This window comes from Lysinibacillus sp. JK80 (assembly GCF_027557635.1).
Lineage (GTDB): Bacteria > Bacillota > Bacilli > Bacillales_A > Planococcaceae > Lysinibacillus > Lysinibacillus capsici.
In genome coordinates, this window is record NZ_CP058997.1 from 57672 (window position 1) to 173014 (window position 115343).

At 37.0% G+C, this 115343-nt stretch carries 122 protein-coding genes, 5 pseudogenes, 1 riboswitch and 2 other annotated features (2 of these 130 cut by a window edge); of the genes and pseudogenes, 96 read left to right on the forward strand and 31 right to left on the reverse strand.

What is annotated here, in order from left to right:
* The 5 genes from HXV90_RS00300 to HXV90_RS00320 form a co-directional block, all read left to right on the forward strand.
* Positions 1-658 carry the 3' portion of a tRNA (adenine(22)-N(1))-methyltransferase gene (locus HXV90_RS00300; protein WP_048392198.1) on the forward strand. 35 nt of this gene lie to the left of the window's left edge, so the window shows 658 of its 693 coding nt (coding positions 36-693); the start codon falls outside the window, past its left edge; its stop codon occupies positions 656-658.
* Position 659: 1 nt separating this feature from the next.
* Positions 660-1781: a Nif3-like dinuclear metal center hexameric protein gene (locus HXV90_RS00305; protein WP_269898089.1), complete on the forward strand. Its 1122-nt coding sequence runs from the start codon at positions 660-662 to the stop codon at positions 1779-1781.
* 14 nt (positions 1782-1795) lie between these two features.
* Positions 1796-2020, forward strand: a complete 225-nt coding sequence (locus HXV90_RS00310; RefSeq protein WP_048392200.1) for a hypothetical protein — start codon at positions 1796-1798, stop codon at positions 2018-2020.
* A gap of 112 nt (positions 2021-2132) precedes the next feature.
* Complete coding sequence (locus tag HXV90_RS00315; protein ID WP_048392201.1) at positions 2133-2381, forward strand: DUF2164 domain-containing protein; 249 nt, start codon at positions 2133-2135, stop codon at positions 2379-2381.
* Positions 2382-2595: 214 nt separating this feature from the next.
* A complete protein-coding gene (locus tag HXV90_RS00320) occupies positions 2596-3135 on the forward strand; it encodes an NADPH-dependent FMN reductase (protein ID WP_048392202.1) in 540 nt (179 codons plus the stop codon).
* Positions 3136-3200: 65 nt separating this feature from the next.
* On the opposite strand, the gene HXV90_RS00325 is transcribed toward HXV90_RS00320, so the two are convergent.
* Positions 3201-3380 carry a hypothetical protein gene (locus HXV90_RS00325; protein WP_054550103.1) on the reverse strand — a complete coding sequence of 60 codons (180 nt, stop codon included), beginning with the start codon at positions 3378-3380 and terminating at the stop codon, positions 3201-3203.
* A gap of 261 nt (positions 3381-3641) precedes the next feature.
* Between HXV90_RS00325 and HXV90_RS00330 the strand changes: the two genes are divergently transcribed.
* Entirely contained in the window at positions 3642-4268 is a 627-nt protein-coding gene (locus HXV90_RS00330) for a hypothetical protein (protein WP_066036443.1), read from the forward strand.
* 73 nt (positions 4269-4341) lie between these two features.
* On the opposite strand, the gene HXV90_RS00335 is transcribed toward HXV90_RS00330, so the two are convergent.
* From HXV90_RS00335 to HXV90_RS00345, 3 genes are all read right to left on the reverse strand, one after another.
* Positions 4342-4878 carry a tubby C-terminal domain-like protein gene (locus tag HXV90_RS00335; protein WP_269898090.1) on the reverse strand — a complete coding sequence of 179 codons (537 nt, stop codon included), beginning with the start codon at positions 4876-4878 and terminating at the stop codon, positions 4342-4344.
* 153 nt (positions 4879-5031) lie between these two features.
* Positions 5032-6291, reverse strand: a complete 1260-nt coding sequence (locus HXV90_RS00340) for a dicarboxylate/amino acid:cation symporter (protein WP_066036441.1) — start codon at positions 6289-6291, stop codon at positions 5032-5034.
* A gap of 263 nt (positions 6292-6554) precedes the next feature.
* Entirely contained in the window at positions 6555-7604 is a 1050-nt protein-coding gene (locus HXV90_RS00345) for a TRAP transporter substrate-binding protein (RefSeq protein ID WP_048392207.1), read from the reverse strand.
* Between the two features lie 111 nt (positions 7605-7715).
* Between HXV90_RS00345 and HXV90_RS00350 the strand changes: the two genes are divergently transcribed.
* On the forward strand, positions 7716-9296 hold the full coding sequence (locus HXV90_RS00350; protein ID WP_048392208.1) for an ATP-binding protein: 1581 nt from the start codon (positions 7716-7718) through the stop codon (positions 9294-9296).
* A gap of 17 nt (positions 9297-9313) precedes the next feature.
* On the forward strand, positions 9314-10015 hold the full coding sequence (locus tag HXV90_RS00355) for a response regulator (protein WP_016993520.1): 702 nt from the start codon (positions 9314-9316) through the stop codon (positions 10013-10015).
* A 47-nt stretch (positions 10016-10062) separates the two neighbouring features.
* Here the strand turns inward: HXV90_RS00355 and HXV90_RS00360 are convergent, their stop codons facing one another.
* The 4 genes from HXV90_RS00360 to HXV90_RS00375 all read right to left on the reverse strand — a co-directional run bounded on the left by HXV90_RS00360 (position 10063) and on the right by HXV90_RS00375 (position 15169).
* Complete coding sequence (locus HXV90_RS00360; RefSeq protein ID WP_048392210.1) at positions 10063-11031, reverse strand: 4-hydroxy-3-methylbut-2-enyl diphosphate reductase; 969 nt, start codon at positions 11029-11031, stop codon at positions 10063-10065.
* A 76-nt stretch (positions 11032-11107) separates the two neighbouring features.
* Positions 11108-11602 (reverse strand): VrrA/YqfQ family protein, encoded by a 495-nt coding sequence (gene vrrA / locus HXV90_RS00365; protein ID WP_004227219.1) that lies wholly within the window; start codon positions 11600-11602, stop codon positions 11108-11110.
* A 161-nt stretch (positions 11603-11763) separates the two neighbouring features.
* A complete protein-coding gene (locus HXV90_RS00370; protein ID WP_004227221.1) occupies positions 11764-12471 on the reverse strand; it encodes a response regulator transcription factor in 708 nt (235 codons plus the stop codon).
* Positions 12464-15169 (reverse strand): sensor histidine kinase, encoded by a 2706-nt coding sequence (locus tag HXV90_RS00375; RefSeq protein WP_269898091.1) that lies wholly within the window; start codon positions 15167-15169, stop codon positions 12464-12466. The genes HXV90_RS00370 and HXV90_RS00375 overlap by 8 nt, the downstream gene beginning before the upstream one ends.
* A gap of 373 nt (positions 15170-15542) precedes the next feature.
* Here HXV90_RS00375 and kdpA point away from each other — a divergent pair, with 373 nt between their 5' ends.
* The 3 genes from kdpA to kdpC are packed head-to-tail and all read left to right on the forward strand — an operon-like array spanning position 15543 to position 19972.
* Positions 15543-17237, forward strand: a complete 1695-nt coding sequence (gene kdpA, locus HXV90_RS00380) for a potassium-transporting ATPase subunit KdpA (protein WP_269898092.1) — start codon at positions 15543-15545, stop codon at positions 17235-17237.
* A 15-nt stretch (positions 17238-17252) separates the two neighbouring features.
* Complete coding sequence (gene kdpB / locus HXV90_RS00385) at positions 17253-19316, forward strand: potassium-transporting ATPase subunit KdpB (RefSeq protein WP_269898093.1); 2064 nt, start codon at positions 17253-17255, stop codon at positions 19314-19316.
* An 11-nt stretch (positions 19317-19327) separates the two neighbouring features.
* Positions 19328-19972 carry a potassium-transporting ATPase subunit KdpC gene (kdpC, locus tag HXV90_RS00390; protein ID WP_115674097.1) on the forward strand — a complete coding sequence of 215 codons (645 nt, stop codon included), beginning with the start codon at positions 19328-19330 and terminating at the stop codon, positions 19970-19972.
* Positions 19973-20022: 50 nt separating this feature from the next.
* On the opposite strand, the gene HXV90_RS00395 is transcribed toward kdpC, so the two are convergent.
* Positions 20023-21078, reverse strand: a complete 1056-nt coding sequence (locus tag HXV90_RS00395; RefSeq protein ID WP_259419304.1) for a 2,3-butanediol dehydrogenase — start codon at positions 21076-21078, stop codon at positions 20023-20025.
* Positions 21079-21371: 293 nt separating this feature from the next.
* On the opposite strand from HXV90_RS00395, the gene HXV90_RS00400 reads away from it, so the two are divergent.
* On the forward strand, positions 21372-22673 hold the full coding sequence (locus HXV90_RS00400; protein WP_269899004.1) for a DEAD/DEAH box helicase: 1302 nt from the start codon (positions 21372-21374) through the stop codon (positions 22671-22673).
* 12 nt (positions 22674-22685) lie between these two features.
* The gene (locus HXV90_RS00405; protein WP_048392217.1) at positions 22686-23579 is read left to right on the forward strand and encodes a deoxyribonuclease IV; all 894 of its coding nucleotides are present in this window, start codon (positions 22686-22688) and stop codon (positions 23577-23579) included.
* A 44-nt stretch (positions 23580-23623) separates the two neighbouring features.
* Here HXV90_RS00405 and HXV90_RS00410 read toward each other — a convergent pair whose 3' ends face one another.
* Positions 23624-23860, reverse strand: coding sequence for a Nif11 family protein (locus HXV90_RS00410; RefSeq protein ID WP_004227236.1), 237 nt, complete (start codon positions 23858-23860; stop codon positions 23624-23626).
* 165 nt (positions 23861-24025) lie between these two features.
* Here HXV90_RS00410 and HXV90_RS00415 point away from each other — a divergent pair, with 165 nt between their 5' ends.
* From HXV90_RS00415 to HXV90_RS00425, 3 genes are read left to right on the forward strand one after another with little or no spacing between them, the layout of a single operon-like run.
* On the forward strand, positions 24026-24772 hold the full coding sequence (locus HXV90_RS00415; RefSeq protein WP_269898094.1) for a metal ABC transporter ATP-binding protein: 747 nt from the start codon (positions 24026-24028) through the stop codon (positions 24770-24772).
* Positions 24773-24785: 13 nt separating this feature from the next.
* Positions 24786-25649 (forward strand): metal ABC transporter permease, encoded by an 864-nt coding sequence (locus tag HXV90_RS00420; RefSeq protein ID WP_048392219.1) that lies wholly within the window; start codon positions 24786-24788, stop codon positions 25647-25649.
* Positions 25646-26074 carry a Fur family transcriptional regulator gene (locus HXV90_RS00425; protein WP_048392220.1) on the forward strand — a complete coding sequence of 143 codons (429 nt, stop codon included), beginning with the start codon at positions 25646-25648 and terminating at the stop codon, positions 26072-26074. Before HXV90_RS00420 ends, HXV90_RS00425 begins: the two co-directional genes overlap by 4 nt.
* A gap of 64 nt (positions 26075-26138) precedes the next feature.
* Here HXV90_RS00425 and HXV90_RS00430 read toward each other — a convergent pair whose 3' ends face one another.
* Entirely contained in the window at positions 26139-26474 is a 336-nt protein-coding gene (locus HXV90_RS00430; protein ID WP_269898095.1) for a hypothetical protein, read from the reverse strand.
* Between the two features lie 279 nt (positions 26475-26753).
* Positions 26754-27842, reverse strand: coding sequence for a 3-phosphoserine/phosphohydroxythreonine transaminase (gene serC / locus HXV90_RS00435; protein WP_054548539.1), 1089 nt, complete (start codon positions 27840-27842; stop codon positions 26754-26756).
* Positions 27843-28237: 395 nt separating this feature from the next.
* On the opposite strand from serC, the gene HXV90_RS00440 reads away from it, so the two are divergent.
* From HXV90_RS00440 to HXV90_RS00470, 7 genes are all read left to right on the forward strand, one after another.
* Complete coding sequence (locus tag HXV90_RS00440; protein WP_054548538.1) at positions 28238-28774, forward strand: hydrolase; 537 nt, start codon at positions 28238-28240, stop codon at positions 28772-28774.
* Between the two features lie 275 nt (positions 28775-29049).
* On the forward strand, positions 29050-30108 hold the full coding sequence (locus HXV90_RS00445; RefSeq protein ID WP_269898096.1) for a hypothetical protein: 1059 nt from the start codon (positions 29050-29052) through the stop codon (positions 30106-30108).
* Positions 30089-30946, forward strand: a complete 858-nt coding sequence (locus HXV90_RS00450) for a diguanylate cyclase domain-containing protein (protein ID WP_054548536.1) — start codon at positions 30089-30091, stop codon at positions 30944-30946. The genes HXV90_RS00445 and HXV90_RS00450 overlap by 20 nt, the downstream gene beginning before the upstream one ends.
* A complete protein-coding gene (locus HXV90_RS00455) occupies positions 30936-32381 on the forward strand; it encodes a DUF2334 domain-containing protein (RefSeq protein ID WP_269898097.1) in 1446 nt (481 codons plus the stop codon). The genes HXV90_RS00450 and HXV90_RS00455 overlap by 11 nt, the downstream gene beginning before the upstream one ends.
* Positions 32374-33645, forward strand: coding sequence for a glycosyltransferase family 2 protein (locus HXV90_RS00460; protein WP_048392227.1), 1272 nt, complete (start codon positions 32374-32376; stop codon positions 33643-33645). The genes HXV90_RS00455 and HXV90_RS00460 overlap by 8 nt, the downstream gene beginning before the upstream one ends.
* Entirely contained in the window at positions 33645-34406 is a 762-nt protein-coding gene (locus HXV90_RS00465) for a cellulose biosynthesis cyclic di-GMP-binding regulatory protein BcsB (RefSeq protein WP_269898098.1), read from the forward strand. The genes HXV90_RS00460 and HXV90_RS00465 overlap by 1 nt, the downstream gene beginning before the upstream one ends.
* 26 nt (positions 34407-34432) lie before the next feature.
* Positions 34433-35686, forward strand: coding sequence for a hypothetical protein (locus HXV90_RS00470; RefSeq protein ID WP_269898099.1), 1254 nt, complete (start codon positions 34433-34435; stop codon positions 35684-35686).
* Between the two features lie 32 nt (positions 35687-35718).
* Here HXV90_RS00470 and HXV90_RS00475 read toward each other — a convergent pair whose 3' ends face one another.
* Complete coding sequence (locus HXV90_RS00475) at positions 35719-36231, reverse strand: PCYCGC motif-containing (lipo)protein (RefSeq protein ID WP_269898100.1); 513 nt, start codon at positions 36229-36231, stop codon at positions 35719-35721.
* Between the two features lie 79 nt (positions 36232-36310).
* Positions 36311-38608 carry a YhgE/Pip domain-containing protein gene (locus HXV90_RS00480; RefSeq protein WP_269898101.1) on the reverse strand — a complete coding sequence of 766 codons (2298 nt, stop codon included), beginning with the start codon at positions 38606-38608 and terminating at the stop codon, positions 36311-36313.
* Positions 38609-38800: 192 nt separating this feature from the next.
* Here HXV90_RS00480 and HXV90_RS00485 point away from each other — a divergent pair, with 192 nt between their 5' ends.
* The 5 genes from HXV90_RS00485 (at position 38801) to cyoE (ending at position 42733) form a co-directional block, all read left to right on the forward strand.
* Positions 38801-39280 (forward strand): thioredoxin family protein, encoded by a 480-nt coding sequence (locus HXV90_RS00485; RefSeq protein ID WP_048392230.1) that lies wholly within the window; start codon positions 38801-38803, stop codon positions 39278-39280.
* A 100-nt stretch (positions 39281-39380) separates the two neighbouring features.
* On the forward strand, positions 39381-40082 hold the full coding sequence (locus HXV90_RS00490; protein WP_054548534.1) for a tetratricopeptide repeat protein: 702 nt from the start codon (positions 39381-39383) through the stop codon (positions 40080-40082).
* Between the two features lie 137 nt (positions 40083-40219).
* Positions 40220-40777, forward strand: coding sequence for a hypothetical protein (locus tag HXV90_RS00495; RefSeq protein WP_066036433.1), 558 nt, complete (start codon positions 40220-40222; stop codon positions 40775-40777).
* A 38-nt stretch (positions 40778-40815) separates the two neighbouring features.
* Entirely contained in the window at positions 40816-41469 is a 654-nt protein-coding gene (locus HXV90_RS00500; RefSeq protein ID WP_269898102.1) for an alpha/beta hydrolase, read from the forward strand.
* A 313-nt stretch (positions 41470-41782) separates the two neighbouring features.
* Positions 41783-42733, forward strand: a complete 951-nt coding sequence (cyoE, locus tag HXV90_RS00505) for a heme o synthase (RefSeq protein WP_269898103.1) — start codon at positions 41783-41785, stop codon at positions 42731-42733.
* Between the two features lie 69 nt (positions 42734-42802).
* On the opposite strand, the gene HXV90_RS00510 is transcribed toward cyoE, so the two are convergent.
* The 6 genes from HXV90_RS00510 to HXV90_RS00535 form a co-directional block, all read right to left on the reverse strand.
* Complete coding sequence (locus HXV90_RS00510; protein WP_269898104.1) at positions 42803-43537, reverse strand: metallophosphoesterase; 735 nt, start codon at positions 43535-43537, stop codon at positions 42803-42805.
* 260 nt (positions 43538-43797) lie between these two features.
* Positions 43798-44247: a helix-turn-helix transcriptional regulator gene (locus HXV90_RS00515; protein ID WP_009370152.1), complete on the reverse strand. Its 450-nt coding sequence runs from the start codon at positions 44245-44247 to the stop codon at positions 43798-43800.
* A 138-nt stretch (positions 44248-44385) separates the two neighbouring features.
* Positions 44386-44790 carry a hypothetical protein gene (locus HXV90_RS00520; RefSeq protein ID WP_004227282.1) on the reverse strand — a complete coding sequence of 135 codons (405 nt, stop codon included), beginning with the start codon at positions 44788-44790 and terminating at the stop codon, positions 44386-44388.
* A gap of 90 nt (positions 44791-44880) precedes the next feature.
* Complete coding sequence (locus tag HXV90_RS00525; RefSeq protein WP_048392236.1) at positions 44881-46215, reverse strand: hemolysin family protein; 1335 nt, start codon at positions 46213-46215, stop codon at positions 44881-44883.
* 32 nt (positions 46216-46247) lie between these two features.
* Complete coding sequence (locus HXV90_RS00530) at positions 46248-46652, reverse strand: MerR family transcriptional regulator (protein WP_308339959.1); 405 nt, start codon at positions 46650-46652, stop codon at positions 46248-46250.
* Positions 46653-46804: 152 nt separating this feature from the next.
* Positions 46805-47290 (reverse strand): hypothetical protein, encoded by a 486-nt coding sequence (locus HXV90_RS00535; protein ID WP_269899005.1) that lies wholly within the window; start codon positions 47288-47290, stop codon positions 46805-46807.
* Between the two features lie 198 nt (positions 47291-47488).
* Here HXV90_RS00535 and HXV90_RS00540 point away from each other — a divergent pair, with 198 nt between their 5' ends.
* Positions 47489-47617: a hypothetical protein gene (locus HXV90_RS00540; RefSeq protein WP_255349862.1), complete on the forward strand. Its 129-nt coding sequence runs from the start codon at positions 47489-47491 to the stop codon at positions 47615-47617.
* Positions 47618-48374: 757 nt separating this feature from the next.
* Positions 48375-50462 carry a methyl-accepting chemotaxis protein gene (locus HXV90_RS00545; RefSeq protein WP_269898105.1) on the forward strand — a complete coding sequence of 696 codons (2088 nt, stop codon included), beginning with the start codon at positions 48375-48377 and terminating at the stop codon, positions 50460-50462.
* Positions 50463-50522: 60 nt separating this feature from the next.
* Here the strand turns inward: HXV90_RS00545 and HXV90_RS00550 are convergent, their stop codons facing one another.
* The 4 genes from HXV90_RS00550 to HXV90_RS00565 form a co-directional block, all read right to left on the reverse strand.
* A complete protein-coding gene (locus HXV90_RS00550) occupies positions 50523-51095 on the reverse strand; it encodes a 5' nucleotidase, NT5C type (RefSeq protein ID WP_048392241.1) in 573 nt (190 codons plus the stop codon).
* Between the two features lie 12 nt (positions 51096-51107).
* Complete coding sequence (ispG, locus tag HXV90_RS00555; RefSeq protein WP_004230987.1) at positions 51108-52223, reverse strand: flavodoxin-dependent (E)-4-hydroxy-3-methylbut-2-enyl-diphosphate synthase; 1116 nt, start codon at positions 52221-52223, stop codon at positions 51108-51110.
* 96 nt (positions 52224-52319) lie between these two features.
* Entirely contained in the window at positions 52320-52664 is a 345-nt protein-coding gene (locus HXV90_RS00560; RefSeq protein WP_004230996.1) for a hypothetical protein, read from the reverse strand.
* A 52-nt stretch (positions 52665-52716) separates the two neighbouring features.
* Positions 52717-53235: a DUF1189 family protein gene (locus HXV90_RS00565; protein ID WP_048392242.1), complete on the reverse strand. Its 519-nt coding sequence runs from the start codon at positions 53233-53235 to the stop codon at positions 52717-52719.
* 194 nt (positions 53236-53429) lie between these two features.
* Between HXV90_RS00565 and HXV90_RS00570 the strand changes: the two genes are divergently transcribed.
* The 4 genes from HXV90_RS00570 to HXV90_RS00585 all read left to right on the forward strand — a co-directional run bounded on the left by HXV90_RS00570 (position 53430) and on the right by HXV90_RS00585 (position 58869).
* Entirely contained in the window at positions 53430-55061 is a 1632-nt protein-coding gene (locus HXV90_RS00570; protein WP_048392243.1) for a Na/Pi cotransporter family protein, read from the forward strand.
* Positions 55062-55123: 62 nt separating this feature from the next.
* Positions 55124-55603, forward strand: a complete 480-nt coding sequence (locus HXV90_RS00575) for a DUF456 domain-containing protein (RefSeq protein ID WP_004230999.1) — start codon at positions 55124-55126, stop codon at positions 55601-55603.
* A gap of 175 nt (positions 55604-55778) precedes the next feature.
* Positions 55779-56384, forward strand: a complete 606-nt coding sequence (locus tag HXV90_RS00580) for a superoxide dismutase (RefSeq protein ID WP_016995356.1) — start codon at positions 55779-55781, stop codon at positions 56382-56384.
* A gap of 280 nt (positions 56385-56664) precedes the next feature.
* Entirely contained in the window at positions 56665-58869 is a 2205-nt protein-coding gene (locus tag HXV90_RS00585; protein WP_048392244.1) for a peptidoglycan D,D-transpeptidase FtsI family protein, read from the forward strand.
* Positions 58870-59133: 264 nt separating this feature from the next.
* Here HXV90_RS00585 and HXV90_RS00590 read toward each other — a convergent pair whose 3' ends face one another.
* Positions 59134-59325 (reverse strand): hypothetical protein, encoded by a 192-nt coding sequence (locus HXV90_RS00590; protein WP_009370174.1) that lies wholly within the window; start codon positions 59323-59325, stop codon positions 59134-59136.
* 243 nt (positions 59326-59568) lie between these two features.
* Between HXV90_RS00590 and HXV90_RS00595 the strand changes: the two genes are divergently transcribed.
* The 9 genes and pseudogenes from HXV90_RS00595 (at position 59569) to HXV90_RS00635 (ending at position 68495) form a co-directional block, all read left to right on the forward strand.
* Complete coding sequence (locus HXV90_RS00595) at positions 59569-60543, forward strand: PstS family phosphate ABC transporter substrate-binding protein (RefSeq protein WP_004231003.1); 975 nt, start codon at positions 59569-59571, stop codon at positions 60541-60543.
* Between the two features lie 64 nt (positions 60544-60607).
* A complete protein-coding gene (gene pstC / locus HXV90_RS00600; RefSeq protein ID WP_269898106.1) occupies positions 60608-61555 on the forward strand; it encodes a phosphate ABC transporter permease subunit PstC in 948 nt (315 codons plus the stop codon).
* 1 nt (position 61556) lies between these two features.
* On the forward strand, positions 61557-62435 hold the full coding sequence (pstA, locus tag HXV90_RS00605) for a phosphate ABC transporter permease PstA (protein ID WP_048392246.1): 879 nt from the start codon (positions 61557-61559) through the stop codon (positions 62433-62435).
* 12 nt (positions 62436-62447) lie between these two features.
* The gene (gene pstB / locus HXV90_RS00610) at positions 62448-63281 is read left to right on the forward strand and encodes a phosphate ABC transporter ATP-binding protein PstB (RefSeq protein WP_048392247.1); all 834 of its coding nucleotides are present in this window, start codon (positions 62448-62450) and stop codon (positions 63279-63281) included.
* Between the two features lie 13 nt (positions 63282-63294).
* Entirely contained in the window at positions 63295-63954 is a 660-nt protein-coding gene (phoU, locus tag HXV90_RS00615; protein ID WP_048392248.1) for a phosphate signaling complex protein PhoU, read from the forward strand.
* A gap of 177 nt (positions 63955-64131) precedes the next feature.
* Positions 64132-65004: a vWA domain-containing protein gene (locus tag HXV90_RS00620; RefSeq protein ID WP_048392249.1), complete on the forward strand. Its 873-nt coding sequence runs from the start codon at positions 64132-64134 to the stop codon at positions 65002-65004.
* A 77-nt stretch (positions 65005-65081) separates the two neighbouring features.
* Positions 65082-66152, forward strand: coding sequence for a mechanosensitive ion channel family protein (locus HXV90_RS00625; protein ID WP_269898107.1), 1071 nt, complete (start codon positions 65082-65084; stop codon positions 66150-66152).
* Between the two features lie 39 nt (positions 66153-66191).
* Positions 66192-66402, forward strand: a binding site (T-box leader).
* A gap of 139 nt (positions 66403-66541) precedes the next feature.
* A complete protein-coding gene (gene trpE, locus HXV90_RS00630; protein WP_269898108.1) occupies positions 66542-67927 on the forward strand; it encodes an anthranilate synthase component I in 1386 nt (461 codons plus the stop codon).
* Positions 67924-68495: pseudogene (locus HXV90_RS00635) on the forward strand (anthranilate synthase component II). Before trpE ends, HXV90_RS00635 begins: the two are co-directional and overlap by 4 nt.
* A gap of 46 nt (positions 68496-68541) precedes the next feature.
* Here HXV90_RS00635 and HXV90_RS00640 read toward each other — a convergent pair.
* Positions 68542-69024, reverse strand: coding sequence for a hypothetical protein (locus HXV90_RS00640; protein ID WP_048392679.1), 483 nt, complete (start codon positions 69022-69024; stop codon positions 68542-68544).
* Positions 69025-69027: 3 nt separating this feature from the next.
* Positions 69028-69480: a hypothetical protein gene (locus tag HXV90_RS00645; protein WP_231595624.1), complete on the reverse strand. Its 453-nt coding sequence runs from the start codon at positions 69478-69480 to the stop codon at positions 69028-69030.
* A gap of 150 nt (positions 69481-69630) precedes the next feature.
* Here HXV90_RS00645 and rpmG point away from each other — a divergent pair, with 150 nt between their 5' ends.
* From rpmG to tyrS, 5 genes are all read left to right on the forward strand, one after another.
* A complete protein-coding gene (gene rpmG, locus HXV90_RS00650) occupies positions 69631-69780 on the forward strand; it encodes a 50S ribosomal protein L33 (RefSeq protein WP_008408521.1) in 150 nt (49 codons plus the stop codon).
* A 112-nt stretch (positions 69781-69892) separates the two neighbouring features.
* Positions 69893-70486, forward strand: coding sequence for a 5-formyltetrahydrofolate cyclo-ligase (locus HXV90_RS00655; protein WP_048392254.1), 594 nt, complete (start codon positions 69893-69895; stop codon positions 70484-70486).
* On the forward strand, positions 70479-70688 hold the full coding sequence (locus tag HXV90_RS00660; protein ID WP_004231021.1) for a YqgQ family protein: 210 nt from the start codon (positions 70479-70481) through the stop codon (positions 70686-70688). Before HXV90_RS00655 ends, HXV90_RS00660 begins: the two co-directional genes overlap by 8 nt.
* A 280-nt stretch (positions 70689-70968) precedes the next feature.
* Positions 70969-72864, forward strand: coding sequence for an LTA synthase family protein (locus tag HXV90_RS00665; RefSeq protein ID WP_048392681.1), 1896 nt, complete (start codon positions 70969-70971; stop codon positions 72862-72864).
* 254 nt (positions 72865-73118) lie between these two features.
* Positions 73119-73360, forward strand: a binding site (T-box leader).
* Between the two features lie 141 nt (positions 73361-73501).
* Positions 73502-74716 carry a tyrosine--tRNA ligase gene (gene tyrS / locus HXV90_RS00670; protein ID WP_269898109.1) on the forward strand — a complete coding sequence of 405 codons (1215 nt, stop codon included), beginning with the start codon at positions 73502-73504 and terminating at the stop codon, positions 74714-74716.
* 55 nt (positions 74717-74771) lie between these two features.
* On the opposite strand, the gene HXV90_RS00675 is transcribed toward tyrS, so the two are convergent.
* On the reverse strand, positions 74772-74951 hold the full coding sequence (locus HXV90_RS00675; RefSeq protein ID WP_004231029.1) for a DUF2759 domain-containing protein: 180 nt from the start codon (positions 74949-74951) through the stop codon (positions 74772-74774).
* A 169-nt stretch (positions 74952-75120) separates the two neighbouring features.
* Here HXV90_RS00675 and HXV90_RS00680 point away from each other — a divergent pair, with 169 nt between their 5' ends.
* Positions 75121-75765 carry an MBL fold metallo-hydrolase gene (locus HXV90_RS00680; protein ID WP_257960689.1) on the forward strand — a complete coding sequence of 215 codons (645 nt, stop codon included), beginning with the start codon at positions 75121-75123 and terminating at the stop codon, positions 75763-75765.
* Between the two features lie 75 nt (positions 75766-75840).
* On the opposite strand, the gene HXV90_RS00685 is transcribed toward HXV90_RS00680, so the two are convergent.
* Together HXV90_RS00685 and HXV90_RS00690 are read right to left on the reverse strand one after the other, a co-directional pair.
* Complete coding sequence (locus HXV90_RS00685; RefSeq protein ID WP_004231035.1) at positions 75841-76083, reverse strand: DUF2626 family protein; 243 nt, start codon at positions 76081-76083, stop codon at positions 75841-75843.
* A 117-nt stretch (positions 76084-76200) separates the two neighbouring features.
* Positions 76201-76911, reverse strand: coding sequence for a helix-turn-helix transcriptional regulator (locus HXV90_RS00690; protein WP_048392257.1), 711 nt, complete (start codon positions 76909-76911; stop codon positions 76201-76203).
* A 327-nt stretch (positions 76912-77238) separates the two neighbouring features.
* Between HXV90_RS00690 and comGA the strand changes: the two genes are divergently transcribed.
* The 37 genes and pseudogenes from comGA to HXV90_RS00870 all read left to right on the forward strand — a co-directional run bounded on the left by comGA (position 77239) and on the right by HXV90_RS00870 (position 107830).
* Positions 77239-78258 (forward strand): competence type IV pilus ATPase ComGA, encoded by a 1020-nt coding sequence (gene comGA / locus HXV90_RS00695; protein WP_112118243.1) that lies wholly within the window; start codon positions 77239-77241, stop codon positions 78256-78258.
* Positions 78233-78595 carry a hypothetical protein gene (locus HXV90_RS00700; protein ID WP_269898110.1) on the forward strand — a complete coding sequence of 121 codons (363 nt, stop codon included), beginning with the start codon at positions 78233-78235 and terminating at the stop codon, positions 78593-78595. Before comGA ends, HXV90_RS00700 begins: the two co-directional genes overlap by 26 nt.
* A gap of 92 nt (positions 78596-78687) precedes the next feature.
* Positions 78688-79305 carry a type II secretion system F family protein gene (locus HXV90_RS00705; RefSeq protein WP_269898111.1) on the forward strand — a complete coding sequence of 206 codons (618 nt, stop codon included), beginning with the start codon at positions 78688-78690 and terminating at the stop codon, positions 79303-79305.
* Positions 79306-79315: 10 nt separating this feature from the next.
* Positions 79316-79654 carry a competence type IV pilus major pilin ComGC gene (gene comGC, locus HXV90_RS00710; RefSeq protein WP_048392260.1) on the forward strand — a complete coding sequence of 113 codons (339 nt, stop codon included), beginning with the start codon at positions 79316-79318 and terminating at the stop codon, positions 79652-79654.
* The gene (comGD, locus tag HXV90_RS00715) at positions 79654-80091 is read left to right on the forward strand and encodes a competence type IV pilus minor pilin ComGD (RefSeq protein WP_259950863.1); all 438 of its coding nucleotides are present in this window, start codon (positions 79654-79656) and stop codon (positions 80089-80091) included. The genes comGC and comGD overlap by 1 nt, the downstream gene beginning before the upstream one ends.
* Positions 80084-80401 (forward strand): hypothetical protein, encoded by a 318-nt coding sequence (locus tag HXV90_RS00720; protein WP_112118304.1) that lies wholly within the window; start codon positions 80084-80086, stop codon positions 80399-80401. The genes comGD and HXV90_RS00720 overlap by 8 nt, the downstream gene beginning before the upstream one ends.
* On the forward strand, positions 80394-80819 hold the full coding sequence (comGF, locus tag HXV90_RS00725) for a competence type IV pilus minor pilin ComGF (RefSeq protein ID WP_054549143.1): 426 nt from the start codon (positions 80394-80396) through the stop codon (positions 80817-80819). The genes HXV90_RS00720 and comGF overlap by 8 nt, the downstream gene beginning before the upstream one ends.
* Before the next feature lie 16 nt (positions 80820-80835).
* Positions 80836-80997: a hypothetical protein gene (locus HXV90_RS00730; protein ID WP_225340350.1), complete on the forward strand. Its 162-nt coding sequence runs from the start codon at positions 80836-80838 to the stop codon at positions 80995-80997.
* A 20-nt stretch (positions 80998-81017) separates the two neighbouring features.
* Positions 81018-81533, forward strand: coding sequence for a shikimate kinase (locus HXV90_RS00735; RefSeq protein WP_004231053.1), 516 nt, complete (start codon positions 81018-81020; stop codon positions 81531-81533).
* 144 nt (positions 81534-81677) lie between these two features.
* Positions 81678-81770, forward strand: a riboswitch (glycine riboswitch).
* A gap of 248 nt (positions 81771-82018) precedes the next feature.
* Positions 82019-83122: a glycine cleavage system aminomethyltransferase GcvT gene (gene gcvT / locus HXV90_RS00740; RefSeq protein WP_048392264.1), complete on the forward strand. Its 1104-nt coding sequence runs from the start codon at positions 82019-82021 to the stop codon at positions 83120-83122.
* A gap of 25 nt (positions 83123-83147) precedes the next feature.
* On the forward strand, positions 83148-84494 hold the full coding sequence (gene gcvPA, locus HXV90_RS00745; RefSeq protein ID WP_004231057.1) for an aminomethyl-transferring glycine dehydrogenase subunit GcvPA: 1347 nt from the start codon (positions 83148-83150) through the stop codon (positions 84492-84494).
* Positions 84487-85950, forward strand: a complete 1464-nt coding sequence (gene gcvPB, locus HXV90_RS00750; RefSeq protein WP_269898112.1) for an aminomethyl-transferring glycine dehydrogenase subunit GcvPB — start codon at positions 84487-84489, stop codon at positions 85948-85950. Before gcvPA ends, gcvPB begins: the two co-directional genes overlap by 8 nt.
* 574 nt (positions 85951-86524) lie before the next feature.
* Positions 86525-86854, forward strand: a pseudogene (locus tag HXV90_RS00755) (transcriptional regulator); the annotation flags it as partial.
* Between the two features lie 221 nt (positions 86855-87075).
* Entirely contained in the window at positions 87076-87501 is a 426-nt protein-coding gene (locus tag HXV90_RS00760; protein ID WP_269898113.1) for a membrane-associated protease 1, read from the forward strand.
* A gap of 597 nt (positions 87502-88098) precedes the next feature.
* On the forward strand, positions 88099-88785 hold the full coding sequence (locus HXV90_RS00765) for a hypothetical protein (protein ID WP_269898114.1): 687 nt from the start codon (positions 88099-88101) through the stop codon (positions 88783-88785).
* Positions 88782-90206: a hypothetical protein gene (locus HXV90_RS00770; protein ID WP_269898115.1), complete on the forward strand. Its 1425-nt coding sequence runs from the start codon at positions 88782-88784 to the stop codon at positions 90204-90206. Before HXV90_RS00765 ends, HXV90_RS00770 begins: the two co-directional genes overlap by 4 nt.
* A 36-nt stretch (positions 90207-90242) precedes the next feature.
* Positions 90243-91373 carry a pentapeptide repeat-containing protein gene (locus HXV90_RS00775; RefSeq protein ID WP_269898116.1) on the forward strand — a complete coding sequence of 377 codons (1131 nt, stop codon included), beginning with the start codon at positions 90243-90245 and terminating at the stop codon, positions 91371-91373.
* Positions 91374-91398: 25 nt separating this feature from the next.
* Positions 91399-91956: a serine protease gene (locus HXV90_RS00780; RefSeq protein ID WP_269898117.1), complete on the forward strand. Its 558-nt coding sequence runs from the start codon at positions 91399-91401 to the stop codon at positions 91954-91956.
* Positions 91957-92140: 184 nt separating this feature from the next.
* Positions 92141-92548 (forward strand): DUF4280 domain-containing protein, encoded by a 408-nt coding sequence (locus HXV90_RS00785; protein ID WP_269898118.1) that lies wholly within the window; start codon positions 92141-92143, stop codon positions 92546-92548.
* Between the two features lie 33 nt (positions 92549-92581).
* A complete protein-coding gene (locus tag HXV90_RS00790; protein ID WP_269898119.1) occupies positions 92582-94111 on the forward strand; it encodes a contractile injection system protein, VgrG/Pvc8 family in 1530 nt (509 codons plus the stop codon).
* Positions 94111-95370 carry a polymorphic toxin type 35 domain-containing protein gene (locus HXV90_RS00795; protein WP_269898120.1) on the forward strand — a complete coding sequence of 420 codons (1260 nt, stop codon included), beginning with the start codon at positions 94111-94113 and terminating at the stop codon, positions 95368-95370. The genes HXV90_RS00790 and HXV90_RS00795 overlap by 1 nt, the downstream gene beginning before the upstream one ends.
* Entirely contained in the window at positions 95367-95792 is a 426-nt protein-coding gene (locus tag HXV90_RS00800; protein WP_269898121.1) for a hypothetical protein, read from the forward strand. The genes HXV90_RS00795 and HXV90_RS00800 overlap by 4 nt, the downstream gene beginning before the upstream one ends.
* Positions 95793-95896: 104 nt before the next feature.
* Positions 95897-96988, forward strand: coding sequence for a DNA/RNA non-specific endonuclease (locus HXV90_RS00805; RefSeq protein WP_269898122.1), 1092 nt, complete (start codon positions 95897-95899; stop codon positions 96986-96988).
* A gap of 11 nt (positions 96989-96999) precedes the next feature.
* Positions 97000-97488: an immunity protein YezG family protein gene (locus HXV90_RS00810; protein WP_269899006.1), complete on the forward strand. Its 489-nt coding sequence runs from the start codon at positions 97000-97002 to the stop codon at positions 97486-97488.
* Between the two features lie 495 nt (positions 97489-97983).
* A complete protein-coding gene (locus tag HXV90_RS00815; protein ID WP_269898123.1) occupies positions 97984-98316 on the forward strand; it encodes a hypothetical protein in 333 nt (110 codons plus the stop codon).
* Between the two features lie 444 nt (positions 98317-98760).
* A complete protein-coding gene (locus HXV90_RS00820; protein ID WP_269898124.1) occupies positions 98761-98964 on the forward strand; it encodes a hypothetical protein in 204 nt (67 codons plus the stop codon).
* Positions 98964-100364: an RNase A-like domain-containing protein gene (locus HXV90_RS00825; RefSeq protein WP_269898125.1), complete on the forward strand. Its 1401-nt coding sequence runs from the start codon at positions 98964-98966 to the stop codon at positions 100362-100364. The genes HXV90_RS00820 and HXV90_RS00825 overlap by 1 nt, the downstream gene beginning before the upstream one ends.
* A 17-nt stretch (positions 100365-100381) precedes the next feature.
* Complete coding sequence (locus HXV90_RS00830) at positions 100382-100681, forward strand: contact-dependent growth inhibition system immunity protein (RefSeq protein WP_269898126.1); 300 nt, start codon at positions 100382-100384, stop codon at positions 100679-100681.
* A 112-nt stretch (positions 100682-100793) separates the two neighbouring features.
* Positions 100794-101066 carry a hypothetical protein gene (locus HXV90_RS00835; RefSeq protein ID WP_269898127.1) on the forward strand — a complete coding sequence of 91 codons (273 nt, stop codon included), beginning with the start codon at positions 100794-100796 and terminating at the stop codon, positions 101064-101066.
* Positions 101067-101496: 430 nt separating this feature from the next.
* The gene (locus HXV90_RS00840) at positions 101497-102414 is read left to right on the forward strand and encodes a deaminase domain-containing protein (RefSeq protein ID WP_269898128.1); all 918 of its coding nucleotides are present in this window, start codon (positions 101497-101499) and stop codon (positions 102412-102414) included.
* A gap of 14 nt (positions 102415-102428) precedes the next feature.
* Positions 102429-103124, forward strand: a complete 696-nt coding sequence (locus tag HXV90_RS00845) for an Imm3 family immunity protein (protein WP_269898129.1) — start codon at positions 102429-102431, stop codon at positions 103122-103124.
* Positions 103125-103324: 200 nt separating this feature from the next.
* The gene (locus HXV90_RS00850; RefSeq protein WP_269898130.1) at positions 103325-104497 is read left to right on the forward strand and encodes a hypothetical protein; all 1173 of its coding nucleotides are present in this window, start codon (positions 103325-103327) and stop codon (positions 104495-104497) included.
* A gap of 10 nt (positions 104498-104507) precedes the next feature.
* A complete protein-coding gene (locus HXV90_RS00855; RefSeq protein WP_269898131.1) occupies positions 104508-104969 on the forward strand; it encodes an SUKH-3 domain-containing protein in 462 nt (153 codons plus the stop codon).
* Positions 104970-105455: 486 nt separating this feature from the next.
* A pseudogene (locus HXV90_RS23455) lies at positions 105456-105524 on the forward strand (hypothetical protein); the annotation flags it as partial.
* Positions 105525-105554: 30 nt separating this feature from the next.
* On the forward strand, positions 105555-106418 hold the full coding sequence (locus HXV90_RS00860) for a hypothetical protein (RefSeq protein WP_269898132.1): 864 nt from the start codon (positions 105555-105557) through the stop codon (positions 106416-106418).
* 28 nt (positions 106419-106446) lie between these two features.
* Entirely contained in the window at positions 106447-106893 is a 447-nt protein-coding gene (locus HXV90_RS00865) for an SUKH-3 domain-containing protein (RefSeq protein WP_090919084.1), read from the forward strand.
* A gap of 535 nt (positions 106894-107428) precedes the next feature.
* Positions 107429-107830, forward strand: a complete 402-nt coding sequence (locus HXV90_RS00870; protein ID WP_269898133.1) for a contact-dependent growth inhibition system immunity protein — start codon at positions 107429-107431, stop codon at positions 107828-107830.
* Positions 107831-108148: 318 nt separating this feature from the next.
* On the opposite strand, the gene HXV90_RS00875 is transcribed toward HXV90_RS00870, so the two are convergent.
* Entirely contained in the window at positions 108149-108349 is a 201-nt protein-coding gene (locus HXV90_RS00875) for a helix-turn-helix domain-containing protein (protein WP_269898134.1), read from the reverse strand.
* Positions 108350-108632: 283 nt separating this feature from the next.
* Here HXV90_RS00875 and HXV90_RS00880 point away from each other — a divergent pair, with 283 nt between their 5' ends.
* The 10 genes and pseudogenes from HXV90_RS00880 to HXV90_RS00925 form a co-directional block, all read left to right on the forward strand.
* The gene (locus tag HXV90_RS00880) at positions 108633-109673 is read left to right on the forward strand and encodes a hypothetical protein (protein ID WP_269898135.1); all 1041 of its coding nucleotides are present in this window, start codon (positions 108633-108635) and stop codon (positions 109671-109673) included.
* Positions 109674-109690: 17 nt separating this feature from the next.
* Entirely contained in the window at positions 109691-109999 is a 309-nt protein-coding gene (locus HXV90_RS00885; RefSeq protein ID WP_258859716.1) for a hypothetical protein, read from the forward strand.
* Between the two features lie 113 nt (positions 110000-110112).
* Positions 110113-110838: pseudogene (locus HXV90_RS00890) on the forward strand (transposase); the annotation flags it as partial.
* Positions 110839-111072: 234 nt separating this feature from the next.
* Positions 111073-111432 (forward strand): deaminase domain-containing protein, encoded by a 360-nt coding sequence (locus tag HXV90_RS00895; protein ID WP_269898136.1) that lies wholly within the window; start codon positions 111073-111075, stop codon positions 111430-111432.
* Positions 111433-111449: 17 nt separating this feature from the next.
* On the forward strand, positions 111450-111848 hold the full coding sequence (locus tag HXV90_RS00900) for a hypothetical protein (protein WP_269898137.1): 399 nt from the start codon (positions 111450-111452) through the stop codon (positions 111846-111848).
* A gap of 439 nt (positions 111849-112287) precedes the next feature.
* Positions 112288-112991, forward strand: a pseudogene (locus tag HXV90_RS00905) (SMI1/KNR4 family protein).
* Between the two features lie 605 nt (positions 112992-113596).
* On the forward strand, positions 113597-113767 hold the full coding sequence (locus tag HXV90_RS00910; protein ID WP_269898138.1) for a nucleic acid/nucleotide deaminase domain-containing protein: 171 nt from the start codon (positions 113597-113599) through the stop codon (positions 113765-113767).
* 4 nt (positions 113768-113771) lie between these two features.
* On the forward strand, positions 113772-114281 hold the full coding sequence (locus tag HXV90_RS00915; protein WP_269898139.1) for a hypothetical protein: 510 nt from the start codon (positions 113772-113774) through the stop codon (positions 114279-114281).
* 689 nt (positions 114282-114970) lie between these two features.
* Positions 114971-115156, forward strand: coding sequence for a hypothetical protein (locus HXV90_RS00920; protein ID WP_269898140.1), 186 nt, complete (start codon positions 114971-114973; stop codon positions 115154-115156).
* On the forward strand, positions 115156-115343 hold the 5' end (the start) of the coding sequence (locus HXV90_RS00925) for a hypothetical protein (RefSeq protein ID WP_269898141.1). 733 nt of this gene lie beyond the right edge of the window; only the first 188 of its 921 coding nucleotides appear in the window; its start codon is at positions 115156-115158; its stop codon lies off the right edge, out of view. The genes HXV90_RS00920 and HXV90_RS00925 overlap by 1 nt, the downstream gene beginning before the upstream one ends.

Consider the following 115343-nt stretch of genomic DNA (forward strand, 5'->3'; position numbering starts at 1 on the left):
AGTAGCGAAATTTGTTCCTACAGGAGCAGTCATGGCGGATATTGGTAGTGACCATGCCTATCTACCATGCTATTTAATTCACAAAGGGACTGCCTCATATGCCATAGCAGGGGAAGTTGTAAAAGGACCTTATGAATCGGCGGTAGGACAAGTACAGAAGGAAAACTTAACTGAAAAAATTACAGTACGCCTTGCAGACGGTTTAGCAGCGATAGAAGAAGCTGACCATGTGGATACGGTGACAATAGCTGGCATGGGTGGACCATTAATTGTTTCCATTCTAGAGAAGCATCCAGAAAAGCTTCAAGGTGTCACACGTCTAATCCTACAGCCGAATATTCACGCCAAGGTTATCCGTGAGTGGGCTTTAGCACATCAATGGGCGATTCTTGATGAAGAGATTTTAGAGGAAGATGATAAAATCTATGAAATCCTTGTGTTACAAAGAGGGCAAATGGAGCTCTCTACAGCAGAGATTTTGTTTGGACCTAAGCTAAGCCTGCGTAAATCACCAGCATTTACGAAAAAATGGTTGCGTGAAAAAGACAATTGGCAACGTGTACTACAATCCATTGAAGGAGCAGAACAAACACCTGAAATTGAAGAAAAGCGTGCAGAGTTAACGGCTCTGATACATTTAGTAGAAGGAGTTTTGTAAGATGAAAACGGTAAATGGCCAAGAAGTTATTCAAGTGTTCGAAGCATGGTCGCCCAAAAAACTAGCTTGTATGGACAATGATCCAATTGGACTAGCGATAGGGACCCTCAACAAACCTGTAAGTAAAGTTTTGGTGACGTTAGATGTCAATGAAGCCGTGGCAAATGAGGCAATAGAAAAAGGCTGTGAGCTGATTATCGCACATCATCCACCAATCTTTAGACGCCTAGCGAATATCCGCACAGATCATCCAGCAGGGCGCTTATATGAAAAGCTCATTAAACACGATATTGCTGTATATGCCGCTCATACAAATTTAGATGTAGCCGAAGGTGGGGTAAATGATTTATTAGCAGATGCCCTACAGCTAAAAAACCGGTCAATATTAGAAGAAACGTATGCTGAGAATTTGTTGAAGCTGGCAGTCTTTATACCAACTGCTAATGCACAAGCATTACGTGAGGCGCTTGCAAAAGCTGGGGCGGGTCGTATAGGCGACTATGAAGCATGTAGTTATACAACGACTGGAGAAGGTCGGTTCCGTGCATTAGCAGGAGCTAATCCGTTCGTTGGCTCTGTAGGTGAATTACATGTGGAGGAAGAAGTAAAGGTAGAAGTTGTTTTTCCTGAATCCATTAAAGGCCGCGTGTTAAAGGCCGTGCTTACTAGTCATCCTTATGAGGAGCCTGCCTATGATGTGATACGTCTTGAGCAGCAAACAAATGTGATGGGATTAGGGCGTGTAGGTTACTTAACAAAGGACATGACGTTACAACAATTTGCTGAATTCGTTAAACAGCAACTAGATGTGCCAGCTGTGCGTGTAGTGGGTGATTTACAATCGAAGGTCAGCAAGGTTGCGCTTGTTGGTGGAGATGGTAATAAATATATCTATGCGGCAAAACGTGCAGGAGCTGATGTTTTCTTAACAGGCGATATGTACTTCCATACAGCTCAGGACGCACAAGCCATTGATCTGCAAATAGTAGATCCTGGTCATCATGTAGAAAAGGTAATGATTGCAGGAGTAGCAAAGAAAATGGCTGAACTATGTGAGGATAAAAAATATTTGGTTGAATTCATCCAATCAACGATCCATACAGAACCATTTTTATTTGTATAAGTGAGGGAACTAATATGGCTAATGAAAGACCAGCTGGTAATAAAGCAGGCAAGCTATGGATCATGATTGGTTTATTCATCGTTGTTTTTGGTATTGGTATGACGGTGATGACCAATATGGTCAATGATAAGAAAATCGATGCAATGACACAGCAATGTGAAGATGATGGTGGACAAGCAATTGTAGCAAAGGAGAAAAACTTTTTATCCACTAGCTACTCATTTGAATGTAAACAATGAGATGGGGCTGAACGCTAGCAGTACTAGTGTTTCAGCCTTTTTGAATGCAAGGAATCTATGAACAGTGATAAGATGTAGATAAAATTGATTAACAGAAGTGGAGAGAGTTGTCTTGTTTATTCGTTTATCTAAAGATCAGCAGGAAATGATTCTTGCTGATATTCAACGTTTTTTTTATAATCAGCGTGATGAAGACATTAGTGAATTTGAAGCTGAACGTATGTTAGATTTTATCAAGGAGCATATTGCCCCCTATATTTATAATGCTGCCTTGTCAGATGCCAAGTATGTTGTGGAAAGACAATACGCCTCTATTGAAGAGGAATTAGAGGCATTGGAGCAGCCCATTAAAACAAAATAATCCTCTTTATCCCTCTAGATTAAATATTTGACAGGAAAGAATGGTTGATGATACCTTAATCTTGAATTAGAGATAATTCAATTCTAACTATTCAGAGCTAATTAACAGGTGATGAATAAAGGGATATTTTTCTGACCAAAATGGTTACGAGTGGCGAACACGTACGATAAATCGTGATGGAGTCACAAGAATGGATGATAAGAGGAGGCGTCATATGTTAAAAATCGGTATTATTTTAGGAAGTACGCGAGAAGGTCGTGTAAGCCCACAAGTTGGAGCTTGGGTAAAGGAAGTTGCGGAAAAACGTCGTGATGCGGAATATGAAATAATTGATATCGCTGAATTTAAATTACCATTTTTAGGGGAGCCAGGTGGAGATACTTCTGGGGTAGCTGCATGGTCAGAAAAAGTAGCAGCTTGTGACGGCTTTGTCTTTATTGTTGCTGAGTACAATCACTCTATTACAGGTGCATTAAAAAATGCATTAGATTATTTACGAGTTGAATGGAACAATAAAGCTGCTGGTATCGTCTCTTATGGTTCTGTTGGAGGTGCGCGTGCAGCAGAGCATCTACGAGGAATTCTCGGAGAATTGCTAGTTGCAGATGTTCGAGTACATCCAGCATTATCATTATTTACTGATTTTGAAAACGGCTCTGTCTTTAAACCAAAAGAGGTGCAAGCAGATTCAGTTCATCAAATGTTAGATCAGCTTGTGCCATGGTCAACTGCTTTGAAAACAATTCGATCCTAAACTTAAAGTTTTGATTCAGACGGCCGCTTTCAGAAAGCGGTCGTTTTTTGATGAGGTAAAATCCATTAATGTTTGATTTCTTCAAGGACTTTTTCCTTTAAATCATTCTCCATCGAAGATAGTTTTACTGTATTGGTGAGACGCTCTTTTAGTTCTTTATCTGTCATAATGCCACGTTCCTCTAAGATTTGTACAAGCAGATTTAATGTTAGTATATTTTTAATATCCGCTGCTTTTGATGCCATATAAAACCCTCCATAATGATAGAATTACTACTTCTTAAGTGTACTCCTTTTTGAGAAGCATGACACAGAAAGGACAAAACAAAGCAAATTTATTTCGCGTCCCGGAATATATAGGGAAAAATAAGCGATACAAATTCCATTATGAAAAGTGGAGATACTGTAGGGACACTGCATTTTAATATGAAAAGTATGTGCTGTTTCAAACTAGAAAAGCGAATATTGTAGTAAAAGGGGACATACCTTCCTATCAGGAGGGATTCAATGGGTAAACGGTTTGGGCTTGTCATCGGACTGTTGGTAGTCATTATATCTATGTTGGTCCTATTTGATAGATTTGCAGGAGAGAAAAGGTCAGAAGCAAATAAAGAGGCTCAATCGCTTATAACAAATGAAGAGTTGAGTCTGGTTCGATTGAAGGATAAGCTACTTGAAAAGTATGTCGGCATTGACGTTAAAACGACGGAAGAAAAGGAATTAGTAATCCAAGTTGTAGGCGGAGAAGACTATTTCCAGTCAATTAAAAAAGATATGGAATCCATAGCAAAAAATGCTTTAAAAACGTCTCCCTTAAAGGACTATCCCATAGTTTTTGAAAGATGGGAGTTTACCTCCTTGCTTGATAACAACAAGATAATGGGGGATGATATGAACCTTTTGATGGAAGATTTAATTGCGGGCTTAGAAGCTTTTGACGTATATGAATATTTAGTTATTGAAAATCGAACAACCATTACCATACAAACAACGATTAAGGGCGCTACGCATGAGGCACTTGAGTTAGCTTTAAGGATGGAAGAAGCCATCAAGAAGATTGTACAAGCAAAAGCATCACAAAATGCTTCCTATGTTATTAACATATTAAATGCCCAACGAGAAAAAATAAATTAGCTGTGTAGAAAAATAACATAGGATTAAGGCATCGAGATTTTAATGCTCGATGCCTTTGACATGTTTAAAGTAGCTATGTAGTTGTTGCAAAGAGAGCTTGATAAAGAGTTGCTAGGAGTGCAACAAAGCGCATATCATCCGCATGGAAAAGCTTAAACTGTATACCTATCTGTACTAGCTCAGTCTCAATAGAGCTTGCACTCGCAATCTTTTCATCATTGCAATATAAATAAGCAGTAGAGGTAAAATCCTTTTCAAAACGAAATTCTAAATCGTCCATTGTAAATGAATAAGAGGATTCTAATAATTGCACTGTTTTCCGTTGAATGGGTATCAAGCTGCCATCAGGCATAACAATTTGATGGCTGACTCCTTTTGTTAACAGGGTAGATTGTACTTGAAAAAGTGATGCACCTAATGTAGTTCGTGTCTCATAACGGTACGGTAATGTTTGCTGTGCAGCTACCAGCAAGACAGCATTCAGTACTTTACCAGCAGAGGTACGCTCCATTTTTTGAAGTACACATACTGTTTCGTTCTGTTCATTCACGATTGGAATATCAGTGAAGCTTTTAAAGCCCTTCGGATAGGTAAGTGTAAAAGTTGTCATAAAGAAACCTCCAGTCATTATTTATACGAGTAGGTAGTCGATGAGGTTTCAAGAAACTAGCTCTACGGTGTTTTTATCTACTTGCCTCTTTATAAATAAAAGAACAGGCTGCTGAAGTAGCAAATTATTTCCGCTTTCAGCAGCCTGTTCATTTTATGACATTTGGGTATGACCGGATAGAGCACGCTTTTCCTGCTCTGTATCAAATTCTTTTTCCATTTTTGACACGACCACTGTTGCTACACCATTACCAATTAGATTTGTAACTGCACGTGCTTCTGACATGAAACGATCTACGCCGATTAAAAGGGCAATCCCCTCTACTGGGATCATCGGGAAGGCTGCTAATGTTGCTGCAAGTGTAATAAAGCCAGAGCCTGTTACACCAGCTGCCCCTTTAGAAGTAAGCATTAAGATGGCTAATAACGTAATTTGATGCCAAACATCTAAATCCACACCATAGGCTTGCGCAATAAAGATAGCAGCCATTGATAAGTAAATGGATGTTCCATCTAAGTTAAATGAATAGCCTGTAGGAATCACCAGCCCAACCACTTGCTTTGAACAACCATAGTTTTCAAGCTTACGCATCATGGAAGGTAATGCAGATTCAGATGAAGATGTTCCGATAACGATAAAGATTTCATCTTTAATGTACTTGATAAATTTAAAAATACTAAAGCCAAAGTAATGGGTAATCAATCCAATGATCACAACAATAAAAATGAACATTGTAATGTAAACAGATAGCATTAAAAATCCTAAGTTTCCTAATGATTTAAGTCCAAAATTTCCGATTGTATAACTCATGGCACCAAACGCCCCAATAGGAGAAATTTTCATCACCATGTTAACGATTTTAAAGAAAATATCTGCAACTTGCTCGAAAAATTTAATAACAGGTTTAGCTGGTTCTCCAATCGCCGCCGCAGCTAGTCCAAATAAAACAGCTGAGAACAAGACTGGTAATAATTCACCATTTGCTAAAGCACCAACTACATTTTCAGGAATAATTTGCATAACAAATGCACCTAAACCATGCTCTGCCGCCGCTGCTTCTGTATATTGTGAAACATCAGCACCGCTTGCTGCATCTGTATTAAAACCTTTACCTGGTTGAACAATATTGACAACGATTAAGCCAATTGCAAGGGCAAAAGTTGAAACAATTTCAAAATAAATTAAAGCTTTTCCACCAATTTTACCAACCTTTTTGACATCCCCCATGCTACCAATGCCGATTACGACTGTTAAGAAGATAATTGGTGCTATTAACATTTTAATAAGTTTAATAAATATATCCGCCAAGATTTTGAGCTTTGCCCCGAATTCTGGGAATGTTGCTCCGACGATAATCCCTAGTACAATGGCAATCAATACTTGTACTGTTAAGTTTTTAAAATTTATCCGCATATAGTTCTCCCCCTACAACATCTATGAATATTGTGTGAACGCTTTCATATGGCTATCATAGCTGAAATTTTCCGACAATAGTGTTTATGACCGTAATGGTTGTATTGTTCATTTTGTTCATTCTGAGAGAAAGGGGTATTAAGGCTAGTAATATCAAGGGTTTTAAGCTGTTTTATAGTAGTTATGAGATTCGCGAATCTATTATAATACAATAGAAAAAATCCTTACGTTTTGTAAGGATTTTTCATTAATGAACAAAAGTATTAGGGATCAACGATTTTTTCAATCTCTGCTAAGATTTGATCGTTTTGAATATGGGCTCTATAAAAATCATAAACAGGTGCAAGTTGTTCCTTAAAGCGCTGTCTTTCTTGGGGACTCATTGTATACACATCAAAATCATCTAGCTGTTTCAGCTTGTCCATATCTTGTTCATTCATAAGTTCAGCCTGCTCAAATTGCCAATCGGTTGTTTCTTTCATAGCATCCAACAACTGATGCTGAATTTTGATAGGTAGAGAATTCCAAAAGGTTTCATTCATTAACACAGCATAGCCTAAAATCCCATGCTGAGTGATAGTCATATGCTTTTGTACTTTGTAAAAACCCTTTGAATAGATATTAGAAGCGGTATTTTCTTGTGCATCTATTGCATGCTTCTCTAAATCCGAAAAGACCTCACTAAAAGAAATAGGTATAGGTGTTGCTTTGACCACTTCAAATTGCTTTTCTAATGTTTTACTTGGCATCGTACGCACTCGTAAGCCCTGTAAATCTTCAAAGTTATGAATAGGCTGCTCAACAGAGGTTAGATGCTTAAACCCATTGTACCAAAAGCCAAGCCCTTTAATATGGAACGGCTCTAGCTCATTAACCAATTGTTCACCAATAGAACCCGTTAGGACTTCCTTTACTTCCTCATTTGTATTAAACAGAAAGGGTAAATCAAGCACCTGCCAATTAGGAACATAAGCTGTCATTTTAGAAAAAGTAGGGATGATCATTTCCACTTCTCCCTTTTGCAATGCCTGAAATTCATTTTCATCATTAAATAAAGAGGAGTTGGAGTAGACATGTACTTTGACCTTCCCGTTTGTTTTTTCTTCTACTAGCTCAGCAAATTTGTTGGCAGCTTGGCCTTTAGGGGTATTTTCAGCGACGACATGACTTAAATGAATTGTTATCTGTGTGTCTAAACCCTTTTGCTCATCATCATAGGGAAGTGGCTTGGCGAATAGTAATCCTTGTTGAACACTGATAGTGAGGATTAACACAAGCACAGTTATAATCGTACCAATAATAAATTTTTTCATTGTATACACCCAATTAATTCGTATTTTCTGATGTTTTTGTTATTCTAACATATGGAGTAAGCTAAAATATAGTAGGAGGGAGGCGGTCAGTTGAAATTTCAGAAGTTATCCATGCAAAGAAAAATTATGTCTCTGACTTTTTTTATTCTCATGCTTTCCTTTAGCATTGGCGGTACTTTTTTGTTAGGTTTTGTCATGAATGAGCAAAAGACCAAACTAAGTGATCAAGCACTCCTTGTAGCAAAAACCGTCTCTCAGCTTCCTGAAATAAAAACATATATTGCTAGTGAAAATTACTATGATGCCGTACAGCATATTAATCCTGTTGTAGAGGAAATCCGTGATATCAATGGGGCAAAATATATTGTTGTTCTTGATATGCAACGACGAAAATATTCCCATCCTAATAGCCAGGAACTTGGTCGAATATCTCAATCTGGAGATTTAAACGCCGCTTTTTCAGAGCATTACTATACGTCAATTGCACGTGGAGAACACGGTAATATGGTTCGTGCGTTTGTTCCGATTATGAACCATGAAGGACAACAAATAGGTGTTACAGTAGTAGGGTACAGTGTTCTTACGGTAGTGGAGTTACTGCAAACAATGCAAACTGAACTAATGGTTACTGTTCTATTATCATTACTATTTAGTGTATGGGGAGCACGAACATTGGGGCTTCATATGAAAAAGCAAATGTTTGGGTTAGAGCCGCATGAAATTGCCAAAATGTATGTAGAACGTACAGAAACGTTTAATGCCATGCACGAAGGCATCATTGCTATCGATAATGATTTGACCATTACGATTTTTAATGAAAAAGCCTGTGATATCTTAGGCGTTTATGAAAAACCCTCTACATTGATTGGACAGAAAATCTTTCATGTCTTGCCAGATACACGACTTCCTGAAATTTTAGAGCTGGATCAGCCGTTATTTAATCGTGAGCTGTATATTAATAATCATAGTATTATGAGTAATCGAATTCCGATACAGGTGAATGGCGAAACTGTTGGGGCAGTGGCCATGTTTAAAGACCGTACGGAAGTGAAAAAGCTTGCCGAAGAATTAACAGGCGTTAGAGCATTTGTCCAAGCCCTTCGTGTACAAACACATGAACATAAAAATAAACTGCATACGATAGCGGGTCTTTTACAGCTAGGTCATCATGAACAGGCACTTTCTTACTTAACACAAGTGAAGGAAGAGCATGATGAAATCACTAACTTTTTAAACGAACGAATAAAAAATGAAAATATTTCTGGGCTATTGCTCAGTAAAATTTCCTATGCGAAGGAACAAGGAATTCGATTGGAAATTGACCGTGAAAGCCGATTTACATCATTTCCAGCTAATTTGGATCATCATGATTTCGTCATTCTCTTTGGTAATTTGATAGAAAATGCGTTTGATGCATTAAAGGATGTACAGGTCGAGGAGAAGGTGATTCATGTTTCTGTGGATGAAGATGATGACGTATTAGCCATATTAGTAACCGATAATGGTGTTGGCATGACGGAAGAGGTCAAGCAGCACATTTTTGATAATGGTTATTCTACAAAAGAGAAAAACTACCGTGGAATAGGGTTATTTTTAATAAAGGAAATTGTCGAAAAAGGGCAGGGTGACATCGAAGTCATCAGTGAGCCTAACAAAGGAACAAGTTTTTTAATCACCTTTTATTATTCATAATGGATGGAGGGCTAGCAGTGGCACAGATTAGAGTATTATTAATTGAGGATGATCCAATGGTACGAGAGGTAAATCGTCAATTTATTGAAAAGGTAGAGCATTTTCAAGTGGTTGGACAGGCACCTAATGGGTTAGAAGGCATTACGCAAATTTGTCAACTGAAGCCTGATTTAGTTTTTATGGATATTTTTATGCCAGAGCAAGATGGTATTACAAGCTTACGCAAAATACGTGAGCTCGATCTACCAGTAGATGTTATTACCGTGACGGCCGCAAATGATATGGAGACAGTGAAACAGATACTGCATCTAGGTGTTTTTGATTATATTATGAAGCCTTTTTCTTTTGAACGTGTTAAAGGGACACTTGACAATTATTTACGCTTTAACAAGCAAACTCAAACAGAACGAGAGCTCACACAGGGAGAATTAGATCAGTTATTTCATTATCGTGATGGACAAACTATGTTGGATCAATCTGTTACATTGAAATCCGAAAAAAATCTCCCAAAAGGTTTTAATCGTACAACACTTGAAAAGGTTGTGCACTTTTTACAATCGGTGGATGGTGCCTCAGCGGAAGAAGTAGCCAGTGGAATTGGCATTGCCCGCGTAACAGCTAGAAGATATTTAGATTACCTTGAAAAACAAGAGGAAATCACAATGGATGTCCATTATGGTGGCATTGGTCGTCCTATAAACTATTACTTTAGTAAATAAAGAAAATCCTGATTGTCATAATAACAATCAGGATTTTTTGCGATTAACTAATAAGGCATGATTTTATCAACAGGTGTTGGTGTCTTAATCTTTGGCAGAATTTTATCTAGTGTTACTGTACGCTTAATCTCGTGTGTAGATGGATCATTTTCATCAAATTGATCAAGGAAGTTAATAACCTCTTTTACAATTGGTGTTGGCGTAGAAGCACCTGCTGTTACAGCAACGATGTTGATACCTTTTAACCATTCTACTTTTAGCTCTGAAACATCTGCAATTCGATAGGATGGTGTTCCTGCAATTTCTACAGAAACTTGTGTTAAGCGGTTCGAGTTATTGGATTTAGGATCACCTACAACAATAAGTAAATCCGCTTCACCTGCTTGCTGTGCAACAGCCTCTTGACGTACTTGTGTAGCTAAACAGATCTCTTTGTGTACCTCAATATGTGGGAATTTTTCTTTTAAACTATCCATTAAATGGGCGACATCCCATTGGCTCATTGTCGTTTGATTTGTGACAAGTAATTTATCATTCGTTAATTGTAAAGCATCAATATCGTTAGAAGACTGTACTAAGTGGACATGATCCGGGGCAACGCCAATAGCACCCTCTGGTTCGGGATGTCCTTTTTTACCAATATAAATAATGTCATAGCCTTCTGCTGATTTTTCACGAATTAAATCGTGGGTAACTGTTACATCAGGACATGTAGCATCAATGGACACTAAGCCTTTTCGCTTCGCAATCTCACGAATTTCCGGTGAAACACCATGTGCTGTAAAAATGACAGTACCTGTTTCAACTTGTTCAATAATTTCTAGGCGGTTATCACCATCTAACGTGATGATACCATCCTCTTCAAACGCATCTGTGACGTGTTTATTATGCACAATCATCCCTAAGATGTAGATAGGTCTTGGTAATGTTTTATCAAGTGCGGCGTTACGAGCGATCACCATCGCATCCACAACACCGTAGCAATAGCCACGTGGATTAATTTTTAATACTTGCATGGTGGTTGTGACTCCTTTCAAGCTTACCTATCTACATTATAACGGACAGTGACAGTGAATACAAAGAAACGTTCATTTACATTGGTGGTTGGAAAATACGTGGTTTAGATGGAAGTGGCTCGGGAGGCGTAAATGATGCACTTTGCCTAGATGACCGTCTACTTCCAGCAGCCTTACTATCGCTTCCTGCTGCTTCTGTTGCTCCACCGCCAGCGGAAGGAAGTCCTTGGAATCCTTTATACAATTTTAAAAGTGATGGAATATTTTTCACCATCGGCATAGCTTGTTGGATATAAGGGGTATAGGTTTTGGCTGTATTAAATAAACTGTTGGCTTGCTGTAAAAATGAACCGACTTTCGAAGCTTCTTGCACAGGTGGCATCGGCATTTGCCCTCCAAATGAACCTATTCCATTAGCCATTGGAAAGCCGCCTGGAATTCGTGGTTGAACAGGGAAGCCTCCAGGCGGGAAAAAGGACTGTGGCGACATCTGTGGAGGTGTTTGCATGGGCATGGGCATTCTCATGCCACCCGGATACATTGGGTATGGATAAGGTGGTCGAAATACCATAATGATCTCCTTTCTACTTGTTTTTCATTGATGACATACCTGACTATAGCTATGATATGCAAAGGCTAATAGGAGGGTTCAATAAAGCTACATAAAAGCAAAATGTAATATGGAATTTGTAAAGTAGAAGTCCAAATACAGCTAGACCTTAGGCTCCATATTCATTCATCCTCTTCATGATAGCGAAGCATTCGGTAGCCTACCCGTACATGTGTCTGAATAAGTTTGGGCTGTGCTGGATTAACTTCTATTTTTTTTCGAAGTGTAGCCATAAAAACTCGTAAACTTGGAACATCTGATTGAAGAGCGTTTTGCCAGATTTCCTTTAAAATATAATTATGTGTTAGAACTTTCCCAACATTTTTGGATAAAACAATTAAAAGTTTATATTCAATCGGCGTCACATGTATTTCTTTTCCATTTACAAATACTGTATGATCAACATAATTAATTTGAAGATAACCATTTGTGAAAATGGGATTCTCTTTTTCAAGTGGTTGTTCATAGGCCATTCTTCTTAAGGCAACCCGAATTCTTGCTAATAATTCTTCCACACTAAATGGCTTTGTTACATAATCATCTGCACCTGCATCCAAAGCATTAATTTTATCATGTTCTTCTCCACGAGCACTTACGACGATAATTGGTGTTTGATTCCAACTTCTAATTTTTGTGATTAGTTCTACGCCATCTATGTCTGGTAGACCTAAATCTAAAATAAAAACGTCAGGTTTTATGGTAAGAGCCTTTTGAAGGGCACTATTACCATCACGTGCAATGTCGAATTCATAATGGTTTGTCGCTAATGTCATTTTAATTAAATTGGCAATTGCTACATCATCCTCAACTACTAGAATTCTTTTACTCATCAAATTTCATTACTCCTTTTTTCAGCGAAAAGTTAAAAATCGTTCCTTGCGGTTTATTATCTGAAACGTTTATGCTGCTACCATGTAATTTTAAAATTGTTTGACAGAGTGCTAAGCCTAAACCAAGACCACGTCTACTATCACTGCGTTGTACTTTTCCAGTTGTAAATGGCTCAAACAAGCTACTTTTTAAAGCGTCATCGATTCCAGGCCCATTGTCAGAAATACTAAAACTTACGAATCCATCTGATTCTTTCACTATGATCGTAATGGCACTACCTGGTGGGGTGTAAGTCAATGCATTATCGATGATATTAATGAAAACTTGTATGATGAGTCGAGCATCCATTAAAGCAAATAAAAACTCAGGTTTAATTTCATAAGATATTTTATGTGTATTGTTTTGACGAATAACATGGGAAAGTGCCTCTTGAATAATATCTTCTACTAGTTCAATTTGCATTTCTAACGCAAATTGCCCATCCTCTAACTTAGATACAGCTAGTAAATTTTCAACCATTTGTACAAGCCATTTTGAATTTTTATAAATATCTTCATACAATTTATTTTTTTCAATCTCTGGTATTAATGGTGCATTGTTAAGTAAGATATCTGCATTTCCAGAGATAGCAGTGAGTGGTGTCCTAAGGTCATGAGAGATTGCACGTAAAAGGTTAGCTCGCATCTGTTCCATTTCAGCTTCTCGCGCTACTTCCTCATTAAGTTTCTGTAAATACCATTTATCCAAAGCGAATGAAAAATCATTAATAATGGCGTGCAAAATATTGCGCTCAAATGCAGGCAATGGGGAAACTTTAGATAGGGCAATACCTATAACACCCTTCACATCTCCATTAGAAATAACAGGTATATAATAAGCGTTCACTTCAGGAAAGATGTCTGTAGATATACCTGCTACATGCCTATTATTTGTAACCCAACTAACAACACCACATTCATTTGGATTATCGAAAAGTACAGCTATTTTTTGATTTTCACTACTAGACATTGTTTCAGTACGAAAGAAAGATGATTTCTCAATTACCTGGTTATTTATTTCGAAAAATTGTACAGGCTTTTCTACTAATTTAACAATTTGAGACATGCCTTCAACTATTATTTCTTCAATAGACTTAGCATGTTGAAGCCTACGATTTGTTTCAAGGAGCACCTCCATTCGATAAGATTTACGAATGGCTATAATGGTTTGCTCCTTTATCTTCTTTGTTAAGCTACTCGTAATTACGCCAGAGATAAACATGATAAAAAATGTCATTGGATAGTCACGATGATAAGCATCAAATGAAAATCGAGGCTCTGTAAAAAAGTAATTAAAAAGTAAGACAGCAATAATGGAGTTAATAATACTCATCATCGATCCAGTTGACCAAATAGCAAGGATGAGGACCCCTAAAATGTAAATTGTAATGATGTTTGACTCGCTTATACCAATTGAATATAGATACAAGCCGACAATTGATATGAAGCAAAATACGATAAACATTTTGAACAAATCAAGCCATTCAAATGATAATTTATTACTAATACTAGGAAAATAAAATGGTTCATTTTCTTGATCTGGTACTATGTGTAAGGCTAAGTTCGGAACAAATTCATTCAGGCGGTCACTTATTTTTGTGCTTGGTCGCCACCATTTTTTCCTCATACTTGTTCGTCCGATAACAAGTTTCGTGACCCCACTAATTTGAGCATAATTAGCAAGGGCTGCTGCTACGTCGTCTTCTTGAACAATGACGACATGGCCGCCAAGCTGTTCAACAAGTTTAATGTGTTGTTGTAATCGTTCTGAATTTGCACTACTTCCTTCTTGCTCTTGCAGGTTTTGTACATAAAGAGCAGTAAATTTACCGTGTAATGCTTGTGCAAGTCTTGCAGTGGTTCTAATAACTTTTGCATTTGTAGGAGAGCTACTGATACCAACTAGTAGGTGTTCTTCAATTTGTACAGGGTGTTTGACAGATTCATGGTTGTTTATTTGTTTATAGTTGATTGTATCCGCTGCTCTACGTAATGCGATTTCTCGTAATGACACTAAATTTTGTTTACGGAAAAAAGAATGCAGTGCTTTTTCCGCTTGTTGTTTTGCATAAACTTTACCTTCTTGTAGGCGTTGTATTAGTTCATCTGGTTCAATGTCTACAACTTTTATTTGAGATGCTTGATCAATTAAGTAATCAGGGATACGCTCTCGTACTTTAATGTCAGTAATTTCTTCTACTAAGTCATGAAGGCTTTCAATATGTTGAATATTTACAGTTGTATAAACATGAATCCCCTTTGACAGTAGTTCTTCAACATCTCCAAAACGCTTCTTGTGCCGCATTGCTGGTACATTGGAATGTGCCAATTCATCGATAAGAACAATTTCTGGTTTGCGCTGCAATACGGCATCAATATCTAATTCATAAAAAGCTTTTCCTCTATAGGTTATTTTTTTCGTCGGAATTTGCTCAAGCCCTTCTAGTAAAGCTAACGTATCTGGACGAGGATGTGGTTCTACATAGCCAACCACCACATCTTTACCTAATTTTTGAGCTTGATGTGCTGCATCTAACATTGCGTAAGTTTTACCTACTCCAGCAGCATAACCGAGAAAGATTTTTAAATTCCCTAAAATTTGTTGCTCCTGTTGAAGTCTTGCTAAAAACATCTCAGGAGTTGGACGTGTATTTTCCATCCTCGTTCACCTCATTTGTATTATAGCGTTAACTCCCATTAAGAAAGTATAAAGATTTTGCCTCTTTATGCTTTCTTAATAGAAAAGTAGATTTCCTAACACTACATTAATTTGAAAGTCAGTATGATGAAAACAACCTAAATGAAGGAGGGTTATTTTATTGATGGACTTTTATATGGTTGTATTGTTACTGATAAGCTTCGGAAGTCTTTTGTCATTAACTACATGGTGCTTCAAGCTAGTGGATGAGCAATAAGGAGGAGATAGGAATGTGGATTTTTATCGGGATTGTACTTGTATTCTTGTTTGGTTATCTAGGGCATGCATTACTTTGTCCTGAAAATTATTAAAGGCTGTTAGGAGGTAATGCACTATGTGGCAAATAGCCATAGTATTAATTATTTATTTACCGCTCGTTATCTTAACTGGGCATTATCTATATCGGGTAACATTACATCAAAAAACATGGCTTGATCCTATTCTAGACAAAGTTGATGCAGTAATTTATAAATTGTGTGGCATTAAACAAGTAGATATGAATGGTAAAGAATATGTACTTTCATTAATACTTTCAAATGCAGTTATGGTTTTTATTGGATATTTTTTGTTGCGCATTCAAGCATTCCTGTTTTTAAATCCAAATAATATTAGCAGTATGGAAGCTACACTATCATTTAACACGATTATTTCTTTTATAACCAATACAAATCTTCAACATTATAGCGGTGAGTCTGGACTCAGTTATTTATCACAGATGCTAGTCATTATCTTCATGATGTTTACATCTGCAGCTACTGGTTATGCAGCTTGTATGGCGTTCTGTCGTCGCCTTGTTGCGAAAACAGATACTATTGGGAATTTCTTTATTGATTTTGTTCGTGTTATTACGCGTATTTTAATGCCTATCTCCATCGTTGTTGCCATTATTTTAGTATCTCAAGGGACACCACAAACCTTAAGTGCAAATAAAACAGTACAAACGATCGAAGGAAAATTACAAGATATTGCACTTGGACCTGTCGCTTCTCTAGAATCGATTAAGCATATAGGTACGAATGGTGGGGGCTTTAACGGAGCCAATTCAACAACACCTTTTGAAAATCCAACCGTTCTCTCAAATATAGTGGAGATGTTATCGATGATGCTATTGCCGGGCGCTTGTGTAGTTGCCTTTAGTTTGATGATTGCTTATAGAAAAAAGAAAACTATTTTTGGAAAACAAGGTTTAGCTATTTTTGCAGCAATGAGTATATTGTTTCTACTCGGATTAGTGACTGTGTACATAGCAGAGAAGGCTGGTAATCCAATTATAAGTGAACTCGGTATAACACAGGAGCTAGGGAGCATGGAAGGAAAAGAAATGCGTTTTGGTGTAGTACAATCAGCATTATTTACCACTGTCACTACTGCGTTTACAACAGGATCTGTTAACAATATGCACGATACATTGACGCCTCTTGGGGGTCTAGTACCGATGTTTAATATGATGCTAAATGTTGTGTTTGGTGGTAAAGGGGTCGGCCTGATGAACATGATGATGTATGTTCTACTAACAATTTTTATTGCCTGTTTAATGATTGGGCGATCTCCTCAGTTTTTAGGTAAACAGATTGAAGAGAAAGAAATGAAATTAATTGCTCTATGCATTTTAATTCATCCGGCTATTATTTTGCTATTTTCAGCACTAGCAGTTGTAACACCAACAGGAATAGCAGGCATAACGAATCCAGGTGCTCACGGATTATCACAGGTTTTATATGAATTTGCTTCAGCTTCTGCCAACAACGGCTCAGGGTTCGAAGGGTTAGCAGATAATTCCACATTTTGGAACGTAACAACAGGACTTGCAATGTTCTTTGGACGATATTTAACCATTATCATTCAACTTGCGATTGCGTCACTACTTGCCAAAAAATTTTGGCACAGTGATTCAATAGGAACATTAAAAACGGATAATACTACTTTTACTTTTTTACTAGTGGCTATCGTTTTAATGATTGGTGCCTTAACATTTTTACCAGCTTTAGCACTTGGTCCAATTACAGAGCATTTACAACTTTATTCTTAATGGAGGAGTGAGCATATGGAAACAGTAAGAAAGAGTTTTTTGACAAGTAAGATGCTGAAAAATGCAATGATAGACGCTTTAAAAAAGTTTAGTCCCACTTATATGCTAAAAAATCCTGTTATGTTTGTTGTAGAAGTAGGATTTTTGTTTGTGGTGCTATTAGTTCTTTTTCCAAATATGTTTGGGAGTATAGTAGAAGAACATGCTCGATTATACAATGGAATAGTTGCTATCCTACTTTTTGTTACAATTCTATTTGCTAATTTTGCAGAGTCAATTGCAGAAGGAAGAGGTAAAGCACAAGTTCAAACTTTAAAAAAAACAAAGACAGTGACACAGGCTCGTGTGTTACTTCATGATGGTACGGAAATCCTTAAACAGGCCAATGACCTAAAAAAAGGAGATATTGTATTAGTTCAAGCTGGAGAGGTAATTCCAAATGATGGGGAAGTCATTGATGGCATTGCTACTGTGGATGAATCGGCAATAACAGGTGAATCTGCCCCTGTTATAAAAGAACGAGGTGGCGATTTTTCATCCGTTACGGGTGGTACGACGGTTACGAGTGATTGGTTGATGATTGAAATTACTTCATTGCCTGGCGAATCATTTCTGGATAAAATGATTACGCTAATTGAAGGGGCTAGCCGTAAAAAAACACCAAATGAAATAGCCCTTAATACACTTCTAGTAAGTTTAACAATTATCTTTCTGTTAGTAGTAGTGTCCCTCTATCCAATGACTATTTATTTGAATGTGCCAATTTCTATCGCCACATTAATAGCACTTACAGTTTGTTTAATTCCTACAACGATTGGTGGATTATTATCCGCAATTGGTATTGCAGGTATGGATAGGGTAACACAATTTAACGTCATCGCAATGTCTGGGAGAGCGGTGGAAGCCTGTGGAGATGTGGATACATTAATCTTAGATAAGACTGGCACGATAACATATGGCAATCGAATGGCAGCTGAGTTTCTACCAGTAAAAGGAATTTCCAGTGAAGAGTTAATGCAAGCTGCATGGCTTAGTTCTCTAACAGATGATACACCTGAGGGAAAATCTATCTTATCGCTTGCTTGCGAATTAGGGGTGAATACGGACGGTGAAAAAAGTATTATCCAGACAAGTAAACATATTCCCTTTACTGCACAAACACGAATGAGTGGCTTGGATAGGGTAGATGGCACAAAAATTCGAAAAGGTGCCTATGATACGATAAAAAGAGAGAGTTTGAAGGCAGGGTACAGTATTCCTTCAAATCTAGAGTTGCTGGTTCAACAAGTATCTACAGTAGGGGGGACGCCTCTGGTCGTAGCACTGAATGATAAAATTTTAGGCGTTATTTATCTAAAGGATATTGTCAAGGCTGGACTAAAGGAACGTTTTGAACAGCTTCGTGAAATGGGGATTAAAACCATTATGTGTACAGGAGATAATCCACTTACAGCAGCAGCCATTGCAAAGGAAGCTGGAGTAGATAGCTTTATCGCAGAAAGCAAACCTGAGGATAAGATTCAAGTCATTAAGGATGAACAGGCACAAGGGAAGGTAGTAGCAATGACTGGTGATGGTACAAATGATGCACCAGCGTTAGCGCAGGCCAATGTTGGGCTTGCAATGAATTCAGGTACAAATGCAGCAAAAGAAGCAGCTAATATGGTTGATTTAGATTCAAATCCAACTAAAATTATTGAAATTGTAGAGATAGGGAAGCAGCTTCTGATGACACGTGGCGCTTTAACAACATTTAGTATCGCTAACGATATAGCAAAATATTTTGCCATCATACCTGCTATGTTGATGGTGGCTGTACCTGAGATGAGCGCATTAAACATAATGAAACTTAATTCTTCAACAAGTGCGATTATTTCTGCCTTAATTTTTAATGCAGTCATTATTCCCTTGTTAATTCCAATTGCAATAAAGGGAGTAACGTATAAACCAATGAGTGCTACAAAACTTTTGAATAAAAATTTATTAGTCTATGGTATAGGTGGTATTATAGCTCCTTTTATTGGGATTAAGTTAATTGACATACTAGTTGGTCCACTATGCCGTAGTTTTGGGCTATAGGAGGAAGGTACATGCGAAAACTATTTATGAACTTAAAGCAAGCAATTCTGATTACAATAACAATGTTTATACTGTGTGGGCTAATCTATCCTTTTGCGGTGACTGCTTTAGCTCAAGGATTACTCCATCATCAAGCAAATGGTAGTTTACTAGAAATCAATGGTAAAGCTGTTGGTTCAGAACTGATCGGTCAATCCTTTTCAGCACCATCATATTTCTGGGGACGTGTTTCAGCCATTCATTACAATGTTTATACTGAGGATGATACGGTACCAGACAAAAATGGTCAGTTAAATTATAGTGGTGTGACTTCTGGAACTTTTAACTATGCACCATCTAATCCAGAATTGAAGAAGCGAATTGAAGCAGATATCAAGAAGTTTCTACTTGCAAACCCAACAGTAAAACGCCAAGATATACCTGCAGATTTAATGACAGCTTCTGGCTCAGGGCTGGATCCACATATTAGTGTGAAGGCTGCAAACATTCAAGTGAAGCGCATTGCCCTAGCAAGCGGTCTTTCAGAAGAAGAGATTGAAAAAATCATTGAAGAAAATACGGAGAAACGAACACTAGGAATCTTTGGAGAAAATAAAGTGAACGTTCTAATGGCGAATTTAACTATCATGAAAAAAATGGATAATAGACAAGAATAATAACTATAAAATCAGGTAGAGAAATGCTTTATTCTCTACCTGATCGTATTTTATGCTTGAGAATTTACAAGAATTTTAATATGATTACGTTCCATCATTAATGCCTCAAAGCCTTCTGTTACCACTTCATCAAGAGCAATTCGTTTCGTAACAAGCTTGTCTGCAGGGAAGTAACCTTGGGTCATCAGCTCCATTACGGCTGGGAAAATATCGCGGTAGGCAATAATTCCTTTGACTGTTCGCTCTGATAGAACGATATTGTTCGGTTGGATAGCAGCTGTAGACTCCCAAATCGACACGATGATTGTTTCACCTTCAAAAGTTGTTGAGTCAATAGCTTGTTGTAATACCACAGGAACGCCCGTTACTTCAAAGGCAACATCTACACCACCATTTGTTAATTCATGTAGACGCGCAACGGCATCTTCCTCTTTAGGATTAATGACGGCTGTTGCACCAAGTTCTAAAGCTTTTGCGGCACGCTCTGCTGAAAGCTCTACAGCATAGATTTCTGATGCGCCCGCTGCACGTAATGCTTCAATGACAAGTAGCCCGATTGGTCCTGTTCCAAAGACGGCAGCTTTGTCACCGGCTTTTAATTTACTTTGACGCACAGCATGTAAAGCGACTGCTGCTGGTTCAACAAGTGCTCCTTGCTCATAAGAAAGCCCTTCTGGCATTTTGTGAACCATTTTTTCATCTACCATTGTATATTCGGAGAATCCACCGCCACCGCCTGAAAGACCGTGAAAACCTAAATGTTTACAAATATTATATTTACCTTTTTTACAGGCAGCACATTCGCCACATGCAAGGATTGGTTCTACTACTACAGGATCACCGATTTTAACAGATGTAACACCATCGCCAATTTCAACTACTTCACCTGAAAATTCATGTCCCATTACAATAGGTGCGATGTCTTTACTTACATAGTGAGGTTGCTCCACTGGAATAAAGATTGGCCCAGCTGCGTATTCATGTAAATCACTGCCACAAATCCCTGTCCAATGTACTTTGATTTTTACTTTTCCAGGTGCGATGACTGGTTCTTCAATGTTTTCTACACGGATGTCTTTTGCTTTATACCATCTTGCTGCTTTCATAATCTACCAACCTCCCATAATATCTTACAGCTCTATCATAACATGTGGGGAATCTGCTAATCATTAGTTCCCTATAAATTGACATAAAAATTACATATTACAAGCGTTTTCGAACATTGTTACAGCGCTTTTATGATTGCATATTCTGCGTATTTCAAGTACCTTTGATAAGGGCTTTGTTACGGTGATAATAAAACATTAAAAATATGTTTATGCTAGTAAGAAATAGGACGTAAATATACCTTAAAGTTCGAATCATGGTACAATGAAAAAGATGTTAGGAGGAACGAATGATGTCAAAATATACTGATTATAATTTTCAGCCATTTTTGCAGGACGCCATTGCAAATCTTGGCTTTACAGAACCGACACCAATTCAAAAAGAAATTATTCCGCTTTTATTAAAAGGGAAAAGTGCTATTGGACAGTCACATACAGGAACAGGGAAAACACATAGTTTTTTAATTCCAATTGTTCAACGTATTGATGTAGAAAAACAGGAAGTACAGGCCGTTATTACTTCTCCTACACGAGAGTTAGCACAGCAAATTTTTGATGCATTAAATCAATTAATAGAAGGAACAGCTATTCAAGCAAAACTATTTATTGGGGGTACGGACAAACAACGCTCCATTGATAAATTAAAAACACAGCCACAAATTGTTGTTGGAACACCAGGACGTATTCGTGACCTTGTTTCAGCACAAGCGTTATTTGTGCATACAGCACCAATTTTAGTTGTCGATGAAGCGGATCTAGCTTTTGATATGGGCTTCATTGAAGAGATTGATGGATTTGCTTCACAGATGCCCGAAAAGCTTGAAATGTATGTTTTTTCTGCAACAATACCAGAAAAACTTCAGCCATTTTTAAAGAAATATATGGAAGTGCCAGTGCATGTCCATATGAATGATAAACGACCAGTGGCAGAAGGCATCGATTTTGTACTTGTACCAGTGCGCTCAAAATCCCGTAATAAACGTTTATTAGAAGTCATTGAGGGCATTAATCCCTTTTTAGCTGTTATCTTTACCAACACGCGTAAGACAGCAGAACACGTTGCTGGCTACTTAAATGAGCATGGTATCCGTTGTGGCCAAATTCACGGTGATTTAAGTCCACGTGATCGTAAAAAAATGATGAAGCAAATCCGTGATCTTGACTACCAATACATTGTAGCAACTGACTTAGCTGCTCGTGGTATTGATATCCAAGGCATTTCTCATGTTATTAACTACGAGATTCCAGAAGACTTAGAATTCTTTATTCACCGTGTTGGTCGAACAGCGCGTGCAGGCAATAAAGGGACAGCCATTACTTTATTTGAGCCATCAGATGAGGATGCAGTAGTTCGCGTAGAAAAAATGGGCATTCCTTTTGTACAAAAAGATGTAAAAGATGGCGAATGGTCAGAGTTAAAAGAGCGTCATGCCCGTAAAAATCGTGTGAAGCAAGAGAATGAAATTGATGTGAAAGCAAAAGCGTTGGTACGTAAGCCTAAAAAGGTAAAACCTGGCTATAAACGTAATATGAAGTGGGAAATGGAAAAAATTAAAAAACGTGAACGTCGCTTAAAGGCACGCGGAAAAAAATAAGGGGGCTTTTACATGCTACTTGGCTCACATGTTTCGATGAGCGGGAAAGAAATGCTACTTGGCTCTAGTAAAGAGGCACTGTCATACGGAGCCAATACATTTATGATTTATACTGGAGCACCGCAAAATACACGTCGCAAAGCCATTGCTGACTTAAACATTATGAATGGACTCCTGCATATGAAAGAGCATGGGATGACCAATATTGTTGTACATGCACCTTACATTATTAATATTGGCAATACGGAAAAACCAGAAACATTCCGTCTCGGTGTAGATTTTCTACAATCGGAAATTGAACGTACTGCTGCACTGGAGGCAACGCAAATTGTTTTACACCCTGGTGCCCATGTAGGAGCTGGTGCTGATGCTGGTATTGCTAAAATTATTGAAGGTTTAAATGAGGTATTATCTCAGGACTATCCCGTTCAAATTGCATTAGAAACCATGGCAGGGAAGGGGACAGAATGTGGACGTTCCTTTGAAGAACTTGCTAAAATTATTGATGGTGTAACGAATAACGAGCGACTTTCTATATGCTTTGATACCTGTCATACACATGATGCTGGCTATAATATCGTGGAAGATTTTGATGGTGTATTAAACGAATTTGATAAAATTATAGGCGTGGAACGCATTAAAGTATTGCATATCAATGACTCCAAAAATGTGCGCGGTGCAGGTAAGGATCGTCACGAAAATATTGGCTTTGGTCATATTGGCTTTGATGCCCTTAACTATGTAGTACACCATCCACAATTAATGGATGTTCCTAAAATTTTAGAAACACCCTTTGTCCCTCTCAAGAGTGACGCTAAATCTAAGGTAGCTCCGTATAAAGTGGAAATCGATATGTTACGAAGCGGTACTTTTAAACCTGAGCATATTGAAGCTTTAAAAGGTTAACAGAAATAACCCGAAATCAGGCTAGTTCTGATTTCGGGCTTTTTTTATTTTGTAAACAAGGCGATAAGTTGACGAGAGCGCTTTCTTCCTAAAACGGCCTCCACTTCAACAAGAATATCTTTAGGAATCCCTAAAAATAGCCAAGAAAATGAGAATTGCTCCAAATAAGGTCGAAGTTTTTTTACTTCAGAAGTCGTAATGCTAAAGCCTTCTTCACGAGCAATCGCGACAATTTCCTTATCCGTGCTTTGTGCTAATTGCTGTAAAAATTGAATACTCAAAGTCAATCCTCCTTTATCTCATTAATTTTCACGAAATCATTTATACACTTGCAATCAGCTATTCGAAAAAGCATCCATCTTCTTTTCTTTACAAAAACTGCACTTTCCTTTATACTTACAATTTGTAAATCGTAATGATTTTGAATTAGAAAGAAGCGATCATGCATGAAAACAACACTTATTGACATTGAAAATGTGTCATTTCAATATGACTATACGCAAGTTTTAAAAAACATTTCTTTTCGTGTAGAAGAGGGAGATTTTTTAGCACTTCTCGGCCCAAATGGTTCGGGAAAATCAACATTATTAAAAATTATTTTAGGTTTGCTGAAACCTTTATCCGGAGAAATAAAATTATTTGGTGAACCAAGTGCAAATTTTAAGCACCGTGAATGGATTGGCTATGTCTCGCAAAAATCCAATGCCTTTAATTCTGGGTTCCCGGCAACCGTGCAAGAGGTCGTGAAAAGTGGATTAACGAAAAAATTAGGGCTTTTTAAAAGACCTGGTCGAGATGCCAAAGACAAAGTTCAAGAAGCTTTAAAGGCAGTTGGCATGGATGCTTATATGAATCGCAACATTGGAGAACTATCTGGTGGACAACAACAACGTGTTTTTATTGCAAGAGCTTTAGTCAGTAATCCCAAATTGCTCATTTTAGATGAGCCAACTGTCGGCATTGATCACGAGAATGTGCAGTCATTTTATGATATGCTGGCGAAATTAAATCGGGAACAAGGAATTACGATGATTCTTGTCACACACGATGTCGATACGGTATCGAATCGCATCAGCCATGTGGCATGTTTGAATCAAACTATTCACTTCCACGGCTATAAAAATGAATTTGATAATATTTCTCTGGATGCGCTAGACGCTTGGTATGGCCATTCCGTGAGAAAGATTCATTAGAAGGAGCAGGCATATGATTGAAGCAATTTTACATTATGAATTTTTACAAAATGCCTTTTTCTCTGGATTATTAATTGGCATACTTGCGCCACTGCTGGGTGTGTTTATTGTTGTACGTAGGCTATCCTTGATTGCGGATGCTTTGTCGCATGTAACACTTGCAGGAATTGCTGGGAGCTTATACATTAGTCAATCAGTGACAGCCTTAGCAATGCTCAATCCTATTTATCTAGGAATACTAGCCTCTGTGAGTGGCTCTGTCTTGATTGAGCGTTTAAGACGTTTGTATAAGCACTATGAGGAGCTTGCCATTCCAATTATCATGTCAGGTGGTATTGGGATTAGCGCCATCTTTATTTCACTTGCCAGTGGTTTTAGCACAGATTTAATGAGTTATTTATTCGGCTCGGTTTCTGCTGTATCTCGTCAAGACTTATGGGTAGTGATTGGCATTGCTGCCATTGTGATTATCTTTTTGTTTTTATTTTTTAAAGAATTATTTGTTTTGTCTTTTGATGAGGAATATGCAAAAGCTAGTGGACTTCCGGCTCGTTGGGTTCATCTTTTATTTATGATTGTAACAGCACTTGTCATTGCGGCAAGTATGCGCATAGTTGGTATTTTACTTGTATCATCTCTGATGACATTGCCTGTTGCAGCAGCAATGCGCTTGGCAAAGGGCTTTAAACAAACCATCATTTTTGCCATTGTTTTTGGAGAAACAGCTGTACTAATTGGTCTAATTAGCGCATTTTATATGGATTTAGCGCCAGGAGGCACGATTGTTGTCACTTCTATTCTGATTTTGTTACTTGTAATCCTAGGGAAGAAAGTAGCACTTAAAATGGCTGCAAAGCAGGGGGAGGTAGCGCAATGAATATTTCAAGAGCGTGGGAAATATTAAAGGAAAATGGCTATAAAAAAACAGATAAACGGGAGTTAATATTAGATATGTTTGCAGCAACAGATAAATATCTAACAGCCCGTGATTTATTGGATGTTTTAAAAAAAGATTTTCCGGGAATGAGTTTTGATACTATTTATCGTAACCTTGCTACTTTTGTGAAACTTGGGATATTAGAAGAAACAGAGCTATCCGGGGAACGTAATTTCCGTATGCACTGTGAATCTGCGCATCATCACCATCATTTTATCTGTATGGACTGTGGCAACGTCAAAGAGCTTAATCTTTGTCCAATGGAAATGTTAGGTGAAAAATTGCCTGATTATGAAATTGAAAATCATAAGTTTGAAATATATGGTAAATGTCCTGATTGTAAGCATGACACTCTGTCACATTAAATGTTGACAGAGTTTTTTTCTATGTAAGAAGAGGGTGCCAATAGAAGGCTACCCTCTAAAAGGATTAAGCTACTGCCACTCGACGAATCGCAACAATTTTATTGCAATCTACGATTAAAGGAGAAGCAGCTGCTGCACCTGGCTCAAGGAAGTATGCACAGCAATTTCTTGGATCGAAGGAAATGAAAGTCACACCTAAGAAGCTAATACCTCCAGATAAGAAGATATCTAGTGTAGTAGCTAGCTCTAATTTTCTTAATTGGTGACAAATACAGCCTCTACAGTTGCTGCTCATTCTTGGTGTACATTTTTCTTCTTTTTTACAATGACATTTTTCCTCTTTTTTAGGACATTTACAGCCTTGCCAGTTCATATGTGACATATATCTTTTATCTTCCATTGTCTAGACCTCCCTTCCTCTAGTTTCGTAAGGGTAACCCTTACAGTAATAATCTATGTTTGGTGCATAGCTAGAGGCTGGCGATATGTCCGATAGGCTGCTTAAAAATCTATATTTTTCTCAAAAACTTTTCCAATGTGTAAAGCCCTAAGCTGAGATATTGCTATAAACATCTAATCAAGCTAATGGTATGGGGATAGATTTCTTATTTCCTTCTACAAGCGCGAAAAAAAGATGAATCTTTACATTTCTGTAAAGATTCATCTTTTAAATAGAAGTTTATTGATGTTTTTGTTGGAAATCTACCATGAAATCTCGTAAAGCTTCACATGCCTCAAGGGGCACTGCATTATAAGTGGAAGCACGACAACCACCTACAGAACGATGTCCATTTAGCCCAACAAAACCTGCTGCCTTTGCCTCTACAAGGAATAATTTTTCCAGCTCCTCATCTGCAACACGGAATGTAATGTTCATTAAAGAACGGCTTTCTGGTGTGGCATGGCCTTTGTAGAAACCATTACTATTGTCAATGGCATCATAAATGACTTTAGCCTTTAATTCATTATGTTTCTCAATTTCTGCTACGCCGCCTTTAGCTTCAACCCATTTTAACACCTCGCCTAGCATATAGATCCCAAATGTTGGAGGTGTATTATAAAGTGAATTACTATCAGCATGTGTTGTATACTTTAGCATCGTCGGAATATTTTTATTGGCTTTTTCAAGTAAATCTTTGCGAATAATTACGACCGTTACACCTGAAGGACCAAGGTTTTTTTGAGCACCAGCATAGATGATTCCGAACTTTTCAATATCAACTGGTTTTGATAGGATGTCACTTGACATATCTGCCACTAATGGAACATTTCCTGTATCAGGGTAGTTTTTCCATTGCGTACCATATATCGTATTATTGGATGTGATGTGAACATATGCATCATCTTCATTGAATTGAATATCTTCTAAAGCAGGAATATTGCGGTATTGGTTTTCTTTTGTGCTTGCAGCTTCAACAGGTGTCCCAAATAATTTAGCTTCCTTAAAAGCTTTCTCAGACCATGAGCCTGATAATACATAGCTAGCTTTTTGCTCAGTTGTTAAGAAGTTCATAGGCACCATTGTAAACTGAAGGCTTGCTCCACCCTGTAAGAATAGTACCTCATAGTTTTCAGGAATAGCATAAAGTTTTTTTAATAAAGTAATGGCTTCGTTATGTACTTCATCAAAAATGGCACTACGGTGACTCATTTCCATAATGGACATACCTGAATCACGGAAGTTTACTAATTGCTGTTGAGCATTTTCTAATACTTCTTGTGGTAGAGCAGATGGACCTGCGTTGAAATTGTATGCACGTTGTGTCAAAGTGGTACACTCCTTGTTTGGTTAATAACAGAACTTTACTGGATTATAACCTAATTTTCAAGAGAAAAAATAAAATTCTTAATATTTGAGCGGAATGGAGACAGACTCGCAACAAAATGTACACATTTAAGCAGGGATTTTTCATTAAAAACGAACAAATAGAAAGTTATTTTTGAAATTAAGTGATATTTTCCGTATATTAAATATTTTTTATTACCATAAAAACGATAATGTTCGTGTTTTAATTTACAAATATTCCCTTCTTGGGAGTGTGAAACCTACAGGCTAAAGCAAAACCATTAAAATCGATTGTTAGAGAAAACTCCTTATTACTTTACGAGAGATAAGCAGGTTTTTGTATAGTATTATAAAGAAAAGAAAAAGAGGTGTTCAGGATGTTTACAGTAGAGAAAGCTTGTTTAGTAGTTGTAGATGTGCAAGGAAAGTTAGCAACAATTGTTGATGACAGTGAAATGGTAATTGAAAATGTGGCAAAGCTCGTACAAGCAATGCAGGCACTGGAAGTACCTATTTTATGGCTAGAACAAAATCCAAGTCGTTTAGGCGGAACGGCTCTTGAGATTGCTCAGCATTTAGAAGGGCAACCGATTCCTAAAATGGCCTTTAGTGCGTGCCAAGAAGAGGCATTTGTAGAGGCGATGAAGGAAAATGGACGTACTCAATTCATTGTGACAGGTATCGAAACACATATTTGTGTGTACCAATCGGCAAGACACCTGAAAGAACAAGGATTTGAAGTAGAGGTTGTTGTAGATGCAGTATCTTCTCGAACAAAGGCAAATAAAGAAATTGGGCTTACAAAGATGCATGCGCTTGGTATTTACCCAACTAGCACCGAAATGATCTTGTATGAACTACTACAACGTGCAGATCATGAACATTTTAAAACCATTTTGAAGCTTGTTAAATAACGCAAATTAAAATTGAAACAATTGGTATGTTTATTCCATTCATTGTAATAACAATTTTGCTTTCAAGAGAAATATATACAAAGAAATTGGGTTAGATTGAATAAATGTAGACGTCTAATGGGTCTATAGACACTTATTGGGCATCTTTTTTATTTTAGGGCTAGATTATGTGTGACATTACTCATATAAAAACTTAGCCATTCCATTTGTTGTATACTATAATTAAAAATCGGGAATTCGTTATGGGTAAATAACTTTTAATTAGGATGATGACTATGAAAAAAAATGTGAGATGGTTACTGTTAATAGTTAGTGTCGTTCTTATTTCAATAAGTTGTACAGGTAAAGAAGTAGCTCTACAAAAAGAACCCCTTTCACCAACAGAACAATTTGTTATTCAAAATTTACTGAATGATGAAGGGTTAATAAGCACGGATTTAACAAGCCAGAAAGATTTATTTTTATCGGAATCAGTAGGACTATGGCTTGCTTACTTATTAGAAAAAGGCGATCGTGCTCGTTTCGATGCCCAGGTCAATGTTCTGAAATCCTACTTTTTAAAAAGCGACTTTATTGTCTGGCGACTAGAAGGCACAAAAAAAGCCACAGTTAATGCCCTCATTGATGATTTGCGAATCATCCGTGTTTTACTAGAAGCAGGTGAAAAGTGGCATGAATCAACGTATGTCCAACTAGGAAAAAAAATTGGCGAAAATTTGATCCTACATGGAATAAATGAAGGGTTATTTGTGGATTATGTAGATGTTTCAAGCCATGCACAAGCCAACACATTGACAATGAGTTATCTAATGCCTTCCGCTTTTTATACAATGGAAAAACATGGATTATTGTCTCAACAGCAAGTCCAAGATCAGTTAGCTATTTTACAAAATGCCCCTCTCGCTGAAGAAGGATTCTATCCAAAGTATTATGATATTCCCTCTAAAAGTTATAGATTTGATGAAGAACTGCACATGATTGATCAATTATATGTAGCCTATCATATGGCTTCTATTGATGGAGATACTGAACCTTTTAAACGCTGGCTGTTAAATCTGTTGAAAAGAGACGGGAAATTATATGGGCGTTATAATGCACAAACGAATCAACCAACCGTGAGCTATGAGTCTCCTGCTGTGTATGCAATGGCAGCTCGATATATGCTCGTTTTAGAAGAGCAGCAAAAAGCACAGATGTTCATTGAGAAAATGTTATCGCTAAAAGATCCTACTACAGGTTTTGTTGAAAAAAATACACAATCAACGCATAGTTTTGATAATTTACTACCACTATTAGCAGAAAGGGAGGTAGAAAATGCGATTAACAATGAATAGAAATAGAGCAATTTTGATATATGGGTCAATTTTAATCTTACTATTACAAATACCTGCCTATTTTTTATTGCGTCAGGATGCAGAAGGTTATTTACTTTACTTGTTTTTAATGCTTCTAATAGTGCTTACTCTTTGGAGAGGCATGGTATTTGGGCTTATTAGCAGTCTCATCTTTATTTTTATTACAGGTTCAACATTGCTCTATACGGGAATAACGGGAACAATGACATTTCTAAACCCTTCATTTTCCATGCAGTTTTTTTTCCTTTATGGCATCGTACTATTACTACTCATACTTTGTGCAGGAAAAGTGCATGAATTAATGACTGAACAGGCAAGCTACATAAAAAAATTACAAGAAGATGTTAGAAACTATGTAGCAATTGATGTGGAAACAGGGTTTGATAATGAAACACGTATGCGAATAACTGTGAATGAAGAGATGCGTAGAGCAGATAGGCATAAGCACACTTTTGTCTTTATCATTTTAAAACTTGAGAATTATGATCAATTTCAAAGGCTTTACGGGGCTAAAGAAGTACAACACTTATGGCAACAACTTTCTCAAAGGATACATCAAACGGTTAGACAAACAGATAAAAAATTTCGGTTTCGCGAAAATCATATTGGGTTATTATTAATTGATACAACAGACCAGTATATGGAAGTTATTTATAATAAATTAGACCAAGCCTTAAAAAACCATCAATTGTTAAACGGAAAATGGGTAACACTAAATTATAAAACTAGTTTCTATACGTATCTTCCACTAACGGAGTCGACGTTCGATGAAATTTTATCGGATCTGGAAAGAGAGATGAAAACAAATGCGCTCTAATTATAGCTTTTGGATCGCCATTGGATTGCTTTGTTTTTATACGTTCACTATATGTGACTCTGTACTAGCAGCCGAAAAAAATAGTGACACTGCATTGATTTATGTCACAAGTTCCAACCAGCCTACTATCGATGTATTGGCATTACAAGACATGCTTGAAAATTTTACGTCAGTAGATGTTTTATCCATAGAAGATGTAAACGAACAGATGCTTCAATCTTATAAACGCCTTGTTGTTATGAATAACTATCCAACTAGAATTCCTCCAAATGCCTTGTCTGCAATAAATCAATTCTCAGGATCAGCCATTTTGATTGGTGAAAATGCATTTCAGTTTGCTCCTTTTTCAAAATGGAAGGAGGGCCCCATAGTGGAACTTCGAGCTATTGGGGGAGAAGTATTAAATAATCCTATAAAATGGAAAAGTGTAATACCATCAGGGGATTTTGACATAGTAGAGAGAGCTACCTCTTTAAATAAGACATACCCTTTTATCGTCAAAAAAAATAATTGGTCTTTTATAGGTGATTTTATTAATAAAGATACAATGCAATATCAGTGGCCAGCGATCATGGGGGAGCTTTTGCAAATAGCAAAGCCTCAGACACATCCCGCTTTTATTGTTTTATCAGATATTAATATGAAGACAGATATGCAAAAGTTAAAAAAGCTCGTGCTGGAGTTTTCAGCAAAAAAATTACCGATTGCACTTGAAGTGACACCTATTGTAGTAGATGAAAGCGATAAAAGATCCTACTATTTGCACGAAAATAAAAAACTATTAAGTTATCTACAAAAATTACAAAAGGAAGGTTATGTATTTATCCTTTCTTCTTCTAATTCAACTGAAAAAAACCTTGAGTATTTAGTACTACGTAAAATCTATCCTACTATCAGTCAGGGGGATAGCTCCCTTTTTACCAGTAGTATTCAGCAGGACAGTCGGCAATTATTTATGACACAAAGCGAAGATAACCATACAATTTATCCGATTACAGCGGGATCTATGGCAGATATAGAAACATATTCTTTCTATCCAGTAAAACAAAAGATAAACCTTTTATTAAAAGTTCCTAGTTCTATCATCGGTATTCAATATCCTGCCTATTTTAATGCTTCCTATGTGCAGGAGCTTGCCGCTTATTTAAGCGAACATCCACAAATTGAACTACTTAATCTCAGACAGACGAAGCAACAAGTAATATCCAAAAATGTTTCGATTAAGCAACATGAAAATGGTGAACAAACAATACAATTAGCATTTACAAAAATCGAACGTTTAAAAATATTATTTGATGAACGACCATTTGAATTAATTTTATGGGCGCTTGTCTTGATTGTTTCGCTGTTTGTCACATTATTTTTTATTAGTACCTTGCGTTTACGTATTACCTTACGTAAGAGATTATTTGAGGAGAGGAAAACAAATGGCTAATACCTTATTTTTTATATCACTTTTCCTCATTTGGATCATGCTGCTATATCATATGTTTTTAATGGAGGGTGGTTACTTACACTTTCGTACTTTTGAAAAGCCAATTGATGACTGGGCTAAAAAAATGGACAAGGTTCCCTCAGTCAGTGTCTTTATACCAGCGCACAATGAAGCACTTGTGATTGAACAAACACTACGAGCCATGTCACGACTATATTATCCGAAAGATCAACTAGAGGTAATTGTCATTAATGATAATTCTTCAGATGAAACTGGTGCTATTGCAGCGCGGTACGCAGAAAAGTTCCCATTTATTCGTGTCATTGAAACAGTAGAGCCAAACAAAGGGAAGGGGAAATCCTCTGCCCTCAATTCGGCACTAGCTGATTCCACAGGGGATATCGTTGTTGTTTATGATGCTGATAATACACCTGAACGTATGGCCGTTTGGTATTTAGTGATGGGTCTCATGAATGATTCAAAAGCGGCTGCCACTGTGGGGAAATTTCGCGTTATTAATGCAGCAGAAACATGGTTAACTCGTTTTATTAATATCGAAACGATTTGTTTCCAGTGGATGGCCCAAGGCGGTCGTTGGAAATGGTTTAAGGTGGCAACTATACCTGGTACCAATTTTGCAATCCGACGGACAGTTTTGGAGCAATTAGGCGGTTGGGATGTAAAAGCATTGGCTGAGGATACAGAGCTAACCATCCGTGTTTACAATTTAGGCTACCATATTCGTTTTTTCCCAAAAGCCATTACGTGGGAGCAAGAACCAGAAACCTTAAAAGTATGGTGGAAACAGCGCACTAGATGGGCAAGAGGTAATCAATATGTAGTGCTGAAATTTTTAAGTCAATTCTTCACACTAAAAAGAAAAAGTATCATGTTTGATTTATTTTATTTCTTTTTTACGTATTTTTTATTTTTCTTTGGTGTCATTTTATCCAATGCCCTATTTATTATTAATTTATTTTATGATATTGGATTGACCGTTGGCGACATTGCCCTTGTTTTATGGGTTTTAGCCTTCTTACTGTTTCTAGGTGAAGTAATGATTACCTTAAGTATTGAAAAAACAGAAATGAATCGGAAAAATTTCTTTTATGTCATACTTATGTATTTTACCTATTCTCAAATGTGGATTGTGCTAGTCGTTTGGTCATTACTATTAGAAATAAAGCGCATGTTTACTGGTCAAGAAGTTCAATGGTATAAAACAGAGCGTTTTTCCAAGCAATCAGATAAAGGAGCAGAATAATGAGAACTAAATTCTTCTATTTGTGCTTATTTTGTATTGGTTTTTTTAGTTTTGCTAACAATGCAGTTGCAGCTACCATTACCGTAGATGACAACACAATTGTAATAGAAGGCAATCAACAGCAGAAAAAGCCCTTACTAGCACAGCCAATCGAATTACTGGGACCTTCTTCGTCAAGAGATTTTTATTACAATCTAAACGAGGATGTCCCATCCAATAACCAGAAAGTGACATTTCAAATCCAGCATTCTGAGCTACTTATAGCACCATCCTCCTTCACAGTGAAAGTGGATGATATAGCAATTAAAACCGTTCCATTGAAAGCAGATTCATTAAAACAGACTGTTACCGTTAACCTTCCAAAAGAAGCACTACTAAAGGGTTCTCATAAAATCACAGCTAGTTTTTATGGAATTATTAAGGAAGGAATTTGTGTGCCTCCTGGCAACGCAGGTAATTGGCTACGTATTGAAATACTATCGTCTATATCAGCATTTAGTGAGGAAAGTGATGCTTGGTCATTAAATAGCTATCCTGCTGCGTTTTTAGGCTATGAGGGATATGCTACGACGGTTATTGTACCAAAGCAGACCTCTGAGGCCACTTTAAACAGTGCATATCAGCTCGCTGCCTTTTTATCCGAACATGGTGACACAGATGTACAGATTGAGCGTGAAGATGCTATTAATAAGATAAGAGGTCCTATTATCATTGTAGGGGCAAAAAAGGAATTTAGTACAAGCCTATTAAAAAGATGTTAGCAAACATAAGCGTTGAGCAAGATACTATGACACTTACGATGCAGGAGCTACTGAATACAAATTCGAATCGAAAAGTACCTCTTTTAGCTGTAACCTCTTCAAATGGCCAAGCTATTGAGGAGCGACTATCTTTTTTAACCGAAGCAAGCTTATTCGAGCAATTAATTGGTGATACATTAGCGATTAGCGATGTTCCTAAAATAGAAGAGTCATCTGATACGACGATTTCATTTAAGCAATTTGGCTTTGAGGATCGACTTTTATCCAGCCAAGCGACAATGACACCTCATTATTATGTGTCGTTGCCAAAGTTAGAGGCAAACAAGGAAGCTTTTATGCGCTTGATCGTTAAAAAATCAGCAACAATACCTGACAGTAAAGAGGATGAGGATCGAAAATTAGAATTGATCGCGTATATCAATAATGTTCCACATGCAGTAGATTTACGAAAATTAGAACAGACTACAACAGATATGTATGAGGCCATTATACCGATCCAAACAAATGTGCTCAACAAACTTTCAATGACCGATATTCAGTTTGAAGTGACAGGCTTTCAACTAGAGGATCCTTGCGAAACAACCAATGAACGCTATTGGATTTACATTGATAGTGATAGCACATTATCGATTACAAAAGATGATGCTGAACCAACGTTTACCTTACGTGATTTTCCTAATGCTTTTCATGAAAATACGTTAATCGTTATACCTGATAATGGAGGAATTGACGATACAACTATGGTATCACTTTATAAATCGTTAATGACGAATGGTAACATGGCAAAAACCTCGCTGATGAAGGATAAAAATGTGACAGAGGAAGCTTTACAAGGGCATGCAGTCATTTTTATGGGAGGGATGGAACAGCTAACATGGCTTGCCAAGCAATCCTCAAAAATCCCTCACACATCTGAGCAGCTTATCTCACAAGGGTTTTTACCTGAGGCAATTGGCCAATATGTGTTCATAACGAAAAATTTCTGGCAGCTTAAAGAACCTTTATTATGGATTCATTCATTAGAAAATGCCTCTGTAAAAGGTAACTTTTATGCTCACTTGAAAGAGACGAATTCACAGACAGACGCTGCGATTGAAACAAAAGAAGGACAATTTGTCGTAGCCGTTGATCAAAATGCTGATAAGGAAGACGGGAAAGTAGCTAAAAAAGGTGAAATATCCTATGTTTTAATTGCAGAATTTGTTGGGCTCATCCTTGTCATTGCAGTTATCCTGTATATCATCCTTCGTAAACGAAAGAAAAATCAACTGAAACAATAAAAGCAAAGTCGCGAATGTGCGACTTTGCTTTTTTATGCAGGCATGTCCGTTGGTGTTGGTTTTGCATAGCCCTCTTTATACGTGTCATCAATGAACTGACGAATTTCTTTTAAGCTCTTGCCTTCTTTGTGCAGTTGTGCTGATTGGACAGCAATCTCTAAGCACACTAAACAACGCGTCCCATGATCATCCCAAACAATCGAACCATCCTCACGTTTTTCCTGAATAAAGCAATTTAAATTATTTTTATGGCCAGCAGATTCCCCACAGCCGCAATAGCATGGCATCCATTCGAGAATCTCTGTTGATTGTCCAGCGATTTGATAGACTAAGCGTATATTTTCTTGCTTGCCCTCTAAAAAGGTTGGTAGGACGTCTGCAGAAGCTGTTTCTTCTTGGATATCACCAGATGCCTCTGCATGGTCATGACCTTCATGTGAAGCGTCATTTGCTTTAGGAGATGTTTCAGCACTGTTTTTATTTTCTCCACAAGCACTTAATAACAGTAACGCCAATACAACAAAAATAGTAATCGATTTCTTCAAAAATAGCGCCTCCTACATGTTTACAATACTTCCATTATAACATCGTTTTCATAAACATTTACAGACGCCTCGTTGAAAATCAGTGAAATATATCTAATCCACGTGTTTTGTTCATGAAATGTTCCATTTTCTCGCTCAATAATTTTTTTAAGAAGAATCCGAACAGGATAAAAATGAACCAGAAACCAAATAGGAAGATGAGGTCCATCCAGACTGTTGACCAAATAATTCCGCCGACAGCTTCACGCATCATTTCAATCGCATACGTAAATGGTAAAAAAGGGTTGATTATTTGGAAGAACCTCGGCAATAACTCGACAGGATAGGTTCCACCAGAGCCTGCAATTTGTAACACAAGCATCACAATTGCTAGTGCTTTTCCTACATTACCGAAGACGGATACGAGTGTATAGACAACCGTTACAAATACGAGACTAATAAAAAGTCCAAATAAGATAAAGTAGGCAGGTGCTTGAATGGAGCCGTCTACTAAGAAAATATCTCCAATGGTAATAATGAGAGTTTGAATAAACGAGAAAGTTGCAAATGTTAAGAGTCGACCAAAGTAAATTTCTCGAATACTATAAGATGTATCTCCATGGAGATTCACAGACAATAATGAAATTAACAGTAAACAGCCTACCCAAATAGATAGTACTGTGTAAAACGGTGTCATGGCTGTTCCATAGTTCGCAATAGGGAATACGCGATGTTCCTTTAATTTAATAGGCTCCTCAAAGAAATCACGTTCGGCGTTGACATCATTTTTTAGTAATTGCACAATCTCTGCTAGATCCGCTTCTTCTTCTAAAGTTCGTAGCTTATTCGCTAATTCTTTGATTTTAGCACTTAAAGTTGGAAATTCAGTTTGTATTTTTTGAATAGCTTGATTTGCTGTTCCTAGCGTGTTTTTGGCCTGTGTCAATTTATCTGTTGTCTGAGGTATGAATTGTTTTACATTTGTCAGCATGGTAGAAGCGTTAGTTAAAGTTTGTTTCGCACTGGTAAGGGTAGATCGAATTTGTGGCTCTAGACTTTCGTTATAGTAGGATAAGAATTTTTGTAAATTAGCTGTAGCATTTTGTGCGATTTGCTGAATAGCTGTAATGTCTTGCTTGATAACATCTTTATCAATTGGCTTTAATTGATCCACTTTATTTAGTAAATCGTCATGTAGAGTCTGTAATTGTTGTAATGAGTTAAGCGCATTTGACGTAGAATCAATGAAGTTTGGAGGATTTTCCAAAGCTTCGAGAATGGCTGTAAGCTGTTCGATGATGGGTTGATTCGCTTCTGCATTACTTTCCTGTAAAGAACCAATAATGGTTGTTAAAGAGTCTTCTAATTGCTTACGAGTCGAAGCATCTGCCTGAATTAATTTTTGCAGTGCCTCAAGCGTTTGAATACTCTTGTTTATGTTGTCTTTAGAAGTTGACAATTGATTTTTAAGTGCCTCTTTCGTTTGCGTAATGGAGGCAGGGTCAAAATTTATACGATTGAGCTTATTGATGATCTCTGTAAAATGTTGGGCAATATTTTGAACAGTTGTGACATCCTTTTTGATGATAGGGGATAGTTCATTAAATAAAGCATCTGCTTCATTCACTAAATGTAAACCCCTTTGAATGGTAGTTAAACCATCTGTTGTTAGTTGTTCCACCTGAGGAACTTGTGTCAGTGCCTGATTAAGTAATTGATTTGCCTCTTTTCCTTGAGTAGAGGCTTGCGTTAAAAATGAATTAATATCAGGCAAATGCTGTTCGATAGTAAAAACATAATTTTCGAATTTGCGGAAATCAGGAATGTCACGTTCCATTTCAATTCCAATTGTATTAAAAATAGAAAAAAGTGTCCCATTGACGGTGGATACAAATTCATTCGAAACCTGCTGTGTAAGTACGCTCGCTCCTTTACTTGTAATTTTAGGGGCAATAGGATTCTTTTTTTCATTTACATAATAATCAATATGGGCCTTCGTTGGTTGGTCGGTTAAAATAGAGGTTAGTTTTTGCGAAAAATCATTTGGAATGATTATGACTGCAAAGTAATCACCATTTTTTAATTGTTCCTTAGCTTTTTTCTCTGTTTCGAGCTTCCAAGTAAAGCTTTTATTCGTACGTAAAGTCTCAATTACTTCATTTCCGACATTAATTGCTTCATCTCTTACCGTGGTTCCCGTATCTTCATTGACAATCGCGATTTTCATATTAGAGGTGTGAGCGTAAGGGTCCATGGAGGCATAAATATTTAGCCAAGCATAAAGAGATGGAAGAAAAATTAGTCCACCTATAATGACAGCTACGACCCAGTTTGTGACAATATTACGGATATCTTTTGTATAAATTTGAAAAACATGCTGGAACGAGTTTTTCATCATGATCACCCCACATTCAAATTTGCATGAACTCTCACTATGTATGTTCCCAAATATACTTGAAATTATGTTATAAATGTGAAATATCTTCATTTAAAGGCGAATTAGTTTACTAGGTTTTCAAAACAATTTATAATCAATCGCGAATGCACTAAAACTAGGGCTTTTAGTGTAAAAAAGGAGGTCACTACTTTAGTGAAAAAATTATTAATTATTGGTTCAGTAATTGTTGTTTTATTTGCAGCAATTATTGTGCTTACCAACGTCTCAAACAAAAGTAAATTAGAAAGCGCAAATAACCCTTATGGCGATAAAAAGCTAAAACAAGAAACAATTGATCAATTGGATGATGAAAACTATCAAAACATTATGTTACCAGACGAACTAGAAGCTAAAATTAAAGCGGGTGAACCGGTTAATGCTTACTTCTTCAGTCCAATCTGTGTACACTGTCAAGCATTTACACCAGTATTAATGCCAATTGCCGATGAGCTTGGTGTTGATATTGCTCAATTGAATGTCTATGAATACGATGATCTATGGGAAAAATATAATATTGAAGCAACACCAACATTCATTCGTTTCGAAGATGGTAAAGAAGTAAATCGCTTTGTAGGAGCTCTTAAAGAAGAAGATTTAAGAACGTTCTTAAATACGGTTGTGCTAAATAAATAGAAAAGGAAGAGACTGTATCATAATTATTTAGATACGGTCTCTTATGTTTTTGTAGTGTATACTAAAAATACTGAATAGTTGTACACTGGAGGAATGATGAATGTCAATGGATGATTATTTTTATAATGGTGAACTGATGAAATGCTATGAATTAGCGAAGCAGGTGACAAACGAAGAGGACAAAGTATTGGCACAAAAATATATTCGACTATTAGAAGAATATGAATATGATCGTTATCCAAAGCCAACTGCTCATATCGAAGTACAGCATGTGGAACGAGCTGATGAAAGCTATCCAGAATCAGATCTAGTTGTAGAAATACGAGCAATAAAAGATGAAGAGGCATTTGCGAAGCGTATTCAGCAATTGGAGGAAGTCGCAAAAACTGGAACATCAGCTGACAAAGCGCAATCCTTTTTTACACAAGGAGAGCTGTTCTTATTCGCACATCATTACAATGAAAGCGTTCACTGTTTTCAGCAAGCAGTAAAGGAAAACCCAAATAAGGCTGTCTACTGGGGGATCACAGGGCAGACGATGCACCGCTTTGGCTGGATGCCATTTGATGCCCTCGGTTATTTGGAGCAAGCGATTCAGCTAGATCCAACAAATCCTCGTTGGAAATGGAATAGAGCCCTCGTACTTATTCAATTGGCAAAAGATTTGCAAATGGCTCCATTTATAGCGAATGCTGCACTGACATTGGAGGATGCGCTAGCTTCTTGTGGTGAAGAGCAAAAATCATTGAAAGCTGCTATTCAAAATACAATCGACAATATGGATAGCTATGTTTTCTCATAAAATAATTGGATGTCTCCAAAGTATATGGAGTCATCCTTTTTACTTAAAAATCAAGTGAGCGGGGTTCGTTGCCATATTTCACAATCATGGTATGATAAGAAAGAAAATGATTTGTTGATATAAAGGACGGATTTTTTATGGCACAAGAAGCGGCAAATAAGTTTATAGAAAACGTATGTAATCATTTAGTTCGCAATATGAATATTACAAAAGTGGAAGAGCATTTTAAAGAAACAATTACTATGCAGCGACAATCAGCCGCAACATCTATGGACTTTTGGGACATGTTGATGATTAATATGCTTTATTTTACTGAGAATGAACAGGCTTGGGAGCAGGAATTTCTAAATATGCTTCAAGCTAAGGAGTGGCTAAAGCCATCAGCTCTTGAAGAGGAATTATTAATGCATCAGATGCGAATTCGTCAACAAGTGGCAGAGCAATTGGATGCTGCAAAGAATTTATTCCATAAGCAATATGAGACAGAAGGCATGACAGAGGAAGCGATTATTTATGACTATGCCTATAGCTCTGCTGGACATTCCATGCGTATGGATTTATTAACCGTGCTTGTATCCACGCCAGAGCAATCAAAAATACTCTTTGATGCAGATCCACAAGAAACGATACGAATTGTCAATGGCTATATTGCCTACCATACAGATGGATTAATTAATAAAACAAAATTACACTAATTTTGTTACAAAGCTTCACGCGAAAGGAATTTGATTAAATGAATACACCATTTACTTTTAACCATACACAACCAACAAATATGGACCCTACGAAGAAGTACCCTGCTATTTTTTTGCTTCATGGCATGGGCAGCCATGAAGATGATTTACCACAATTAGTGCAGGATTTTCAAGAGCAATGTCATATATTTAGCTTACGAGGGCCAATTACGCAACATCCCGGCTATGCTTTTTTTACCATTCAAGAGGTGGGGCAACCGGATCGTGCAATCTTCGATAAAGTGTTGATTGCATTGCAACGATTTATATTAGAGGCCATCGAAGAATATCAAATCGATCCTCATAAAGTATTTGTTTTAGGCTTTAGCCAAGGTGCGGTTTTAGCACAATCACTTGCCTTTGTGATGGGGAATTTAGTGACGGGTATTGTTGCATTAAGTGGCTATACGCCAAAGTTTGTGACGGAGGAATACGCTATTCGTTCTGTAGAACATTTACATGCTTTTATTTCGCACGGTGATTATGATTATGTAATACCTTCTCAATGGGGAATGGAAAGCAAGGAGATCTTTGAACAATTTGGTGCCAAAGTGACATTTAAACAATACCCAGATGGACATGGTGTAACACCTGATAATCTACGTGATCTAGTGGCATTTTTAGCGAAGCAACTTCAGAAAGAAATTCAATAAAAGGAAATCCGAGGCAAAAATTTGTCTCGGTTTTTTTGGCTATCGTAATATAACCTATTCTCAAATTATTTTTCTCCAATAGTGTTTGGAAGAATCGAGGCAAGAAGGTTCAAATTCACGTCAGTCGGTGGTATCATAGTAGATGTTGTGAATGAACGTGCTTTGTTAGATGAAAAACATGTACTTTATGTGAAAAGAGAGACAGAACAGATCTAAAAGGGGTAAAATAATAATTTGATGTGCTAGATGCAAATTTTGTCGCTTTCTATCGATGAAAGCGTGTAGAAATTATGGAGAAAAGGAATTAAGCTGAATGGAACAAAATCTGAAAACGGAGTATAAACCACTATCCTCCGAAAAAACAAGAGGGAAGTCATCACGTTCTTCTATTTTAGCGCAAACCGTCAAGACAGGGATTATCAAATCCAATTTAATACCTATGTGGGCTGGTTTAACGCTAGGCATGTACAAAAATAAAATGACATTTGTAGACAATATACCAGAAATTATTTTTTCAACAATCGGTTCCGCCCTTGTCATTGGAGCTGCGGGGGCCTTTAATAATGTCTATGATCGTGATATTGATGCAATTATGCCTCGAACACAAAGCAGACCAACTGTAACAGGCGAAATGTCAGCAAAATCGACGTTATCATTAGCTGTTGTAATGTTAATTATTGGCGTAGCTGTGTTGGCACTTGCTTCACCTTTAGCAGCGGCATTTGGATTATTAGGCGTTTTCCTATATGTAGTCCCTTATACAATGTGGACAAAGCGTCGTACGATATATAATACAGAAATCGGTAGTATTAGTGGTGCGGTGCCACCATTAATAGGTTGGTCTGCTGTATCTACAGATATTACACACCCAGCGATACTTGGTTTATTTTTTGTTATGGTCATTTGGCAAATGCCTCACTTTTATGCTATTGCCATTCGCAAACGTATAGACTATGAAGCAGCCAGTGTACCCATGCTACCAGTTATCAAAGGGATGCGTCGAACATATTATCAAACCAATTTCTATTTAATACTATTGATTCTATCAAGCTTTTTATTTGGCTCACTAAGTGTAGGCATCATGCTTGTGGCATTGATTTTAAGTGTTGCTTGGCTAGTGATGAGTATTTACGGTTATCATAGTAATACAGATCAAGTGAAATGGGCTACCAAAATGTTTGTTTTTTCCCTATTCCATATGACTATACTATTCACAACTGTTATTGTGTACTCGCTAGTAGGAGTTATTTTTAAGTTATATTAATTTTTCAAAAATTGCCCTGAAAAAAATAAAGTTGTGCGAAAACAATTGCGAAAATAAAAACCAACAAGTTTACTCGTTACTTGTTGGTTTTTTATTGTCGACAGAAATGATTTGGCGGCTAGGCCACTCGAATGCATGTAACTGTCCGCCAAACACAGCTCCACCATCAATGCCAATAATATTATTTTCTCCGAAATAAACATGATAATCAGTTGGATCATGATGCAGGTTATACGTAGGGGTATGGCCGAAGATTACTGTTTTTTCCCCTTGATAGCCTGCGTGGAATTCATCACGAATCCAAAGTAAGCGCATGGGGTCAGTTTCGGCTATTGCAGCACCTGGCACAACGCCACCGTGGACGAAAATAGCATCTTCTAACTCAATATATATTTCAAATGTCTCGATTAACTGTAAATGTTCTTCAAGCTTAGGGAGCGTTTTAATAAAGCTAGGCAGAGTATTACTTTGGATGGCTTCCTCAAAGTCTGCCAACTGATAGCCATAGCTTGCTAATGTTGCCTCACCACCACAAAGCCCTACCCAATGGTTCCATGGCTTAGCAAGACCTGAACGGCATGCATTGAGCATGATCGCCTCATGATTGCCTAGTAAAACTCGTGCACCTTTTGTCTGTAATTCACTCACTAAATTTAACACACCACTAGAAGAGGGCCCTCTATCAATATAATCACCAAGAAGAAAAAGCTGGTCGTTCATTGGGTCATAGTTTGCTTTTAATAATAATTCTTCCAGTAGCCCTAATTCTCCATGTATGTCACTAATTGCTAGTATACGGTTCATTTACGAGCATCCTTTCTAATAGTACAGCTTTACCCTTAAGTATAGAGAATTATTCTACAAGTTTCGACTTTTCTAGCTTCTCCTAGCTTTTTTCATAGAATTTTTAAAGAAACAATTCTCTTACTACTATGTTTATCATATGAAGGATGTTTTTATGGCTTTATTCATTTGTCTAGAGAAGATGGGTGATGAGAGGAGGGAAATGCTTGAAACGTAACAGCAGAAGCAAATTGCAATGCTCCTACTGTTTGACTTAAAAATTATATCTGTAGTTTTTCCCATGCTTGCTTAGCTATTTGTTCATCAAATGTTGAAATGAGGCGAAAATTATTGCTGTCTAAAATGCGATAATGCTGACTGATGACGTTTTGCTGTAGTCGAAAACCACCATACTCCTGAATGTTTTTCCACCATATGTATCCACCCATTGTTTTCTCTTTTGGCTGCAATGTTCCATTATTTGCGATTAAATCTACAACCTCTAATGGATCACCACCAAGCTCATGCTGTAAAATCGTACTGTCTCTACACAATGTGCAAACTGTAACAGTGGTTGTCCAGCCAGCTAGTATACGGCCCTTTTCAATTTGGACAAGTGTTTTTTTTGATAATCCTAGTAAATCACTCATTTGATCCTGTGTGAAAGCTTTTTCTGTACGGATTAATTTCAGTTTTTCTGAAACGAGTGTGATTAATTGTTCACGATTCATCCTAACACCCCTTATTTTCAGATTGTTAAGTTCCATTATACATGAAAGTAAAGAAGCGTGTTTTTCTTTCACCTTGGGAAGTGGCAAAGGTCGCGTAAAATTAAAACAGACTGCCCCTAATGGACAGTCTGTTGGATGTTAGATTTCATATTTTTTTGTATCCGAGATCACCCTGAAGTGGATGCCTTTAATCTGTGCGCTGACTTTATGGCGGAGTGTATCGATATCCACAAGCTCCTCTTTATTTTTGACACACACAGCAATCTCTTGTAAAAGCTTTGTAAAAGATTCTTTAAATAGAGAGCGCATATTATCGAAATCTAAACTACGAAAACTCCCATCAATATCGAAAGCTTCAACTGAATTTAATTGCTTGGAAGCTCCTGCAAACCGATCATCGTAGACTGTGTAATTTTCATCTGTTACCACGATAATAAATAGAACTTCTCCCGTGATTGTTTTTAACTCAATATTTGTTTTGTGTTTTTTTACATCAGTAATAATGTGAATACCATCTGAATGATATAGCTTAAATAATGTCATGTGTATGGCCCCCTGCAACTAAAATCATTTTCTCTATTCATTATATAGTGAAATGGCTAATAATGGAATAAGGAATACTGTTTCCTACTGTTACGATTGAACCTCTGTTTTAAGAGGTAGACTTTTTCGAAGAGGACGAACCTCGATATAATGAATTTGATGACCTTGTTGCTCATAGATGCTAAAAATATAGGAGCCTAGCTCAATATTTTTTGATGCTTTAATGCCGTTATTCACAGTTAAGAACCAACCACCTAATGTTTCCACTTCTTCAGCATCCAGGGTAATGTTTAATAGATTTTCTACATCTTCCACAAGCATTTTTGCATTTAATAAATAGTGATGATCTGTAATTTTTCGAATATCCGCAATTTCATCATCATCAAACTCATCTCGAATTTCACCAACAATTTCTTCTAAAATATCTTCAACCGTTACAAGACCAGATGTACCACCATATTCATCCATTAGGATAGCCATATGGATTCGTTCCTTTTGCATACGTACAAGTAATTCTTGAATGGGCATTGTTTCAATTACGCGAATGACTGGATTTATGAAATCTTCTAGAACTAAGGAGTCGTCTGTAAGTTGTTCAAGTAGACCCTGCGTTAGTAGTTCTTTCGCATTGATGAAACCTAATATATTATCTCGGTCCCCATCATAGATCGGGTAACGCGTATATTTTTCAGAAGCGATGTAATGAATAATGTTTGTAAAAGATTCATTTTGTTCAATTCCAATAATTTCTGTTCGGGGAACCATGATTTCACGAGCAATACGTTCATCAAATTCAAAGACGTTATTGACATATTTGAGCTCAGATTTATTGATTTCACCACTCTTAAAGCTTTCAGACAGTAATAATCGCAATTCTTCCTCTGTATGAGATAGCTCATGTTCGCTAGCAGGTTTCATACCGAATAAGCCAACTAACACGCGTGCAGAACCGTTCAAGAACCAAATAAATGGATACATGATCTTATAGAAAAACATAATGGGTTTTGCGAAAAGAAGTGTAATGGATTCAGCTTTTTGAATGGCAGCTGTTTTTGGGGCTAATTCGCCGACCACTACATGTAAAAACGTAGCAATGGCAAAGGCTGTTCCAATTGTAAAGATCGTCATATATTTATCAGAAATGCCGATTATTTCGAATAGCGGGTGAAGCATAAATTCAAAAGTTTTTTCACCAACCATCCCGATACCAAGAGCGGTTACAGTAATCCCTAATTGACACGCTGATAAGTATTCATCTAAGTGTTGAACAACATGTTTAGCAGCAACTGCTTTTTTATTGCCTTCTGCAACCAGCTGATCGAGTCTTGAGGAACGTACTTTTACAATGGCAAATTCTGTTGCCACGAAAAAGCCTGTTAAAGCTAATAGAATGGTAAAAATCGATAGGTTTATTATGGTCTCCAAATAGTCGTTCTGTAAAAACAGAACGTCACCTCCTAATTATGAATGAGTAATAATAAAGATTGCATTAATGCAATACTTTCGGGTGAAACATTTTTCTTAATCGTTTCAATTTTTTTATCATCTTGCTTGTTCATTTGTGCGAGCAGAGATGTAACATCATGCTCTAAATCTTGCATTTTTAAACGAAGCACCTGTACATCGATTTCTTCATAGGGTGTGATGTTTAACTCATGTTGGATTTGTACAAGTGAAAGCCCCTGTTGTTTGCGCTGTTCAATAAATTGAAGCCGTTTAATCATGGCTTGGTCATAGTAGCGATAATTTGCTGCAGAACGTTCTGCATCTAGCAAACCAATATTTGTATAGTAATCAATTGTTCGTTTAGTAATGCCTGTTTTTTCTGCAAGCTCGCCAATCTTTAATTTTTCTGTCCCAATGCAAACACCTCCAAACCATCACGTGATACTTTGATTATAACGTGATGGTTTTAGTTTATTCAAATGATAGCCTTTGATATTTCGAAATTATAAAATTTTTTTCAAAAAAAGAACGTTTCTACCATGATTAAATGGTAGAGACGTTCCTAGGTTTAAGGAAGTAAATAAGTATCGTATAGGTGATGGAGTGCTTCCTCACCATTTTTTTGTAAGAGAATTTCATCATTATATGTAAGTGTTATGCTCATTTGTTGGCTATCAATTTTGTCGTCAATTATTTGACAGGTAACAGTCACAAAGCCTGATTCAGTAAGCTTTTCTTTCATATCGTCACTCCACGCCTGATCAGAAAATAGTGGAGGCTGCCAAGTACCTCTCACATGTAGCTCATTTTTTTCAAGGTCATAATCCCAGCGTATGTCACGTAAAATAGTTTTAAATAGGTCATTAACCGTAAACGATGTATCTTTATAGTTAATGTCTAGTGCACGTATTGCATGGACATCTCGGCTAACTGCACTAGCTGCGGAATTAGCAGCTGAATTGATGCCTGAGGCAGCATCTTTAATTTCTGAAAATCGACCACCACATCCAGAAAGTAGTGCGCAGATGCATGTGATACAAGCAACTTTTGTCATCCATTTCACAAGTAGTCCCTCCAGTCTAGTAAGTTGTTATAACTATCTTAACGAAAAGAAAAATATGAAGAAAGGGCATGAAGGCGGTAGTTTGTGACGGTTTTGCAACGATGCGACCTCCACTTGATTGTTCGGCATTTGAGAATTATATAAGTCTGAATATTTCGTAAAAAAACAAAAGAATGGGAGCGGTTTGTGATGAAAATTAATGATGAAATGCTTGATCGATTAGGAACATATTTTGTTTATCATGCTGTTTATGATACTTATGGGATTACGTTTGAAAACTTTGTGGAGCGTTGGCTACGAGGCATACTTGACATATAATGAGCTGTACTTTAAAAAACTCCTGGAAACAGGAGTTTTTATCTATAAAAAATACATATTTACTCTTAAACGAGATACTTTACTCATGCCTAATGATGCTATAATTGGCTTAATTGGTTACGTATCTATTACTTTCTATCTAAAGGGGATGATGCATATGAATTTATTGGGGAAAATTCTCACAACTGTCATTTGAACAGTAGGTATTCGCAGTTCTAACAGCTGTGAATATTTATCAAACAAAAAATTAAATGATTGAAACAGCTCAAAAAATGGCACAAGCAGAAACATCTAATAACGCGTACCAGATTCAAAATTTAATAAACAAGCACTTGATGTCATCTTACAACATATCGTTGTTACTGTGGCGCAAATTGACGAAGTGACAACTGCCTCTCTTTTAATTTAAAAGGAAACGGTAGAGGTAGTGTGGGCAGTGGAAAAATATGACGGCTGTCAGCCAGCAATCCTCAGCAGAAACAGGGGAGCTATTAGCAACGATGGAGCAGCAAAATCCCGCGGTTCAAAAAATATGGCAGAAAGCTTATCAGGTATGACGAACTCCTTACAACAAACACTAGCAAAATTCCATTTTTAGTAGAGAACTAAGGCTTCGTGTCATCTTCTGTACAACGGGATGACATACGGCTAAATTGTATGTTAATTACCATTAAAAATATTTTTCTGAATATTTAGTTATTTATTGACGCATAAATGCTATTATTTATTTAGTTGCTATAGGCAGGAGCTGGTACATATGAAATTACTACATAAAATTTTACTGACAACGTTATCTACAATGATGATTGTGTTCATCATTATTTTAAGTGTCAATATTGTAAAAACTAATTCATTAGCAGTGGAGGATGCACGACAGCTTGCTCAATCGCGGGCGTCCGAAAGTGCATATAAAATGCAAATGGAACTTGATTATGCGATGGATACAGCAAGGACAGTAGCCTCTAATCTCCAAGCAATGGTAGCCAATCATAAGGGAGATCGTGATTTAGCAAACGAGATGCTCAAACAATTACTCGAACACAATGACACCTTTCTAGGGGTTTGGACGATTTGGGAGCCAAATGCCTTTGATGGACAAGATGCTCATTTTGCCAATTTGAAAGGGCATGATGCATCAGGTCGTTTCCTTCCATATTGGGCACGCAGCAACAATGGTGTGACGCTTGCTCCTCTAGAAGACTATGAAACTAGTGATTATTATGTATTACCTAAAACGTTGAAACAAGAGGTTATTTTAGAGCCGTTAACTTACCCAGTTGACGGTCAGGATGTATTGATGACTTCCACAGCTATACCTATTCAAATAGATGGAAAAGTCGTTGGTCTTGTGGGAATTGATATAAGCTTAGAGACATTGGTTGCCATTAATAATGAAATTGTACTCTATGATACAGGGTATAGTGCCATTGTGTCTCATAAGGGGACATTTGTTTCCCACCCATCTCCTGATTATGTTAATAGACCAGTGACTGAAATGGAAAAATATAAAAATACGGATAAAATTTTGTCTGCTGTTGAACAGGGCAAACCCTATCTAGTAGAGGATTATTCATCCTATTTACAGGAAGCTTCCTTTATTGCTGTCTCACCTATCCAAATTGGTCAAACGTCGACACCGTGGGCATTGCAGGTAATTATTCCATCTGATGAGGTAATGGCAGCCGCAAGTGAGGCAATGTGGTTATCAATACTACTAGCTATTATTGGTATTATTGTATTAGTTGGTGCCATTACTTGGATAGCTCAACGGATCGTCAAACCAGTAGTTCAGACAGTGGAACAGGTCAAAACCATTGCTAGTGGAAATTTAGCAGTGGAGCCGTTACAGGTTCGTTCGAAGGATGAAATTGGCGAGCTTGCACATGCAATGAATCATATGACAGACAATATGCGTGAGCTGTTACAAGCGGCTACACATATTTCCAATCAGGTGAATGTATACAGCGGAGATTTACGTGCTTCTACCAATGATATGAGCATCAGTATCGAACAGGTGTTAACAACAACAAGTGAATTGGCGACAGGTGCTACCGTACAAGCCGAACAGGCGTCTACCACATTAGGCGTTACACAAGAGGTTGAGCATAAATTGCAAGCAATTCAAATGGCAATTGAAGAAATGCTTCAGGATTCTCAGCTTACAACAGCGTCTTCTAAACAAGGTTTAATTCATGCAGAGCAGTCTATTCAAGGGATGGAAGTGATGTCTGAAAAAGTGTCACTGACAGCTATGGTCGTCCAACAGCTCAGCGACCAATCAACAGAAATTAATCGTATTTTACAAGTCATTAATGCTATTGCAGGTCAAACAAATTTATTAGCATTAAATGCGGCGATAGAAGCTGCTCGTGCAGGTGAGCACGGCAAGGGCTTTTCGATTGTGGCAGAGGAAGTACGAAAGCTTGCAGAAGAATCAGCCAAATCAACAAGCCAAATCGCCTCCATTATTGATATGGTTGTGAGGGAAGCAGCAAAGGCTAGTGATGCTATGCAAAGTGTTGTCTTAGCTGTGGAAAACAATACGCAATATATTGATGCCAATAAGCAGGCACTTGATGCGATTTTACGCCATATTGTCGATACAGTAGCGCAAATCGATAATGTGACAGCTGCCTCCAGTGTCATTCAAAGGGAGACGCAGGAGGTTGTACGTGCAGTGGAAAATATGACAGCTGTTAGCCAGCAATCCTCAGCAGGAACAGAGGAGTTATTGGCAACGATGGAACAGCAGAATTTAGCGGTTCATGACATCAATAGCAAAGCCCAACAATTAACAGCTATGACGGACTCTTTACAGGCAGCACTAGCTAAATTTCAATATTAAATTAAAAGAGCTGTAGGCAAGGTGAAATTTTCATCCAACCTTGCCTACAGCTCTTAATACTTATTTGAAAAATTGTGTAATAAATTGATTCGCTTCCTGCCAGTTATAAACCCTCACAACATTATTAGGAACGGCAAGACGATTATAAGGTGTATCAAATAACACAACAGGTATTTTTAATTCCTCTGCCAGCATCACAGCATTATCATGCTTATCCTCAAAGAAAGCTTCTACACGATGTTTTTTTGCAGCGGCTAGTTTATCATGGCTGCCGAGAAGCTCAATATGGTCGTAAGGTATAGCTTGCGATTTAAACCAATTGACAGTGATGTCTGCTACATTTTCACCTCGTGCAGAAATATAATACAGCTCAAAATTATTTTTCCAAGCGCTTAGAATATTTTTTGCATCTTTTGCCACCTCAGAGACTTCGTACATATAAGGTTCATTTTCCTTAAACCAAGTATTAAAGGCACTTCGGTCAATAGGGTGTGGGAAGGCAGATAAAAAATCATATTCACAAACATCATCTAGCGTAATATTTACATTGTACTGTTTATTAATATGTGGAATGAGTGTACTTGGACATGTCACAGTCCCATCAATATCAATACCAAAGCGGGGCTTTTTCATGCTAGCACCTCCTTAGGCATTCGCTTTTTGAGCTTCTTCCGCTGCACGTTTTTCTTCCATTTCTGCTGCTAATTTATCAATTTCTTTCTTCAGTTCTTCCACCATTGTTTCTTCTGGCACTTTACGGACTGTTTTCCCCTTCATGAATAACAAGCCTTCACCACGGGCACCAGCAATACCGATATCTGCCTCACGCGCTTCTCCAGGACCGTTTACCGCACAGCCTAGAACAGCTACTTTTAACGGTACATTTAATTTTGAAATATATTCTTCTACTTCATTTGCAATAGAAATTAAATCAATCTCAATACGTCCGCATGTTGGGCAAGAAATCAAAGTTGCCATATTAGAAGCGAGGCCAAAGGATTTTAATAGTTCCCGTGCTACTTTAACCTCTTCTACAGGGTCAGCGGAAAGGGAGATACGTAATGTGTTTCCTATACCTTTTGATAGGATGGCTCCAAGACCTGCTGCTGATTTTACAGTACCAGCAAATAATGTTCCTGATTCTGTAATCCCTAAATGTAGCGGATAATTAAAGGCTTTAGACGCCTTTTCATAGGCTTCAATGGCAAGGTTAACGTCAGATGCCTTCATTGATACGATAATATCGTGGAAGTCCAAGTCTTCCAAAATTTTAATATGGTGTAGAGCAGATTCTACCATACCATCAGCCGTAGGATAACCGTATTTTTCTAAAATATGACGCTCTAATGAACCGGCATTTACACCAATACGAATTGGTATACCTTTTGCTTTGGCTGCATTAACAACAGCTTCCACTTTTTCTTTACGACCAATATTACCTGGATTAATACGTACTTTATCAATACCATTTTCAATGGCTTTTAATGCTAATCTATAATCAAAATGAATATCAGCTACTAATGGAATATGAATACGTTTTTTGATTTCGGCAATCGCGTCCGCTGCACGTTCATCTGGTACAGCAACACGAACAACTTGACAGCCTGCTTCCTCAAGACGAAGAATTTCTGCAACTGTTGCTTCTACATCATGTGTTTTGGTTGTACACATACTTTGAATGAATAATTCATTACTACCACCAATTGTTAAGTTACCGACACGCACAGGACGTGTATTTGAACGGTGACAAATTTCACTCATTAACTTTCTCTCCTTTTCGGGCCACTATTTTCAGCCGTCACTGTCATTTATTTTAGCAGTGTAAGAAAATAAGGACAAGGAAGAAACGCTAACTTTTCATTTTCCGCATTTGTTTTCAAGCTCAAATGAGAGAGGAAGCTTGATATTTTCACCTGGAACTAGTGCTTGTAATTGTAAGTGTGGGTTTAAGTTGTAAAAAAGTTGTAAGCGTTCTGGAAAGGTCATGGGAACTTTAGCAGGGTGTAGAGCAAATAAACTATGAATGGTATCTCCTTCAATCGTTTGTACAGTAATATAATTTGGCTCACGCTGTTGTTCACAAAGTCCGTTTTCTGAGCTCTTTGTGGATAAAGCCGCAAGTGGGATGGACCCTTCTGTTAAATCTACTTTGACGACAAAGGCAATTACGATGATGATAGTTGTTAAGATGAATGCTCGCAAAAAATCCCCTCCTTTTCTACACTATATTGAGAAGAGAGGGGATTCATGCACATTATTTTATATTTGGTTGTTTTGGATATTTTGTAAAGGCCACAATTAATAGAGAAATGGTTAAAAATAAAGATAGTACAGTGATAACAGTACTGCTAACGGGCATATAGTCTGCTAACATCGAAAGTAACGTAGCCCAAGTGATCGCAAAGGTAGTTGTTCTCCAGATATGGCGATACTCACCCCGACGCTTCATCGCCTTCAAGATAAATAAACCTGCTAAAGCATAAAGGGCAATTTGTGCAAAAATAAGCATTGTTGTCACGACGAAAAGCATTAGGAAGGTGAATGGATATAAGAGCCATTTAATGCCCTCTATGTAATCTGTTAAACCAGTTAAACTATCCATATCGAATGTATCAACGGACATACCTGCTGCAAAACGACCTAAAGAGAATACGGACACAATGGTAATCAGTAGAAAAGTATATTGAATAACCTTTCCAATAGGTAATAAACGATAGGCTGCTAGTTTTTTAGGATGTATAAGACTATCAATAAAAAGCTGTGAGTGTTTCATGCTATATCTCCTCCAATCGATATTTTAACATGTTCAATGAGGACAAGATATGAAAGAAGTATAAATGAGGAGGGTCTTGATGTTAAAATGTTAACATTATGTAAAGAAGTTAAAGGATTTCTTTACTTTTTGTTTGGAATCATTTAATGATTAGAACGAGGGTAGTAGAGATGTAGGAATTGGAGCGAAAACAATTGACAATAGATTGGCAAAGCATTCTCTTTCAGTTTTTAGGCGGACTAGGGGTCTTTTTATTTTCCATTAAATTCATGGGGGATGGGCTTCAAAAATCAGCGGATGATCGGTTACGTGAATGGTTAAATCGCTTTACCACAAACCCTGTTATGGGTGTCCTGGTAGGTATATTTGTAACAATTTGCATACAATCAAGTTCTGCCACAACAGTCATCACTGTAGGGTTAGTGAGTGCTGGTTTTTTAACACTGCGTCAAGCAATCGGCGTCATTATGGGGGCAAATATTGGTACAACTATTACAGCATTTATTATTGGTATTAATATTGGACTCTATTTTTACCCTTTATTGGCAATTGGGGCAGCCTGTTTATTTTTCTTAAAGAAAGCAACGTATCAACATATTGGTCAGATTCTATTTGGCTTTGGCGGTTTATTTTTAGGGCTAGAGTTGATGAGTGCTAGTATGCAGGCGTTACACCAGCTTGCAGATTTTGCATCGTTAACGCTTCATTTAAGCAATCAACCGATATTAGGCATATTTTTAGGAACCATTTTCACATTACTTGTGCAAAGCTCTACCGCAACGGTGGGGGTATTGCAAGGTTTATATGCAGAACAATTAATTGGTTTAAATAGTGCCTTACCGATATTGTTTGGGGAAAATATTGGCACGACCATTACAGCTGTTTTAGCTTCTCTTGGTGCTTCTATTTACGCTAAGCGTGCAGCAGCGGCTCATGTATTATTTAATGTGATTGGAACGATTATTTTCATGTTATTGTTCACACCGTTTATGCAATATGTACAGTGGATCAGTGGCGTATTTCATTTAGAGCCTCGCATGCAGATTGCCATTGCTCATGGCTCATTCAATGTCTTTAATATGATGATCCAACTACCATTTATTGCTGGACTCGCAGCCTTAGTTACAAAGCTATTGCCGGGACATGATGGCCATATCAATGTAACAACTAAGCATTTAGATCCTTCATTCATTGATTCCTCTCCTGCTATTGCGCTAGGTCAAGCTAAAGAAGAGGTATTACGCATGGGTGAACATGCATTGCGTGGGTTAGAAGAAACGTTTTTATATATGAAATCTGGAGAGACAGAGCATATTCCAACGGTGCTACAGCTAGAAGTCGGGCTTAATCATCTAGACAATGAAATTACTGATTATTTAGTAATGGTGTCTAAGCAGCCTCTTTCCCGTGCAGACTCTGTAAGACATCATACTTTATTGACAAATGTAAGGGATTTTGAACGAATTGGGGATCATTTTGAAAATATATTAGAGCTTTTACAGTACAAGGATCACCACGAGGTAAGCTTAAGTAAATCAGCGCGACAGGACTTAATAGGTATGTTTAGTTTAGCCATAGAGGCAGTGCGCAAAAGTATAGAAGCATTAGATACCGCTAGCTTAAGTTTAGCTCAAGAAGTAACAGAGCTAGAAAGCCTGATTGATGATATGGAAGATAAACTACGTCAAAAGCATATTGCCCGATTAAACACAAATGAGTGTAGTGGGGCTGCAGGAATTGTTTATATGGATATCGTTAGCAACCTAGAGCGTATAGGAGACCATGCAGTAAATATTGCAGATTCTATTTTAGGCATTCGTCATTAATGAAACTTTTCACTTTGTTATTTCGTATGAAAGGCAATGCACGTTAAAAGGAGAGAATCTTTATGGAAGTTGTTGGCTGGATCTTAGTGATTGCCTGCTTTATTATTTCATTTATTGGTTTAGTATATCCAATTATTCCCGGAGTACTGTTTTTAGTCGGTGGGTTTTTGCTCTATGGCTTATTTTTCTCATTCGCAGAGCTAAGCTGGTGGTTTTGGGTCATTGAAATACTATTTGTCGTGTTGTTATTTGGGGCAGATACTGTGGCAAATGCGTTTGGTATCAAAAAGTTTGGTGGTTCCAATGCTGGCATGTGGGGGAGCACCATTGGGTTATTAATTGGTCCATTTGTGATCCCTGTGGCAGGGATTTTAATTGGACCATTTTTAGGGGCTGTGATTGCGGAACTAATCGTTGAGAAACGTACATTTAGTGAGGCAGTGAAAAGTGGTGTAGGTTCTTTAATTGGCTTTTTGACATCTACTGTTGTCAAGGCTGTTATTCAAATTGTTATGATTATTGTATTTTTTATCGCCATTTAATGCCTTTCTTTTAAGGTTTAGTGTGTGAGAGAAAAGGGTAAGATAGTAAACATATCGGTATTTCGGTCAAAAGGCTGAAATCTTCAAATTGAAGTATTTTTCGTTGAATGGTTTGACCAATTTTGATAATCTAAGGATGTACTAATTATTTCTTATTTTAGGGAGGAACTTAACAATGGCTTACGAATTACCACAATTAACTTACGCTTATGACGCATTAGAACCACATATCGATGCAAAAACAATGGAAATTCACCATTCTAAACACCACAATACTTATGTAACAAACTTAAACGCAGCAGTAGAAGGTACTGAATTTGCAGAAAAAGACATTAACGACTTAATCGCAAACCTAGATGCTCTTCCAGCTGACAAACAAACTGCTGTACGCAACAACGGTGGCGGACATGCTAACCATACATTATTCTGGGAAGTAATCGCTCCAGGCGGTTCAAATACACCAGTTGGTGAAGTAGCAAAAGCAATCGATGCTAAATTCGGTTCTTTCGACGCTTTCAAAGAAGAATTTGCTAAAGCTGCTACAACTCGCTTTGGTTCAGGTTGGGCTTGGTTAATCGTTGATGGTGACTCAGTTGCTGTTACGTCTACTCCAAACCAAGACTCTCCAGTAATGGAAGGGAAAACACCAGTTTTAGGCTTAGATGTATGGGAACATGCATACTACCTAAACTATCAAAACCGTCGTCCAGATTACATCGGTGCTTTCTGGAACGTAGTAAACTGGGATGTAGTAGAAGCTAAATTCCAAGCTGCAAAATAATAACGGATAAATGGCTGTGCCTAAAGTGAGCAATCACGGAGGCATAGCCTTTTTTTGTTGGATAAAACAGCAAATTAAGGGATAGAATCTGAAAATATCAGGATAATGAAGACGAAATATAAGGAGAGCGTGAAATAGGGCAACCTTTCTCCATAAAGTACCGTCAAATAAATGATGTTTTACATAAGAAATCGAAAGTGCGTGCTTTTCTGTCATACCTTCGAATGGTATACTAGGTATCGTGTATTGAAATGATCAGAAGATGAGGAGGGGAATACATATGCGCAAAGCACCTGGAAAAAATCGCGCGGCGAGTGTTAAAGCAAAACATCATTCTAACTTAACATTTCGTATGAATATCCTTTTCTTTGCAATATTTATCGTATTTTCAATGTTAATTTTTAGACTTGGCTATATGCAAATCGTCAAAGGGGAAGATTATGTACGTATTTTAGAGCGTACAGAAGAAGTTCCTGTCAACACAAGTGTACCAAGGGGACGCATGTATGATCGTTACGGTCGTATTTTAGTGGATAATCACCCGGAAAATGCCATTACGTATACGAAAATGCAAACGACCACAACAGAGGAGATGCTTGATATCGCGAAAAAGCTGGCACAGTTAATTGAACAGCCAACAAAGCGTGTCACATTGCGTGATAAACAGGATTTTTGGATATTACAAAATCACGATGCTGCCTATGAAAAAGTCACAGAGGCAGAAAAAACAAAAATTAATGCACAAGAAAATATTACAACAAGTCAAATTAATGCAGAGATTGATAAACTGGTACGGGAACGTATCACAAACGAAGAACTTTTACAATTAACAGAGGCAGATTTAGAGGTATTAGCGATTTATCGTGAAATGGTATCTGGCTATAATCTATCTCCTCAAATTATTAAAAGTGAAAATGTATCAGCTGATGAATTTGCTCGTGTATCTGAGCGTTTAACTGAACTACCAGGTGTTAATACAACAACAGACTGGAAACGTGTCAAATTATCATCTTTATCTATTCTTGGACGTACAACGGTCCCAACAAAAGGGATACCTAAAGAGAAGCTCAACTACTATTTAGCACGTGACTACTCACGTAATGACCGTGTGGGAGAAAGTTACATTGAAGCACAATATGAAGAATTATTACAAGGTCAAAAAACAGTCGTCAAAAATATTACCAATAAAAAAGGTCAAGTAGTCGATACAGTCACAACCTATGAAGGGGAGCCAGGTAAAGACTTAATCCTTTCATTGGATAGTGAGCTGCAGGCTGAAACGGATAAGATTGTAGAAGAAGAACTGCTTAACTTAAAGGCACTTCCAGGCTCCTATTTATTAGACCGTGCCTTCCTTATTATGATGGATCCAAATACTGGCGACATTTTATCGATGGTAGGTAAGAAAATAGAAAAAAATCCCGAAACAGGGCAAAATGAAGTCATTGACTATGCATATGGATCGTTTACAACAGCCTATGAGGCAGGTTCATCTGTTAAAGCAGCAACAGTTCTTACTGGCTACAATCAGGATGTTATTTCGATGGGTACTTCAATGGGAGACGAGCCGATTATATTAGCTGGCACGGACCCGAAAACGTCTATTTTTAACAGGGCTGGATATATCCCGATGAATGACTTGTTAGCATTAGAACGTTCTTCCAACTCCTATATGTTTAAAATTGCGATGCTGCTTAATGGAACCCCTTATAGTTATGGTATGCCATTACGCTTAAAGGACGATACGTTCTCAAAAATGCGTAATAATTATGCGCAATTTGGTTTAGGTGTGAAAACAGGCATTGATTTACCAAATGAATTTAGCGGAGTGCGTGGTCCATCAGGTCCAACAATGGGTGGTAAAACACTTGACTTGGCGATTGGTCAGTATGATACGTATACACCACTTCAACTTGCACAATATATTTCAACAGTTGCCAATGGTGGCTATCGTATTCAGCCACATGTTGTGAAAGAGGTTCGAGACCCATCACAGGATGGGAAGCAATTAGGGCAGTTAGTAACAGAAGTAGGTCCAACTATTTTGAATCAAATTGATAATCCTAAAGAAGAGATCGATTATGTAAAGCAAGGGCTACGTCGTGTATATACTGGTTCACATGGTACAGCACGAGCACAATTTGCCGATACTCCATATACAGCTGCAGGGAAAACAGGGACAGCAGAGGTAGTGTATTATGGTCCGTTACGTGAGCACTACGGCACAAATACGATTAATTTAACGCATGTTGGCTTTGCCCCATATGAAAATCCTGAAATTGCCTATGCAGTTGTGATCCCATGGGTTAATACAAATTTAGCGCCACACTACTATCAAAATAATGTCATTGCTAGACGTTCTTTAGATAAGTATTTTGAATTAAAAGCAAAATATCAAGCTGAAAAAGTAACTGATAGCAATGTAAAACAGCCAATTTTACCAGCGATTACGGAAGAAAAAATTGGAGAGAATGAGCAGGAATAAAGGGTATTGGATATGCGCTAATACAAAACGGATTTGGAAAAATTATTTTCCAAATCCGTTTTATTTTTACTTTTTTATGAATTTTGAATGATGTTAAGCTAATCCTTAAGTAAATATGGAATGTATACGAAATGCGCAATTCAGAGGTACTTGTCAAAATTGCTGATGAACTGAATCAGTTGTGAAATTTAAACTTAACTAAGTAGTGAAAGGGGCGTTTGCATAGCAAAACGCCCCTTTCAGATATTCAGATATTTAGTGCCTTTATGCGGATAATTGCTGAATGGCTAATTCAAATTGCTCTCTTGGTTTTACCCCATAAAGTTCTATATTGTTATAGAAATAAGAAGCAAGCATAAAATCAATCGCCTCTTGAAGTGTGTAGTCCCGATGTTCCATTACTAATGATAAATATGTTTTAAAATAATCGACATTTTGTACTTTTGCATGTTTCATGACAAAGGTCAAACTCTCCTTATCATTAAAATAAATATTTCCTGACACAATTGCTTATTATAACACCTTTCCTATAGGAAGCAAGTTTCCCCTATTGTAAATTCATCTTTACAAACGTTTACAAAGCATTACATTCCTTTACATCTCTTTTACGAACCGTTTATACGACTTCAACAATCAGTCATTATAGTAAAGATTGTAAGACAAATAACTATAAAACAGTTCATGACGGAGGCAAATGAGATGAAAAAGTGGAAGTACTTAACGATGACAGCGGTAATGGGTTCTGCATTAATGCTAGGTGCATGTGGTAGCGATTCTGCACAAAACGGAAACAATACAGAAACGAATGCACCAGCAAGCTCAGGACAAGAAGCTGCTGATGAAAAGCTACAAGGGTCTGTAGCTGGAGATGGCTCATCAACAGTAGCACCAATCATTGAGGCAGTTGTTGAAGAGTATGCAGGTACACAACCAGATGTCAAAGTATCAGTGGGGGTTTCTGGTACTGGTGGTGGTTTTGAAAAATTCATCGCAGGTGAAACAGACTTTTCAAATGCATCTCGTAATATAAAAGATGAAGAGAAAGCGAAATTAGAAGAAGCGGGCATTGATTTTACAGAGCTAGCTTTAGCATATGACGGTTTATCAGTAGTCGTGAACCCAGAAAATGATTGGGCGAAGGACTTAACGGTAGAACAACTACAAAAAATTTGGATTGAAGATGGGACAGAGAAAAAATGGTCTGATATTGATCCATCATGGCCAGATGAAAAAATCGTTTACTATTCACCAGGTACTGATTCAGGCACATACGATTACTTTGATGAAGTGATTTTAGATGGAGCAGATCTAGTAAGCTCAGCAACATTATCAGAGGATGATAATATGCTAGTGCAAGGTGTAGCTGGTGATAAAAATGCGATTGGCTTCTTCGGTTATGCTTACTACCTTGAAAATAAAGATAAATTAAACATTGTCAAAGTAAATGGCGTAGAGCCAACAAATGAAACAATTGAAGGTGGCGAATATACACCACTTTCACGTCCATTATTCACATACGTAAAAAATAGTGCAATGAAGGACAATGAAGCAGCATACGACTTCATTAAATTTACACTTGAAAACGCAGGCGATATGGCTGAAGCAGTGGGCTATGTTCGTTTACCTGAAGAAAAATATACTGAAGGCTTAAAAACTTTAGAAGGCTTAAAATAAGAAGACATGCATAGAGGGGAAGAGATGTATGCTCTTTCCCTCACTTATTTGAAAGGAGCTCCCAATGGTTTCTCAAAAGGAAGATAAGACATCATCTGTGCAGCAATTAATTGCAAATTCGCGCAACCAAAAAACAAAGAAAATAGTGGAAAAAGCCATGCCAGCTCTATTATTTTCTGCAGCTATTATTTCGATATTAACAACATTTGGCATTGTTTTCACCCTTATTTTTGAAACGTTTGAATTCTTTAAACGTGTGTCGATTACGGATTTCCTTTTCGGTACTAAATGGTTACCGTTTTCAGGTAACGAACCGTTATTTGGGATACTGCCATTAATCGCTGGTACATTAAAAGTGACACTTATTGCAGTTGTAGTAGCTGTACCATTTGGAATTGCTTCAGCTATCTATTTAAGTGAATATGCAAATGAGAAAACACGACGTACAGTGAAACCTATTTTAGAGGTATTAGCAGGTGTGCCAACAATTGTTTATGGCTTCTTCGCTTTAACATTTGTCACACCAGTTTTACAAGAAATTGTACCTGGACTCAAACTATTTAATGCATTAAGTCCTGGTATTGTTGTAGGGATTATGATTTTACCAATGATTACATCTCTTTCAGAAGATGCCATGTCATCTGTACCAAATAGTATGCGTGAAGGAGCCTTAGCTCTAGGTGCGACGAAATTTGAAGTAGCAATCAAAGTAGTATTACCAGCTGCGCTTTCAGGGATTGTCGCTTCTGTTGTGTTAGCTATTTCCCGGGCAATTGGAGAAACAATGATTGTATCGCTTGCAGGTGGTTCAACACCGAAATTTGACCTCAATGTGACAGACTCTATTCAAACAATGACTGCATACATTGTACAGGTTTCAACTGGTGATGCGGGTTATGGTACAACCATTTATTACTCAATTTATTCAGTAGGATTTACACTATTTATCTTTACTCTAGTAATGAATTTACTTGCTCACTATATTTCGAAACGCTTCAGGGAGGTTTACTAGCATGCGCTATATGGATGACACAGTCGTCATGAAACGAATGACAAAGCGTATTACAGCAAATAAAGTTTGGAAAACTCTCTTTTTCTTAGCTACTACGTTTGCACTTGTTGCTTTAGCTATTTTACTGTACCGCATTGTGACACAGGGGATTGATTACTTAAATATCGATTTCTTGACGAATTTTGCATCACGATTTGCGGATAAGGCAGGTATCAAAGCTGCTTTAATCGGTTCGCTTTGGTTAATGGCAGTTGTAGCACCAGTATCGATTATTTTAGGAGTTGGTACTGCGATTTATTTAGAGGAGTATGCCAAGAAAAATAAAATAAATGACTTTATTCGCATGAATATATCGAATCTAGCAGGTGTTCCTTCCATTGTTTTTGGATTACTTGGATTAACTATTTTTGTACGTATGATGGGTCTAGGAAAAAGCATTTTAGCTGCTGGCTTTACAATGAGTTTGTTAATTTTACCTGTTATAATTGTAGCGGCTCAAGAGGCTATTCGTGCAGTGCCAAACGAACAACGTGAAGCTTCATATGGCATGGGTGCAACGAAATGGCAAACGATTTTGCGTGTTGTATTGCCAGCTGCCATTCCAGGTATTTTGACAGGAAGTATTTTAGCCTTGTCTCGTGCCATTGGAGAAACAGCTCCACTAGTTGTAATTGGAATTCCAGTTATCCTCCAGTTTTTACCGAATGGTTTACTGAGTCAATTTACAGCATTACCAATGCAAATCTATGATTGGGCAAAACGACCACAAGAAGCCTTTCAATACGTAGCAGCCGCAGGTATTTTAGTGCTTATGACAGTGCTGCTATTAATGAATTCGATTGCCATCTATATCCGAAATAAATTCCAAAAACGTTATTAATGAGGTGACCTTATGGTATTAGATTTTAAAGAGGAAAAAACAATTGTCAAACGGAACCAGGCAACGACTAAGCCTATAGCAGATGTGGCGAAAAATATTGTCTATGATACACGCAATTTAAACTTATGGTATGGTGATCATCATGGTTTAAAAGATGTTAATTTAAGCATCTATGAAAATGAAGTAACGGCTATTATTGGACCATCTGGCTGTGGGAAATCTACGTATCTAAAAACATTAAACCGCATGGTTGAACTTGTACCAATCGTACGTACATCAGGAGAAATTTTATATCGTGAGCGAAATATTTTAGATAAAAACTATACGGTAGAGGAATTAAGAACACGTGTAGGTATGGTATTCCAAAAGCCAAACCCGTTTCCAAAATCCATTTATGATAACATTGCCTATGGACCAAGAATTCATGGCATTAAAAATAAAAAAATTCTCGATGAAATTGTGGAGAAATCATTAAGAGGGGCAGCCATTTGGGACGAGGTAAAAGACCGTTTGAATCAAAATGCTTACGGATTATCAGGTGGTCAGCAACAACGTATTTGTATTGCACGTTGCTTAGCGATTGAGCCTGATGTCATCTTAATGGATGAGCCAACATCTGCCTTAGATCCGATTTCTACGTTGAAAGTGGAAGAGCTGGTTCAAGAACTGAAAAAGGATTATTCCATTGTCATCGTGACACATAATATGCAGCAAGCGGCACGTATTTCTGATCGTACAGCATTCTTCCTAAGTGGAGAGGTTGTCGAATACGATAAAACGGATGTTATTTTCCAAACACCAGCAGATCAACGTACAGAAGACTATATTTCGGGACGTTTCGGCTAAGGAGGAGCAATGAATGATCGTACGTGAACGTTTTGAACAAGAGTTAAAAGAGGTACAGGGGCAATTTCTTGCAATTGCCAATAGCAGTATCCTTGCATTAAAAACAGCTTTTGAAGCATTGGTAGAGCAGGATTTAGAAAAGTCTTTGAAAATTTTGGAGGACGATTTAATCATTAATCGCCTTGAAGAAGAAATTAATGACCATGTGATCCTAATGATTGCCAAGCAACAACCAGTAGCAACAGATTTACGCCGTCTCATGGTTCTCGTAAAGGCAGCTTCAGATATGGAAAGAGTAGGGGACTATGCGGTTAATATAGCTAAAGAAGCAATTCGAATTGGTAAGGAGCCAATGATATTCCCAATAACAAATCTCCAAACCATGTGCAATAAAACAGTAGAAATGCTAGAGAGCATCATGAAGGCCTTTACTGAGGAAGATACGGTACGCGCTAAAGAGATTGCAGAGTTAGATGATTACGTGGACGATTTATACGGGGCAACGATCACCCTTTTACTCCGTGCTGGGGTAGAAAACCCCTCCCATATTTCACAGATTACGCACCTAACATTTATTTGCCGCTATTTAGAGCGTTCTGCTGATCATGCTACAAATATTGCTGAACATCTATTTTACTTAGTAAAAGGCAAACATTATGAATTAAATAATTAAGAAAGAAGAGCTGCGTTTTAGCTCTTTTTTTCATTTGCAGAAAAAAATCTCCTGAAGCAGCAACATTGTCTTTGGCTGTAGCGTCTTTATAGCAAGCGTTTTTGTATTGTCAAAAATTTTTTTTGGTTATACTATAGACATTATCCAAAAAATGTGGTGCTTAGGAGGTGCTGCTACATGAAAGATGCGATTGAATCCCTCATCAAGCAATTTGACAAGCAGTTGACAATAGAACAACTTGACTATTTACGTTTTCTCTATGAAAACCTACATATAGAGGAGTTAAGTGAAGGGGAACAACATTATTTTATCGATTATTTTTTCAAGAGTGAGCCATTACGAAATATGGCAGCATTTGCTCTGGAATTGACGGATATCATGCATGAAATCCAAGAGAATATTCCTGCTATTGAGAAGGCAGAACGCTTAGCAAATGGCAAAGAGCAACGCCAGTATTATGAACGAAAATGGTCAGAGCTTAGACGTCAAAAGCTTAAGCAACAGACAACGAAAAGCGGCAATATTTACTATGTACCCTTTCATGATTATCAACAAGACCCTGGCCCGATGATTATTTGTTTAGAACAAACGACAGGAATGGCCGCTTATTCTGAGATTTGTAAAAGTATGATTTTAGCGTTATTTATGAGTGCACATCGAGAAGGTCGTGATTTATACATTGTACCGTATGATCGGCAAATTCATGTCCACTACCGCTTTGAAAATGGTCATTTAAATTTAGCTGATTTTAAAAGTTTTATCGAATATAAGGCAAAGGGAGAGGCAGCCATTTTACCTGTTTTACAATTTGTGAAAGCATTGCTACAGGAAAATCAATTAGGTACAGAAGCAGATGTCATTATTTTTACAGAAGGAGCACCTATTGATGGGCAGCATCTCGTTGGCAAGCAAGCAAAAATGATGCTAAAGGAAATGAAGCAAAAATATCATGCTGAATTTTCGGTAATTGCCATGCATGAACATAACTTTAATAAACAGCAATTTTGGTTTGCTAGTAAGGCTTTTTTTGCAGATGATGCCATACAATAACAAGAACGGGGCTAACCATTACTGAAGGTCGGCTCCTTTTTGCTGGCGATACATAGGTAGTTATAAAGGAGAAATACATGGATTCATTACATTGGTTATTACCTAAATTTACAGTCCCAACCTGGCTAGATGGCTTAATTGCTGTCATTATTTGTTTAGTAGGGTGGCTTATTCAACGATTCATCATCAAAAAAATTATTCATCGTGTTGTGCTATTTTTAAAAGACCGTCAGCGCAATTTCCAAGCAAATGTACTGGCTCAATTTAGTAAAGCAATTGGCTATGCCTTTATGACGACGGTCATTGTGCTAAGTTTATCTTATTTAATAAAAGTCCCTTTATTTACACATCCATCAACAAAGAATTTTGTATTGTCTATTATGGTGTTTTTTGCTTTTAAAGGGATTTACGATGTTTTGAATTTTTATACGAAACAACCATTTGAATTAACAAGCGAAGAGGATCAAAATGTTTTACTACCGTTTTTTCTACGAATCGGTAAAGTACTTATCATGATTTTTGCTATGTTTACGATTGCTTCCTTTTGGGATTTTAATCTGAATGGCTTTTTAACTGGAATCGGCTTAACGGGTGTGGCGATTGCCTTTGGGATTCGCGATACACTAGCGCATGTATTTGGTGGCATGTCCGTAGCTTTAGATAATCCATTCCAAATAGGAGATTGGATTGCGACAGAGGATCAGAAAATTGAAGGAACGATTGAGGATATTAATTTAAGAAGTACGTTAATTCAAACAGGAGACAAAGGACTTGTGTATGTGCCGAACTCCTATTTAGTGAATCGCCCACTTTATAATTTATCTAAACGAGAAAAACGGAAATGTGAGCAATTTTTATATATCGCTGCTGCTAATAATGAGGAAGACATACGTAGCGCTTTAACGGCCATTCATAAGGAAATTTATTTACATGCTAAAACAGAGAAAGACATGATTCATGTATTTATAGATGAATTTCATCATGATTCGTATCGCGTGCTTGTTCGATTCTTTGTTGCCACAAATGATACCGCTGTTATGCTGGAAGTGCGGCAGGATATTTTATTTGCCATTCGTCAAATAATGGAGGAGCTATCGATTACATTAGCTAGCCATCCTGAAGAAGAAAGTCTGCAAAATAAAAAATAAATTGAATTGTAAGATAGTTTGCTTTACAATATTACCAAGAAATCAGCTTTGATGAAGAGTAGTAGCTAGTACAATTTGTTATAGAGAGCTAGTGGTTGGTGAAAACTAGTACAAATGTTTAGTGAATGGACTTCGGAGCTCTAATCCTGAAAAAAGTACGGATTAGCGGATGCCTACGTTACAAGGCTTAGAGAGGGTTTTCCTATCAGGAGACCAATGAAGGTGGCACCACGGCTTTTCCGTCCTTTTGTGATGGAAAGGCCTTTTTTATATTTTTTTCTTTAGACGGCAAATGTTTTAGCTGAAAGAAGAGAAAGCCTTTAGCAGATTTCTGCTGCTAAAGATAGATGAGGTGTAGATGAGCAGAGCTTAGAGAAGGAGAGAAGAGTATGACAGTTGAGCTTAGAAAGTATGCTATGAAAGTATTACATGGGGATATGATGACCCCGATCTCTGTGTATCAATCACTGAAAGGGCAGCATAAAATGTTGTTCGAATCCTCAGCGAAACATGAGGAAAATGGGCGATATTCCTTTATCGCCATCAATCCAGTGGCTGAACTAAAAGGAAACAATGAAGAATTCGTGTTTTCAAAAGGAGCAGAAAATGACAAGGCTAGGGGCAATGTGCTTGATCGATTAAAAGAACTAATACCCTTTCATAAAGAAAGCTATCCTTTTGCTTTCTTTGGAGGAGCTATAGGTTTCTTTGGCTATGAAACAGCATTTTACACAGAAAAAATAGGTGACTATTTACAGGATGATTTAGCTATGCCTGATGTTCATGTTTTTTTCTATGATACATTTATTGTTTTTGATCATCTAACACAAGAAATTACACTAGCTTCGATTGATCTATTTCAGGATGGGCGTTCATTAGAGGAGATGGAAGCTGCTATTACAAGGATGGAGCAACAGCTTTGTGCAGGTACGACCTTTGAGGTATTAAAGGTGGATGAGCTACAGTTTAAGCCTATGATTTCAAAGGAACGATTTGTTGCTTTGGTGGAACGTGCTAAGCAGCATATTTTGAGAGGTGATATTTTCCAAATTGTGTTATCGCAACGTTTTTCTGCGCCGTTTACAGGTTCGCCGTTCTCGCTCTATCGTCAATTGCGCGCGTCTAACCCATCACCCTATATGTTTTATATGGATTATGGTGACTATATTATTTTAGGAACATCTCCTGAAAGTCTTGTAAAAGTAAAAAATCGAAAAGTGACAACCAATCCAATAGCAGGTACAAAGCCGCGTGGCACGACAATAGAACAGGATGAAGCCATCGCAAATGCGCTATTAGTGGATAGCAAGGAAATAGCTGAACACCGTATGTTAGTGGATTTAGGTCGCAATGATCTTGGACGTATTGCAAAAGTGGGTTCTGTCAAGCTAACCAAATACATGAAAATTGAGCGCTATAAATATGTGATGCATATGGTATCTGAGGTTATTGCCGAATTGCGAGATGACCTCCATGTACTGGATGTACTTCGTGCTTGTTTACCTGCTGGTACAGTGTCAGGGGCACCAAAAATTCGGGCCATGCAATTGATTAATGAATTAGAACCAGTAAAGCGTGGGGTGTATGCGGGAGCAGTAGGCTATATTTCGACAACTGGTGATATGGACTTGGCCCTCGCGATTCGCACGATGCTCATTAAGGATCAAAAGGCACATGTACAGGCAGGAGCAGGTATTGTTTATGATTCGATTCCATTGTCAGAATATGAAGAAACACTGAATAAGGCACGTGCCCTATTGGAGGTAAAAAAATGATTTTAATCATAGATAACTACGATTCTTTTACCTATAATTTATTTCAGCAAATCAGTATGCTTGGAAAAAGCGTCAAGGTCGTACGGAATGATGCCATTACTATAGAAGAAATTCAAAAACTGTCGCCAGAAGCCATCATTTTATCACCAGGGCCAGGAACGCCAAATGAAGCAGGGATAACGATAGAGGTCATCAAGGAACTCTGTCAAAAATTCCCTATTTTAGGTATATGTCTTGGGCACCAATCGATAGGTCAGGCTTTTGGCGCAAATATAGTACAGGCAAAAATATTATGCATGGAAAGCTGTCCCCATTACAATACGAGCAAACAGGTTTATTTGCCCAATTAGATGGGGATATCGAGGTTATGCGATATCATTCACTTATTATTGAAGAACAAACTTTACACAAGGATTTTAAAATACTCGCCACAGCGGGTGATGACGGAGAAATCATGGCCATTCAACATAAAGAATATCCACTTTATGGGCTGCAGTTTCATCCTGAATCAATCGGCACAAAAGAAGGTAGTATGATGATGCAAGCCTTTCTAGAAAGTATAGCGTAATAAAAAAGCTGTCGCCTCATATATGAATGGGCGACAGCTTTTTATGTTATTGTTTCTTACCTGTAATTAAATTAGCTATTTCTTCTAAAGTCATGGCAGAATTGACTTCATAGGAGCCGATTTGTAAGCTTCTAGCATATTTAGGGTTAGCGAGTAGTAACTCCATTTCAACACTATTGGTAATAATGCCACCGTCTTCAAGTTTTTGGGCCACACTATAGGGTGTGATACCACTATAGATTTGCAGAGACATCGTTGTTACATCTGTATCTGCTTCTTCATCAGCTTGTTCAGATGCATCTGTTGTAGAAGTTTTTTCAGTCGTATGTACTTGCTTTAATTGATCCTTTAACGAGGCAATTTCCTGATTGGCCTTACTTAATTTGTTTTGTAGTTCTTTTACCTGTTGTTGATTGGAAAATTCCTTAGTAGGAAGACCAATATTTACATCGAAGCGGTTTGCTAGTGCAAGCAATGCCCCAACAAGAAAAATGGCTATACCAAATGCACGAATGGCAGACTTATTCATCAATCAACGCCCCCCGTTTGCAATCACTTGCCGAACTTGCTCTTCTGTTAAATTTGAGCGAATACTAATATCTGCTACAGAAAGACCCTGTTTATTTAATTCAAGTACCTGACTAATAATAATTTGATGAATCGGTTTTGCTGGTGCTGTTGTTTGTCCAACTTTTGAACTCTGTGCAGCCTGTTGAACGGCCTGCATGACTTGGTGCACTTTAGGATCTTGACCTTTTGGAGGGATACTTGATTTTGATTTCACTTGGAACTCTGGCTCTAGTAAAAGTTCTTCCTCCACAATCTTAAGGCGACGTTTTAAATTATTCGTTTCTTGGAAGATGGAGATAGATAATTCTTCGACATCTTGTTCGATTTTTTTCGAGCTATTTTTGAAAAAGAACGAAACGATGATCAGAAAAATGCCAATACTCATTAATACGATGGATAAATCCAATAGTTTCACCTCAATGTAGTATGTAATTATAAGATATTTTACCATATGCAAACTTAATATGAAATGAAGGTAGATTTTTTTTCAGTTTATGTTATAATAGGTTAGTCGTATAAATCATGCTCAAATTTAAATTCTTGATATAGAGTGGGAGGGTTAATGATGCGCGTAAATATTACTTTAGCTTGCACAGATTGCGGCGAACGTAACTACATTTCTAAAAAGAACAAGCGTAACAATCCAGAGCGTCTTGAACTTAAAAAATATTGCTCTCGCGAGAAGAAATACACTCTTCACCGTGAAACTAAGTAATCGCTCATTAAGCCAAAACCACAAGTGGTTTTGGCTTTCTACATTTTATCACATCATTCAATGTAACAATTCCAGGAGGATATGAAGTTTTACGATATAGGAGGTAGCCTAGATGGATAAAACAACTTTACGAAACACGGTACGCCAAGCCCTTGCAACTATGACGGATGAAGACTATCATCGTCAATCATTAGCTGTGTTAAACAAGGTGCTACAGGAACCATATATAATAGAAGCAAATACAATTGGCATGACCATTTCAAATAAGCCAGAAGTCGACACAATTCTTATAATTGAGGAATTATGGAAACTAGGTAAAAAGGTCGCAGTTCCTAAATGTCACCCAAAAACAAGAGAAATGTCATTTTATGCCATTGAATCATTTGCACAGCTTGAAACTGTATATATGCATTTGCGTGAGCCCATTCCAGCAAAAAGTGAGTTTGTTGACGCAAATGAGATGGATATCATTGTTGTACCAGGCGTTGTTTTTGATCCATACGGTTATCGAATCGGCTATGGCGGTGGTTATTATGACCGCTATGTATTAAACTATAATAAGGGTAAGCTGATGTCGCTGCTCTTTGATGAGCAAATCATTGATTGTGTTCCTACTGAAGCACATGATTGCCCAGTAGATATCATTGTGACGCCCACAAAACGTATTGACTGTGTTGCACAACGAGGAGCGAATGAAAATGGATAAAATGCTAGATATTTATGAACTCTTGAAAACATATGGTACCTATATTTATACACGTGATCCTATTGGCGATTTGATGTTGATGGAGGATGAAATACGTGAGCTCTATAAAGCGAATGTACTAGATATAAAAGATTATCAAATGGCTCTACTGCTTATTCGACAAGAAACAACAAGACTTCGTATGGAAGAGCATAAAAAGTAATGTTTGAAATATAATGTAATTGGGTATTGTAAAATTAATGTAACATGTATGTAATATTCTTAAAAACAGTGGGTTTCCGCTGTTTTTATGTTTTTACGAAACTTTTTACAATGCAAAACGTATATATAGATATCTGGTGCATAGAAAGAGCAGGGAGAAAAAATTTTCCCTAAGATATGTGTTGATTATCTGTTAAAAAAGGATTAAGATATATTTTGTTTCCGTAACAAAATGTAAATAATTATTATTTTTTTGTAAGGAAGTAGGGAGGATGTTAGGAATGAAATCAATAAAGTGGCCTAAACATTCATTTATGATACTAGCAATTATAGCAACTTGGATCAAAACGGTCATTGTTTACCACACAAGCTTTGAAATGAAAATTGAAAATGCAATGCAACAGTTTATTTTATTTATTAATCCATTAAGCTTCTTGCTATTTACGTATGGTTTATCACTATTCTTTAAATCAGCAAAAGCTAGAAATCGTTATTTGATTACGGTCAGCGTTATTTTGTCCATTGTTTTATACGGAAATGTAGCGTTCTATCGATTCTACAATGATTTTATTACGCTACCAGTATTATTCCAAACAAGTAACTTTAGTGACTTAGGAACATCAGTAGCAGCCATTGTTGAGCCTTGGGATGTATTATATTTCGTTGATGTCGTTATCTTAATCTTAGCGAATAAATTTTTACCAAAAATGAAAGATGCATTTAAAGTGAATATTGAATTCCGTCGTGCATTCTTTGTGCTTGCAATAGCAATGACATTCTTAAATTTAGGCTTAGCAGAAACTGAGCGTCCACAATTACTAACACGTAGTTTTGACCGCGAATTATTAGTAAAAAACATTGGTACGTACAATTACCACTTGTATGACATTTATATTCAATCTAAATCATCTGCACAACGTGCGTTAGCCGATGGTAGTGAACTAGTAGAAGTGAACAACTATATACGTTCTAATCAGGCTGCTGTAAATCCAGAGATGTTTGGGAAATATAAAGGTCGTAACCTGATTGTGGTATCGATGGAGTCATTACAAAACTTTGTCATTAATAATGACATGAATGGTCATGAAATTACGCCATTCTTAAACTCTTTAACAAAAGATAAAGATACGTATTATTTCAGTAACTTCTATCACCAAACAGGGTTAGGAAAAACATCTGACTCGGAGTTTATTGTTGAAAACTCACTGTTTGGTTTAGGTCGAGGTGCTGTATTCTTCACGCATGGTGGAAATACGTATAATTCAATGGCTGAACGCCTTGGAGAAAATGGATACTTTACAAATGTCATGCACCCTAATAATAAATCATTCTGGAATCGTGACATGATGTATCAATCGTTAAAAATTAATAAATTCTACGATATAGATTCATATACTGTGGAAGAGGGGCAAGCTGTAAACTGGGGAATGAAAGATGTTCCATTCTTAGAGCAATCAGCTGCTTTAATGAAGGATATGCCTCAGCCATTCTACTCTAGACTTATTACTTTAACGAACCATTATCCATTTACATTGGATCCAGAAGATATTATGATTCCTGAATATGATTCAAATTCAGGTACATTAAATCGTTACTTCCAAACAGTACGTTATATGGATGAGGCTTTAAAAGACTTCTTCCAACAGTTAAAAGATCAAGGTGTCTATGATAATTCTATTATTGTGATGTATGGGGATCACTATGGTATTTCTGAGAACCATAATAAAGCAATGGCACAATATTTAGGAAAAGATCAAATTACACCAATGGATAATGCAATGCTTCAAGAAGTACCTTTATTCATCCACATCCCAGGAGCTGGCGATGGAAAAGAAATGACTGAGATTTCAGGACAAATGGATTTACGTCCAACGATCTTACACCTTCTTGGCGTTGAAACGTCAAAAGATATGCAAATGGGGGCAGATTTATTTTCTCCAGAGCATGAGGACTTTGTAGTCTTCCGTGATGGACGTTTTATTACAGATAAATACGTCTATGCTGGTGAAGCTTGCTATGACAAAGCAACTGGCGAAGAAATAGATGGTGAGCCATGTCAGTCTTATGCTGATCGTGCTACAATGGAGCTAGAAAATTCTGATGCCATCATTAATGGAGACTTACTTCGCTTCTATGACGAAAAAACAGGTAATTTAAAGCAGGATTCAGTTAAATAATCAAAGAGAGATCTCGTATAGGGATCTCTCTTTTTATTGCTGATAAAAAAGAATTAGTCTCAAGCACTATTCATAAAATTTTTTTGTGAATCCTATGCTAAAGAAAACACTTTTCGCAATGTTTTACAACACTATGCAACGTCAATACACTTTATTGAACATTTCTTTTTATTGACAAATAGCAAGATATGATTATAATAAGTGTAAATATCTGCATAACGAAGATTTGTTTTTCGCATTTCGGAGTATAAGAGTGAAAGGCATCGAAAAGAACGAGTAACTTTAATGGAACTGACAGAGAGTAGCCGGTTGTTGAGAGGCGCAAGGGGATATTAAAGTGAATACATCTTGGAGCTGCGTACCGAAACTATAGTAGGCTACGACGGGGTTGCATCCGTAATCATTGCAAAAGTATCGCTATGGCTGTACTTGTTGAGGAGAGCTATGTGAATAGCTCTCGAAAAAAGGTGGTAACACGTTTATCTACGTCCTTTAGGAATTTCCTAAAGGCGTTTTTTTTATGCCTTCTAAGCCAAAACGTGTAAAGCTATTAAAGCCTTGTAAACAAAATCGGTACCCCATTTACTCTTATAGAACTTGCAATATTAATATTTAATATTACAAGGAGATGTTTCGTATGTTTTTAACACCAAAGGAGCAAATAGCGATTATCAAGAAGGGTGCTAACAAGATCGTTGATGAACAGGATTTATTTGAAAAATTAGAGCGATCGTATAAAGAACAGCGACCTTTAACGATTAAGCTAGGGCTCGATCCGTCCGCACCAGATATTCATTTAGGTCATGCGGTTGTTCTACGGAAAATCAAGCAAATGCAAGATTTAGGCCATCATGCAGTTATTGTTATCGGTGATTTTACAGGACGAATTGGCGATCCTACAGGTAAAGCTAAGGGGCGAATAGCCTTAAATGACGATATAGTGAAGAAAAACGCCCAAACTTATTGTGAGCAAATTTTTAAAGTACTAGATCCGAACAAGACAACGGTTCGTTTTAATAGTGAATGGTTAGCGAAGCTGTCCTTTGAAGAAGTCATCAAGCTAGCAGCCACAACATCTGTTGCTCGACTTCTAGAGCGCGAAGATTTTCAGAAACGTTACCAACAGCACATCCCAATTGGTATACATGAGTTTTTCTACCCACTTATGCAAGCATATGATTCAGTAGAACTTGAGGCAGATATAGAGTTAGGTGGAACGGATCAGACGTTCAATATTTTAATGGGACGCACCTTACAAAAGCATGGAGGATTAGAAAAACAAATTGCTATTTTTATGCCCTTACTAGAGGGGTTAGATGGTATTGAAAAAATGAGTAAGAGTTTAGGTAATTATATTGGCATCAATGAAGCACCTGAGATTATGTTTAAAAAGGTGATGGAAGTACCAGATACTTTAATTATCAAATATTTCGAATTAGCAACAGATGAGCATCCACTACAAGTGCAGGCTATTCAAGATAGACTACAAAAGGGAGAGAATCCCCGCGATTTGAAATTCCTATTAGCAGAAATTATAACGGCTTTATACCATGGATCTACAGCAGTGGAGGAAGCAAGAGCTTATTTTGAAGCAGCATTTCAAAAAAAGGAAATACCAAAAAACATTCCTATACTGCTCTTAGAAATTGATAAGGAAAGAATCGTGGATATCATTCCACAACTAGTGACAATGGGTTTTATTCAAAGTAAGAGTGAGTTTTTGAGGTTAATCAAGCAAAAAGGAGTATCCTTGAATGGAGAAAAAATGGCGATGGATGACATATCACAAGTATTAATGAATAATGATGTACTACAAATCGGCAAGAAGCGGTTTCTTCAATTCAATAAGTAATAATAGACAAAAAAAGAGCAATCTCCGAAGAGACTGCTCTTTTTCTGTCTGAATTTTAGTGTAATTTTGGTGGGTAACCGCTGTGAACAATCGTCATGATGACGAACCATCCGAATACAGCAGCACTTAATAAGTTGAAAACAACGCTTAATAGGTTCTTTTCTTTAATTGCTTGGAATGTACCAAATACAGCTAAAATCGCTACTAGACCAAAAATAACCATTAATAAGTTCATTAAAAATAGACACTCCTTTCGACATCAGAAAATGAATGTCGCAAACAATATTCCTCCTTAATTGTAAACGTTCTACTTGTTTTTGTCGAGGACTAAAATACTGTAAACTATGAACATTTATCGTCAAATTGTGGCAAAGCCTGTATAATAGGAAGTTGAGGTGATAACTATGATGAACGTACGAAGTTATTCTCTTGGTCCCGTCCAAACGAATTGCTATATCGTATCGAATAAAGAAAAAGAATGTATCGTATTTGATCCAGGTGAAGAGGCGGAGCGTCTAATTAAAACAATCCGTAGCAACGGCTTAAAACCTCTTGCTATCTTTTTAACACATGCCCATTTTGATCATATAGGGGCAGTAGATGCAGTGCGTGAGGTATTTGACGTTCCTGTATGGATTCATGAAAAGGAAGTTAGTTGGCTAGCAGATCCAACGAAGAATGGCTCTAGTAAATATCCTGCATTACCAGATTATAGGGTAGCTGCACCAGCGCAAGATACAATTATCAAAAAAGAACAGCAAATTGAAATAAGTAATTTTGTGTTTCAAGCTGTTTTTACACCTGGGCATTCACCGGGGAGTATTTCTTATATCTTTGAAAACGACGGTTTTGCCATCGTGGGAGATACGTTATTTGAACAAGGTGTAGGACGTACAGATCTATTAGGGGGATCAACCAAAATTTTATTGGAATCTATCCATAATAAACTGTTGACATTACCTGAGGATACTATTATCTATCCTGGACACGGTAATTATACAACGGTAGGCGCAGAAATGGAGACAAATCCTTTTTTAAATGGATTTTAAAACATGGATAATAAACTGTTTTAGCACATAAAAAAGCGTATCTCACCGAAAGTGAGATACGCGATTTTGTTTGTATTAATGACCGCCACCAGGTACGTGAATGAATGTTGTATAGTACGTGAAGCCAGCGAAGAATACAGTTAAATATGCTCCGAAAATGTACATGTACATACGTTCTGAAAGGTTTAAGAAGCCTAATAATAAGAATAAACCTGTATTACCTAAGAATAATAGCGATACCTCGTTCATACCTCCAAGGTAGAACATAACGGCAAAAATACCTGTCCAGAATGCCATAACTTTATACATATTATCCATGAAATTTCCCCTCCTTTTGCCCACGACACAATAATCTCTTACTCATTATAAATGATATGAAAGGTGTCTGTAAACTGGAACTTCTCCATGTTTGTGACAAACAAATGGATTTTTAATCTAGCTATCGATTTCTGTCACGTTTATTTCATATTTACATAAATCGCAATTATGTATCATACTTTCCATTTGCACAAATTCATTGTTCGTAAACAATGCATCTAATTGCCCTTTTAAATAGGATTCATGTAATGAACAAACAATTTCAGAATAGGCTGTCAGTTGCTCCTGGAATGGACAATTGAAGATGGAGAAGATAACTTTTTTTCCTTGCTCAGTTTGTTGAATCTGTGGAATATAGCCAATTAAAGCGGCATTGTCCGTTAATAGCTGAAGTTTTTCATCGAAGGAAAGAGAATTACTTAATGTCAATTCAGCACTCATATAATTTTTCATTTGCTGGTAGCCGTCTTGGTAGCTAATTTCCTGGCACTTTGTTAATGCAGATGGACCAAAGTCTTCAATTAATTGTATCGTCCATTTTAATAAACGATCTTCATCACGTCTTGGAAAAGTAAGAGATACGCCTTTTTCTGAAGCTTTATAAACACGTCCAGGTCTGCCACCTTTACCTGTTTTTACATAGTCAGCTGTAATAATATTTATTTCTGAAAGCTTCGTTAAATGAAGTCGAGCAACGTTTGGATGGATACCGAATTTATCAGCAATATGTTGTACAGTAACTGTTTTTTTCTCTTGCAATATGTACTCATAAATAGAGTATCTTGTTTCATCCGCTAGTGTACTAGTAATTTTTAATGGATGGATCATGAGCTTCACCTCTTTAATTAATTATAAAAATTATGTTCGTCTACCAAGTGTTAGGAAAATAATCATGTTGATACTATTATATTGTATTATTGAAAAAGATACAGTTCATTTCGGCATAAATATTAATTTTTTCATGTATTTATATTCTTTTTTAGTGGAAAATTGCACTTTATCCACATTTTTATAGCAAAAAACATTATTGGCAGAAAATTAACTTATAAATTTTTATTTTCTGAAAAGGGCTTTTCTCGTGGCGAGTTCCTCCTTATACTAGGAAATAACGAATAGAGCGGTCATATTCGAATGAACTAAAAGAGAGGTGCATATATGCAGAATTTTGAAACAGTTGTTGAACAAAAATGTGAGCAACTTTTACTAAAGGCCTATCATTTTGGAGCATCCGATTTATTGCTAGTTCCAGGAAACATAAAGTATCGGATCTATTTTCGAAAATATGATAAACTTCTCCACGCTGGTGAGCTACCTCATGAACTTGCAGAAAGAATGATCTCTTACTATAAATTTCTTGCAGAATTAGATATTAGTGAGCGTCGTAAACCTCAAAGCGGTGCCTTTCAAAAGGCAATGGAGCAAAATTCTTATTCGTTTCGTGTATCCACACTGCCTTCTGTATTTTTAAAAGAAAGCTTAATTATTCGTTTACTTCTCCAAAATCATGCATTTCCACTAACTTCCCTAAGCTTTTCCAAAAGCGCAGCTTACCAACTCATGGAGCTGGTACAAAACCGACAAGGTCTTCTGTTTTTTACGGGAGCAACCGGCTCTGGCAAGTCTACTTCACTTTATTCCCTCATCCACTACTGTTCCACAGAATTGAATCGACATGTGATTTCTTTAGAAGATCCTGTAGAAAACAGCCAAGCCAATTTACTTCAAATTCAAGTCAACGAGCGAGCAGGCGTTACATATGCTGCAGGATTAAAAGCCATTTTGCGCCATTCACCTGATGTCATTATGATTGGTGAAATTCGCGATAGAGAAACAGCAAATATTGCCATCCAAGCTTCTCTAACAGGGCATTTAGTTGTCTCCACTATTCATGCAAAAGACTCCATTAATTGTCTCTATCGTTTAATGGATTTAGGTGTGTCGATAGAGGAGCTTCGTCAAACGGTTATCGGTATAGTTGCCCAAATGCTTGTTCAAACCTCAGCTATACATGAAGAACGTCGAGCTATCTTTGAGATATTACATGATGACCATCTATCAAGAGCCATCACCGCTATCAAAGATAAGGGCAATTACAAACTTCCTTATGATTTAACATTAATGGGACAAAAAGAATTAGTGGAGAGCCTATATGCAGTTACAAACATACATCGATAAAATTGCTCTTTTTTATAATCGGGCTACAAAATGGCGGGTAAAGGAGCAAGCTCAGCTTTTCAATCGTTTATGTGTATTAATGCAGGAAGGATATTTATTTCCCCAAGCTATTTCCATGCTACTACCTCATCATATTGAAGCACATGATGACATACAGCAGCAAATTGATGAAAAGCTCAGACAAGGAGTAGGCGTTGCAGGGATATTTGAAACATTACAGCTAGGGAATCATTATTTAATGGCAATTAAGGTGGCGGAAAACAATGGCCACATGATAGAAGCATTTAAAGGTGTAGCTAAACAGATAACAGTAAGTGAAAAGACTAAAAAAAGTTAATCAAGCTGCTGATCTATCCTGTCACACTGATTATCTTTTTATTGTTATTATTTTTTGTGTTTCGTACATTTTTTTTGCCGAACATTGAAAGAATGGTCGGCAGTCGTACCTCTGAAACAGAAGAGACAAGCATTGCATTGTCCAATCTGTTATTGCATGTTCCAGATGTAGTTATCTCGACCATGTTCATAGTAATAGGTAGCGTATTCCTTTTTCGATTCTATCTTAAACGACAAGCTGTTGCTCATCAACTTACAGTCTTATTAAAAATCCCCTTTATACAACGCTATTTTAGGTTGACTTTGACAAGGCAATTTGCTGCTTATTTAGGAAGCTTACTACAAAGTGGATTTTCATTACAAGCAAGCCTACAGCTATTAGAGGAACAGCAACTACAACCATTTCTTCAAGTTCTTTCACAGCGTATAAAAGATAGAGTCATCTTTGGAGAATCACTCACACAGGCGGTAACGATCATGGCCGTTTTTCAAAAGGATTTTCCGATGTTCGTTGAGCATGGCGAGCACAGCGGATATTTAGGAAAAGAGTTAGTATTGTATAGCGATTTATTAATGGAAAAGCAGGAACAGCTTTTGCAAAAAATATTAGCTTTTGTGCAGCCAAGTTTCTTTATCCTTATAGCTGCTTGTATAATAGCGGCTTATATCAGTTTATTATTACCCATCTATCACATGATTGAATTAGTTTAGGAGGAAGATGATGAAACGTCTTAACCAACAAGCTGGTTTTACTTTAATTGAGATGCTTATAGTTTTGTTAATTATATCCATTCTTATTTTAATTACAATCCCAAATGTTACAAAGCATTTCGCCACAATAGATAAGAAAGGCTGTACGGCTTATATATCCATGGTACAAGGTCAAGTAGAGGCGTATCGTGTAGATTATATGGCTTATCCTACCTTAGAGGATTTAGTGGCAAAGGGCTATTTAAAGGAAAATGAAACAACCTGCCCAAATAAAGAAGAAATAGTGATTACTAATGAGGGAGAGGTACGTCCAGCCAATGTCAACTTGGAAACAGGTACGGATAGCTAATGAATGTTCATAAAAACGGTGGTTTTACAATTTTTGAAATGCTGGTTGTCTTATTTCTTGTTATGAGTTTAACAGCGATTGTTAGTAAATTCTCATTGAAAATAGCAGAAACCAAGGAATTAGAACGATTTTTTACGCAATTACAACTGGATATTCAATATATTCAAACCTATAGTATGAGCCAACGACAATATATAGCCCTGAAAATGGATGGTTCAACAAATCGTTATACTATTCAAAAAGATATTTATACTCATTTATATGAACGCTCTTTTCCAAAGGGGGTTGAATTTTTGCCAGCTGAGAGTTCAATTCAAACACTTGTCTATAACTATAGCGGCAATGTGATGACAGCAGGCACCATCGCATTTAAAACACCACAGGGCAAGAAAAAAGTAATCATAACATTAGGGCGAGGGAGAGCTAGGATTGAATGAGTCAGGCTATTCTTTTGTAGAAACTATTTTAGGTGTGGGTATTTTGATGCTGCTTTGTACCTCGTTAATCCCCATTACCTATACGATGAAAACAAATCTTGCTAATAAAAAAATGGAGCTAATTGCAGCTGAAACAGCATACGAAGGTTTAAAACAGTACCATGCGATTCAAGTAACAGAGGGCTCTCGGACCATTGAACAGGTTGCTTATCATTGGATAGTTGACGAACAACAAGTCTGTGTCCAATTTCAAAATTTACAAGAGTCACGCCAAAAATGTATCCAAGTGACAGGTGAAGTGCATGAATGAAAAAGGCTATACATTAATAGAAGCTATGTTTCAATTAGTCGTTTTTGTGCTTATTTCTCATTTTTTTGTCCTTATAATACTTTGGTTTGCTGAAATGAAATCAACTATGCTAATAGATGAACAAACAAAGTGGGAACTATTTGTTTCTGACTTGAACCTCTCTCTAAAAGAACTTTCCACCTTTTCCATTCGTGAAGATCAAAAAAGAATAACTTTCCAAACAGCTAATACGCTCCATCATATTGATTGCTACTCGAATATTATTCGTGAGCAGGTAAAGGGTGGACATGTTCCTATGCTAATAGGAATCAATAAATGTCAATTTAGCTATTCCGAAAATAAGCTGACGGTAGCTGTTGAAATGGCTAGTGGTATTCAAAAGGAGCGAACCTTTTATGTGCCAATTATTGAAAAATGACAGAGGGGCTATTTTTTTGATCGCAATTGCATTATTATTTTTTGTAACTACTTTTGTTCTTGCGTATTATATGTCTTATGAAATGCAGTATCGAACATATGATGGGCTAGAAAAATTGAATGTTCGAGCTACGATAAATTTATTGGGACAAATTTTGTCAGACAGTGTAGAATCGTAGTTATAAGAAGGTGAATCGAATTGCGAAAAATATATTTAGTTGGTTTTATGGGTAGTGGAAAAAGTGCATTAGGAAGACGTTTAAGCTATTTATTGAAGATGCCATATTATGATATGGATCATGAGATTGTGCGTCAGCAGGGGATGACAATTCCACAGATTTTTGAAAAATACGGTGAGGCCCACTTTCGAGAAATAGAAACAGAATTTTTGAAAAATTTTAGGGACGAGGCCTGTATTATTTCGACTGGTGGTGGCGTTGCCATCAATGCTGAAAATCGAAAAATTATGAGACGCAGTGGACTGGTGTTTTTTTTAGATGCGTCGTTTGAGGATATTTATAAACGAGTTCAGCATGATCCAAATAGACCCATTGTACAGAGCTCTACAAAGGAGGAGCTAGAAAGTCTGTATCACTACAGAAGGAAGTTTTACCGTGATGCAGGTCATATTCAGGTACTGACAGAAGGTAGGACGATTCGCCAAATTCTAGAGTATTTAGTATTTCAAGTGAAAAGATTGAAAAACGAACGATAAATAGCTTATTTTTATTTAATGTTCGTGTTTTATTATCTTTTAAAAAATGATTGCCTTTCCAATGCATTTAATGTTAGGATATAGACAAATAAGTAACTAAATGTTCATTGAATACTAAATAGTACCAAGATTTATCTTGGGCGGATGATTGTGCGGGGAGAGAGCGTGTAGACGCCACCGAAGGAGCAAGTAGCAATGGGCTATGAATCTCTCAGGTAAAAGGACTCGTACAAGACGCAACTCTGGAGAGAGCTGTAGTATAACAATAACAGCCACCAAAGGGGAAAGCCGACTGATTGGCAACGGTAAAGCTTGCGAGCCAGTCTGGTGTAACTTTCAGGTGCAAGGACAGAGAATCCCGAAAAGGGGTTCGTCTGTCTTTTTTTATGTCTATAGCCCGTTTTACTTAATTGACTGTAGGAATACAAAAAGCAGACGAACTACTACCAGTAAAAATGTAACTAACAATAAGGGGGCAAAAAAGAATGTCGAATGAATTAAAACGTACACCTCTATTTGAAGAATACGCGAAATATGGTGCAAAAACAGTTGACTTCGGTGGATGGGAATTACCTGTTCAATTCTCTTCTATTAAAGAAGAACATGATGCAGTACGTAATCGTGCAGGCTTATTTGATGTATCACATATGGGAGAGATTTTAGTAACAGGTCCCGATGCATTAGGTTTTTTACAAAATCTTTTATCAAATGATGTATCAAAAATTGCTGACGGTCAAGCGCAGTACACGGCAATGTGCTACGAAGATGGTGGCGTTGTTGATGATTTATTAACATATAAATTAGCTGACAATCACTATTTATTATGTGTCAATGCAGCTAACATTGAAAAAGACTATGATTGGATGATGGAAAATCAACATCAATATGATGTGACGATTGATAACCAATCGGATGCCTACGCACAAATTGCTCTTCAAGGACCACTAGCAGAAGAAGTTCTTCAATCCCTTACTTCGACTGATGTAAGTGCCATTAAATTTTTCCGCTTCCAAGAGAATGTGGAGGTTGCAGGACATAAAGTATTAGTGTCTCGCAGTGGCTACACAGGTGAAGATGGCTTTGAATTATATGGCGCTCCAGAAGACATCAAAGCGCTTTGGGGTAAAATTTTAGAGGCAGGTCAAGAAAAAGGTGTGGTTCCAGCTGGACTAGGATGTCGTGATACACTTCGTTTTGAAGCGGGGCTACCACTATATGGTCAAGAGCTATCAGCAACAATTTCTCCTCTAGAGGCTGGTATTGGTTTCGCTGTGAAATTAAATAAAGAAGGCTTCATTGGTCATGAAGCATTAGTAGCTCAAAAGGAAAATGGTCTACCACGCAAACTTGTAGGCATTGAAATGATTGATAAAGGCATTCCACGCCATGGCTACAAAGTGTTTAAGGATGGTCAAGAAATCGGTGAAGTGACAACTGGTACACAGCTTCCTTCATCAAAACGTAATGTTGGTCACGCATTAATTGACAGTCAATTCGCAACAATCGGAACTGAGCTAGAAATTGAAATTCGCGGTAAACACTTAAAGGTAATAACAGTAGAAACACCGTTTTACAAGCGTTCAAAATAATAGTTGAAAAGAGGGACCTACATTTATGAAACATCGTTATTTACCTATGACGGAGCAAGATCAAAAAGAAATGTTAGACGTAATCGGTGTATCCTCAGTCGATGAGTTATTTGAGGATATTCCTGAGAAAGTCCGTTTTAAAGGCCTTTATGATATTAAAGAAGCAAAATCAGAATCTGCGTTATTAAAAGAGTTAACGGCACTTGCTGCTAAAAATAAGGACACAAATGCCAACGTATCATTTTTAGGTGCAGGTGTTTATAACCACTATAAACCAGTGATCGTAGACCATGTTATTTCTCGTTCAGAATTCTATACAGCTTATACACCATATCAGCCAGAGATTTCACAAGGTGAGCTACAAGCTATCTTTGAATTCCAAACGATGATTGCTGAGCTAACGGGAATGGATCTTGCTAACTCTTCTATGTATGACGGTGGTACAGCATTGGCAGAAGCGGGTATGTTGGCAGCTGGTCATACGCGTCGCAAGAAAATTTTAGTGTCAGAAGCAGTGCACCCAGAATATCGCGATGTTGTTGCTACATATGCATATGGTCAATCCATTGATATCGTGACTATCCCGCAAAAAGATGGTGTGACAGATGTGGATGCATTAAAAGAGTTAATCGATGACAACACAGCAGCTGTTATTGCACAATATCCAAACTTCTTTGGCCAAGTGGAAGATATCCAAGTGATTGGGGATATTGCACATGCTGCAAAAAGCTTACTCGTTGTATCTTCTAACCCATTGGCATTAGGAATTTTAACGCCTCCTGGCAAGCTTGGTGCTGATATTTGTGTAGGTGATGCGCAAGTATTTGGTATTTCTGAAGCTTTCGGCGGCCCACACTGTGGTTTCTTTGCAGTGACAACAAAATTGATGCGTAAGGTACCAGGACGTCTTGTTGGTGAAACAGTGGATGGTGAAGGCCGTCGTGGATACGTATTAACACTACAAGCACGTGAGCAACATATCCGCCGTGATAAAGCAACTTCCAATATTTGCTCGAACCAAGCACTACTTGCACTTGCAGCTTCTGTAGCGATGACAGCTCTAGGAAAACAAGGAATTCGTGAAATGGCTACTCAAAATATCGCGAAAACACGTTATGCAAAAAATGCCTTTGAAGCAGCAGGCTTTACAGTAGCATTCCAAGGCGCACACTTCAATGAAATCGTTGTGAAAACGAATAAATGTGTGAAGGAAATCAATAAAGGCTTAATCGAAAAGGGTATTATCGGTGGCTATCCTTTAGGTCAAAATTATGACTCTCTTAAAAATCATGTGCTAATCGCAGTAACTGAATTACGCACGAAAGAAGAAATTGATGCACTTGTTGCAGAAATGGGGGCTCTTAATGCATAACGAAAATCAATCACTCATTTTTGAAATTTCAAAAGAAGGTCGCGTTGGCTATAGCTTAGAAGTACTAGATGTGCCTGAGGTAGACCTAGCAGATTTATTACCTGCAAACTTAGTACGTTCAGAGGCAGCAGAACTACCTGAAGTGTCTGAGCTTGATATTATGCGTCATTATACAGCACTTTCTCGTAGAAACCATGGAGTAGACTCTGGCTTCTATCCGCTTGGCTCTTGTACGATGAAATATAATCCGAAAATTAACGAAACAGTTGCACGTCTTTCTGGCTTTGCAAATGTTCACCCATTACAGGATGAATCAACAGCACAAGGGGCAATGGAGCTTCTTTATGATCTTCAAACTTCTTTAGTAGAAATTACTGGGATGGATGAAGTTACATTACAACCAGCAGCAGGTGCTCATGGTGAATGGACAGCGTTAATGATGATTCGTGCCTTCCATGAAGCAAATGGTGAAGGTCACCGTAACAAGGTAATCGTTCCTGATTCAGCTCACGGTACAAACCCAGCATCTGCGACAGTAGCAGGCTTTGAAACAATCACTGTTAAATCAGATGAAAATGGCTTAGTTGATATCGAAGACCTTCGCAAAGTAGTAGGTTCTGATACAGCAGCTCTAATGTTAACGAATCCGAATACACTAGGGTTGTTTGAAGAAAACATTATCGAAATGGCAGAGCTAATTCACTCTGTAGGCGGTAAAGTGTACTATGATGGTGCGAACCTCAATGCTGTAATGAGTAAAGCACGTCCTGGCGATATGGGCTTTGACTGTGTGCATTTAAATCTACACAAAACATTTACAGGCCCACATGGTGGCGGTGGTCCAGGTTCTGGTCCAGTAGGTGTAAAAGCAGATTTAATTCCATTCCTACCAAAACCAGTATTAGTAAGAACTGAAGAAGGCACATACCACTTTGACTACGATCGTCCACAATCAATCGGACGCGTAAAACCTTACTATGGTAACTTTGGTATCAATGTTCGTGCTTATACGTACATTCGTACAATGGGTCCTGATGGCTTAAAAGCTGTTACAGAATATGCTGTATTAAACGCCAACTACATGATGCGTCGCTTAGAGCCATTCTACGATCTACCATATAACCGTCACTGTAAACATGAATTTGTCTTATCAGGTCGTCGTCAGAAGAAACTAGGCGTTCGTACATTAGACATCGCAAAACGTCTGTTAGACTTTGGCTACCATCCACCAACAACATACTTCCCATTAAATGTGGAAGAGGCATTGATGATTGAGCCAACTGAAACAGAATCAAAAGAAACATTAGATGCATTCTGTGATGTAATGATTCAAATTGCGAAAGAAGCAGAAGAAAATCCATCAATTGTTCAAGAAGCACCTCATACAACAGTCGTATCTCGTCTAGACGAAACTCGTGCTGCTCGTACACCAGTGCTTCGTTATCAAAAAGCATAATCTCCAAAACCGTTCACGTTCATGTGAGCGGTTTTTTTGCATCTAAAATTACAAGCTAAATGATATTTCCCGACTATTTTGTTGGCTGGTCTTTCTTTTTTTGAATTCGTAATAACCTGGAAGAAAAGTACAAATGCTTAAAGAACTATTTTATGTAGATTCATTCTAAAAGACTAATATAACTATATGTTTAATACTTTTTATTCATTTTTTCTATGTAGAAGATTATTTTAAAAAATAGCTTTGGGCCTAAGACCAATTGAACCTTTAGTTGTTTTTTTTGTAAAAAAATAGGATAAATCCATTATTAACTGAAAAAATATCATAATTATTACTATGTAACATTTTTACTAAACATACTTTAAATTGTTTTTAATGACAATATTTTCTATAGAAAATATTGACATTAATTTTTGGTGTTGTATAGTTACTTTTGTGATACATACTATCATTAGTGAATTTCGTATAAAAAATGCATAAAAGTAGAATTAGAGTTTCTAGTACATAGTTTAGCCTCATATTGATTTTTATTGTAAATTTTTTTCTTAAATGTTTATATATTGTTTCTATTTAGAAAGCTAGAAGTCTAGCGATGGTAGAGGATGGATTCGATTCTATTTACAAAACACAGGTGAGTACGAATATTGAAAGAATTTTACACTTCCAATCAGGTGACTTTAAGCATGAAAATATCGTTCGTTTCTTTAGCAATAATCTAAGCAGTCAAAAAAGTAAATGGCAGAATGATAAAGGTTATGTCAACTCTATTATTCATGATGGAGATGGTATCGGCTACATTATTGATGAGAAAACGAGCACGTGTCAAATTGACCTTGTATTTAATGGTAATGTGAAGAATTTAGAAGTAATGATTACAAAAAGGACAAGTGCTGTTAAAGCCTAACAAGTTTAAACATACAGTTATTCAATTTTTCAGTCGTATGTTTAAGATTTATCATGTATAAATCTTTTAACATAAATATGAATCGAGCGACTAATTACTAATATTGAAAAATTAGCTATTTCACGATACGGGTACGACATCGTGAAAAAGATAGCTGTAGCTAATATGATTTCATTAGAATGTTAGACGTCATGATTCAACAAATTTTAGGAGGTAAGAAAATGGGTTTTGTATTAAAAGTAGAAGGTTCAGAAGCAATTGAATTAGGCTTAGAAAGCATCATGACTGTCGAATATGAGACAGATACACCGAATGATTCTAACGCTCGCTCTACAGATGTTGGAGCCACTTTAAAAGTTAAAGGTAAAATTTTAACGGCTACTGATGGTGATAATTCTGATGATACGATGAAATTGAGTTTATGGTCATTAGTACCTGCTGAGAAGGCTGACTGTTACCGTAAAGTGACTTTAGAGGTTGTTTCAGCAGATCAAGTAGTAAGAAAAATTCATTTCCCAAATGCTTTTGTGGTGGATTATACAGAAAGATATGGTGACACAGAAGGTATTGGTGAGTTCTTCTTATTTATTAAGCAAAAGAAAGACAAAACAGATTTGGCAAAAATCGAGGGTGGCTACGCTGTCTAAGATTGCAGCATGATAAAATACTACTAATTATCTAAGGAACTTTTATAGTTCCTTAGATTATTTTTAATCTCCCTAAAATTACTTTAAAGGCGGAAAATAAAAGATCCTATACATAGAAAAGATATCACTCAAACTCATATTTTTGTGAGGAAGAAGTAGAGAGAAGCATTGCCAACAGGTATGCCTTTGATGAGCTGGTTGAGGCAATGGGAGGATGCAGATTTCAAATTCTGTGTCATGAAGGATATGTAGGGAAATGGTTATGAACTATATTTGGGATTTGCTAATTCAAGCCGAAGAATTGCCAATATCTATTCACCTTATATGGAGCTTAGTCCACAACTATTAAATTCACAGGTAATAGAGCAGCATGTGGAAGTAAACCCCTACCATCGTTACTTTAAAGACCTCTTTCATCCTGATCATACGACGGATGAGGCTTTTAGAGATGTTTTATTAGATATTACATTGCATTTTTTTAGCTTTATTAAAAAGTGGTTTGGATATGAGTGAAACCTACCTTGTTGGGCGTGTAACAGGCCCACTAAGCAAATAATAGTTGGTGAAAAAACGGTTAAAAAACGGAAGGTGATTGGGATGAAATTTATAGATGAAAAAATTATTGCATTAAGAAATGAAATGAGAGAGCAGGAGCAACATGAGCTAGCCCAGCGACAAGCAGCCTTACAAAAGGAACAGGAGCCTGAGCAAGTATCTGAGCAGGAGGAACAAGACTTAGAAAAAGTAAATATCTATCAAAGCTACATCATAATTGATGATGAGAAGGTAGGGGTGATGGAGCAGTCGTTATTGGATGGCAAAATGACGATCCGTATGCCAAAACTATTTTCGAAGATGTCTACTGAATTAGCAGCCTTAAAGTACCCATCGGACCGTCGACCAAATCTTATTTATACAGATGAATCCTCATCGATTAATCTTGCCTTCAACCTAACTCCACATCGATTAAAGGAAGAGGGAGTTGCTGCTTTTCAAGAAAATATGATTGATATCCTTGAACAAGCTCAACCTTCAGCTGATTGGCTTGATACGGATGTCCTGAAGATTGACGAGAAGACAGTCGGCTTTTTAGAGATTATAACACCGGCTATTGATGGCGATATTTTTAATTTAATGTTCTTTGCCTCTATCGAAGGGATGGCACTTATTGGAACCTTCAATTGTATGGAGGAGGACCTTGAAACTTGGCGTCCGATTGCGAGAGCTATGATGGAATCCTTGCGATTTGCTTCAAATAGTAGGAACGGAGGGGGAATACGGTGAGTAGTGTAGTGACAGCTTATCATAATATTCAAATTCTACCTTTCGAGCTTATTAGTATTCAAGAGCTTACTATCGTAAAAAAAATGAATGAACATGCTATGTTACGTTTTACTGGTATTGTGCCTGAAGTAGCGAGAGACACTTATGTAGAAATGACGGAGGCAAGATCGGCAATTGTAGTAAATCAGCTTAATCATCTTGGTGTCCCTTCACCATTATTTAAAGGTGTAATTTTAGATGTGAAGGTTCGTTCAGTTCGTGGCATTTATTATATTGAAGTAGAAGCGGCTTCAAGCACCTATCAGCTAGACATTAAAAAGAAAAATCGCTCCTATCAGGATAAGGAAATGACCTATTCGTCTTTATTTAAACTATTACATCCTTTTTATCCTGGTCTTGACATTATTGATGAAGCAACAAAGGGTGCTAAATTAGACAAGTTTACCCTGCAATATCGAGAGACCGATTGGCAATTTTTAAAAAGACTAGCCTCACGTTTTAACACTGGACTAGTGCCTGCTGCTACCTTTGATAAGCCAAAGTTCCATTTTGGTGTGCCTGCTGGTAGAGCTAAAGGCAAGCTAGAAGATTACCATTATACTACCCGAAAAAAACTAGCAGATTACCTTCTTTATACAGAGAATGGTAATGGAGGTATGGGAGAGCATGACTTTCTATACTATGAGGTGGAAACAGATAAGGTAATGGAAATAGGAGATCATGTCACCTTTCATCAACAAACGCTTTATATATGTGAAGCATACACAACCATGAAGGATGGCTTGCTGAAACATTATTATACGCTGTCAACGAAAAATGGCATGAATAAAAGTGAACTATTTAACGATGCGATCTCAGGTTTATCACTGGAAGGAAAAGTATTAGAAGTCGCAAAGGATCATATTAAGGTGCATTTAGCGATTGATGAGAAGCAGGATAAAGGAAAAGCACATTGGTTTCTTTATTCTACGGGCTATACAGCAGAAGGACATAGTGGTTGGTATTGTATGCCTGAAATTAATGACTTTGTTCACGTCTATTTTCCTTCACATCGGGAGGAGGAAGGAATTTCTAGCAGCTCCATACGAAAAAATTTAGATACTTCAGCAACGAACAAACTAGATGATCCTTCAACCAAATATTATCGTACAGCCTTTGGTAAAGAGATTAAAATGAGTCCAACTGAAGTGGTTATTACTGCACAGGATGGCGATATTTTTATTCGGCTAAATGAAGCAAATGGTATTGAAATATTTAGTAAAAAAGAAATTAAACTTATCTCTGAGGCAGATATTTCAGTGAATGCGAGTAAGAAAATTCTTTTGTCTGCAGAGGAAGAAATTTCTTTACAATGCAAAGAAAGTAAAATAACGATGAATGGCAGTGTGCAAATTTTTGGGAAGGAAGTAAAGGCAAATTAAAATGGTTGCGTGTGAATGAGAAGGAAGGAGATTTATATGCAGACACAGGGAGTTTTACAGCATTTTTATGATAACGAAGTAGAAAAAAGAAGGTTGAAATATCTCTTATTGCTCGAGGATTTTTTTCAAGCCTCCAAGGATAAGCTCGCCGATGATTTTAGGATGTCTTTTCAAAAATTATGTCAGCAACTAAAACAACAGCAAACGCTTCAACAGAAAGGACCGATTGCACATATTACGTTTTCAATGCTGCGCACAGAGCTACTAGAGAGCAACCCTCACTATTTAGTAGAAGCTACGGATGAAGAATGGTTTTTTGATATTCATCCGCTTTTAACTACTTATGATGCAGGCTGGGCGCATCATTTTTTAGAGCAATACATTGAAGAATTAAGTTTGTATAGCAAAACTTTTATGGGGGCAATTACTCAGGCAGATATTGATTGCATTAGACTTCAGGACGCCAAACATTTTCACCAATATGTAATAAGTCTCGCTAGGTATGCGCTACCTGACATTATTCGATGTCCAGAGTATTTGGCACTGGATCGAGATGTGGCTGTCGAGATACGTGTAGGCGAGTTTATGGATATGAATGAGGTTGTCTATAGCGAGGATTTTTCAGCGAAGGATAGTGAAGAAATAAAGGCTTGGCTAGATGAACAATTAGAGGAGGAATATCCATACGAGGTATTTAGCCATTTAAATTTAGCAGGTGGGCGATATGAAGGCTTGGATATTCGCTATGCCTTTTTCCACAAAGCCAATTTAACCAATTGTCATATGCGTGAATGTCTGTTGATTGGTACTAGCTTTCGGGAGAGTCAGCTAATGGACACGGATTTGAGCTTTAGCACAATTTATGAGGCGGATTTTAGTAATAGTCAGTTACAGGGAGCGAATTTTCAACAGGTACAAGGAGCGAGTGGTCTACTAGATCGTCAGAAATGGGAAATACCTGGCTATTTACCGGTTCGTTTTACCGATGCGAATTTAGAAGGCGCCAATTTTGAGCTAGCGAATTTACGAGGGGCCAGCTTTATGGGGGCAAATGTTAGAAATACAAATTTTGCGGGAGCCAATTTAGAAATGGCTATTTTCTCTAAGGAAGCAAAGGAATATGTAAAGCTAGATCCATTCCAGGCTGCTAGTGTCATTTGGAAGTAGACAGTGTGAAAAAAGGAGACGAAAGATGAACTATTTTATTCTATCTCAAGATGAACGTATCACAAATGCTGTGAAACCTGTTGGTATTGCCCAAGTGATTAAAAAAGAGGTATTAACCATTGAAAGAATGGAAGAATTAGAGGAACTTGAACGGCAATTTCCTGTATTAGAAAAAGGCGAGGTGGTGTATATCGATCTCATAGAAAAGCCAATCATGCTTATTTCTGATGCTGTTAAACAATTAGTGGAAAAGTATGTCCCGAATATGCCATTTAAAGCAGTTGTTCTCACGGATATGCCTAAATTAATGCAAACCTTATATTGGCTGGTGATCCCACCAAGAGTGCGTTGTCTTTCCGCTCAAACGGAATTTCATCTGGATGGTACGTTGAAGAAGCTAGTCATAGATGAGCAGTTGGCTGCTCCTTATTCATTCTTTCAAATCGAGGGCATTAAAGAACAGTTTATTGTGGTGAATATTGAATTAGCAGAGAGTATTCTTCGCAGAGATTTTCGGGGAATACGATTACAAAAAATACAAACTGAAGGAAGATGGAACGACATTCTTTCTGTAGGAAAATAGATGAGGTGCTTGAAAAAGGATTAAAGCACATGATGGAAGGTGCTTTAGATAAATGGTAGGGAGAAAATAGCGAGATTAAAATTAGACCAATTTGAAGAAAGAGTCGTCAGACGTAAGTATTGCAGTTAAGTCTTATGTTTAGCAAAAGTGGTAACACCTTACGTATCGAAAGGATGGTTTTTCTATGTCAGAAGAAATGCAGACAAAGGGTGGCGACCAACGGAGTTATGTCGTAGCTGGTGCCAAATTATCCTGTTCGCAAGGAGATCAAACGAGTATTTTAAAAATGCCAGTCAGTCACGGTGTTTATACGAAAAATAAGGCGCAGATGAATACGATGGATTATAAGCCTTATGTGAATATTCAACCATTTGGCTTATGCCAGACATTAGCGAATCCTACTGTTGCGGCAGCTACAGCTGCCAATAATGGTGTCTTAAAGCCAATGCCCTGTACACCTGTGATTACAATGCCCTGGATTAGTGGAAAGGATGATCAATTAATTGAAAATCATCCAGCGTTAGTTAGTCAATCGATTAATATGTGTATGTATTGTGGAACGATAAAAGTAGAAGATGATGGGCAAGAATAAGCGATTGTCCCCTGAGGAAAGAAGGGAATTCATGTGAACACATACGAGGAAGTAATCGGATACGGTGAGCTTGAACTCGTATCCCCCTATGAAATCCAGACATTGCATAATCTCACGTTAACTCAAACAGTGAACGACCATGCAAAATTAGCAATAACGGGATTTATCCCTGCAGAAAAGAAAGATAGTTGTATGCAGCTTGCCAGTACGACAGATCGAATAGAGCTCTATCAAAAACATAACGGACAACGGCTGCATGCGCTTTTTAAAGGACAGGTAACAGAAATTGCGGTACGAATGACAAGGGGAGTATATCAAATTGAATTAGAGGCTGTTTCTTCTACATTCACCTTGGATTGCAAACAAAAATACCGTTCCTTTCAGCATCATAAAATGACTTATCAGGCGATGATAAAAAGGGTGCTAGATGATTATTCAGGTGCAGATGTTATTGATACTGTATCGAAAGCTACTCCTCTTAAGCAATTTATATTACAATATAAGGAGACGGATTGGCAATTTTTACAACGAATGGCCTCCCATTTTCGTGCGGTATTAGTCGCTGCAGTGGATGCTGATAAGCCGAAGTTTTGGTTTGGCCTACCTGAAGGACGAATGCAAAAGCTTTCCATGGCAAATTATACGATCTTAAAGGATCGCTCTAAGTTTTTACATAGTAAGTACAATGACATCGAGCAGCCAATTGAAGAGCGGGATACAGTTGCCTATGTGATAGAATCTAGAAAAACATTGAAACTGGGTGATCGCGTTCTGCTCCAGGGCAAGGAGCTTGTAGTAGCCAAGTCTATTGCCCGCATGAAGCAAGGCATCCTTACCTATGAGTATCATCTGCTGTTCGAAAAAGGCATACGTCAAGATAGGCGCAGTATTCCGTTCCTACCAGGCACAGCGATTGAAGGAAAGGTATTAGAGGTCAAAAAGGATCAGGTTCGAGTCCACCTCAGTATGGATGAGACACAAAAAAAGGAAGAAGCTACGTGGTTCCCACTGGCTACGCCTTATACGGCAGAGGGACATAGTGGCTTTTACAGCCCGCCAGAGGAAGGAGATAGTGTCCACCTAACCTTCCCGACTCATCGAGAGGAAGCAGCAGTTGTTCGTCATAGTGTACGAAAGGGCGGCGAGTCCAACCCGAAAACAGCTGATCCCAAAACGTCTTACTGGGGGACACCGAATGAGAAGGAAATGAAGCTAGACCCACAGTCCGTAACATTTACCGCCAAGGAGGGTGCTGTCTTTCTACAGCTCCATCAGGACAGCGGCATCACTGTGCATAGTAAGCCATCCTTGCTGGTCAAAGCCAACGACACGATCACCTTTGCCGGAAAACGTGTGTCCATGAGTGCAGCGGAGTCGATGCATATCACATGCGGCTCAAGCAGTCTTGTATTTGATGGCAATACCGATATTCAGGGACAGGTAGTGACGATGGAGGGCTCCATTAAAGCCCCTGTATCTGTCGCTGCGCAAGAAGAGGAAGCAGACCTGGAGGCAGCCCTAGACGTCATGGGGATGATCCCTGTTGGTGGGGGTGATGCCTAATGGGTCTATTAGGATTAGCAGGAAGCTTACTAGGGATGATTCCGAAAGTAGGCTCTCCAGGTGGAAAGAAAAAAGGAAAGAGCGGAGGATCGAAAGGAAAGAGCGCTAAGAAATCCTCCAAAAAAAAGAGCTCCACGAAGAAAAAACAACGGAAGTCCAATAAAAAGAAGAAAAAGAAAAAACGCAAGAAGAAAAAGAAGAAGTGGGGTAAATTCTTTACCAAGGCACGGAAGCTAAAAAATAGTTTATCCAAGAGTAAATTGGTTAAACGGGCGAAAAAGGCAATTAAAAAAGCTGTCCTGACCACGAAAAAGGTTGTGAAAAAAACAAAGGCGGCTGTGACAAAAGCCAAGCAACAGGTAAAGGCCGCTGTCAAACAGACGAAGCAGGTCGTCAAAAAACAAGTACTACCAGCGATGAAAAAAGCTGCACAAGCAACGACCAAAGCAGTGAAAAATGCTGTAAAACCTAAAAATCTGTTAAATACGCTCCAAACGGGCTTAGATATAGTAGGGATGGTCCCCGTTGTAGGAGAAGTAGCAGATGGCGTGAATGGTATTATTTATGCGGCAAGAGGTGACAAGGTCAATGCGGCCCTCTCCTTTGGCGCTATGATTCCAGTAGTGGGCAATGCGGCAACAGCTGGTAAATGGGTCAATAAAGGTGCGAAGGCAGCAAAGGGTATCAGTGAAAGTGCTCAAAAAGCGAATAAAGGTCTTTTAGGCAATGTAAAAGAAAAAGTCAACAAGCAAGTAGCGAACGCCAAAACCCAGATCCAAGCCAAAGTAGACGAAGTCAAACAACAGCTGCGTCAGCTGCAATCACCAGAGATGGAGTTAGCAGGAGCAGGTGTAAACGTCAGACGCATAGAGGATACAGGGACAGTTGGAAAAAATACGTCATCCTCGAGTCCGAAGCCATCTAATTCCCAACCACCACAAAATGGCTCGAATAAAAAGCCTGATGAGAATAAGGGGACGGGTAAAGTTATTTCTGAGGTTTCTGAATTAGGCAGTAATAAAATACATCATATATTACAAGATAAACATGCTTGGGATAAAGTAGTTACGGATAAAAAGAATTGGGATGAAGTATCTAAGGTTATTTCAAATGTTATGGAGAATGGAACAGAAGGTCCTTATAAAAAATCGGCTCTAATGAAATCAATGTCAGTGAATGGTCAAATAGTAGAAGTCACTTTTGTAAAGCTACAAAATGGAACAATTAAAATATCAGATGCGTGGGTGAAAACAAAATGAAAACAAGATTAGAAAAATTAATTATTTCGTTAAATTTTACAGAAGCTAAAGCTTTAGTAGATAGTTTGAATAAAGTTGAATTAGAAAATTATTTGTTGGATTTATGTTATGAATCAGAGAACATCATATATTATTCTTTTGTTTTCGATATGTTAAAAAGTAAGGAAACTTCTTTCATTCATTATATTGCTTCAATTATATTATCTCAACCATTATGTCATATAGAGGGGGCTTATCAAGCAGCATTTTATCATGCGAAAAAAGCAGTGGAATTAGACGAGGATGATATAGAGCTTAAAGAATATTTATTATTTTTTAACGACATACCTGATAAATTACTAAGTAATCAAGAAGCTAAAACATTAGCTAAAGAAATAATAAACTTAAATCCTAAAAGTGAGGTAGCAAAACAATACATTTAATATTAATAAACTTAGAAAATCTATAATCTTAAAGCACTTGATTGTCTGTAACAGGTGAACGGAGGCGACTTTTAAAGACCGCTGTCAAACAGACGAAGCAGGTAGTGAAGAAACAAGTACTACCAGTCGTGAAAAAGGCTGCGCAAGCAACGACCAAAGCAGTGAAAAATGCTGTAAAACCTAAAAATCTGTTAAATACGCTCCAAACGGGCTTAGATATAGTCGGGATGGTCCCCGTTGTAGGAGAAGTAGCAGATGGCGTGAATGGTATTATTTATGCGGCAAGAGGTGACAAGGTCAATGCGGCCCTCTCCTTTGGCGCTATGATTCCAGTAGTGGGTAATGCGGCAACAGCTGGTAAATGGGTCAATAAAGGTGCGAAGGCAGCGAAGGGTATCAGTGAAAGTGCTCAAAAGGCGAATAAAGGTCTTTTAGGCAATGTAAAAGAAAAAGTCAACAAGCAAGTCTCAAATGTAAAAACCCAGATCCAAGCCAGAGTAGACGAAGTCAAACAACAGCTGCGTCAGCTAGGAGCCCCGCAGATGGAGTTGGCAGGTGCGAACGTTGGACGGATTTCGGATACAGGATCGGTTGGAAAAAATACGTCCTCCTCGAGTCCGAAGCCATCTAATTCCCAACCACCACAAAATGGCTCGAATAAAAAGCCTGCTGAAGTAACTAAGGAAAAAGTTGGACCGTCTCACGAAAAAGTGGATTATGGTGATCATTTTACGAAGAGTGGTAGAAAAAAAGTTTTAAAACCAAATGTAGAATACAAATCTCCAGATGGTTATACTTACCGTACGGATAACAATGGACGTATTTCCGAATGTGAAGGAACGCTTATTCTAGGCACTGCAGAACGAAACGCATACGCACAGAGAACAGTGGGAGGAAAAGATAGATTGCCTGATGACGACGGTGGACACTTAATAGGAGCACAGTTTAAAGGGCCAAAGGATATCGATAACCTAGTTCCACAAAATAGCCAGATTAACCGTTCTGGTGGTGAATGGTTCAATATGGAGACTGAGTGGGCAAATGCATTGAAAGAAACACCTCCGAAAAAAGTTACTGTACAAATTAATCCGACGTATTCTGGAGATTCAATGAGACCAGATGCATTCGAAGTAATTTATCATATAGAAGGACAAAGACAAGTAGAAAAGACAATTAAAAACCAAGCAGGAGGCTGATTTATTTGAGTATGGAACAAGAAATGAATAGAATCTACCATGAAATTGCAGAAATTGTGAATGAGATGATTCCAGAAAAATGGGAAAGTTTTCATTGTTATGCGCAAGTTTCAGAGACAGGGGGAGGGACTTATTTTTTCTATAATACCCCAGATAAAAAAGAAGAATTTATTTATAGTTTAGATATATCATCATATTTTAATATTGATAAAAATGAGTTTAATATTCTAAAAAGAAAACTATTTAGTTTATGCGAAAAATTAAGAGAAGTTTTTATTTATCATGGACAGGAGCTGTGGCACTCTTTTACATTATCGCTTGAACAAAGTGGAAAATTTAAGATCCATTATGATTATACTAATTGGTTTGAGACAGATTATGGATTTAATGAACAAATGGTGATATGGGAGTATAAGTATTTAGGAATTATACCAATAGATGAAAAGCAAAAAAAATTGATTGAAAGGTATTTAGAAGAATATCCAAATAACCCGATTTAATTAGGAATACGAATATTATGGATAAAATTTAGAGGTTATATTTAAATGGATTAAAGTATAATTTTTTGATGGCACCTTTAAATAAGAAAATTTATCGACTAATAATTGATTGTGGAAATGTTGATTTAGCTAACAAATCCAATATGCAGAATGGGGTAATTAATAAATAGAATCTCAAGGTGTCGAGATAGTTTATAAAGATGGCAATATGGCTTACTCTCCAATAAGTAGGGAATAATTACAATTGGTGATAAATAAAAAAATTCCTCTATGGTTAATTTATATTTATACATTTAGATGATAAGAAACAAGGTTTTCCTGGTATGAGTTATCATTTCCAAACTAGAAACTAATTAAATGCATTTATGAGAGAAGTAGAATTTGCAGAAAAGATTGGACGTAGAGATATTGTGAATATGCTTTTTGAAAATTACATTCAAGAGAGATCTTTGTTGACGAATCACTTAAAATGATAAAAGAAGTAAGTTGATATATTTGAATATTTTAGAGAAAATCGATAATGGAAATTGTGCAGTTGAAGAGTTGATAGAACTACTTGGTGAAAAGAATCCAATAATATTATATTATGTAATGATTGCTATTGGTAAATATGAGATATTCAATGAAGATATAATTAAAACACTAAATGAATTGTCCTTTAAAAGAGAGTCTAAAGATAAGTTGATAGGATATTATAAAATTGGTGATTTAGCTATGGTGACGTTAAAAAAAATTGGATTTAATCTAGAAGGAATCCCTACTTATCAAAAACTTGATGATTTTGAGCAAGGAATGATATTAAAATTATATAGTGAGATAGATTGGTGAAATATTGAATTTTAGAATAAGTGCAGATGCACAAATGTTAAATAATGTTTCAGATTGTTGATACAAACTTACCCTAATTTAACAGCCTTATGAGAATATTCTTAGAAATAATATATTTAATCTGAAACGAGTAATAAGTATTTAACCAAAGTGTTTAAAATTATTAGATGTTATATTTAACTAAACAGCTCAGGTGTCATTTTAAATGTGGTTGTGAGCTGTTTATTTTTATTGTAAATACTTACAAATAGATAAAATATATCGTTACTTTGTCAAAAAGGATCAGGTAAGAATCCATCTCAGCATTGATGAGTAACATTTACCGCCAAGGAGGGCGCTGTCTTTCTGCAGCTCCATCAGGACAGCGGCATCACTGTGCATAGTAAGCCATCCTTGCTGGTCAAAGCCAACGACACGATCACCTTTGCCGGAAAACGTGTGTCCATGAGTGCAGCGGAGTCGATGCATATCACATGCGGCTCAAGCAGTCTTGTATTTGATGGCAATACCGATATTCAGGGACAGGTAGTGACGATGGAGGGCTCCATTAAAGCCCCTGTATCTGTCGCTGCGCAAGAAGAGGAAGCAGACCTGGAGGCAGCCCTAGACGTCATGGGGATGATCCCTGTTGGTGGGGGTGATGCCTAATGGGTCTATTAGGATTAGCAGGAAGCTTACTAGGGATGATTCCGAAAGTAGGCTCTCCAGGTGGAAAGAAAAAAGGAAAGAGCGGAGGATCGAAAGGAAAGAGCGCTAAGAAATCCTCCAAAAAAAAGAGCTCCACGAAGAAAAAACAACGGAAGTCCAATAAAAAGAAGAAAAAGAAAAAACGCAAGAAGAAAAAGAAGAAGTGGGGTAAATTCTTTACCAAGGCACGGAAGCTAAAAAATAGTTTATCCAAGAGTAAATTGGTTAAACGGGCGAAAAAGGCAATTAAAAAAGCTGTCCTGACCACGAAAAAGGTTGTGAAAAAAACAAAGGCGGCTGTGACAAAAGCCAAGCAACAGGTAAAGGCCGCTGTCAAACAGACGAAGCAGGTCGTCAAAAAACAAGTACTACCAGCGATGAAAAAAGCTGCACAAGCAACGACCAAAGCAGTGAAAAATGCTGTAAAACCTAAAAATCTGTTAAATACGCTCCAAACGGGCTTAGATATAGTAGGGATGGTCCCCGTTGTAGGAGAAGTAGCAGATGGCGTGAATGGTATTATTTATGCGGCAAGAGGTGACAAGGTCAATGCGGCCCTCTCCTTTGGCGCTATGATTCCAGTAGTGGGCAATGCGGCAACAGCTGGTAAATGGGTCAATAAAGGTGCGAAGGCAGCGAAGGGTATCAGTGAAAGTGCTCAAAAAGCGAATAAAGGTCTTTTAGGCAATGTAAAAGAAAAAGTCAACAAGCAAGTCTCAAATGTAAAAACCCAGATCCAAGCCAAAGTAGACGAAGTCAAACAACAGCTGCGTCAGCTGCGACCACCAGAGATGGAGTTAGCAGGAGCAGGTGTAAACGTCAGACGCATAGAGGATACAGGAACGGTTGGAAAAAATACGTCATCCTCGAGTCCGAAGCCATCTAATTCCCAACCACCACAAAATGGCTCGAATAAAAAGCCTGATGAGAATAAGGGTACAGATAATGCTAAACTAGAAGATAAGAGTTCTCCTATACTTAGTGGCGGATTGTCTGAACATGAGTTAAAAGGTGGACATTTAATAGAAAGACATGTTGGGAAAACGGACGAAGAATTATTAGAAAGATTGAAAAGTAATTCAAAAATTTCTGGTTCTTCTACTTTTAAAGATATAACGACAGCTGAGCAAGTTGCTAATACAGTTTTAACCGATCCGAAGAATATTAAGAAAATCGAAAAATGGCTTTCTAATCCAGATAGTAATCCTACATTACCGTTAAAATACAAGAGTGATGGAGAGATAATTGGTAGAAGTGTATCAAAAGGCTCAGAAATAGTAGAAGATGTTACAAAAGCAAGGATTGTACTGAAAAAGGATAAAGAAGGTAGTTTTATTCTTACAGGATATCCAGAGAAATAAGAAAGTGGGGAATTTAGATGGATGAAAGTTATGATTTCTTAGAGGAGTTAGAAGATTTTTTAGGTGGAACATTCCATCAAGATATCAGTTCTCCTGAACAAGCATTAGATGAGTTTATAAAAGAAGCTAGTAAAAATTGTTTGCTGTTTACCATAAAGCATTGTGAAGAATTTTTAAATAGTGAATTAACAAAAAAAGAAAAGGAAAACATTATACAAAATAATGTAGAAATTTATTTTCCAGCAATTGAATTAACCCCGCTACAGTGGTTAATTCAATTAGTAGAACAAATAAAAGAAGGTTTGAAAACAAAATAGAAGTGTTTAATACAAAACTTTGGTTGACTTGAACTGCATCAGCGGTACAGGAAATATTCGTTTTATTACATTGACTTTAAGTGAAAATGTACACCAAATAGAATATTTGAAATTGGATATGAAAAATATTACCTTAATAAAAGGCATACCTAATTTTCAAGTTGAAGAATATGGCGATAAGACGTATATAGATGAAAATAGCAAATTGAATGTATATATAGGAATTGATAAGGTATTAATTTCATTTTCAGAAAACGATACTGTTTCAATTGTACAAAATGAGAATGTGGGATTTGCTTTAGACAAAGATAAAATGGTTTGTGGCGTTATAGTAAGTCGTATGTTAGAACATGAAAAGAATATATTAGAAGAAGCATTTAAATAAAGTGTTATGAAGTATAAAAAATAATTGAACCTTGATTGGCTCATATGCCTTTCAAGGTTTTTTTGTGGTTAAAAAGTAATCTGATATTTGAATCGAAAATTCATGAAGGCTGGACCATCAAGGAGTACTATGTAAACAGCGGTCTAAGAAGAAAAGTGTGAGAATTAGGCGAGATGACATTTTACATGCAGGAGGTAGTTTTGTATGGAATAGTGACTAAATAAACGATAATGACAAAGCTCGTGGCAAAAGTAAAATAGCGAAGCAATTTAAGAAAGTAGTAAAAAGAGCTGTCCTAGCGGGTAAGAAAACCTATAAACAAGCAGTAAACAAAACGAAAGCCGTTTATAACCAGACAAAGCAAGCGGTAAAGGAAGTAAAACAAACAACGAAGGAACTAGCCATCAAAACGAATTCAGCTGCAAAAGCGGTGATAAAGGACATCAAAAAACCAGTTGTCAAGTCACTTAATAGCTTCAAAGAAATCGGCAAAGATTTCAAAAGTGGTCTGGACAAAAGAGCAGATAAAGCACTCGATTCTCCATATGATTTTGCAAATTATCTAACTCTAGGTGCAGTAGATGGTACTTGGTCTGGAGCCAAAGGTAGAGCAGATAAGATGCTCGATTCACCTTCTGATTTTTTCAATTATGCAACATTTGGTTTCACGGGAATGGACCAAGGTGCGGTGAATCCGAAAGACCCATTATCAAAAGAACATTGGTTAGATAGTTTTGGCGTAGCCACGTCAGTGCTAGGGGTTAAAGGAGCGTCAAGTACAAAAACAACTAGTGGATTTTCATACAGTCCTTCTATTAGTATCCCTAAGAATAATTTGAAAAATAATACAAATAATATGGATAGATTTCCGACTAAGCAAATCGATCCTGTTATAGACAAACATATTATTGAAAAAGTTGCAACAGCGAGAGGGCAATTATCTAAGAAATATAAAGAACAGGGTAATTTTGCATACGCAGAAGTAGATGTTTCCGGAATTGATAAAAAAGATTTCTATGCCCACAGTGGAATTCATGATGCCTCAAAAAAAATTCCTGGAACAGAAAAATTTTCTTTTAAAACACAAAATCCAATATTTCAGGCTACTGAAGCACCTAATAAAGCAGGACAAAGCTTTTTAAGAGATGGAGATACTGAATATAAAATTTTAAACGATTTAGCAGAGAAAATTGGAAATAATAATGAGGTTAAAGGGACAATAAGGTTATTTACAGAAAAAGATACATGTGATAGTTGTAATCTTATAATTCAACAATTTGATGAGAAGTATCCAAATATTAAAATTGAAGTAATTCATAATAATGATAATAGTATATTACCAAAATAATCAGGAGGGTTCTTATGGTTTATAGTTATGAAGAATATGAAGAATATATTTTAGAAGATTATAATGATTTAGTTGGGGAAAAAATGAGTAAAGGAGAGGCGATTGCAAGAACATTTAATGAATATGACATGTTAGCCAAAAAAAGTGAAACAGATAAAGCAATGTTTTGTATAATATTTTCAGAAATAGCGTTAACTCATGAAAAGATTTCACATTCTTTCATGAATTATATTGAACAATCACTAAAGGAACTTGATTTCAAAGCAATTAAACAAGAAAATAGTTTAACAATTGAACAGTTAAACAGTTTAAAAAATCGAAGAGATTATGTTTTACAAGAGTTGAAAAAAAAGCCATTAAATTATTACCCAAGAGTTTGTTGGTATTATAATGAACTAAGCGAAGAAGTTCAGAAATTCATTGACGATTTTATAAAAGAAAGCGAAAGGTTAGAAGCAATTATTTCAAATGTATTACAACGATTTGATAGAGATTGTAAAAATACTAATAGTGAAAAATTTATTATTTACACAACACTAGCGGAAAGTATATATAATCATCAAATAAAGGATGTACTTGGTATTAACGAGCTAAAACTTGAATTGGAATCGTTTAGGATTGCTGATATAACTGATGAACAACTTACAGAAGAAGAACAAGAAAAGTTATCGGAACGAATTAAAAGTGTCTTATCTAAGTTAAATTTCTAAAAGCATTGATTAGTAAAGGTTAGTTCTAGCCCTAAACCCACAAGGGTTTAGGGCTATTCTTATATTAATTGAAAAGGGTATAAGAAAAGTTTAAATTCTTTACCAAGGCACGGAAGCTAAAAAATAGTTTATCCAAGAGTAAATTGGTTAAACGGGCGAAAAAGGCAATTAAAAAAGCTGTTCTGACCACGAAAAAGGTTGTGAAAAAAACAAAGGCCGCTGTTTCGAAGGCCAAGCAACAGGTAAAGGCCGCTGTCCAACAGACGAAGCAGGTCGTCAAAAAACAAGTACTACCAGCGATGAAAAAAGCTGCACAAGCAACGACCAAAGCTGTGAAAAATGCTGTAAAACCTAAAAATCTGTTAAATACGCTCCAAACGGGCTTAGATATAGTCGGGATGGTCCCCGTCGTAGGAGAAGTAGCGGATGGCGTAAATGGTATTATTTATGCGGCAAGAGGTGACAAGGTCAATGCGGCCCTCTCCTTTGGCGCTATGATTCCAGTAGTGGGCAATGCAGCAACAGCCGGTAAATGGGTCAATAAAGGTGCGAAGGCAGCGAAGGGTATCAGTGAAAATGCTCAAAAAGCGAATAAAGGTCTTTTAGGCAATGTAAAAGAAAAAGTCAACAAGCAAGTCTCAAATGTAAAAACGCAGATCCAAGTCAAAGTAGATGAAGTCAAACAACAGCTGCGTCAGCTGCGACCACCAGAGATGGAGTTAGCAGGAGCAGGTGTAAACGTCAGACGCATAGAGGATACAGGAACGGTTGGAAAAAATACGTCCTCCTCGAGTCCGAAGCCATCTAATTCCCAACCACCACAAAATGGCTCGAATAAAAAGCCTGATGAGAATAAGGGTACTAAAAATAATACAGCTAGAGCATTAAATTCGGAAGAAGCTATAGCTGTAGCAAGGAAAAAACTTGAGCAAGAACGAGCAGAACTTATTAATGGTAAATATATTGATCCAAATACAAATGAAATCTATATTCCACATGTTATTACTGCTGCTGTTGATATGAAAGCTGGAAAAACCTATATTGGTTATAATGGTGTCGGCACAGATTTAAGAACAGGGAATCCTAGATTTAATCCGACAGCATCGGATTTACTCGATGATACTAAAAAATTGGTGGAAAAAACTAAACAGAGAGCGATGGAAAAGGAAGGGAAAAATAGTTTTGAGAGATGGGAAGTAGAAAACTGTGCGGAAATTCAAGCAGTAAATCAAGCTTTTAAGGAGGGTGCAAAGCTTGAAGATATTCTCTTGAGCACCATCTCTTCAAAGGATGGTAAATATAAGGAGATGTGTAGGAATTGTAGTGTGACATTTGAGGAGTTTATTGTTGATATACCATTTGGTAAAAAGTGAGGTATTTATTATGGAAAGACTATCAATAAAAACAGAAAAAGTATTAAAACAATCGGGGTGGAACCCAAACCGAAAAATAGATATTAATTCACAGGTGAAATATTTGGAAAATAAAGGGTATGTGGTTTTCGATTGTGTAAAAGAAGCACTTGAGCAATTTGGTGAATTAAAATGTATATTTGAAAATGATGGAAAATCGGAGAGTTTTGTGATAGAACCGAAAGAAGGGCTGGGGGATTTAGACAGAAGGCATTATAAAAGATATGAAGTTATAATAGGTAATGATTTGGTTGTCATTGGTACTGCCTTTAGAGATAATGCAGTGTTGTATATGTCTAAGCAAGGGGAGGTATATGCAGTACTAGATGATTACTATATTTGGAAAGTTGGGTGTGGAATATATGAAGCTCTTAACAATTTATGTGAAGGAAGAGAGTTAAAAGTAATACATGAAGAGCATTTAAAAAATTAAGGTGATAAGTATTACTTAGTGCAGAATGAAATCATTAATTATGTATAGCTCATTTAATATAACTATAAAGACTTCGCCAGTTTATTTGTACGTATATAAATGCGTGAATTTTTCATCTGAATAACAGTATTCCATTACAACAAACAGGTCGATTATGGTTAGATAATTCCATGATAGACCTGTTTTTTACTATTTTTGTTTAGTTTTAAAGACACGAAAGAGGTTGGTGGAGCAGTTATCACAGAATTTGTGAAATTGGAAACGAAAGTAGCAAAATAAAAAGGGGAATTGGAAGAGATTGTTTTGGCAATGAAGAAGTAATGTTAGACTATGAAAATTTATTTATATTTTTAAAAGAAATAACTGGAGAGTATAGGGCGAAACATTTAGACAACGAGTTAGATAAGGAGGATCTAGAAAAGAGTTGCTTCCACCGTTGTTAGTAATGGCAAGGCCCTATATGAATCTGCCACAGGCAAAGACCCGATCACAGGTCGCAAGCTAAGCAAGGCAGAGCGAGCCATCTCCGCCGCTGCAGTAATTGGAGGACTCGCAGTCAAAGGGCTGAAGCATGGTGGAAAAGCGGTGATAAAAATCGCCACGAAGGGCGAGAAGGGCAGCGCTATCGTAGCAAGTACAACGAAAGCGGTAACGAAGCTAGCGGAGAAAGGCAAGCAGCTCACAACGAAAGTGGCAGCCAAGGCGAAGGAATTCAAAAAACAAGTCAATACAGCCATCGCCCAAGCGAAGCAAAATGGACGCAAGCAGCTCGACCATCTACAAAGTGCCTTACAAGGCAATAGACAAAATGATTTCGCACTGGCAGGCGGTGGGAAGCTAGTTACCCAGACGACGAGGAAAGAGAAGCCTACTGATACCTTGGTACAGGCAAGTTCTGGGAAAGGGTCGAGTTCAACTAAGGGTACGGGTAAAATTAGTAGACAAAAGCAAGTTGAGGTTGCCAAAGATTTTGCAAGAGAGCAGTTAGATGAACATGTTAAGTTTCTTAAGAACGGTGGAATCAAAAAAACTATAGATGAAAATGGATTTGGTGGAGGGAAATATAAACCGGATGTAATAAGTGCCGCTGTAGACATAACAAGGGTAGATGGTAAAAAAACTAAAATAACATTTGGTTATAATGGAGCTAGAGAAGGACAATTCAATCCAAGTGTAATGGAACTGCATCCAGACTTAGGTAAGATAGCACAAGGAACAAGGAAGAAAGCCAAAAATGACCCCAAAAATCCTTATAAGGATGATGAGAGTTTCGAAATTTGGCATGTTGAAAATTGTGCTGAGATTCAAGCAGTCAACCAGCTATTATGGTCAGGTTCAAAAATAGATGATATATTAATAAGCACGATTAATGGTAATGGGAAATATAAAGCGCCATGTAAAAATTGTCAAGAGACATTTTTAGATTTCATTAATGATTTTCGTGAATAGAACTTTTGAATAAATAGGGAGGATACTTATGCAAAATTTATCAGATGAAACGAGAGATATATTGCTACAAGCGGGATGGAATCCAAATAATAAGGTTGAATTAACCGAAACAGTAAAATTTTTAGAGGCGATGGGATATCAAGTGTTTAACCCAGTGGTGGATGCATTAAGTCAATTTGGTGGGGTTGAATATAAATTTAAGCATCCGGATGGAAGTTTAGAAACCTTTCATTTTAGCCCAGAAGAAGTTGTTGGGGATTACTATGAAAAAGAAGACTTTGAGGAATTTGAGGTACGAGTAAAAGAGCCGCTCGTAGTAATTGGAGAAGCATATCGTGGAAATTTAGTAATGTTTATCTCAAAATCGGGTAAGGTCTTTGGGAAAAATGGTTATTCATTATTTAAGTTTGGAGATGACATATTTGAGGCACTAGATACTCTTTGCTTATTTAGAAAACCAGAAGAAATAAAATAATAAAATTCAGTCATTCTATGATTTGTTTTGGCAACAGGAAAGAGGCTAGTCAGTGTTGAATAAAATATATCATCTTTAATATTTTCCAGAATTAAGATGGGTGTACAGAATGTCTCGGAAATTTAGCGTAATAGCGTTACATGAAACAAGTTAATTATGTTGAACTGTTTTATGGAAGGCTTTTTGCGTATCGATTATGATAATATAAATCTAGGTATATTATTTTAAGTAAATATTAATGATAATAAGAGCTATACTCTACGTACAAAGCTTACTTCCAAGTATGAAATTTTTAGGTTAAGTGCAGTATGATATGGAATTACTACGTGGCGATAAATACAAGGTATAATATGACAGAGTCATTTAAAACTTGTTTACGGTTAAAGATTCCTTGAATTCGAATTAATAACTCATGAAAGCTAGACCATCAAGGAGACGCTGCAACAAGAAAAGTATTACAAGATGGTTTGGATAAGGCTAATAAAAATATAAACAAAATAGAAGACTTATTTGAACCTTTTGGAGGGATATAAAAATGAAAATAAGGGATATTTATCAATTGCCACAGGGAGAAGTACAAGAAGACTATCCATTGGATGAATGGTATAATACCTTAATAAATAAAGATATTACAGAATTAGATATTAGTGATTTATGTAGAATGATTAAACAGAATATTTTTATTGAATTAGCAATAGATAAAGCAATAGGGTTTCTTAAGCTTAATCCTCTAGAAGGTGATGTTTATGATGGTCAGTTATTAGAGGTACTATTTTCTGTTGATATGGAAAAAATTACAGACCAAAAGGAACCGCTTAAAGAAGTTCTTATGGACGTAAAAGATAATATAGAAATGGATAATTTTATGAGTGATGAGGACTTTAATGAATATAAAGACTTAGTAGAGAAATTTTTAACTAAAATAAACTCATACTAAACTTAAACTATTACCTTGATTGGCTATATGCCTTTCAAGGTTTCTTTTTTGGTGGATACCTAGTGCCTAATAAATCGATTATTATTTTTGGGTTGTAGATAACCCCTATAACCCCTATATAATGTTTTAACAATTTTTTAGTACGTACAACATCTTTAAATTGTATGCCCAATTTAATAAATTTCACTTCGTGTAAATAACCTAAAAATCATCAGATACTACCATCCTCATCTCCAAATACTTTACCTTGGCTTTCTCCCCGCCTTTTAAATTTATTCGCAACTTTTACGTACATATAACGATTACTAGAGCGAGAGGCTACTCCACCTCGATTAACTCCTGAATGTCGATGTCTAACACTTTGCATACTGTTTCTAATGTTGATAGATAAACCCTGTCCACATTGTCTGAACAAAGATGACTAATTGTATTTGGTCGCAGCCCTGTCATTCGTGCCAATTCACGCTGTGAAAGGTCACGTTCTTTCAAGATTTCTTTAAGTTTGATTGATATAGACATGATAGTTCCCTTCCTCTGTTTATATTACTATTACGATACACAATAAATTTGTATCGGTAAAGGGGTTGAATGTATCGCTAAAGCCGCATACAATGAACTTATACTAAAAATAGCGGCTAAGCGTTACGTTAAGCTCAATTTATGTAACGGAAAGAAGAAAAAGAAGAAGTGGGGTAAATTCTTTACCAAGGCACGGAAGCTAAAAAATAGTTTATCCAAGAGTAAATTGGTTAAACGGGTGAAAAAGGCAATTAAAAAAACTGTTCTGACCACGAAAAAGGTTGTGAAAAAAACAAAGGCGGCTGTTTCGAAGGCCAAGCAACAGGTAAAGGCCGCTGTCCAACAGACGAAGCAGGTCGTCAAAAAACAAGTACTACCAGCGATGAAAAAAGCTGCACAAGCAACGACCAAAGCTGTGAAAAATGCTGTAAAACCTAAAAATCTGTTAAATACGCTCCAAACGGGCTTAGATATAGTCGGGATGGTCCCCGTTGTAGGAGAAGTAGCAGATGGCGTGAATGGTATTATTTATGCGGCAAGAGGTGACAAGGTCAATGCGGCTCTCTCCTTTGGCGCTATGATTCCAGTAGTGGGCAATGCGGCAACAGCTGGTAAATGGGTCAATAAAGGTGCGAAGGCAGCGAAGGGTATCAGTGAAAGTGCTCAAAAAGCGAATAAAGGTCTTTTAGGCAATGTAAAAGAAAAAGTCAACAAGCAAGTCTCAAATGTAAAAACGCAGATCCAAGCCAAAGTAGATGAAGTCAAACAACAGCTGCGTCAGCTGCGATCACCAGAGATGGAGGTAGCAGGAGCAGGTGTAAACGTTAGACGCATAGAGGATACAGGAACAGTTGGAAGAAACACAACAACTCCAAGTCCGAAGCCATCTAATTCCCAACCACCGCAAAATGGCTCGAATAAAAAGCCTGATGAGAATAAGGGTATAGGTAACTCTAAATGGAAATCAGCAGAATTATTAGACGAACTGGCAAATAGCGGTGTGAAATATAACCCTGATGAAGTGATGGCTATTACAAAAACAGCAAGTAGTAAGTTAGCCTGGCTTGAAAAAGGTAATTCAAATGCAGGTTTCGAACATGTAATGCGTCATGCAGATGAGTTTGCAGCTAAGGGAATTAAATCAAATGAAATTCCAGATTTCCTGATGGAGGCGTTAAGTAAAGGAAAAGTTGTTGGAACTCAAGGTCGAGGAAACGGAAGACCAATTTATGAAGTAGTATTCAACGGACAGAAACAAAGAGTTGCTATAACTGTTGGAAATAATGGTTTTATTGTAGGGGCAAATCCAAAATCAATACCATAAGAAGAAGGGGGAAAACCATGAACATTATTAAGATATTTCTGGAATATCAATGCTATCCAATGTGGATATATAATGAACAAGGTGAATTAGTTGATAATGATTTAGTTGGAGAACTTGAGGGTGAAGAAGAAATTGATAATATGCTTTTAGAGATACAGAATATATACAATAGTCTATTTGAAGACAATGCTCTCAACTTTGAGTTCAAAGGATTTTCAAATGAAAATGAAAAGACAGTATTTTTAAAGAAGGTAGAAAACACTATAGCCTTAATTAAAGAAAAATTGGGAGATAAGTATTTAATCGAGAATAAGGTAGAAATTTAATAAGATTAAAGAATAACCTTGATTGGCTAAATGTCTTTCAAGGTTTCTTTTTGTTTGGGGCTACCTAGTGACGAACAGTTCATTTTTTACGTATAGATTATGAGTAACCAATGGAGTTCTTTTCAGAAGTAGATGGGAAAACAGCTTTAGCCTTTTGGGAAAGCTATCCTTCACCATCTCATTTGGAGGGGGAAACAGTAGAGGACTTAAGAACATTCTTACTAGAAGCGAGTAACAATGCTTGTTCCACTAAAAAGGCAGAGCAAATAATGTCACTCGTTCTAGCTGATGGAGAGGTAAAGCGTGAATACCAAACATCAAGAGACTTTATCATTCAAAGCATAGTAAGAGATATCCGCTTTAAGAAGCAGGAAATCAAGAAGGTGGATAAAGAGTTAAAGGTGACCATTCAAACGTTAGGTATGCAGCTTGAAACTATGCCAGGGATTGATACGGTTACTTCCTCCGCATTGATTGCAGAGATTGGTGACATTCATCGTTTTGCCAATTCTGACAAACTCGCAAGATATGCAGGAATTGCCCCTATTAAGATGGGTTCGGGCGGTAAGGAAACGATGAAGAAAACAAAACAAGGTAATAGAAAGCTATATGACATCTTTTACAACCTATCTGTCCAACAAGTCCAAGTTAGTAAAGGTAGTAAAATACCTCGAAACCCTGTCTTTTATGCTTACTATAACCGTAAGCTAAGTGAAGGGAAGTCAAAGTCACAAGCCCTTCTTTGCATTATGAGAAGATTAGTCAGAATTATCTATGGTATGATGAAAAATAAAATGGCTTATATTATGCCAGATCAACCAGAAACAAAAGCTAGTTAATCAATATGGGTGGTGGTTGAACAAACTGCCATCCTTTTATAAAGTACATTTTTAGATATTCCTAAGGGTACGATTAAAGATAGGGTATCAAATAGAGCTATTGATAGGTATTATGAGAAAACTCAAAATATTAGAAGTGATATTAATAGGGAAATTGGAAAAATAATAAATTCTGATGAATATAAAAATCTATCAAATACACAAAAGAATAAATTAGATAGAAAAGTGAAAAAAATGAGTACTGCGAATGTTGCAGTAGCAGATGTGAGTATTTTAGGTATAAAAAAAGAATTCCAAGCACACAGTCAGATTCATTCTTCTGATAGTCTAGGTAGTAATGTTGGAGATTTCAGTTATTCCAAAACAGACAGATTATTGGAAACGTATGTTGATGATGGGTTTCCGCGATTCAATGACACAGAGGCTAAGATTCTTGAGGATATTGCTTCTCAAATAAAAGATCCTAATACGAAAGGTCGAATAGATTTGTTTACAGATTTAGATGCATGTCAAAGTTGTACAAATTTAATTATGGAATTCAGGAGAAAGTATCCAAATATCGAATTAAATGTTTATTCTAAAAATATGAGATAAGGATTGATGAGATGAATATGACAAGTTATGAATCAATAAAAAATTCTATAGTATTAGATTTTGAGGAATATATTAAAGAAGAGGGGTTAAATGTAGCACAGGTGGCAGCAAAAACTTTGGAAGAAGATTGGAGAATTGTAAATATAAGTTTATTTACTAAAACTTTATATTTTGTTTCTATTGCAATAGAGAGTTTAAAATACAAAGAAATTGCTGATTTTGTATATTCTAAATTAGATAGTTACCTAGTGAATACTAAATTTGAAGAGACTGTAGATGAGAATGATGTGGAACAATTGCTGCAAGACATTCGTATTTGTAAAGAATTAATCAACAAAAATAATTATGATATTAGAGAAACTAGCGATTCTACCAAAGCAAGGGTAGAATATATCTTAAGTTTAAAAATTGATTAATATTTTATAAGCGGTTGTTTCTGATATTTACTATTAAATTCTTTTATTAATTTAATTTGCTTGTAAGAGTTAAAAGAGGAAGACGTTATAATATTTAATTGTCTTTTTGAAGATAGTTATTGAGTTGTTAAACCTTGACTGGTTATATGCCTTCAAGGTTTTTTCTTAACTCAAAGAAGTTTGTGGTTAAAAAATAATCTGATATTTGATTCATAACTCATGAAGGCTGGACCATCAAGGAGTATTATGTAAACAGTGGTCTAGGAAGAAAAGTGTGAAAATTAGGTGAGATGACATTTTACATGCAGGAGATAGTTTTGTATGGAATAGTGACTAAATAAACGATAATTACAAAGCTCGTGGCGATAAACAAGGATACAAATAAATTGATTGTTTTTGAAACTTGAAAGATATATATGTAGAAAAGGGAGATTAGTAGATGAACCAAAAACTTACTTATTTAAAAAAGTACAATGAAAATGTTCGCATATTAACAATTGATCAAATTGAAAAACTTGAGGATAATGAAATACCAATTGAATGGAAAAAAATCTTTTATAAAGACGATATCAAAAAAAAATTGATTTATTTATGAAAATATGGGAAAAAAATATAGGGATTGAACTACGGAACACGATCTCTTATCTAAACGAATATCTTACAAATATTGAAATAATCGATATGGAAGGAGAATATTCAGTTTTATACACTATAAGAAATTCAAAAGGAGACATATTATATTACGAAGGGCGTAATCCTCAAAAGAGACAAAAAAACATAGAATTAGAGAAATCGTGGAGTAAAATACCTTCTTCGATTCAAAAATTTTATGAAAATGTTCACGATGGTTTTTATTATTATGCGAGTGAGTCGATGGGCTTAGTTCCACTAGAATCAGTAACATATCTTGGTGATGAAGATATTGAATGGAGTATTATTGATGATTTAGAAGAACCGATAAAAATTAACCTAGATTCATCTTTTGGCTTTTTCACTAACGGTATGGGAAGCTATATAGCGATAGATTATACAAATTGTGTTGATAATAATGCAACCTTTTGGTCCGCGAAATTAAAGCCAAAATATAATATAAATTTTTGGAGTTATGTAGATGAATGGATTGTAATTGGATTTGAAAATTAACTCTGTAAAGGTATTCTTATTTTAAAAGAATAAAAGCAAGATTTTTTAGAACCTAAAAATATTGTTAGGAAAATTACTTAAAGCACTTGATGTATAACACTCAACAAGTGCTTTTCGTGTTTTCACATTCGCGATAAATTACCCTCAAAAGAATTATAGTAACGTTGCAATATTGGATGTAAATATTTCTGGGCTTAAGCCATAATTTAAAGCGCACAGTAGGACAAAAGGGCAGATAAAGCACTCAATTCTCCATATGATTTTGCAAATTATCTAACTCTAGGTGCAGTAGATGGTATTTGGTCTGGAGCCAAAGGTAGAGCAGATAAGATGCTCGATTCACCTTCTGATTTTTTCAATTATGCAACATTTGGTTTCACGGGGATGGTCCAAGGTGCGGTGAATCCAAAACGATTTAAGAAATATTGTAGTGGCAGACATTGAGATAGATGGTGCTCGTTTTTCGAAGGTTTTTGAAAGTACAGAAAAAACCAGAGTAAAACCAAGTGGAAAAGTTGAAGTAAAAAAAGTGCATTCCGAAAAAGTTTTGGTAGAGGAAAAAAAAAGCTGCTGAACTAAATGGACAGACTTATAAAGTTCACCGAGTGTACACTGAAAGAGAACCTTGCATTCTTGGTGGTCATGATTGTAAGGCACTGCTAAAAAAAGAACTTCCTGAAGCTGAAGTAAGCTATAGTGTTGAGTATGGGGACAAAGCTTCAAGAGATCGTGGAAATGCTGAATTAGCTAAAGAGCTTGAAAAGTTAAAGGAGTGAAAGTATGGATTTTGATATCCGAGAGATACGAGAATATTATGACTCAGAAACAAGAGACTATGATTTTAATGAATTAGTTAATTTTGGGGTAAGTGTTGAAAATGCTGAATTTATGATAGATATTGGAGTACCAAAAGAATTTGGTGATTTTGAGTTCTATGAATTCAGCAACTTCCAAAAAGTAGTGATTGAAAAAGTGCAATTTATCAAAGTGGGTCATTGCACGTCTTATGAATATGGACTTTACTTAAAAGAAGGGAGCGATGAGCTTTTTACTAGTTCTTCCTTACTTCATCCTCTAATTTATACGCTTAATCAGAATTTAAGAACGTTCTTCTTGTTTCATTTGATTAGACAAGAAATATCAACGGAAATGAAAAAAGAAGGTGTATATACTTCATATAACTATGCAATTGAGTTGAGGAAGGTGTATGAGCAAATTGACCCCATAGCAATGAAGGAAGTAGAAGGGTATTGGTCACATATGATAGAAGACTATGAAACTGGATTATGAAACCCTATGAATCACTTAATAGAGTAGTAGAGTCTGGGAGTCCAGGGTCATCCATCGAAGGAGGAATAAGATGGCTTTTACGTTTTATTACTAAAGAATATGAAGATAATGAAACCATTTAAAGTGTTGAGGATAGATTAAAACCTCTAAAGATTCTATCAAATAAAATAGAGCTACTAAAAATTGAATTACTTGAGAATGTCAATATACCCTTTAAATGAAAGGCATATACAGTTGTATGACTAGCTATGAATTTGTCTTACTTCTATGTCCTAATAGGATACTTTGTCAAAACAAATAGTTAAAGGTAGAAACGTTGTTCTAACAGCTTTTCTACCTTTTTAATTTCATATAATACATGAATAAAAAAGGGATACATTCAAAAAAGAAACTATATAAGAAGTTAAACAAACAACGCTACAGCGGTTGTTCGTCATAGTGTACGAAAGGGCGGCGAGTCCAACCCGAAAACAGCTGATCCCAAAACGTCTTATTGGGGTACGCCGAAAGGGAAGGAAATGAAGCTAGACCCACAGTCCGTGACATTTACCGCCAAGGAGGGCGCCGTCTTTCTACAGCTCCATCAGAACAGCGGCATCACTGTGCATAGTAAGCCATCCTTGCTGGTCAAAGCCAACGACACGATCACCTTTGTCGGAAAACGTGTGTCCATGAGTGCCGCGGAGTCGATGCGTTTCACATGCGGCTCAAGCAGTCTAGTGTTTGATGGCAATACCGATATTCAGGGACAGGTAGTGACGATGGATGGCTCCATTAAAGCCCCTGTATCTGTCGCTGCGCAAGAAGAGGAAGCAGACCTGGAGGCAGCCCTAGACGTCATGGGGATGATCCCTGTTGGTGGGGGTGATGCCTAATGGGTCTATTAGGATTAGCAGGAAGCTTACTAGGGATGATTCCGAAAGTAGGCTTCCCAGGTGGAAAGAAAAAAGGAAAGAGCGGAGGATCGAAAGGAAAGAGCGCTAAGAAATCCTCCAAAAAGAAGAGCTCTACGAAGAAAAAACAACGGAAGTCCAATAAAAAGAAGAAAAAGAAAAAACGCAA

What these genes read in the sequence shown, in the direction of transcription:
- comGD (WP_259950863.1), top strand. Translation starts at nt 79,654, where the DNA reads ATGAATGTTCATAAAAACGGTGGTTTTACAATTTTTGAAATGCTGGTT.
- vrrA (WP_004227219.1), bottom strand. Translation starts at nt 11,602, where the DNA reads ATGGTATTTCGACCACCTTATCCATACCCAATGTATCCGGGTGGCATG.
- HXV90_RS00320 (WP_048392202.1), top strand. Translation starts at nt 2,596, where the DNA reads ATGTTAAAAATCGGTATTATTTTAGGAAGTACGCGAGAAGGTCGTGTA.
- HXV90_RS00535 (WP_269899005.1), bottom strand. Translation starts at nt 47,290, where the DNA reads ATGACAAAAGTTGCTTGTATCACATGCATCTGCGCACTACTTTCTGGA.
- ispG (WP_004230987.1), bottom strand. Translation starts at nt 52,223, where the DNA reads ATGAGTGAAATTTGTCACCGTTCAAATACACGTCCTGTGCGTGTCGGT.
- HXV90_RS00820 (WP_269898124.1), top strand. Translation starts at nt 98,761, where the DNA reads ATGAGTGCAGCGGAGTCGATGCATATCACATGCGGCTCAAGCAGTCTT.
- HXV90_RS00875 (WP_269898134.1), bottom strand. Translation starts at nt 108,349, where the DNA reads ATGTCTATATCAATCAAACTTAAAGAAATCTTGAAAGAACGTGACCTT.
- HXV90_RS00565 (WP_048392242.1), bottom strand. Translation starts at nt 53,235, where the DNA reads ATGAAACACTCACAGCTTTTTATTGATAGTCTTATACATCCTAAAAAA.
- HXV90_RS00455 (WP_269898097.1), top strand. Translation starts at nt 30,936, where the DNA reads ATGCGCTCTAATTATAGCTTTTGGATCGCCATTGGATTGCTTTGTTTT.
- pstA (WP_048392246.1), top strand. Translation starts at nt 61,557, where the DNA reads ATGCGCTATATGGATGACACAGTCGTCATGAAACGAATGACAAAGCGT.
- HXV90_RS00345 (WP_048392207.1), bottom strand. Translation starts at nt 7,604, where the DNA reads ATGAAAAAATTTATTATTGGTACGATTATAACTGTGCTTGTGTTAATC.
- HXV90_RS00360 (WP_048392210.1), bottom strand. Translation starts at nt 11,031, where the DNA reads ATGCAAGTATTAAAAATTAATCCACGTGGCTATTGCTACGGTGTTGTG.
- HXV90_RS00620 (WP_048392249.1), top strand. Translation starts at nt 64,132, where the DNA reads ATGAAAGATGCGATTGAATCCCTCATCAAGCAATTTGACAAGCAGTTG.
- gcvT (WP_048392264.1), top strand. Translation starts at nt 82,019, where the DNA reads ATGTCGAATGAATTAAAACGTACACCTCTATTTGAAGAATACGCGAAA.
- HXV90_RS00655 (WP_048392254.1), top strand. Translation starts at nt 69,893, where the DNA reads ATGGATAAAACAACTTTACGAAACACGGTACGCCAAGCCCTTGCAACT.
- HXV90_RS00520 (WP_004227282.1), bottom strand. Translation starts at nt 44,790, where the DNA reads ATGACATTATTTAAGCTATATCATTCAGATGGTATTCACATTATTACT.
- HXV90_RS00780 (WP_269898117.1), top strand. Translation starts at nt 91,399, where the DNA reads ATGAACTATTTTATTCTATCTCAAGATGAACGTATCACAAATGCTGTG.
- HXV90_RS00900 (WP_269898137.1), top strand. Translation starts at nt 111,450, where the DNA reads ATGACAAGTTATGAATCAATAAAAAATTCTATAGTATTAGATTTTGAG.
- kdpC (WP_115674097.1), top strand. Translation starts at nt 19,328, where the DNA reads ATGCGAAAACTATTTATGAACTTAAAGCAAGCAATTCTGATTACAATA.
- HXV90_RS00705 (WP_269898111.1), top strand. Translation starts at nt 78,688, where the DNA reads ATGGTCGGCAGTCGTACCTCTGAAACAGAAGAGACAAGCATTGCATTG.
- HXV90_RS00785 (WP_269898118.1), top strand. Translation starts at nt 92,141, where the DNA reads ATGTCAGAAGAAATGCAGACAAAGGGTGGCGACCAACGGAGTTATGTC.
- tyrS (WP_269898109.1), top strand. Translation starts at nt 73,502, where the DNA reads ATGTTTTTAACACCAAAGGAGCAAATAGCGATTATCAAGAAGGGTGCT.
- HXV90_RS00515 (WP_009370152.1), bottom strand. Translation starts at nt 44,247, where the DNA reads ATGAATCGTGAACAATTAATCACACTCGTTTCAGAAAAACTGAAATTA.
- HXV90_RS00685 (WP_004231035.1), bottom strand. Translation starts at nt 76,083, where the DNA reads ATGGATAATATGTATAAAGTTATGGCATTCTGGACAGGTATTTTTGCC.
- HXV90_RS00450 (WP_054548536.1), top strand. Translation starts at nt 30,089, where the DNA reads ATGCGATTAACAATGAATAGAAATAGAGCAATTTTGATATATGGGTCA.
- HXV90_RS00700 (WP_269898110.1), top strand. Translation starts at nt 78,233, where the DNA reads ATGCAGTTACAAACATACATCGATAAAATTGCTCTTTTTTATAATCGG.
- HXV90_RS00375 (WP_269898091.1), bottom strand. Translation starts at nt 15,169, where the DNA reads ATGGAAAATACACGTCCAACTCCTGAGATGTTTTTAGCAAGACTTCAA.
- HXV90_RS00865 (WP_090919084.1), top strand. Translation starts at nt 106,447, where the DNA reads ATGCAAAATTTATCAGATGAAACGAGAGATATATTGCTACAAGCGGGA.
- HXV90_RS00625 (WP_269898107.1), top strand. Translation starts at nt 65,082, where the DNA reads ATGGATTCATTACATTGGTTATTACCTAAATTTACAGTCCCAACCTGG.
- HXV90_RS00640 (WP_048392679.1), bottom strand. Translation starts at nt 69,024, where the DNA reads ATGAATAAGTCTGCCATTCGTGCATTTGGTATAGCCATTTTTCTTGTT.
- HXV90_RS00580 (WP_016995356.1), top strand. Translation starts at nt 55,779, where the DNA reads ATGGCTTACGAATTACCACAATTAACTTACGCTTATGACGCATTAGAA.
- HXV90_RS00540 (WP_255349862.1), top strand. Translation starts at nt 47,489, where the DNA reads ATGAAAATTAATGATGAAATGCTTGATCGATTAGGAACATATTTTGTT.
- HXV90_RS00915 (WP_269898139.1), top strand. Translation starts at nt 113,772, where the DNA reads ATGGATTTTGATATCCGAGAGATACGAGAATATTATGACTCAGAAACA.
- pstC (WP_269898106.1), top strand. Translation starts at nt 60,608, where the DNA reads ATGGTTTCTCAAAAGGAAGATAAGACATCATCTGTGCAGCAATTAATT.
- HXV90_RS00495 (WP_066036433.1), top strand. Translation starts at nt 40,220, where the DNA reads ATGGCACAAGAAGCGGCAAATAAGTTTATAGAAAACGTATGTAATCAT.
- HXV90_RS00405 (WP_048392217.1), top strand. Translation starts at nt 22,686, where the DNA reads ATGCTACTTGGCTCACATGTTTCGATGAGCGGGAAAGAAATGCTACTT.
- HXV90_RS00305 (WP_269898089.1), top strand. Translation starts at nt 660, where the DNA reads ATGAAAACGGTAAATGGCCAAGAAGTTATTCAAGTGTTCGAAGCATGG.
- HXV90_RS00585 (WP_048392244.1), top strand. Translation starts at nt 56,665, where the DNA reads ATGCGCAAAGCACCTGGAAAAAATCGCGCGGCGAGTGTTAAAGCAAAA.
- gcvPA (WP_004231057.1), top strand. Translation starts at nt 83,148, where the DNA reads ATGAAACATCGTTATTTACCTATGACGGAGCAAGATCAAAAAGAAATG.
- HXV90_RS00500 (WP_269898102.1), top strand. Translation starts at nt 40,816, where the DNA reads ATGAATACACCATTTACTTTTAACCATACACAACCAACAAATATGGAC.
- HXV90_RS00895 (WP_269898136.1), top strand. Translation starts at nt 111,073, where the DNA reads ATGAGTACTGCGAATGTTGCAGTAGCAGATGTGAGTATTTTAGGTATA.
- HXV90_RS00370 (WP_004227221.1), bottom strand. Translation starts at nt 12,471, where the DNA reads ATGAGTAAAAGAATTCTAGTAGTTGAGGATGATGTAGCAATTGCCAAT.
- HXV90_RS00335 (WP_269898090.1), bottom strand. Translation starts at nt 4,878, where the DNA reads ATGACAACTTTTACACTTACCTATCCGAAGGGCTTTAAAAGCTTCACT.
- HXV90_RS00680 (WP_257960689.1), top strand. Translation starts at nt 75,121, where the DNA reads ATGATGAACGTACGAAGTTATTCTCTTGGTCCCGTCCAAACGAATTGC.
- comGF (WP_054549143.1), top strand. Translation starts at nt 80,394, where the DNA reads ATGAATGAAAAAGGCTATACATTAATAGAAGCTATGTTTCAATTAGTC.
- kdpB (WP_269898093.1), top strand. Translation starts at nt 17,253, where the DNA reads ATGGAAACAGTAAGAAAGAGTTTTTTGACAAGTAAGATGCTGAAAAAT.
- HXV90_RS00510 (WP_269898104.1), bottom strand. Translation starts at nt 43,537, where the DNA reads ATGAACCGTATACTAGCAATTAGTGACATACATGGAGAATTAGGGCTA.
- kdpA (WP_269898092.1), top strand. Translation starts at nt 15,543, where the DNA reads ATGTGGCAAATAGCCATAGTATTAATTATTTATTTACCGCTCGTTATC.
- HXV90_RS00310 (WP_048392200.1), top strand. Translation starts at nt 1,796, where the DNA reads ATGGCTAATGAAAGACCAGCTGGTAATAAAGCAGGCAAGCTATGGATC.
- HXV90_RS00350 (WP_048392208.1), top strand. Translation starts at nt 7,716, where the DNA reads ATGCAAAGAAAAATTATGTCTCTGACTTTTTTTATTCTCATGCTTTCC.
- HXV90_RS00440 (WP_054548538.1), top strand. Translation starts at nt 28,238, where the DNA reads ATGTTTACAGTAGAGAAAGCTTGTTTAGTAGTTGTAGATGTGCAAGGA.
- phoU (WP_048392248.1), top strand. Translation starts at nt 63,295, where the DNA reads ATGATCGTACGTGAACGTTTTGAACAAGAGTTAAAAGAGGTACAGGGG.
- HXV90_RS00855 (WP_269898131.1), top strand. Translation starts at nt 104,508, where the DNA reads ATGGAAAGACTATCAATAAAAACAGAAAAAGTATTAAAACAATCGGGG.
- HXV90_RS00765 (WP_269898114.1), top strand. Translation starts at nt 88,099, where the DNA reads ATGAAATTTATAGATGAAAAAATTATTGCATTAAGAAATGAAATGAGA.
- HXV90_RS00465 (WP_269898098.1), top strand. Translation starts at nt 33,645, where the DNA reads ATGAGAACTAAATTCTTCTATTTGTGCTTATTTTGTATTGGTTTTTTT.
- HXV90_RS00480 (WP_269898101.1), bottom strand. Translation starts at nt 38,608, where the DNA reads ATGATGAAAAACTCGTTCCAGCATGTTTTTCAAATTTATACAAAAGAT.
- HXV90_RS00590 (WP_009370174.1), bottom strand. Translation starts at nt 59,325, where the DNA reads ATGAAACATGCAAAAGTACAAAATGTCGATTATTTTAAAACATATTTA.
- HXV90_RS00665 (WP_048392681.1), top strand. Translation starts at nt 70,969, where the DNA reads ATGAAATCAATAAAGTGGCCTAAACATTCATTTATGATACTAGCAATT.
- HXV90_RS00545 (WP_269898105.1), top strand. Translation starts at nt 48,375, where the DNA reads ATGAAATTACTACATAAAATTTTACTGACAACGTTATCTACAATGATG.
- HXV90_RS00425 (WP_048392220.1), top strand. Translation starts at nt 25,646, where the DNA reads ATGAATATTTCAAGAGCGTGGGAAATATTAAAGGAAAATGGCTATAAA.
- comGA (WP_112118243.1), top strand. Translation starts at nt 77,239, where the DNA reads ATGCAGAATTTTGAAACAGTTGTTGAACAAAAATGTGAGCAACTTTTA.
- HXV90_RS00430 (WP_269898095.1), bottom strand. Translation starts at nt 26,474, where the DNA reads ATGGAAGATAAAAGATATATGTCACATATGAACTGGCAAGGCTGTAAA.
- HXV90_RS00395 (WP_259419304.1), bottom strand. Translation starts at nt 21,078, where the DNA reads ATGAAAGCAGCAAGATGGTATAAAGCAAAAGACATCCGTGTAGAAAAC.
- HXV90_RS00775 (WP_269898116.1), top strand. Translation starts at nt 90,243, where the DNA reads ATGCAGACACAGGGAGTTTTACAGCATTTTTATGATAACGAAGTAGAA.
- HXV90_RS00760 (WP_269898113.1), top strand. Translation starts at nt 87,076, where the DNA reads ATGGGTTTTGTATTAAAAGTAGAAGGTTCAGAAGCAATTGAATTAGGC.
- HXV90_RS00490 (WP_054548534.1), top strand. Translation starts at nt 39,381, where the DNA reads ATGTCAATGGATGATTATTTTTATAATGGTGAACTGATGAAATGCTAT.
- HXV90_RS00830 (WP_269898126.1), top strand. Translation starts at nt 100,382, where the DNA reads ATGGATGAAAGTTATGATTTCTTAGAGGAGTTAGAAGATTTTTTAGGT.
- cyoE (WP_269898103.1), top strand. Translation starts at nt 41,783, where the DNA reads ATGGAACAAAATCTGAAAACGGAGTATAAACCACTATCCTCCGAAAAA.
- trpE (WP_269898108.1), top strand. Translation starts at nt 66,542, where the DNA reads ATGACAGTTGAGCTTAGAAAGTATGCTATGAAAGTATTACATGGGGAT.
- HXV90_RS00675 (WP_004231029.1), bottom strand. Translation starts at nt 74,951, where the DNA reads ATGAACTTATTAATGGTTATTTTTGGTCTAGTAGCGATTTTAGCTGTA.
- HXV90_RS00575 (WP_004230999.1), top strand. Translation starts at nt 55,124, where the DNA reads ATGGAAGTTGTTGGCTGGATCTTAGTGATTGCCTGCTTTATTATTTCA.
- HXV90_RS00470 (WP_269898099.1), top strand. Translation starts at nt 34,433, where the DNA reads ATGACACTTACGATGCAGGAGCTACTGAATACAAATTCGAATCGAAAA.
- HXV90_RS00325 (WP_054550103.1), bottom strand. Translation starts at nt 3,380, where the DNA reads ATGGCATCAAAAGCAGCGGATATTAAAAATATACTAACATTAAATCTG.
- gcvPB (WP_269898112.1), top strand. Translation starts at nt 84,487, where the DNA reads ATGCATAACGAAAATCAATCACTCATTTTTGAAATTTCAAAAGAAGGT.
- rpmG (WP_008408521.1), top strand. Translation starts at nt 69,631, where the DNA reads ATGCGCGTAAATATTACTTTAGCTTGCACAGATTGCGGCGAACGTAAC.
- HXV90_RS00845 (WP_269898129.1), top strand. Translation starts at nt 102,429, where the DNA reads ATGGTTTATAGTTATGAAGAATATGAAGAATATATTTTAGAAGATTAT.
- HXV90_RS00400 (WP_269899004.1), top strand. Translation starts at nt 21,372, where the DNA reads ATGTCAAAATATACTGATTATAATTTTCAGCCATTTTTGCAGGACGCC.
- HXV90_RS00810 (WP_269899006.1), top strand. Translation starts at nt 97,000, where the DNA reads ATGGAACAAGAAATGAATAGAATCTACCATGAAATTGCAGAAATTGTG.
- HXV90_RS00340 (WP_066036441.1), bottom strand. Translation starts at nt 6,291, where the DNA reads ATGCGGATAAATTTTAAAAACTTAACAGTACAAGTATTGATTGCCATT.
- HXV90_RS00690 (WP_048392257.1), bottom strand. Translation starts at nt 76,911, where the DNA reads ATGATCCATCCATTAAAAATTACTAGTACACTAGCGGATGAAACAAGA.
- HXV90_RS00885 (WP_258859716.1), top strand. Translation starts at nt 109,691, where the DNA reads ATGAACATTATTAAGATATTTCTGGAATATCAATGCTATCCAATGTGG.
- HXV90_RS00870 (WP_269898133.1), top strand. Translation starts at nt 107,429, where the DNA reads ATGAAAATAAGGGATATTTATCAATTGCCACAGGGAGAAGTACAAGAA.
- HXV90_RS00795 (WP_269898120.1), top strand. Translation starts at nt 94,111, where the DNA reads ATGGGTCTATTAGGATTAGCAGGAAGCTTACTAGGGATGATTCCGAAA.
- HXV90_RS00920 (WP_269898140.1), top strand. Translation starts at nt 114,971, where the DNA reads ATGCGTTTCACATGCGGCTCAAGCAGTCTAGTGTTTGATGGCAATACC.
- HXV90_RS00445 (WP_269898096.1), top strand. Translation starts at nt 29,050, where the DNA reads ATGAAAAAAAATGTGAGATGGTTACTGTTAATAGTTAGTGTCGTTCTT.
- HXV90_RS00330 (WP_066036443.1), top strand. Translation starts at nt 3,642, where the DNA reads ATGGGTAAACGGTTTGGGCTTGTCATCGGACTGTTGGTAGTCATTATA.
- HXV90_RS00660 (WP_004231021.1), top strand. Translation starts at nt 70,479, where the DNA reads ATGGATAAAATGCTAGATATTTATGAACTCTTGAAAACATATGGTACC.
- HXV90_RS00550 (WP_048392241.1), bottom strand. Translation starts at nt 51,095, where the DNA reads ATGAAAAAGCCCCGCTTTGGTATTGATATTGATGGGACTGTGACATGT.
- HXV90_RS00595 (WP_004231003.1), top strand. Translation starts at nt 59,569, where the DNA reads ATGAAAAAGTGGAAGTACTTAACGATGACAGCGGTAATGGGTTCTGCA.
- HXV90_RS00415 (WP_269898094.1), top strand. Translation starts at nt 24,026, where the DNA reads ATGAAAACAACACTTATTGACATTGAAAATGTGTCATTTCAATATGAC.
- HXV90_RS00420 (WP_048392219.1), top strand. Translation starts at nt 24,786, where the DNA reads ATGATTGAAGCAATTTTACATTATGAATTTTTACAAAATGCCTTTTTC.
- HXV90_RS00800 (WP_269898121.1), top strand. Translation starts at nt 95,367, where the DNA reads ATGAAAACAAGATTAGAAAAATTAATTATTTCGTTAAATTTTACAGAA.
- pstB (WP_048392247.1), top strand. Translation starts at nt 62,448, where the DNA reads ATGGTATTAGATTTTAAAGAGGAAAAAACAATTGTCAAACGGAACCAG.
- comGC (WP_048392260.1), top strand. Translation starts at nt 79,316, where the DNA reads ATGAAACGTCTTAACCAACAAGCTGGTTTTACTTTAATTGAGATGCTT.
- HXV90_RS00825 (WP_269898125.1), top strand. Translation starts at nt 98,964, where the DNA reads ATGGGTCTATTAGGATTAGCAGGAAGCTTACTAGGGATGATTCCGAAA.
- HXV90_RS00460 (WP_048392227.1), top strand. Translation starts at nt 32,374, where the DNA reads ATGGCTAATACCTTATTTTTTATATCACTTTTCCTCATTTGGATCATG.